The 115,343-nt window shown below is 32.2% G+C and carries 114 protein-coding genes, 1 other RNA gene and 1 riboswitch (2 of these 116 only partly in view); of the genes, 20 read left to right on the forward strand and 95 right to left on the reverse strand.

Annotated elements, in window-relative coordinates; translation table 11 throughout:
* The 3 genes in view from ACM595_RS02450 to lysA are tightly spaced (at most 3 nt apart) and all read left to right on the forward strand, a layout consistent with a single transcriptional unit that may run on beyond the window.
* Positions 1-837, forward strand: partial view of a M20 metallopeptidase family protein gene (locus tag ACM595_RS02450; RefSeq protein WP_041080545.1) — the 3' portion only. It extends 321 nt beyond the left edge of the window; 837 of the gene's 1,158 nt are visible here — the last part of the coding sequence; its start codon lies beyond the left edge, outside the window; its stop codon occupies positions 835-837.
* Positions 834-1,907: an alanine racemase gene (locus ACM595_RS02455; RefSeq protein ID WP_069821982.1), complete on the forward strand. Its 1,074-nt coding sequence runs from the start codon at positions 834-836 to the stop codon at positions 1,905-1,907. Before ACM595_RS02450 ends, ACM595_RS02455 begins: the two co-directional genes overlap by 4 nt.
* 3 nt (positions 1,908-1,910) lie before the next feature.
* Positions 1,911-3,176 carry a diaminopimelate decarboxylase gene (gene lysA / locus ACM595_RS02460; protein WP_069821983.1) on the forward strand — a complete coding sequence of 422 codons (1,266 nt, stop codon included), beginning with the start codon at positions 1,911-1,913 and terminating at the stop codon, positions 3,174-3,176.
* 277 nt (positions 3,177-3,453) lie between these two features.
* Here lysA and cspA read toward each other — a convergent pair whose 3' ends face one another.
* Both cspA and msaA read right to left on the reverse strand, forming a co-directional pair.
* Positions 3,454-3,654: a cold shock protein CspA gene (gene cspA / locus ACM595_RS02465; RefSeq protein WP_001831260.1), complete on the reverse strand. Its 201-nt coding sequence runs from the start codon at positions 3,652-3,654 to the stop codon at positions 3,454-3,456.
* 187 nt (positions 3,655-3,841) lie between these two features.
* Entirely contained in the window at positions 3,842-4,150 is a 309-nt protein-coding gene (msaA, locus tag ACM595_RS02470; protein WP_002483318.1) for a regulatory protein MsaA, read from the reverse strand.
* Between the two features lie 347 nt (positions 4,151-4,497).
* Here msaA and ACM595_RS02475 point away from each other — a divergent pair, with 347 nt between their 5' ends.
* From ACM595_RS02475 to ACM595_RS02485, 3 genes are read left to right on the forward strand one after another with little or no spacing between them, the layout of a single operon-like run.
* Positions 4,498-4,767 (forward strand): acylphosphatase, encoded by a 270-nt coding sequence (locus ACM595_RS02475; protein ID WP_037538434.1) that lies wholly within the window; start codon positions 4,498-4,500, stop codon positions 4,765-4,767.
* 13 nt (positions 4,768-4,780) lie between these two features.
* Positions 4,781-5,401 (forward strand): 5-bromo-4-chloroindolyl phosphate hydrolysis family protein, encoded by a 621-nt coding sequence (locus tag ACM595_RS02480; protein WP_002483316.1) that lies wholly within the window; start codon positions 4,781-4,783, stop codon positions 5,399-5,401.
* A 34-nt stretch (positions 5,402-5,435) separates the two neighbouring features.
* A complete protein-coding gene (locus tag ACM595_RS02485; RefSeq protein ID WP_002483315.1) occupies positions 5,436-6,569 on the forward strand; it encodes a toxic anion resistance protein in 1,134 nt (377 codons plus the stop codon).
* A gap of 49 nt (positions 6,570-6,618) precedes the next feature.
* Here ACM595_RS02485 and ACM595_RS02490 read toward each other — a convergent pair whose 3' ends face one another.
* The 6 genes from ACM595_RS02490 to ACM595_RS02515 form a co-directional block, all read right to left on the reverse strand.
* Positions 6,619-8,250, reverse strand: coding sequence for a BCCT family transporter (locus ACM595_RS02490; protein ID WP_041080689.1), 1,632 nt, complete (start codon positions 8,248-8,250; stop codon positions 6,619-6,621).
* A 228-nt stretch (positions 8,251-8,478) separates the two neighbouring features.
* Positions 8,479-9,822: a branched-chain amino acid-like transporter carrier protein BrnQ3 gene (gene brnQ3 / locus ACM595_RS02495; RefSeq protein ID WP_041080688.1), complete on the reverse strand. Its 1,344-nt coding sequence runs from the start codon at positions 9,820-9,822 to the stop codon at positions 8,479-8,481.
* 122 nt (positions 9,823-9,944) lie between these two features.
* On the reverse strand, positions 9,945-11,837 hold the full coding sequence (locus ACM595_RS02500) for a vWA domain-containing protein (protein WP_002483312.1): 1,893 nt from the start codon (positions 11,835-11,837) through the stop codon (positions 9,945-9,947).
* A gap of 12 nt (positions 11,838-11,849) precedes the next feature.
* The gene (locus ACM595_RS02505) at positions 11,850-12,641 is read right to left on the reverse strand and encodes an ATP-binding protein (protein ID WP_002483311.1); all 792 of its coding nucleotides are present in this window, start codon (positions 12,639-12,641) and stop codon (positions 11,850-11,852) included.
* A gap of 154 nt (positions 12,642-12,795) precedes the next feature.
* Positions 12,796-12,999, reverse strand: coding sequence for a DUF6501 family protein (locus tag ACM595_RS02510; protein WP_002483310.1), 204 nt, complete (start codon positions 12,997-12,999; stop codon positions 12,796-12,798).
* Between the two features lie 14 nt (positions 13,000-13,013).
* Complete coding sequence (locus ACM595_RS02515; RefSeq protein WP_069821987.1) at positions 13,014-13,826, reverse strand: lactoylglutathione lyase; 813 nt, start codon at positions 13,824-13,826, stop codon at positions 13,014-13,016.
* Positions 13,827-14,043: 217 nt separating this feature from the next.
* Here ACM595_RS02515 and ACM595_RS02520 point away from each other — a divergent pair, with 217 nt between their 5' ends.
* Positions 14,044-14,244 (forward strand): hypothetical protein, encoded by a 201-nt coding sequence (locus tag ACM595_RS02520; protein WP_002483308.1) that lies wholly within the window; start codon positions 14,044-14,046, stop codon positions 14,242-14,244.
* Between the two features lie 814 nt (positions 14,245-15,058).
* Here ACM595_RS02520 and ACM595_RS02525 read toward each other — a convergent pair.
* From ACM595_RS02525 to ACM595_RS02540, 4 genes are all read right to left on the reverse strand, one after another.
* Positions 15,059-15,874: an ATP-binding cassette domain-containing protein gene (locus ACM595_RS02525; RefSeq protein ID WP_081326474.1), complete on the reverse strand. Its 816-nt coding sequence runs from the start codon at positions 15,872-15,874 to the stop codon at positions 15,059-15,061.
* 11 nt (positions 15,875-15,885) lie between these two features.
* Positions 15,886-16,443 carry a dihydrofolate reductase family protein gene (locus tag ACM595_RS02530; RefSeq protein WP_002483305.1) on the reverse strand — a complete coding sequence of 186 codons (558 nt, stop codon included), beginning with the start codon at positions 16,441-16,443 and terminating at the stop codon, positions 15,886-15,888.
* Between the two features lie 176 nt (positions 16,444-16,619).
* Complete coding sequence (locus ACM595_RS02535) at positions 16,620-17,075, reverse strand: Gfo/Idh/MocA family oxidoreductase (RefSeq protein ID WP_232010341.1); 456 nt, start codon at positions 17,073-17,075, stop codon at positions 16,620-16,622.
* Between the two features lie 238 nt (positions 17,076-17,313).
* On the reverse strand, positions 17,314-17,901 hold the full coding sequence (locus ACM595_RS02540) for a LysE family translocator (RefSeq protein ID WP_228160924.1): 588 nt from the start codon (positions 17,899-17,901) through the stop codon (positions 17,314-17,316).
* A gap of 112 nt (positions 17,902-18,013) precedes the next feature.
* Here ACM595_RS02540 and ACM595_RS02545 point away from each other — a divergent pair, with 112 nt between their 5' ends.
* Positions 18,014-18,562: a helix-turn-helix domain-containing protein gene (locus ACM595_RS02545; RefSeq protein ID WP_002483302.1), complete on the forward strand. Its 549-nt coding sequence runs from the start codon at positions 18,014-18,016 to the stop codon at positions 18,560-18,562.
* A gap of 336 nt (positions 18,563-18,898) precedes the next feature.
* On the opposite strand, the gene ACM595_RS02550 is transcribed toward ACM595_RS02545, so the two are convergent.
* The 20 genes from ACM595_RS02550 to ACM595_RS02645 all read right to left on the reverse strand — a co-directional run bounded on the left by ACM595_RS02550 (position 18,899) and on the right by ACM595_RS02645 (position 36,587).
* A complete protein-coding gene (locus ACM595_RS02550) occupies positions 18,899-19,060 on the reverse strand; it encodes a hypothetical protein (protein ID WP_176720943.1) in 162 nt (53 codons plus the stop codon).
* 294 nt (positions 19,061-19,354) lie between these two features.
* Positions 19,355-20,629 carry a dihydrolipoyllysine-residue succinyltransferase gene (gene sucB / locus ACM595_RS02555; protein WP_069821988.1) on the reverse strand — a complete coding sequence of 425 codons (1,275 nt, stop codon included), beginning with the start codon at positions 20,627-20,629 and terminating at the stop codon, positions 19,355-19,357.
* Positions 20,630-20,642: 13 nt separating this feature from the next.
* The gene (locus ACM595_RS02560; RefSeq protein ID WP_041080678.1) at positions 20,643-23,444 is read right to left on the reverse strand and encodes a 2-oxoglutarate dehydrogenase E1 component; all 2,802 of its coding nucleotides are present in this window, start codon (positions 23,442-23,444) and stop codon (positions 20,643-20,645) included.
* A 199-nt stretch (positions 23,445-23,643) separates the two neighbouring features.
* On the reverse strand, positions 23,644-24,999 hold the full coding sequence (locus ACM595_RS02565; protein WP_115338532.1) for a HAMP domain-containing sensor histidine kinase: 1,356 nt from the start codon (positions 24,997-24,999) through the stop codon (positions 23,644-23,646).
* Complete coding sequence (locus ACM595_RS02570; RefSeq protein ID WP_002483297.1) at positions 24,996-25,658, reverse strand: response regulator transcription factor; 663 nt, start codon at positions 25,656-25,658, stop codon at positions 24,996-24,998. The genes ACM595_RS02565 and ACM595_RS02570 overlap by 4 nt, the downstream gene beginning before the upstream one ends.
* Before the next feature lie 484 nt (positions 25,659-26,142).
* Positions 26,143-26,757: a phosphatase PAP2 family protein gene (locus tag ACM595_RS02575; RefSeq protein ID WP_115338531.1), complete on the reverse strand. Its 615-nt coding sequence runs from the start codon at positions 26,755-26,757 to the stop codon at positions 26,143-26,145.
* 12 nt (positions 26,758-26,769) lie between these two features.
* Positions 26,770-27,846, reverse strand: coding sequence for an undecaprenyldiphospho-muramoylpentapeptide beta-N-acetylglucosaminyltransferase (locus ACM595_RS02580; RefSeq protein ID WP_115338530.1), 1,077 nt, complete (start codon positions 27,844-27,846; stop codon positions 26,770-26,772).
* 10 nt (positions 27,847-27,856) lie between these two features.
* The gene (locus tag ACM595_RS02585) at positions 27,857-28,366 is read right to left on the reverse strand and encodes a GNAT family N-acetyltransferase (RefSeq protein WP_115338529.1); all 510 of its coding nucleotides are present in this window, start codon (positions 28,364-28,366) and stop codon (positions 27,857-27,859) included.
* Between the two features lie 21 nt (positions 28,367-28,387).
* Positions 28,388-29,863, reverse strand: a complete 1,476-nt coding sequence (locus tag ACM595_RS02590) for a S41 family peptidase (protein WP_002483293.1) — start codon at positions 29,861-29,863, stop codon at positions 28,388-28,390.
* A gap of 155 nt (positions 29,864-30,018) precedes the next feature.
* Positions 30,019-30,240, reverse strand: coding sequence for a YozE family protein (locus tag ACM595_RS02595; protein ID WP_002483292.1), 222 nt, complete (start codon positions 30,238-30,240; stop codon positions 30,019-30,021).
* Positions 30,240-30,740 carry a PTS sugar transporter subunit IIA gene (locus ACM595_RS02600; protein ID WP_002483291.1) on the reverse strand — a complete coding sequence of 167 codons (501 nt, stop codon included), beginning with the start codon at positions 30,738-30,740 and terminating at the stop codon, positions 30,240-30,242. Before ACM595_RS02600 ends, ACM595_RS02595 begins: the two co-directional genes overlap by 1 nt.
* A gap of 14 nt (positions 30,741-30,754) precedes the next feature.
* Positions 30,755-31,183 (reverse strand): peptide-methionine (R)-S-oxide reductase MsrB, encoded by a 429-nt coding sequence (gene msrB, locus ACM595_RS02605; protein WP_002483290.1) that lies wholly within the window; start codon positions 31,181-31,183, stop codon positions 30,755-30,757.
* Positions 31,176-31,703, reverse strand: coding sequence for a peptide-methionine (S)-S-oxide reductase MsrA (msrA, locus tag ACM595_RS02610; RefSeq protein ID WP_115338527.1), 528 nt, complete (start codon positions 31,701-31,703; stop codon positions 31,176-31,178). The genes msrB and msrA overlap by 8 nt, the downstream gene beginning before the upstream one ends.
* A gap of 130 nt (positions 31,704-31,833) precedes the next feature.
* Entirely contained in the window at positions 31,834-32,673 is an 840-nt protein-coding gene (locus tag ACM595_RS02615; RefSeq protein ID WP_002483288.1) for a DegV family protein, read from the reverse strand.
* A gap of 10 nt (positions 32,674-32,683) precedes the next feature.
* Complete coding sequence (locus ACM595_RS02620; RefSeq protein WP_002483287.1) at positions 32,684-33,169, reverse strand: dihydrofolate reductase; 486 nt, start codon at positions 33,167-33,169, stop codon at positions 32,684-32,686.
* Positions 33,170-33,263: 94 nt separating this feature from the next.
* Positions 33,264-34,220 (reverse strand): thymidylate synthase, encoded by a 957-nt coding sequence (locus ACM595_RS02625; RefSeq protein ID WP_011303096.1) that lies wholly within the window; start codon positions 34,218-34,220, stop codon positions 33,264-33,266.
* A gap of 291 nt (positions 34,221-34,511) precedes the next feature.
* Positions 34,512-34,946: a bacilliredoxin BrxA gene (gene brxA / locus ACM595_RS02630; RefSeq protein ID WP_002483285.1), complete on the reverse strand. Its 435-nt coding sequence runs from the start codon at positions 34,944-34,946 to the stop codon at positions 34,512-34,514.
* A gap of 37 nt (positions 34,947-34,983) precedes the next feature.
* Positions 34,984-36,102 (reverse strand): conserved virulence factor C family protein, encoded by a 1,119-nt coding sequence (locus ACM595_RS02635; RefSeq protein ID WP_002483284.1) that lies wholly within the window; start codon positions 36,100-36,102, stop codon positions 34,984-34,986.
* Between the two features lie 15 nt (positions 36,103-36,117).
* Positions 36,118-36,375: a NifU N-terminal domain-containing protein gene (locus ACM595_RS02640; RefSeq protein WP_002483283.1), complete on the reverse strand. Its 258-nt coding sequence runs from the start codon at positions 36,373-36,375 to the stop codon at positions 36,118-36,120.
* A 17-nt stretch (positions 36,376-36,392) separates the two neighbouring features.
* Positions 36,393-36,587 carry a zinc-finger domain-containing protein gene (locus ACM595_RS02645; RefSeq protein WP_011303093.1) on the reverse strand — a complete coding sequence of 65 codons (195 nt, stop codon included), beginning with the start codon at positions 36,585-36,587 and terminating at the stop codon, positions 36,393-36,395.
* A 251-nt stretch (positions 36,588-36,838) separates the two neighbouring features.
* Here ACM595_RS02645 and ACM595_RS02650 point away from each other — a divergent pair, with 251 nt between their 5' ends.
* The gene (locus tag ACM595_RS02650; RefSeq protein ID WP_002483282.1) at positions 36,839-37,543 is read left to right on the forward strand and encodes a queuosine precursor transporter; all 705 of its coding nucleotides are present in this window, start codon (positions 36,839-36,841) and stop codon (positions 37,541-37,543) included.
* 15 nt (positions 37,544-37,558) lie between these two features.
* Here the strand turns inward: ACM595_RS02650 and ACM595_RS02655 are convergent, their stop codons facing one another.
* Positions 37,559-38,140, reverse strand: coding sequence for an RBBP9/YdeN family alpha/beta hydrolase (locus ACM595_RS02655; RefSeq protein WP_037538426.1), 582 nt, complete (start codon positions 38,138-38,140; stop codon positions 37,559-37,561).
* Positions 38,141-38,302: 162 nt separating this feature from the next.
* Between ACM595_RS02655 and ACM595_RS02660 the strand changes: the two genes are divergently transcribed.
* Positions 38,303-38,710: a ribonuclease HI family protein gene (locus ACM595_RS02660; protein ID WP_002483280.1), complete on the forward strand. Its 408-nt coding sequence runs from the start codon at positions 38,303-38,305 to the stop codon at positions 38,708-38,710.
* A gap of 274 nt (positions 38,711-38,984) precedes the next feature.
* Here ACM595_RS02660 and ACM595_RS02665 read toward each other — a convergent pair whose 3' ends face one another.
* The 10 genes from ACM595_RS02665 to ACM595_RS02710 form a co-directional block, all read right to left on the reverse strand.
* Entirely contained in the window at positions 38,985-39,866 is an 882-nt protein-coding gene (locus ACM595_RS02665; protein WP_011303091.1) for a 5'-3' exonuclease, read from the reverse strand.
* A 20-nt stretch (positions 39,867-39,886) separates the two neighbouring features.
* The gene (locus tag ACM595_RS02670) at positions 39,887-43,327 is read right to left on the reverse strand and encodes a dynamin family protein (protein ID WP_002483278.1); all 3,441 of its coding nucleotides are present in this window, start codon (positions 43,325-43,327) and stop codon (positions 39,887-39,889) included.
* A gap of 448 nt (positions 43,328-43,775) precedes the next feature.
* Positions 43,776-44,420: an autolysin gene (locus ACM595_RS02675; RefSeq protein ID WP_419744428.1), complete on the reverse strand. Its 645-nt coding sequence runs from the start codon at positions 44,418-44,420 to the stop codon at positions 43,776-43,778.
* A 394-nt stretch (positions 44,421-44,814) separates the two neighbouring features.
* Entirely contained in the window at positions 44,815-45,450 is a 636-nt protein-coding gene (locus ACM595_RS02680) for an SDR family oxidoreductase (protein WP_115343826.1), read from the reverse strand.
* A gap of 265 nt (positions 45,451-45,715) precedes the next feature.
* The gene (gene rarD, locus ACM595_RS02685) at positions 45,716-46,621 is read right to left on the reverse strand and encodes an EamA family transporter RarD (RefSeq protein ID WP_037538606.1); all 906 of its coding nucleotides are present in this window, start codon (positions 46,619-46,621) and stop codon (positions 45,716-45,718) included.
* Between the two features lie 39 nt (positions 46,622-46,660).
* On the reverse strand, positions 46,661-47,794 hold the full coding sequence (locus tag ACM595_RS02690; RefSeq protein ID WP_011303086.1) for a THUMP domain-containing class I SAM-dependent RNA methyltransferase: 1,134 nt from the start codon (positions 47,792-47,794) through the stop codon (positions 46,661-46,663).
* Positions 47,795-47,956: 162 nt separating this feature from the next.
* An RNA gene (gene rnpB / locus ACM595_RS02695) (RNase P RNA component class B) lies at positions 47,957-48,331 on the reverse strand.
* A 141-nt stretch (positions 48,332-48,472) separates the two neighbouring features.
* Complete coding sequence (gene gpsB / locus ACM595_RS02700) at positions 48,473-48,826, reverse strand: cell division regulator GpsB (RefSeq protein WP_002483273.1); 354 nt, start codon at positions 48,824-48,826, stop codon at positions 48,473-48,475.
* Positions 48,827-48,837: 11 nt separating this feature from the next.
* On the reverse strand, positions 48,838-49,404 hold the full coding sequence (locus ACM595_RS02705; RefSeq protein ID WP_002483272.1) for a DUF1273 domain-containing protein: 567 nt from the start codon (positions 49,402-49,404) through the stop codon (positions 48,838-48,840).
* A complete protein-coding gene (locus ACM595_RS02710; RefSeq protein WP_002483271.1) occupies positions 49,401-49,739 on the reverse strand; it encodes a DUF1798 family protein in 339 nt (112 codons plus the stop codon). The genes ACM595_RS02705 and ACM595_RS02710 overlap by 4 nt, the downstream gene beginning before the upstream one ends.
* A 248-nt stretch (positions 49,740-49,987) precedes the next feature.
* On the opposite strand from ACM595_RS02710, the gene recU reads away from it, so the two are divergent.
* Together recU and ACM595_RS02720 are read left to right on the forward strand one after the other, a co-directional pair.
* Positions 49,988-50,614, forward strand: coding sequence for a Holliday junction resolvase RecU (gene recU, locus ACM595_RS02715; protein WP_002483270.1), 627 nt, complete (start codon positions 49,988-49,990; stop codon positions 50,612-50,614).
* Positions 50,611-52,785 (forward strand): transglycosylase domain-containing protein, encoded by a 2,175-nt coding sequence (locus tag ACM595_RS02720; RefSeq protein ID WP_011303082.1) that lies wholly within the window; start codon positions 50,611-50,613, stop codon positions 52,783-52,785. The genes recU and ACM595_RS02720 overlap by 4 nt, the downstream gene beginning before the upstream one ends.
* Positions 52,786-53,231: 446 nt before the next feature.
* Here the strand turns inward: ACM595_RS02720 and ACM595_RS02725 are convergent, their stop codons facing one another.
* From ACM595_RS02725 to cmk, 25 genes are all read right to left on the reverse strand, one after another.
* Positions 53,232-53,564 carry a YpoC family protein gene (locus ACM595_RS02725; RefSeq protein ID WP_002483268.1) on the reverse strand — a complete coding sequence of 111 codons (333 nt, stop codon included), beginning with the start codon at positions 53,562-53,564 and terminating at the stop codon, positions 53,232-53,234.
* A 4-nt stretch (positions 53,565-53,568) separates the two neighbouring features.
* Positions 53,569-54,228 carry an endonuclease III gene (nth, locus tag ACM595_RS02730; protein WP_011303081.1) on the reverse strand — a complete coding sequence of 220 codons (660 nt, stop codon included), beginning with the start codon at positions 54,226-54,228 and terminating at the stop codon, positions 53,569-53,571.
* Positions 54,218-54,904: a DnaD domain-containing protein gene (locus ACM595_RS02735; protein WP_002483266.1), complete on the reverse strand. Its 687-nt coding sequence runs from the start codon at positions 54,902-54,904 to the stop codon at positions 54,218-54,220. The genes nth and ACM595_RS02735 overlap by 11 nt, the downstream gene beginning before the upstream one ends.
* 92 nt (positions 54,905-54,996) lie before the next feature.
* Positions 54,997-56,289 (reverse strand): asparagine--tRNA ligase, encoded by a 1,293-nt coding sequence (gene asnS, locus ACM595_RS02740; RefSeq protein ID WP_002483265.1) that lies wholly within the window; start codon positions 56,287-56,289, stop codon positions 54,997-54,999.
* Positions 56,290-56,380: 91 nt separating this feature from the next.
* Entirely contained in the window at positions 56,381-59,083 is a 2,703-nt protein-coding gene (locus ACM595_RS02745; protein WP_041080666.1) for a helicase C-terminal domain-containing protein, read from the reverse strand.
* A 26-nt stretch (positions 59,084-59,109) separates the two neighbouring features.
* Positions 59,110-60,081, reverse strand: a complete 972-nt coding sequence (locus ACM595_RS02750) for a biotin--[acetyl-CoA-carboxylase] ligase (protein ID WP_037538417.1) — start codon at positions 60,079-60,081, stop codon at positions 59,110-59,112.
* A complete protein-coding gene (locus ACM595_RS02755) occupies positions 60,074-61,273 on the reverse strand; it encodes a CCA tRNA nucleotidyltransferase (protein WP_002483262.1) in 1,200 nt (399 codons plus the stop codon). The genes ACM595_RS02750 and ACM595_RS02755 overlap by 8 nt, the downstream gene beginning before the upstream one ends.
* Positions 61,266-62,414, reverse strand: a complete 1,149-nt coding sequence (bshA, locus tag ACM595_RS02760) for an N-acetyl-alpha-D-glucosaminyl L-malate synthase BshA (RefSeq protein ID WP_069821997.1) — start codon at positions 62,412-62,414, stop codon at positions 61,266-61,268. Before bshA ends, ACM595_RS02755 begins: the two co-directional genes overlap by 8 nt.
* 32 nt (positions 62,415-62,446) lie before the next feature.
* On the reverse strand, positions 62,447-62,764 hold the full coding sequence (locus ACM595_RS02765) for a nucleotide pyrophosphohydrolase (protein WP_037538413.1): 318 nt from the start codon (positions 62,762-62,764) through the stop codon (positions 62,447-62,449).
* A gap of 273 nt (positions 62,765-63,037) precedes the next feature.
* Positions 63,038-63,733, reverse strand: a complete 696-nt coding sequence (locus ACM595_RS02770) for a zinc metallopeptidase (protein ID WP_011303074.1) — start codon at positions 63,731-63,733, stop codon at positions 63,038-63,040.
* Positions 63,734-63,772: 39 nt separating this feature from the next.
* Positions 63,773-64,372: a DUF1405 domain-containing protein gene (locus ACM595_RS02775; RefSeq protein WP_041080663.1), complete on the reverse strand. Its 600-nt coding sequence runs from the start codon at positions 64,370-64,372 to the stop codon at positions 63,773-63,775.
* A 4-nt stretch (positions 64,373-64,376) separates the two neighbouring features.
* Positions 64,377-64,937: a YpiB family protein gene (locus ACM595_RS02780; protein ID WP_419744429.1), complete on the reverse strand. Its 561-nt coding sequence runs from the start codon at positions 64,935-64,937 to the stop codon at positions 64,377-64,379.
* Positions 64,938-64,957: 20 nt separating this feature from the next.
* On the reverse strand, positions 64,958-66,205 hold the full coding sequence (locus ACM595_RS02785; protein ID WP_002483256.1) for a tetratricopeptide repeat protein: 1,248 nt from the start codon (positions 66,203-66,205) through the stop codon (positions 64,958-64,960).
* A 4-nt stretch (positions 66,206-66,209) separates the two neighbouring features.
* Entirely contained in the window at positions 66,210-67,508 is a 1,299-nt protein-coding gene (gene aroA, locus ACM595_RS02790) for a 3-phosphoshikimate 1-carboxyvinyltransferase (protein ID WP_002483255.1), read from the reverse strand.
* An 11-nt stretch (positions 67,509-67,519) separates the two neighbouring features.
* On the reverse strand, positions 67,520-68,587 hold the full coding sequence (gene aroB / locus ACM595_RS02795) for a 3-dehydroquinate synthase (protein WP_002483254.1): 1,068 nt from the start codon (positions 68,585-68,587) through the stop codon (positions 67,520-67,522).
* Positions 68,588-68,626: 39 nt separating this feature from the next.
* Positions 68,627-69,793: a chorismate synthase gene (gene aroC, locus ACM595_RS02800; protein WP_002483253.1), complete on the reverse strand. Its 1,167-nt coding sequence runs from the start codon at positions 69,791-69,793 to the stop codon at positions 68,627-68,629.
* Between the two features lie 292 nt (positions 69,794-70,085).
* Entirely contained in the window at positions 70,086-70,535 is a 450-nt protein-coding gene (gene ndk / locus ACM595_RS02805; protein WP_002483252.1) for a nucleoside-diphosphate kinase, read from the reverse strand.
* 146 nt (positions 70,536-70,681) lie between these two features.
* Positions 70,682-71,635, reverse strand: coding sequence for a polyprenyl synthetase family protein (locus ACM595_RS02810; RefSeq protein ID WP_011303068.1), 954 nt, complete (start codon positions 71,633-71,635; stop codon positions 70,682-70,684).
* 26 nt (positions 71,636-71,661) lie between these two features.
* The gene (locus ACM595_RS02815) at positions 71,662-72,363 is read right to left on the reverse strand and encodes a demethylmenaquinone methyltransferase (protein WP_002483250.1); all 702 of its coding nucleotides are present in this window, start codon (positions 72,361-72,363) and stop codon (positions 71,662-71,664) included.
* 1 nt (position 72,364) lies between these two features.
* Positions 72,365-72,937: a hypothetical protein gene (locus ACM595_RS02820; protein ID WP_002483249.1), complete on the reverse strand. Its 573-nt coding sequence runs from the start codon at positions 72,935-72,937 to the stop codon at positions 72,365-72,367.
* 493 nt (positions 72,938-73,430) lie between these two features.
* The gene (locus ACM595_RS02825; protein WP_002483248.1) at positions 73,431-73,703 is read right to left on the reverse strand and encodes an HU family DNA-binding protein; all 273 of its coding nucleotides are present in this window, start codon (positions 73,701-73,703) and stop codon (positions 73,431-73,433) included.
* Between the two features lie 168 nt (positions 73,704-73,871).
* Positions 73,872-74,870 carry an NAD(P)H-dependent glycerol-3-phosphate dehydrogenase gene (locus tag ACM595_RS02830; protein ID WP_002483247.1) on the reverse strand — a complete coding sequence of 333 codons (999 nt, stop codon included), beginning with the start codon at positions 74,868-74,870 and terminating at the stop codon, positions 73,872-73,874.
* A gap of 17 nt (positions 74,871-74,887) precedes the next feature.
* Positions 74,888-76,198: a ribosome biogenesis GTPase Der gene (gene der, locus ACM595_RS02835; RefSeq protein WP_002483246.1), complete on the reverse strand. Its 1,311-nt coding sequence runs from the start codon at positions 76,196-76,198 to the stop codon at positions 74,888-74,890.
* Positions 76,199-76,375: 177 nt separating this feature from the next.
* On the reverse strand, positions 76,376-77,557 hold the full coding sequence (rpsA, locus tag ACM595_RS02840; protein ID WP_419744430.1) for a 30S ribosomal protein S1: 1,182 nt from the start codon (positions 77,555-77,557) through the stop codon (positions 76,376-76,378).
* 295 nt (positions 77,558-77,852) lie between these two features.
* Entirely contained in the window at positions 77,853-78,512 is a 660-nt protein-coding gene (cmk, locus tag ACM595_RS02845) for a (d)CMP kinase (RefSeq protein ID WP_002483244.1), read from the reverse strand.
* Between the two features lie 78 nt (positions 78,513-78,590).
* On the opposite strand from cmk, the gene ACM595_RS02850 reads away from it, so the two are divergent.
* On the forward strand, positions 78,591-79,565 hold the full coding sequence (locus ACM595_RS02850; protein WP_041080660.1) for an asparaginase: 975 nt from the start codon (positions 78,591-78,593) through the stop codon (positions 79,563-79,565).
* A gap of 77 nt (positions 79,566-79,642) precedes the next feature.
* Here ACM595_RS02850 and ypdA read toward each other — a convergent pair whose 3' ends face one another.
* From ypdA to ACM595_RS02870, 4 genes are all read right to left on the reverse strand, one after another.
* Positions 79,643-80,629 carry a bacillithiol disulfide reductase YpdA gene (gene ypdA, locus ACM595_RS02855; RefSeq protein ID WP_115340598.1) on the reverse strand — a complete coding sequence of 329 codons (987 nt, stop codon included), beginning with the start codon at positions 80,627-80,629 and terminating at the stop codon, positions 79,643-79,645.
* Between the two features lie 253 nt (positions 80,630-80,882).
* Positions 80,883-82,514, reverse strand: a complete 1,632-nt coding sequence (gene ebpS, locus ACM595_RS02860; RefSeq protein WP_419744431.1) for an elastin-binding protein EbpS — start codon at positions 82,512-82,514, stop codon at positions 80,883-80,885.
* 146 nt (positions 82,515-82,660) lie between these two features.
* On the reverse strand, positions 82,661-84,040 hold the full coding sequence (locus ACM595_RS02865; protein ID WP_041080659.1) for a RecQ family ATP-dependent DNA helicase: 1,380 nt from the start codon (positions 84,038-84,040) through the stop codon (positions 82,661-82,663).
* Positions 84,033-84,992 carry a helix-turn-helix domain-containing protein gene (locus ACM595_RS02870; protein WP_002483239.1) on the reverse strand — a complete coding sequence of 320 codons (960 nt, stop codon included), beginning with the start codon at positions 84,990-84,992 and terminating at the stop codon, positions 84,033-84,035. The genes ACM595_RS02865 and ACM595_RS02870 overlap by 8 nt, the downstream gene beginning before the upstream one ends.
* Positions 84,993-85,101: 109 nt before the next feature.
* Between ACM595_RS02870 and ACM595_RS02875 the strand changes: the two genes are divergently transcribed.
* A complete protein-coding gene (locus ACM595_RS02875; RefSeq protein WP_002483238.1) occupies positions 85,102-85,350 on the forward strand; it encodes a ferredoxin in 249 nt (82 codons plus the stop codon).
* 155 nt (positions 85,351-85,505) lie between these two features.
* Here ACM595_RS02875 and ACM595_RS02880 read toward each other — a convergent pair whose 3' ends face one another.
* From ACM595_RS02880 to ACM595_RS02905, 6 genes are all read right to left on the reverse strand, one after another.
* Positions 85,506-86,051: an ECF transporter S component gene (locus ACM595_RS02880; RefSeq protein WP_037538408.1), complete on the reverse strand. Its 546-nt coding sequence runs from the start codon at positions 86,049-86,051 to the stop codon at positions 85,506-85,508.
* A 67-nt stretch (positions 86,052-86,118) separates the two neighbouring features.
* Positions 86,119-86,254: riboswitch (FMN riboswitch) on the reverse strand.
* A 219-nt stretch (positions 86,255-86,473) separates the two neighbouring features.
* Positions 86,474-88,237, reverse strand: a complete 1,764-nt coding sequence (locus ACM595_RS02885) for an ATP-binding protein (RefSeq protein WP_037538600.1) — start codon at positions 88,235-88,237, stop codon at positions 86,474-86,476.
* Positions 88,221-88,946 (reverse strand): response regulator, encoded by a 726-nt coding sequence (locus tag ACM595_RS02890; RefSeq protein ID WP_011303060.1) that lies wholly within the window; start codon positions 88,944-88,946, stop codon positions 88,221-88,223. Before ACM595_RS02890 ends, ACM595_RS02885 begins: the two co-directional genes overlap by 17 nt.
* Positions 88,947-89,072: 126 nt before the next feature.
* Positions 89,073-89,810, reverse strand: coding sequence for a pseudouridine synthase (locus ACM595_RS02895; protein WP_002483234.1), 738 nt, complete (start codon positions 89,808-89,810; stop codon positions 89,073-89,075).
* The gene (gene scpB, locus ACM595_RS02900; RefSeq protein WP_002483233.1) at positions 89,803-90,351 is read right to left on the reverse strand and encodes an SMC-Scp complex subunit ScpB; all 549 of its coding nucleotides are present in this window, start codon (positions 90,349-90,351) and stop codon (positions 89,803-89,805) included. Before scpB ends, ACM595_RS02895 begins: the two co-directional genes overlap by 8 nt.
* Complete coding sequence (locus ACM595_RS02905) at positions 90,335-91,069, reverse strand: segregation and condensation protein A (RefSeq protein ID WP_041080657.1); 735 nt, start codon at positions 91,067-91,069, stop codon at positions 90,335-90,337. Before ACM595_RS02905 ends, scpB begins: the two co-directional genes overlap by 17 nt.
* A gap of 91 nt (positions 91,070-91,160) precedes the next feature.
* Between ACM595_RS02905 and ACM595_RS02910 the strand changes: the two genes are divergently transcribed.
* Positions 91,161-91,667, forward strand: a complete 507-nt coding sequence (locus tag ACM595_RS02910) for a DUF309 domain-containing protein (RefSeq protein WP_002483231.1) — start codon at positions 91,161-91,163, stop codon at positions 91,665-91,667.
* A gap of 68 nt (positions 91,668-91,735) precedes the next feature.
* On the opposite strand, the gene xerD is transcribed toward ACM595_RS02910, so the two are convergent.
* The 3 genes from xerD to ACM595_RS02925 form a co-directional block, all read right to left on the reverse strand.
* A complete protein-coding gene (xerD, locus tag ACM595_RS02915; protein ID WP_069822000.1) occupies positions 91,736-92,623 on the reverse strand; it encodes a site-specific tyrosine recombinase XerD in 888 nt (295 codons plus the stop codon).
* Between the two features lie 39 nt (positions 92,624-92,662).
* Positions 92,663-93,109, reverse strand: a complete 447-nt coding sequence (locus ACM595_RS02920; RefSeq protein WP_002483229.1) for a Fur family transcriptional regulator — start codon at positions 93,107-93,109, stop codon at positions 92,663-92,665.
* Positions 93,110-93,212: 103 nt separating this feature from the next.
* On the reverse strand, positions 93,213-93,755 hold the full coding sequence (locus ACM595_RS02925) for an NUDIX hydrolase (protein WP_037538405.1): 543 nt from the start codon (positions 93,753-93,755) through the stop codon (positions 93,213-93,215).
* Between the two features lie 159 nt (positions 93,756-93,914).
* On the opposite strand from ACM595_RS02925, the gene ACM595_RS02930 reads away from it, so the two are divergent.
* Positions 93,915-94,829, forward strand: a complete 915-nt coding sequence (locus tag ACM595_RS02930) for an aldo/keto reductase (protein ID WP_002483227.1) — start codon at positions 93,915-93,917, stop codon at positions 94,827-94,829.
* Positions 94,830-94,937: 108 nt separating this feature from the next.
* Here ACM595_RS02930 and ACM595_RS02935 read toward each other — a convergent pair whose 3' ends face one another.
* Positions 94,938-95,696 carry an SDR family NAD(P)-dependent oxidoreductase gene (locus ACM595_RS02935; protein WP_002483226.1) on the reverse strand — a complete coding sequence of 253 codons (759 nt, stop codon included), beginning with the start codon at positions 95,694-95,696 and terminating at the stop codon, positions 94,938-94,940.
* 151 nt (positions 95,697-95,847) lie between these two features.
* On the opposite strand from ACM595_RS02935, the gene proC reads away from it, so the two are divergent.
* Positions 95,848-96,663: a pyrroline-5-carboxylate reductase gene (proC, locus tag ACM595_RS02940; RefSeq protein WP_011303054.1), complete on the forward strand. Its 816-nt coding sequence runs from the start codon at positions 95,848-95,850 to the stop codon at positions 96,661-96,663.
* A gap of 152 nt (positions 96,664-96,815) precedes the next feature.
* On the opposite strand, the gene rnz is transcribed toward proC, so the two are convergent.
* Positions 96,816-97,736: a ribonuclease Z gene (rnz, locus tag ACM595_RS02945; protein ID WP_002483224.1), complete on the reverse strand. Its 921-nt coding sequence runs from the start codon at positions 97,734-97,736 to the stop codon at positions 96,816-96,818.
* 150 nt (positions 97,737-97,886) lie between these two features.
* On the opposite strand from rnz, the gene zwf reads away from it, so the two are divergent.
* Together zwf and ACM595_RS02955 are read left to right on the forward strand one after the other, a co-directional pair.
* Entirely contained in the window at positions 97,887-99,371 is a 1,485-nt protein-coding gene (gene zwf / locus ACM595_RS02950) for a glucose-6-phosphate dehydrogenase (RefSeq protein ID WP_037538404.1), read from the forward strand.
* A 409-nt stretch (positions 99,372-99,780) separates the two neighbouring features.
* Positions 99,781-100,662: an AraC family transcriptional regulator gene (locus ACM595_RS02955; RefSeq protein ID WP_037538401.1), complete on the forward strand. Its 882-nt coding sequence runs from the start codon at positions 99,781-99,783 to the stop codon at positions 100,660-100,662.
* An 85-nt stretch (positions 100,663-100,747) separates the two neighbouring features.
* On the opposite strand, the gene ACM595_RS02960 is transcribed toward ACM595_RS02955, so the two are convergent.
* The 4 genes from ACM595_RS02960 to ACM595_RS02975 form a co-directional block, all read right to left on the reverse strand.
* Complete coding sequence (locus ACM595_RS02960) at positions 100,748-102,412, reverse strand: glycoside hydrolase family 13 protein (protein WP_041080653.1); 1,665 nt, start codon at positions 102,410-102,412, stop codon at positions 100,748-100,750.
* A gap of 11 nt (positions 102,413-102,423) precedes the next feature.
* Positions 102,424-103,428: a LacI family DNA-binding transcriptional regulator gene (locus ACM595_RS02965; RefSeq protein WP_037538400.1), complete on the reverse strand. Its 1,005-nt coding sequence runs from the start codon at positions 103,426-103,428 to the stop codon at positions 102,424-102,426.
* Between the two features lie 227 nt (positions 103,429-103,655).
* Complete coding sequence (gene gndA / locus ACM595_RS02970; protein WP_002483219.1) at positions 103,656-105,065, reverse strand: NADP-dependent phosphogluconate dehydrogenase; 1,410 nt, start codon at positions 105,063-105,065, stop codon at positions 103,656-103,658.
* Between the two features lie 68 nt (positions 105,066-105,133).
* The gene (locus ACM595_RS02975; RefSeq protein WP_419744432.1) at positions 105,134-106,270 is read right to left on the reverse strand and encodes a M20/M25/M40 family metallo-hydrolase; all 1,137 of its coding nucleotides are present in this window, start codon (positions 106,268-106,270) and stop codon (positions 105,134-105,136) included.
* 187 nt (positions 106,271-106,457) lie between these two features.
* Between ACM595_RS02975 and prli42 the strand changes: the two genes are divergently transcribed.
* Positions 106,458-106,556 carry a stressosome-associated protein Prli42 gene (gene prli42 / locus ACM595_RS02980; RefSeq protein ID WP_150873476.1) on the forward strand — a complete coding sequence of 33 codons (99 nt, stop codon included), beginning with the start codon at positions 106,458-106,460 and terminating at the stop codon, positions 106,554-106,556.
* Between the two features lie 227 nt (positions 106,557-106,783).
* On the opposite strand, the gene ACM595_RS02985 is transcribed toward prli42, so the two are convergent.
* The 8 genes from ACM595_RS02985 to recN form a co-directional block, all read right to left on the reverse strand.
* Positions 106,784-107,773, reverse strand: coding sequence for an aromatic acid exporter family protein (locus ACM595_RS02985; RefSeq protein WP_002483217.1), 990 nt, complete (start codon positions 107,771-107,773; stop codon positions 106,784-106,786).
* Positions 107,774-107,784: 11 nt separating this feature from the next.
* The gene (gene brxB, locus ACM595_RS02990; RefSeq protein WP_002483216.1) at positions 107,785-108,222 is read right to left on the reverse strand and encodes a bacilliredoxin BrxB; all 438 of its coding nucleotides are present in this window, start codon (positions 108,220-108,222) and stop codon (positions 107,785-107,787) included.
* Between the two features lie 233 nt (positions 108,223-108,455).
* Positions 108,456-109,739, reverse strand: coding sequence for a dihydrolipoamide acetyltransferase family protein (locus ACM595_RS02995; RefSeq protein WP_069822002.1), 1,284 nt, complete (start codon positions 109,737-109,739; stop codon positions 108,456-108,458).
* Positions 109,740-109,751: 12 nt separating this feature from the next.
* Positions 109,752-110,735, reverse strand: a complete 984-nt coding sequence (locus ACM595_RS03000) for an alpha-ketoacid dehydrogenase subunit beta (RefSeq protein WP_002483214.1) — start codon at positions 110,733-110,735, stop codon at positions 109,752-109,754.
* Positions 110,728-111,726 (reverse strand): thiamine pyrophosphate-dependent dehydrogenase E1 component subunit alpha, encoded by a 999-nt coding sequence (locus ACM595_RS03005; RefSeq protein ID WP_069825887.1) that lies wholly within the window; start codon positions 111,724-111,726, stop codon positions 110,728-110,730. Before ACM595_RS03005 ends, ACM595_RS03000 begins: the two co-directional genes overlap by 8 nt.
* 16 nt (positions 111,727-111,742) lie before the next feature.
* On the reverse strand, positions 111,743-113,164 hold the full coding sequence (gene lpdA / locus ACM595_RS03010; protein ID WP_075339769.1) for a dihydrolipoyl dehydrogenase: 1,422 nt from the start codon (positions 113,162-113,164) through the stop codon (positions 111,743-111,745).
* Positions 113,165-114,205: 1,041 nt separating this feature from the next.
* A complete protein-coding gene (locus ACM595_RS03015) occupies positions 114,206-115,102 on the reverse strand; it encodes a phosphate acyltransferase (protein ID WP_002483211.1) in 897 nt (298 codons plus the stop codon).
* Between the two features lie 66 nt (positions 115,103-115,168).
* A protein-coding gene (gene recN, locus ACM595_RS03020; RefSeq protein ID WP_041080642.1) for a DNA repair protein RecN crosses the window boundary here: on the reverse strand, positions 115,169-115,343 show its 3' end. It continues 1,508 nt past the right edge of the window; only the last 175 of its 1,683 coding nucleotides appear in the window; its start codon lies off the right edge, out of view — the gene reads right to left on this strand; the stop codon is at positions 115,169-115,171.

The raw sequence follows: 115,343 nt of genomic DNA on the forward strand, positions 1-115,343 counted from the left end.
TGTAAAAATTTAGCTGATAAGGGCGAACTTCCTCAAAATATCGTCTTCATATTTCAACCTGCAGAAGAAACTGGAGGTGGCGCGAATCGTTTAATACGTGCTGGTGCATTTGAAAAATATCCTATTGAAGCAGTTTTTGGTATACATGTCATGCCATTTGAAAATGAAGGCCGTGTTGTGATTAGAGATGAAGAAATTACAGCAAGTGCTACAGAGTATAGATTCTATTTGCATGGTCTTTCAAGTCATGTTGCTGATAAAGAGCAAGGGCATTCATGCGGTGAGGCATTACAACATGTATTGACTCAAGTAGGACAGATACAGCAATATCATTTAAATGGATTGAAACGAAACATTGTCCATATGGGACATTTTGAAGCTGGTGAAGCCATAAATACGGTTCCAAGTAACGGCTATTTAGAAGGTACTATTAGAACATATGATGTGAAAGATTTAGAGATTGTAAAACAGCAAATGACGAAAATTAGCGAAAGCGTTAAATTATTATTTAATGTCGAGTGTGAAGTGAAATTTGAAGAAGGTTACCCTCCTACTTTTAATGATCCTCAATTACGCAAACATGTTGAAAATGGATTAGTAAATGCTGAGTTTGAAGTGATTGATAAACCTACACCTTACTTATTTGGTGAAGACTTTAGTTTCTATAGTCAAATTGCACCAAGCTATTTTGTATTTGTTGGAGTTCGAGATGAAGCAAAAGGATACGTGACTGGTTTACACACTTCTCATTTAAACTTTAATGAATCTATATTAATACGTATTGCAGATTACTATGAACAAATACTCAAATCTTATAGTGAGGTACAATCGCAATGACAGCCACATGGTCAGTAAACCGACAATTATTTAAAGAAAACGCTAAAAATGTTAAACAAGATAACCAAATAATGGCAGTAGTAAAAAATAATGCGTACCATTATGGACTTGAATTTGCAGTAGAACAGTTTTTAGATATAGGGATAAATACATTTAGTACCACATCACTTAAAGAAGCAATTCGAATTCGCAAATTAGCGCCAAATGCTACTATATTTTTGATGAATGCAGTTTATGAATTTGATAAGATACGTGAGAATCAGATTCAAATGACTTTGCCTTCCCTTTCTTTTTATTATGAAAATATTAACGAATTATATGACATACAAGTTCACTTGGAATATGAAAATTTATTACATCGTTCAGGTTTAAAGACACTTGATGAAATTAAAGAAGTCATTCACCATCATAATCAGAATAAAAATGAACATAAAATGCACATTAGTGGTTTGTGGACGCATTTTGGATACGCAGATGAATTTGATGTTCCAGATTATAATATAGAGCGTGCCGCGTGGTTAGAGATTGTAGATACGCTACTTGATGAAGGATATGAATTTGAGATGATACATGCACAGAATAGTGCAAGCTACTATCGTGAGCAAGGTGTATTACCTAACCATACGCATGCGCGTATTGGTATTGCATTGTATGGTTCTAGACCCTATAGTACAATCAATGAATCAGACATACAGCAATCGCTAACAGTTAAAGGTAATGTCATACAAGTGCGTGAAGTCAATGCGGGAGAATTTTGTGGTTACAGTTTTGCTTTTGAAGCGACAAAAAATAACACAAAATTGGCAGTCGTTGATGTTGGTTATGGTGATGGTATACTCAAAGCAAGAGCACAACATGAGGCTTTGATAAATCATAAGCGCTACCCTATTCGTGCGCTTATGATGAGTCATATGTTTGTAGAAGTTGATGACAGTGTCAATGCACAAGATGAAGTGATACTATATAATAACCATATACGTGTCGATGAATTTACTTTTAAAGGCGTTGGCGCTAATTCAGAACAATTAAGTGCAATGAATCACGACTCATTAATAAAGGAGTATAGATAAATTATGGTAGTAGAATATAATAGCAATGGCGAACTTACAATGGGAGGCACAAGTCTAAAAACGATAGCGCAAAGTTTTGGGACCCCTACTTTTGTATATGATGAAGTACAAATTAGAAACCAAATGAGACGTTATCATGAAGCGTTCAAACAAAGTGGATTAGCATACAATATTTCATATGCATCAAAAGCATTCACATGTTTACAAATGGTTAAATTAGTACAAGAAGAAGGACTTGAATTAGATGTAGTGTCTGAAGGAGAATTATATACAGCATTAGAAGCTGGTTTCGATCCAAAACATATTCATTTTCACGGTAACAACAAAACAAAACATGAAATTCAATATGCTTTAGAAAGCAAAGTTGGTTACATTGTTATTGATTCATTAGAGGAAATCGATCTGATTGAGCGATATGCAAGTGAAGAAATTGATGTTGTTTTAAGATTGAATCCTGGCGTTGAAGCCCATACGCATGAATTTATACAAACAGGCCAAGAAGATAGTAAATTTGGCTTATCAATTAAGCACGGCTTAGCTATTCAAGGTATTGAAAAAGTGCGAGATACTCAAAAATTAAACCTCAAAGGTGTTCATTTCCATGTTGGATCTCAAATTGAAGGCACAGAGGCTATGGTTGAAACTGCTAATATTGTGATTAATTGGTTGAAAGCAAATGATATCAAAGTTGATTTAATTAACTTAGGCGGTGGCTTTAGCATTAAATATGTTGAGGGTGATGTAAGTTTCCCTATCGAAGAAGGCATCGCAGAGATTACTGCTGCTATTAAATCAATTGCCGAAGATGCAGATTATCCGGTACCAGAGATTGGTATCGAACCAGGTCGTTCAATTGTTGGTGAAGCAGGTATTACTTTATATGAAGTTGGAACAATCAAGGAAATTCCTCAGGTCAATAAGTATGTTTCCATTGATGGTGGTATGAGCGACCATATTAGAACAGCGCTTTATGATGCAAAATACGAGGCCTTATTAGTTAATAGAAATGATCCTAAAGACGAAACAGTAACAATCGCTGGTAAGTTATGTGAATCTGGCGATATTATCATAAAAGATGCCCAATTACCAAGCACAGTGAAGCGTGGAGATTATCTAGCGATACTTTCAACTGGTGCATACCATTATTCTATGGCATCTAATTATAATCAAATGCAGAAACCGTCTGTGTTTTTCTTAAAAGATGGTAAAGCAAGAGAAGTTATTAAACGTCAATCATTACGTCAATTAATTATCAATGATACTAAATAATCCAAAGGTGGCTGTGTCTCTGAAAAGGAGTTCAGTCACCTTTTATTGTCCTATAGTGTAGATACATGCATTAAGATATTAGATAAAGTATATAGTGGTATACATGCAGTTTCGCATGCATTAAGAGCCCCTAATCTCATAAAGAGATAAGGGATAAAGTGGTATACATGCGGTTTCGCATGCATTAAGAGCCCCTAATCTCATAAAGAGATAAGGGGCTCTATAAAAAAAAGAACCTTTAACAAGGTTCTTTAGATAAGTCAATATTGCATCTATATTATAGTTTTACAACGTTTGCAGCTTGAGGACCGCGGTCGCCTTCAACTACTTCAAATTCAACTGATTGACCTTCTTCTAATGATTTATAACCTTCTTGGTTAATTGCTGAGAAGTGTACGAATACGTCGTTTTCTCCTTCAACTTCGATAAAACCAAAACCTTTTTCAGCGTTAAACCATTTTACTGTACCTTGTTTCATAAATGTGAAACCTCCAAGACTAATATTCATTCAATATGCGTTATTCGCATATTACAAAAAATACAATGACACAGTATTATAAAAAATTACTCGTACAATATTCTTTGCAATATGGAATAAAACAATTGCTTGACTAATATTATAAAGCATTTTTTAGTAAATTGCAAGACTAATATGAATAAACTGTTTATTCAATATTAGGTAAATTATAATAAACTTCATTATTATTTAAAACAATATAACTATAGAATATTTGTAAATCTTCATCACAATCTTCACAAAATCCTAATTCACAATTATTATAAAATGCATGTATATTGTATTTGCCGACTAAGTAATTATCATAGTGGCGTTTACTTTTTAAAATTAAAGCATTATAAAAAGCCATCATTGCTTCATAAGTCTCGAAATTATGCTGTTCCACGATTTGATCAGTCCAGTCACTAAATAACCACCAGCCTTCATAATCAGCTCGAATTTTTGCAACTGTCCACATTTTATTTCACCCTTTCACAATTAGTCTAAAATGAATTTTTGGTATTATAATGCATACCTTTTAGACTTATAGTGCAAATTGGATATACATATGTATGTTGTATGATACATTCACTCTAAATAAAAATCCCCCATGTTTATAAATAGAATATGAATAAGACTAAATATAGAATTCATTATTTAAATTCAGAGACGTACAATTTTTGCCTATGTGTAATATTCTAACGAGTTAAGCGACAAAATCAAGTTATCTGTCTCATACTTTTGGCCTATATACAACTGGATTATAAACGTAAATATTAGTTTTGTAGAGTGAAATTTCGTATAATGTTATTAAGAGGTGATTTTATGCAACGTAAACATATTAAAGTATTTGGAATGGTACAAGGCGTAGGTTTTCGTTATTATACAGAAAAAATAGCACAAAAACACAATATAGTTGGTACTGTTGAAAATATTGATAATTATGTTGATATTTATGCTCAAGGTAATGAGCCATCCTTAACTGAATTTATTAACGCTGTTACAGAAGGTGCCTCTCCAGCATCACATGTTGAAGATTACACAATAGAAGCATTAGATTATGATCAATCATTGAAAAAATTTAGAACGATATAAAGGAAGATGAATTTTGAGATATAATATTTCTCGTATTTTTGGGACAATTATTGCTTTACCAGCAGCAGTTATTGCTTGGTTTGCTAGTATCTTTGCATTAGATATATATTTTATTTTCGATGTGTTAGTAGCTGCTGCAACATTTATTGTATTTTACTTTCCTACCCAACGTTTAACTTCTAGAAAGTATCTAAGAGAAATTGGTTTGTCTCGTCGAGATTATCATTTTGTAAATGGTCAATTAAATAATGCTCAGGATAAAATTAGAAGAATATTTAAAACATTTGTGAATGTTAGATCGATTAAAGATTTTAAACAAGTCAACGAGATATATCGTTTATCCCGTGCAATATATTTTGCTGTTAAACAGCGACCAGGGTCATTTTTCAAGGTGGAGAGTTTCTTTTACTCTCATATAGATAATGCTTTAAATTTAATTGAAGCTTATACGAGATTATCTAAATCACCTAAAAAATCTAAAGAAGAAAAACAAAAATTAGAACAAACGCGCATCACATTAGATGAAGTGAAACGAACTTTGGTTGCTGATTTAAGAAGGATTAATGACGAAGATTATAGCCAGCTAGATATTGAAATGGAATTGAATAAAATTGAGCAGAAACGCAACAAATAAATAGATAATTAAAGGCAGAATGGAGTGGAATTTTATGGCTAGAGAGCAAGACTCAATTAATTCGCATCCATTGGATAAGTATATTGATGAAAACTCAGCAAATGGGTCTGAAATTATAAAAAGTTCAAGTCAGTTTTCTCATGAAGATCAACAAAAAATTGATAAATTGAGCAAACAAATTAAACCAATGGATAATGATGGTTTGTTAAATTATGGTACCGAAGCGCAATCGAATATGTCACAATTCTCACACCGAATTTTAAATGAAGTCAAAACTACAGATGTGGGACCTGTAGGTGACTCATTAAACGGATTAATGAGTAAATTAAAATCGGTCAATCCAGAAGAATTAAATCCGGAAAACCAATCCAAGCTGAAGCGTATTTTTAAACGAACAAAGGCATCAGTTAATGAGATATTTTCAAAAATGCAATCTGTCGGTTCACAAATTGATCGTATCTCAATTGAACTAGATAAACATAAAAACAATTTAAAAAAAGATATAGATATGTTGGATGAATTGTATGATATGAATAAAGACTATTTTGATGAGTTATCATTATATATAGAAGCTGCTAAACACAAGCAATACGTTTTGCAACAAGATGAAATCCCTAAATTGAGAGAACAAGCGAAATCTACGGGAAATCAAATGGATGTGCAAGCTGCTTCTGATATGGAACAATTTGTTGATCGTTTAGATAAGCGTATTTATGATTTACAACTATCAAGACAAATTGCTATACAAACTGCCCCACAAATACGAATGATACAAAATGTGAATCAAGCACTTGCAGAAAAAATTCAAAGTTCAATATTAACGAGTATTCCATTATGGAAGAATCAAATGTCTATCGCACTGACATTAATGAGACAACGTAATGCGGTTTCTGCTCAAAAAGCAGTTACGGATACTACAAATGATTTATTACTAAAAAATTCCGAGCTGTTGAAACAAAATGCTCTAGCAACTGCTACTGAAAATGAGCGCGGAGTTGTGGATATTGAAACATTGAAAACAACGCAAAAAGATATCATTGAAACGATTGAACAAACGTTACAAATTCAAGAACAAGGCCGTACGAAACGTAAACAGGCTGAATCAGAATTAAATGAACTTGAAACAGAATTACAAAATCAATTGTTAGATATGAAAGAAAATAAATAATTAAGTATATAAAAACACGGAATTACTGTGATAAGTAATTCCGTGTTTTTTAGTGCTTATTATCTGAAGATCTTTCTTCTAAAATGTTATCTTTAGTATGATCTTGTTTATTTTCAGTAGTGATTTTTTGTTCAACAGCTAATTTATGCGCAATTTTTGGTGCTGTCCATATAGCCGGTAACATAATGATTGATATGGGAACGGCGGTGATGATGATAAATGATTGAATAGCGTTAATACTACCCTCACCAATATTTATCAAGATAATAGAAATAACACCCATAATGACTACCCAGAAGAGCCTAATCATTTTAGGTGGATCTCCCTCTCCAGTTACTGACATAGATATTGAGAATGACATCGTATCCGCAGTTGTGATTACGAAAATTAAAGTTAGTAATAATAATACAATGACCAGTGCAGTACCTAATGGTAGATGTGATGCGATTGATATAACTGCTGCTGGCAGTCCATTATCAGCTAATGGGTTACTAATCGACCCACTATCTTTAGTTTCGTAAAAGAGGCCACTACCACCAAGTATGGAGAACCATAAGTGCGACACAACAGCAGCTACTATAGAAACGAGTAAGAATATCTCTCTGATTGTACGCCCTTTTGAAACACGTGCAACTAACATGCCCATTAATGGCCCGTAACCAATAAACCAGCCGAAAAAGAATAACATCCATGCTCCAGCCCATTTGTCATCTCCTCTGAATGTACTAATTTCTAAAAAGTGAGTAAGATATACGCCGTAAGAAGAAATGAATGTATCAATAATAAAACGGCCAGGCCCTATTAATAAAATAAATACGGCAAGTGCTAAAGCAAGCCATACATTAAGTTTACTTAAAAACTGTATCCCTTTATCAATACCTGTCGTGGCAGAAATTGTAACAACGACCATTAAACCAACTACAGATAAAATTTGGGTGATAATATTATCTGGGATACCAAATATACTATGTAACCAATAACTAAATTGGAAACCAAAGAAGCCGATTGTGCCAATTGTACCTGCAACTGCACCTAAAATACAAAATACATCGATCATCCATCCAATTTTATTCTTTTCAATTTTACTTCCAAAGATTGGATACAACAGCGTACGTGGACGCATTTTCATGTTTTTATTGTAGTGTGCATACATAATAATAATGCCACTGACTGCACCATAAACTGCCCATGCTGTGAATCCCCAGGATGTAAAGCTTTGTGCCATGGCAGCCGGAATGGCTTGAGTACTGCTATTTTTAATATTTGGATCCATTGTTGGCGGTACATCTATAAAATAATACATTGGTTCCGCTGCTGCCCAAAAAATCGCACCAGCTCCTAAACCAGATGTTATTACAATAGCAGCCCATCTGAAATAACCCATTTCAGGTTTAGAGGCATTACCTAATCTTACGCGTCCGTATTTGGAAAAAGCTAAAAATGCTCCAACAGCAAAAGTAGCTAGCAGTAAAACTTGCCAAAAAGCACCAAAATATGTAATTGAAAGCTGAAATCCTTTTTGAACTAATGTTGATGTTGTCTTAGTGAATATTGATGACATCAGTACAAATAAGACAAGTATGCCCCCGCTTATTAAAAATACTGGCCAATCTAGTTTTTCTTTCCATTGAGAATATTTAATATTATTCGACTCCTCTATGTTACGTGTTTTCTTTTTCAAACGATTTACATTGCTTTAGACCAAAATGTTAAAAAGTTTAATTATGACGAAACACTTGAAGTAAAGAGTATAGCTTACTTTTGAAAAGTAATCAATTGGGCATTTAAAATAATTTGATTCTATAATTATAAAAATATTTAAAAATAGCTTTATAATAGTAAAAGAAGATTCCGAAAATAATTGGAATCTTCTTTGAAAATTTATATTTTGTTTTAGAGATGATTATAGTTATTCTTTTTCATACACAATCGGTTTTTGTTTTTTAACCATTGTCGCTACAATATATCCAATAATTGTAGTTACAATCGCGATTGGGAACCATTCTAATGAATATGATTTTAACGGTAAACTATCAATGAAGCTTAATTTTATCCAACCTTGTGTATGGATTACACTGAGGATTGATACAATAGAAACGATAGCGACTGGTATTTGTTGTGCAATGGGTTTTGTTGGTACAAAACGAGCTAATAAAATAAGTAGTACGGATGTAATCGCAATAGGATAAACAATACTCAATACAGGTACAGACATTGTAATGACAGAGTTTAAGCCTTGATTAGCTAAGATAAAACTAATTAATGTGAAAATAATTACGTAAATTTTGTATGAAATTCTTGGGAAAATTCTATGGAAATACTCTGATACTGCTACGACTAAACCACAAGCTGTAGTTAAACAAGCAAGAGCAACAATAATGCCTAATAAATATTTACCAAAAGTTCCAAATCCAACACTTGCCATTGTAGTTAATAAATAGGTACCGATATTTTGATCATTTGCAGTCAAACTCGCGATTTTTTCTTGAGAAACTGCCATATGATTGCCGATGTAGCCTAATGATATGTAAATAAACATAAGTGCTACGGCAGCAATAATACCAGCCATCAATGTTTGTTTGAATATTTTATTTGCATGTGTGACACCCGTTGCTTTTACTGCATTTACAACAATCATTGAAAAAGCAATCGCAGCAATCGCATCCATTGTTAAATATCCGTTCGTAAATCCTTGTGAAAAACCACTGAAGTTTGATGTGAAAGCATCAGTTGCTTGGCTATGTGAATTACTACCGTAATCAACGAATCCTTTAACAATCATTGCTAAGATAGTGATCAATAGTAACGGTGTTAATAATGATCCAATTCGATCAACCATTCTGCTAGGATTAATACATAAATATAAAACAATTAAGAAATAAATAACTGTGAAAATAAATAGTGCTAAATTACTATTCGTATTTGCTATTGGCGTAACTGTCATTTCGAATGAAGTAGATGCAGTACGTGGAATTGCAAATAGTGGTCCGATTGTAAGATATATAATAATTAAAAATATGATTGAAAATTTAGGTGAAATTTTATTTAATGAACCAATGTAACCTTGTTTATCCAATGCACCTACAATAACACCTAACAGAGGTAATCCAATACCTGTTAATGCAAATGCGAGTATGGATGGCCAGAAATATTGCCCACTGTCTAAGCCTAAGTTTGGTGGAAAAATGAGGTTCCCTGCACCAAAAAACATTGCAAATAGTGTGAAACCTATAATCCATGTATTTTTATTCATATGTCGTTCTCCTTCTAACCAATAAAATAATATTATCTATTCTATCATGTTTGATTAGATAACGTCTATATAAATTTCAGAATATTTAAAAATATAAAAGCCATTTATAACTATTTGTTTTATTAAAAAGACTTTAACAACAGTTTTTTTAATAATGGTGACAATTGTGCAGGTAAATTTTCAACACCTTCAACAAATAAAGCATATTGACCATAGATATTATGGATTGTTTGTTCAATGTCTTCTGTAATAGGTTCTTGACTAAGGAAAACATTAAACACTTCGATACCCATTTTACGAGACATCTCAACAGCTTCATAAGTATCTAAGATACCATCTTGACTATAATTATAGGCAGACGGTTCACCATCTGAAAATACAATTAAAAATCTTTGATTATGTGAGCGACGCATTAGACGCTCACTTCCAACTCTAATAGCGACACCGTCCCTATTATCATCTTGGGGTTCAAGCGCCATAATTCTTGGCCCATCTTTTTCTAATGTTGAATGATCATAAGAAATGATTTCATCAATAATATTTGGTTGGTTAGCATCGTCAGCATCAAAGGCATCTTCATTAAAGGCTAGAATCTCGTGTTTGACATTTAAAGATTTTAAGGTTTCATGAAAAAGGACAACCCCTTTGATTGTTTCTTCCATTTTATCTTGCATACTTGCTGAAGCATCAATAAGTAGCATGAAAGTAGCATCGAAAGATTGACTTAAGTCTTGTTTTTTATAGAATAATTTGTATTGGTCATCAATGAACCAATTTAATAAATTCTTTTGCAGTCTGCCTTTAGTTAAATTATGTCGCTCATCAACATGTTCTCTGTCTATGGTCTTCTGGATGATTTGTATTAAATCTTTTATTTCAAATTGAACATCTGATTCAACGTTTTTGTATGCTTGTACATATTGTGGTTCAATATCTGGTATATTCCATTTAATTTCAACTCGCTCATTGATGCCTTTTAATGCAAAAGCTTGATTATGTCCGACTGAACCGCCCTCATCGTCATCGATTTGATTATTGGTTAGGCCTTTCCCTTTTTTGGTTTGCATGTCAGTCATGTCATCGCTTGCATCACCTTCGCGTGCGTTATCATTGTCCCCCATGACTTCACTATTTTCACCTTCATGTAATTCCATTTCTAAATAGGCACCACCTTGAGAAGCACTATCTTGATGGTTAGATTCCATGTCTTCACTAACTGTATTGTCATCACTTTGCTCTTCTGATTTGCCATCTGAATTACTGGCATCAGTTCTTGTTAAGTCTTCGAATTTGAGTGCCTCAATCGCTTCGTATACTTTTTTAGGTAAGTGATAATACTCATTTAACATATCTTCTTTTAATATGTCATCAATTTGATACATGATTCTTTCTGCTAAATACATATTGTCTTCAGACGATTGATTATAGAAAAAATTATGCAAATACATATACATATTGTTTAAAATATCGTCAATATGTGGATGGATTTGAGGAATATCATAAAAATTTTCAGTTATAAAAGATGCTTCTAAATGTAAAAATAGTAAGTCAGTGAAAGTGGTTTTAGTTTTATATACTTTAATTTGTGTTTTCGTATAATTTAACCGTACCTCTTTACGCATTTGAATAGCGGGTTGAATCGATGGACGTTGTCTTGCAATGGCATTTAAAATACGTTGATCTTCAAGTAATTTGAATAGTTGCTGGAAAAATTTTGGATGTTGAAATGTTGTATTATGAATCACTTCATTAACGATTTGTTCATCCATCATTTGATAACCATAAGCAGCAAGCATGACATCGGTCTTCAATCCTGTAGTTTCTATTGCTGTATCTCTATGTGACCAAAATGAACTTGTAATTAGGGTATTGTTTATTGGATCATAATATGGAAATTTTTGTATTTTTACTTGTGTTTGATCATTTTTTAATAAAAGTCGGGCTAAATCTTGAAGCATCATGACTTGCTTAGCGTCTAATTGTTCATCATTAAATTTTATAAAACGATCACTCATGATTATCCCTCACTAAAAATTTAATTCTACTGCATTTAAAATAGCTTGTTGCTCACGTTCATCTTCTAGTTTGTCTATAATTGTACGTTGTATTGCACGTTCGATAGGCATAATCGTAGCTAAATCACTTAGATCTATTAATGCTCTTATACTTGCCGCTTCTTCAGAAATTTGACCTTGTTTTGTCATTGTACGCAAATCTTCATTGAATTTAATGATTTTTTGAATCATTATGTCATCACTGAGTTGGCTTTGTTGTTTGATTACATCACTCAAAATATCTCCATCAATATAATCTACTTGAATAACAACGAAACGGTTTTTTAATGCTTCATTCATTGGTAATGTACCAATATAACCTACGTTGATAGCTGCGATCACATTAAATCCAGGTGCTGCATTAACGACTTCACCTGTAAATGGATTAGTTAATTTTCTACGATAATCTAATACACCATTTAATATAGGTAACGTTTCGGGTTTGGCCATATTAATTTCATCTATATAAAGAATATGACCTTCCTTCATAGCTTTTATGACGGGCCCATCAATAAATACTATTTCTTGTGACCCATTTTCGTTTGTTTGTATTGTTTTAAACCCGAGAAGACTTTCTGCATCTAAATCAACGGAACAATTAATTTGGTGCATAGGTCTATTCATTGTCTCACTTAATGTTTCAGCTAATTTTGTTTTTCCTGATCCAGTCGGTCCTTTTAGTAATATATTTTTATTAAGTTGCATTAATGATTGCGCATCATTGAATACAGTTTCATCTCTATTAATATAATTGGTATTTGCCATCACTTTATAATCTCCTTTTTAAAATGGATAAAATAGTTAGTTTTTCAATCAATAAAAATAGACTGGGGCATGAATCGTTAATCGTTCGTTTGCCCTAGTCTTATTAGAAAAATATTATAAATACGCAAACAGTGTTCTGCGTACAGTGCTCAGTTTAAACTTCTTTAAAATAATCTTTATAATAACCACCGACAAGTCCAGAGTTATCTATAATTTGATAATATTCTTCAGTTTCATTGATAACATCATACTGCTTACCAATTGTTAACATATCAGAAACAGTAAATTTTTGTGCATCTGTATGTACGACTTCTACTTTCTTTATAGGTGTATTATTTTTCCAAGTTTCATGTAACATAATATATACCTCGCTTATTCTTTGATTTCTAATGTTAATATGAAAGTGATACCACTTTTTTCACTAATTCTAAGAGATTTTTCGCCATCTTGATCTAATGATTGATAAGGAATGCCTATAGATTCTAGTTGTTGTAATGCATTCTGGAACTGTGCCTTAGACTCTGTAGCGAATTCAATTTGTTCAACGATACCATGTTCAGGCATTTTAATCTCTTCGGAGGAAGCATATAAATGCAATTCTCCACCTAAACCACCTTCTCCTATACGAAATACTTGTACTTTATAATCCGCATCTGGATGTGGTGCATATTCAGCAAAGTGTGTTAAACCGAATACTTTATCTAAAATAGATTGAGTTAATAATAATTCATTGACCTTAAGTAAAACAGGACCTAACCCTTGAATTTGATGTAGTGGGTTAACAGTGCTATCAAATGTAGGCATACCTAAAGGTGCACCTATATTATGTTCATTTGAATAAATATTAAAAGACTGATTATTTTGATCTTGAAATTCAAAATACTTATGTCCATTCAAATCTGTTACTTCACTATGCTCAATATGATGCTGATCTAATATGGTTTTATACTCATCTAGACCTTCATCACTTGGAATTCTCAAACCAATATTTTCAATATGATTATCATCATTTTGATATTTTGGAATTTCTACAAAATGAATACGTGTCCCAGAAGTGAGTTCAGCGTCTCCAAAACGTAAAGCATTGCCTTTATCAGCAACATTTAATCCAAGTATGTCTTTAAATAAAGTCTTAGTTTTTTCTAAATTATCTGTCCCGGTTGTTACACTTCTTAGACCATTCATTATATTAACCCCTTTATTTATCACTTTTCAATTTATTATAACGTATTTTTAATGTGATTAATATGATGATGTTTGTTAGTAAAGAACGTTTTATGAATTTTTAAGATTATACATTGGACGTTTTTAAAAGATGTATTAATATAGATATATAACGTATTTAAAATTTTTAATGAAAGATTAAAAAATAGATGGAATATGATATATAGGAGGTAGAAATATGACTGGTGTATGGATTGTTTTTGCAATAACGGTACTTATTGCTGTTTATTCTGGCATCACTTTCTTTTCTAATTTAAATAGTAAAGCGAAACAAAAAAATGCCAACGCTAAAAGTGTTAAGAAGAATAATATATATGGCATAGTATTCTTGGTCTTTTTAATTATTGCCATTATAGAATTATTTGTATATATAGCGTAAATACTTAAATTTCATATTGTTAAATTAAGGCTTAGCTTTATGAAATTGATTAAGCATGAAAATAGCCCATCGATTACTTGTTTAAGTGAGCGATGGGCTATTTTCATTCTAGTATTTTTTTTTATATAAATATATTAAGGGGCAAAAAGCAATAAATTGGTAAGCAAATGAAATTAACACTAGTACAAGAAAGTTAAGGTCATATATTTGTATTGAATCCTCTGTTAAATAAGATAATAAATTATTGATCGGTGGTAGTATCCATAATATCCAATTTGTAAAAGGAAGGTTATTAACAATTATTATTTTGATTAATGACACAATAATGAAAAATACAGTAATCAGCCACCAGTAAGGTTTAAAAATAATATTTGTATTTGTTATGTAAGTACCTAACAAAATACCAAATCCCCCCATAAGTATGTGGATGATTAATCCTATGAAAAATAAATTGAGTGTCATTGATTTATCAAAATTACCAAGTAATATTGGATAAAATAGAGATATGATGTTTAGCGTAAATACTATAAGAAATATGTAAGTCATTTTAAAAATTAAATACTTGAGTTTTGAAGATAATTGAATATAAAATACATACCGTTCATTAATAGAATCAGTTTTGAAATTAGTTATAGTCAGCCAAGTTGAAATGATATAGAGGCCTACTGAAGTCGATCCATAACTAGATAAAATAGGAATGTCTGTGTATATATAAATACCAACGACCCAGATTAAATATAAAAATATAGGTGCAATGAATTGAAATGATTTAATAAATTTAATATTTTCATATTTTAAAAATGTTAGTAACATACTACTCGTCCTTCACTTCTAGTATTTTATAATTATGCTTGATTAAGTTATTCAAAATAATATTTGTATCATTTCTATCTATGTATATTTTTATTGAATTATTATTAATATTAATTTGATTATGTATTTTCTGAACTAATACTTGAGGAAAACTGATAGATGCATTTTTAGAAGTCAAAAATGTAATAGCTTTAAATTTAGGGTTTGTATTTATTGTCTTAAATTTGCCGTTATGCAAATTTAATTCATGTGTTGCAAATGATTGAACGATATTGCTTTCATGAGAAGTCAAAATAATTGTTTTTGTTTTTGACAGTTTTTTTAATAAAGAAATAAAGTTACTCTCTGTTTTTTTATCCAAGCCATTAAATGGTTCATCAAAAATAAGTATTTCTCCATTTGATAACAATGCTTGTATGATATTTATTTTTTGCAATGTCCCTTTTGAAATTTGGTTTAATTTATCTTTTTCAAATGAAGATAAATTAAATGATTTACTATAATATTTCCAATTATGGTCATAGTTATTATTTAAGTTTTGTATCGTTTCTAAAAATGTATGGACTTTTATTTTTAAATTATTTGGAAATTTATCAGGCGCATAGGCAATACGACCGTTAGTCTGAATCTTACCTTTTGTTGGTCGTATTAATTGTGCTATTAATTTTAATGTAACACTTTTTCCTATACCGTTGTCGCCCTTGATTAACGTAATGGAACCTTTTGGTATTTTAAAAGAAAGATTAGAAACAATATATTTATTATTAAGCTTTAAGGAAACATTTTTCGCATTGACTGCTACATTCAAACTTATCATTCCTTTTTATATTAATCTTTACTATATATCAATTGAACAACACCACTTTTAAATGTGTTTGTTTGTATGTGTGATAGATTAAGTTGTTTATGGATATTTTCAAAGAGTGGTTTACCTGTCCCTAGTACAACGGGATGGATGGATAGCCGATATTCATCTATGAGGTCGTGTTTAATAAATGACGTAATGAGCTCCGAACCACCATACAACCATATATCTTTTTGTTGTTGTGATTTGATGTCATTCACTGTTGTATACATGTCCTTAGGTTTAATAAATTGTGTTTGGTCATGGTTGAAACGTGTTTGGTTGGTAAATACATATTTATTTTTGCTATGAATTAATTGCCACATCAATTGATCATCGTTTTCTTGTTCATCATCAGGCGTATACGATCCCCATAAGTCATAGCTTTTACGACCATAAATGATAGCGTCAATTTGGTTTAAAAATGCAGTGAAATTCATCTCAGGCTCCATGATACACCAATCAATTTCTCCATTTGGTCCTTCAATAAAACCATCTAAAGTAACAGCTAAATCTAATATGATTTTGGAGTTGTTATTCATGTAAACACCCTCATTTCGATAAGATTATATCAAGTGTAATGGAAGTGCTGTTCAAATATCAATTAAAGTGTGTACATTTAATTGCAACGTTTTAAATATATTAAACCAACATCGATGAATAAAAAATGGTAGCATCGTCACTTAAGGACGATACTACCATAGAAAATTTTGAGGTATTAAATACTGTCGAATTGTACTGTTTTAAGTGATTCTGATGATTTCTGTATGGCATCAATCATAGCGATAGAAGTTAATGCATCCTTTGGATGAACGTAGTTATTACTATCATTATTGATGCAGTCATAAAAGGCATTAATTAATTTTCCGTGACTTGGCCCGTAATACGTTTTGTTACCGGTCATTTTTTCATCTTCAGCAATTTTTATCTTTTCGCCCGCTTCATTAACACGAGTAAGTATATTATCTTTGATTGTAAATTTTTCATTTTCAAAGATAATCTGTAATTCAACACTTGAATTTCCGAAATTCGCATTTGTAGCAAAGAACATACCATTTGCTTTGTTTTCAAACTTGATATGTGCAGAGGCAGTATCTTCCACTTCAATATCGTAGTCCAGTAACTGAGAAACAGTGCCTTTGATTGATGCAATTTTTCCACATAAAAGTTGCATTAAATCTAATGCATGAGTGGTTTTAGTGATTATTCTAATTTCTACAGAAGATTTAAAACATCTTATGGTTGTAGTTCAAGAAAATATTATCAGCAACATTTAACGTCATGATGCTTAAAAGCATTATGACGATATCTGTCACTTGTAATTAGAATGGTATTTATTGTGGTGATAAAAGACTAACAATTTAAGGAGATGTTATGAAAGCAAATGCATTACAGATCTCAGTTTCCGTAAATTAATGTAGAACAATGCTAAAAGCTACATAAATTAACAGGCATGACATAATAATATTAAATAGTAATTCATGTTTGGTAATCCATTCCTTTAAGAGCGTACCTATTGCAGCCCAACTTAAAGTACCTAGAAAGCCAATAAAAGCCAATAAAATTACTAAATTCAATTGCACTATCCAAGTGGAATAATTAGGTGTCACAAAAGTTGAGATAACTGTTAATGCATAAATTACACCTTTTGGATTAATAAATTGAAGTATCATTGCATATTTTATATTACTATATTTTTCATCAAAGGATTTTTTTGGCCCACCGATTGAACTTATTAATACTTTATAAGCTAAATATAAAAGATAAATAAAAGCAAAAATTTTCATGTATATTTCAATTTTAGGAAAAACTGTATTGAGTGATTCATTAAAAATGTTGGATAAACACAGTAAAGCTAAAAAACCAAATCCAACACCTAATGAAAAACGAAATGCTTTTTTAAAGGTTAAATTTTGCGAGAAAAACAAGGCCATAATATTGTTTGGACCTGGTGTAAAGCTTGCTACAACAGCATAAATCAGCATGTTGAGTAGTAACAACGTACTCCCCCCCTATCGTGAAAAACGTTATAAAGTTTTTAAATGCGTTATAGCGTTTTTACTTTAAAGTATACTTTATGTACGTTATATTGTAAATAGAGGTGTTTAAAGAATGAAAGAAATCAATGATATTATTGCTGAAAATTTAAAACTCTATAGAAAACAAAATGGATATTCACTGGAACATTTATCGTATCTTACTGAAGTAAGTAAAACGATGCTAGGACAAATTGAACGTAAAGAATCTATACCATCCATTACGACACTTTGGAAAATAGCTAATGGTCTAAAAGTGTCATTTACTGAGCTTACTCAAGAAAATGATGAAATCATTAGAAAGATCACTTTGAATGATATTCAACCTTTAGCATCAGAAGATAATAAATATCAAATTTATCCGTATTTTAAATTTGATATTGAGAAAAAATTCGAAAGCTATATGGTGCTTATTGAGCCTGGAGGGACTATGAGCGGCGAACCACATGGATCTGGCACTATGGAATACATAACCGTATTTGATGGCACATTGACGCTTACATTAGCAGATGAGCAATTTATCATTAAAGAAAATGAATCAATAAAGTTTAATGCGAATATGTTTCACAATTATGCTAATAACCATGATGCAACGATTCGTATAAATATGGTTATACATTATTAATAATAAAGGCATCGACACCACTAAAATGTGGAATCGATGCCTTTGTTTTATAGAATATAAAAATGTACTCTTAAGATTAATGATTCTCATATTGACGTGTTTATAATGCTGATATTTAATTTATTAAACGATTAAAAATCACTTCTTTTTCATATTCTCTTTTCCTAATATAAAATACGATAGTAATAAATCAACACCAACTATTATCAGACAAAGTACTATTCTCCCTACTAATGTTTCAGGCATCGGGAAAATATAAAACATTGTACACATAACTAATGCCATAATTATACCGAACCTCAATGAATTTTTAAGAGTTATAAAATCACCTCTTTTTTATTGATAACTCCAATTAGTACCTTGAAACACGTAATTACCAGCGGCATTTTTTACAGATTTCATATTTATATAAACACCCTTACTTGTGTCTAAGGCTGAACTAGCCATAGCACCTAGGAGACTATCAATAGATCCACCTAAAGGATCGCTTGTAGCCAAAGTTGCGAATAATAATTTTTTCAAAATCATTCCATCTTCTCTACTTAATTATTTATATCAAATATATTATATCATTTTATAATGTAAGCGATTTATTTTTTGCTAAGTGTTTGATTTTATTTCATAACTGTTGAAATATGCCTGTTTTTTGTCACAAAATACAAGCTAGTAAATCAAAGGACTCATAATTTAGGAGAGATTCCGTGTGTATTTCAAAAATGCATAAATACATAAAAAATACAACGACGTTAAACGCCGCTGTATTAGTGTTAGTAAACTATTTTGTGTTGTGGATTAAGATTCTAATAGTAAATCTTCTGGGTTTTCAATTAATTCTTTGATTGTTTTTAAGAATCCTACTGCTTCTTTACCATCGATAATTCTATGATCATAGCTTAATGCAATATACATCATTGGGCGATTTTCAATTGTATCTGCATCGATAGCAATTGGACGCGTAATAATTGAGTGCATACCTAGAATTGCAGCTTGGCTACCATTGATAATTGGTGTAGACATCATTGAACCAAAGATACCGCCGTTGGTAATCGTGAATGATCCATTAACCATGTCGTCTAAACCAAGTTTTTTGTCGCGTGCTTTCTTCGCTAAGTTGCCAATTTCATCTTCGATTTCAGCAAAGTTTTTCTTATCGCAATCTCTGACGAAAGGTACAAGTAAACCATCTTCTGTAGATACGGCAACTCCAATATCATAATATTGTTTAGTAATCATATCGTCACCATCAATTTCAGCATTGACTTCAGGGTATTTCTTCAATGCAGCAACTGCAGCTTTTGTGAAGAATGACATGAAACCAAGTTTAGTACCGTCGTGATCTTTAATAAATTGTTCTTTTTTACGTTTACGTAAATCCATAACATTTGTCATGTCAATTTCATTAAATGTAGTTAACATAGCTGTGTTATTAGAAACTTCTAATAATTTTTTCGCTGCTGTTTTCTTACGACGAGACATTTTTTCTCTGATTACAGGTTTTGATGGATTTTGTTGTGTTGGTTTTTTCGTTTCTTCTTTAGGAGCCGGTTGTGCTTGTTGTTGAGTGCTTGTTTGAGTTTGGCTTTGATCAACATGTTCTTTTCTAACTACATCATTTGAAGCTGCAGCTATTTCAGATAAATCAATACCTTTTTCGCGTGCGTATTTACGTGCAGATGGTGTTGCATTAACGCGTTGGTTATTATCTTGTGATTTATCATCTGTATCATTGCTAGTTGATTCAGCTGGTTGCGCTGATTTGTCGTCTGTAGATGTTTCAGTTTCTTGTTTAGGTGCTTCTTGTTTCGCAGGTGCTTCTGAAGTGTTATTACCACTGCCTTCACCTACAACTGCAATAGCTTGGCCTACTTCAACCGTATCGCCTTCATTTGCTAATAATTCTTGAAGTACACCAGCTTCTTCTGAAACGACTTCAACGTTAACTTTGTCCGTTTCTAATTCAACGATAGCTTCGCCTTTATCAACGCTATCACCGACTTGTTTTAACCATTCTGCAATGGTACCTTCTGTTATGGATTCTGCTAATTCTGGAACTTTTACCTCTGGCATGCTTAACTTCCCCCTAGTTAATGTTTGTACTTTGTTCTATTATCATATTTTGTACGAGTTTGTGAATTTCACCGTCACCTTCAGCTGGCGCTGAACGTTGTATACGACCATGATAACTCAAATCGTATTTGTCTGTTGTTAACTCTTTTAGATAAGGATATACGAATGACCAAGCCCCTTGATTTTTAGGTTCTTCTTGTACCCAAGCTGCATGCTCTAAATTAGGTAACTCGCTTAACAATGCATCGATTTCATCTGCAGGGAAAGGATACAATCTCTCTACTGCTACAAGTAAAATTGACTCATTTGGATTTTTTGTCAGATACTCTTTTAAATCAATAAACATTTTTCCTGATGCTAAAATAACTTTTTTAACAGATGCTTTATCATGTGCTTCTGGTAAAATAGGTTCGAATTTACCTGAAGTGAATTTGCTGATAGGATCTGCAACTGTTTTATTACGTAATAAACTCTTAGGCGACATCACAACTAAAGGTCTCATAGATTGTGTACCTAAGTTAGCAGCTTGTGCACGTAATAAATGGAAATAGTTACTAGAGCTAGATAAATTAACAATTGTTGAATTATTTTCACCGGCAAGTTGTAAAAATCTCTCTAAACGTGCTGATGAGTGTTCAGGACCTTGTCCTTCAAATGAATGTGGTAAGAATAGTGTTAGCCCAGAACGTTCGCCCCATTTGGCACGAGAACTAAATAAGAAATTATCAAAAATCATTTGAGCCATATTTGAAAAGTCACCATATTGGGCTTCCCAAATTGTCATACATGATTTATTTTGAACATTATAACCATATTCAAAGCCCACTACTGCGGCTTCAGACAATGGTGAATTACGCACTTCAAACGTTGCTTTTTGGTCAGGCACATTGTGTAATGGAACATATTGTGCGCCTGTGTCAGGGTCATGTAATACAGCATGACGATGACTAAATGTACCACGTTCACTGTCTTGGCCAGTTAAGCGTATAGGTGTACCATTTTGAGTTATTGTAGCAAATGCTAATTGTTCTGCTTGAGCCCAATCAACTAATCCGTCTTCACTTTCAAATGGTTCTCTACGTTTTTCTAATACTTTGTTAAGTTTTTTCAGTACATTGAAATCTGATGGGTACGATAGCATTGCATCGTTGATTTCTTTAAGTTGTTCATAGCTTACTTCTTCATCTTTAGTTTGGATTGGTTCTGCCAGACTATCTGGTTTTTGCATATCTGGATTATCCATTTTATCGTTTTTATCGATTTTGTCATGAGCTGCACGTAATGTATTTTGAACATCATCAAAAATTTGATTCATTTGATCTTCAGAGATAATGTTTTCATTTACGAGTTGTTTACCGTATAGGATATCAACAGACTCATGCTTACGTATTTCATGATATTGTAGTGGGTTTGTGATGGATGGTTCGTCCATTTCATTATGACCGTAACGACGATAGCCGACTAAGTCAATCACGACGTCTTTGTTAAATTCTTTTCTAAATGCCATTGCAATTTCTATTGCTTCGATTGTAGCTTCAACGTTATCTGCATTGACATGCATGATTGGCACATCATAACCTTTAGCAACATCTGAAGAATATGTTGTTGAACGGCCATCTTCAGGTTCAGTCGTAAAACCAATGCGGTTATTAGTAATGATGTGAAGTGAACCACCTGTTGAATAACCTTCTAGATTACCTAAATTCATTGCTTCAAAGTTAATACCTTGACCTGGGTAGGCAGCATCACCATGTATTAAAATCGGCATTGATTTTTTAAATTCAGTTGTAACTGCACCTGGTTTATCTGTTGTATCTTGATTTGCACGAGTCTTACCTAATACTACTGGTGCGACGATTTCCAAATGACTTGGGTTATTTGCTAATGAAATGCGTTGTTCACTACCGTAAGATTGCGTAGTTTTAACACCACCAAGATGATATTTAACGTCTCCAGTCCATCCTGAAGTTAATTGTAGGCTACCGTCTTCAGGTAAGAATTTCATAGGATCTGTGTGCATAAATTCAGAAATCATCATTTCATAAGGCTTTTCTAATACGTGGGTTAATACATTTAATCTACCACGGTGTGCCATACCTATTTGAATATTTTGTATGCCTTCATCGCTCGCAATTCTTAATGTCTGTTGAAGCATTGGTACTAAAGTATCTACACCTTCAATAGAAAAACGTTTTGCGCCTACGAAGTTTTTATGAAGATACTTTTCAAAACCTTCAACATGAGCTAAATTTTTAAATAATTCAATTTTTTGATTGTCATTCAATGTTGCTTTGTATGGAGTTTCAATTCTGCGTTTTAACCATACACGTTCACGATTATTGTTAATGTGCGTATATTCAAAAGCGATAGGACCTTTGTAGCGTTTTTCCATACGCACAATCGCTTCATAAGCATTATCGTATATGTCTTTAAAATGTTCAGACACAATACCTGCTGAAATAGATTCTAATGTTTCTTGATCTAAGTTGAAGTCTTCGATGTTTAATTTCGGTACGTTTTCTCTTTGAGGTCGGTTTACAGGATAAATATCTGCCAATAAATGCCCATATTGACGAATGTTATCGATTAGGCGCATAACACGTTTGATTGTGCTATCTCCTTTAGTCACATTTGATTGACCTTCTGTGTTTGTTGCGATGTTTGCTTCACCGTTTTTAATTGTACTAAATAGGACTTGTAAATCTTCTGGAACTGCACTAGGATCGTCTAGATATATGTCATATAAGTCTAAAACATATCCAAGATTTGCTCCGAAATTTACAGGTGCCTCGGAAACCTGACTTTCGTTGCTCATATTACACCCTCCACAAAATAGTTGAAACGCTTACAAATCAATAATAGCACTTATTATATACAAATTAAAGTACCAATAGCGCACTTATTACTAAAAAAGCAGAACCTTTTTTACTTTGGTTCTGCTCATAAGTTTTATATATAATAGGGTGACATATATGTTGTTAGAAAAAACATTTTGCACCAATTAGTTTTGAATGTTAAAAAGTAATCTTAAACGTTGTATATTTACCAACTTCACTATCGACATGTATAGTACCATTATTTAGTTCTATGATTTTTTTAGCGATAGATAATCCCAATCCATTACCACCTAATTTGCGAGAACGTGATTTATCAACTCTATAAAATCTATCAAAAATAAATTCTATATCTTCTTTAGGTATACCCACACCGTGATCAGTAATTTCAATAGAAATTTGTTTGTTTCTCAACTTTGTTTGTATCTGAATGTATTTATTTATCTGATCATATTTCATAGCATTATCAATAAAGATGATCAGCATTTGTTCAAATTGATAACGATCAATTCTTATGTTTAATGGTTTAGGAAACGCATCGAATTCAAATGTATAATCACTGTGCAATTGTGATAAAGATTTAATTCGAGATGCAATCTCTTGATTTATCTCAACATTTTCAATTTCACCGTCTCTACTGTTATTATTGTCTTTTGTAAGTAATAATAGTTCTTCTACAAGTTTTGTAATTCTTGTCATTTCTTCTAATGAAATATCTAAAGACTCTTCTAATATAGCAGCATCTTTTTTACCCCAGCGATTGATGAGATTAAGATGGCCTTGAATGATCTGTAAGGGAGTACGTAATTCATGTGACGCATCTTCGACAAATTGTCGCTGTTGATTAAAAGATTCTTCCAATTGGAGCATCATCTCATTAAATGTCACAATTAAGTTGTCTGTTTCTTCGTAATTTGTACTTAATTCTACTTTTTCTTGGAAACCATCTCTCCGAATTTGTTGCATCTTATTCGACATCAATATTAACGGTTTTGTAATTTGCGAAGAAAAGAAATAACTAATAATTGCAGTTATAAACGTTGCTATCACACCAAATATTAGAGCGATAAAATATAAAGAGTTTACAAGTGCTTTATAGTCTTCTAAAGAATGCACTATCACACTGTAACCATTAAATTTTGGTGACTCAATATGATCTGTGATGATGAGATAATCTTTTTTGTGATCACTTTTAACTGCTATACGATTTACATTTGTCGGTGCGATATTCGGAGAAAACGTAATGGAGTTATCATTTGATGTTTCCATTAATTTGTGACCATCTTCATTAAATAACATGACTTTTTGAAAATTACCTAAGGATGCATTTAAATCAAGTGGTGTGACGTGTTCAATTTGTTTAGATTCAAATAATTTAACTATATCTTTCGAACTACGTTCAGCCTCATCTACTTCATTATGTCTTAATGAATTACTGAGGAAGAAAATGATTATGATGCTAAAAAGAAAAATGGTTAAAAACGTAATCGTCGTAGTAATCAACATCCATTTAGTTTTAAGTTTACGTTGTTTCATTGTCTTACCACGTACCCTACACCGCGTACTGTTTCGATACACTTATCTTTACCAAAGGGTTTTAATTTGTTTCTTAAATATCGAATGTAAACATCTACTACATTTGTTTCTACTTCTGTATCGTATCCCCATACGTCTGTAATGATTTGTTCCCTTTGCAGAACGTGGTTTCTGTTTTCAGCTAGTAAAAATAACAAATCATATTCTGTTTTTGTTAAATCAAGTGGTTGTCCATCCACAGTGACTTTAAAAGCATCTTTATCTATAATGATGCCTTTGATATCGATTAGATTCTTTTGTGGTTGTCTTCGTAACATAGCTCTGATTCTTGCTAATAATTCTTCTATATCAAACGGTTTAACGATATAATCATCCGCACCGTAATCCAAACCAGCCACCTTATCGTAAGTATCACTTTTAGCAGTGATGATAATGATAGGTGTAGTTTGATTTTGACGAATCTGACGACAAATTTCTAAACCATTTATATTCGGAAGCATTAAGTCTAAAAGAATTAAATCATAAGTATTTGATAATGCTTTTTCTAAACCAGGCTTCCCATCATATTCAATATCTACGTCATAATTTTCATGTTCAAGTTCAAGCTCTATAAAACGCGCAAGGTTTTGCTCGTCTTCTACTATTAAGATTTTTGTCATATGTAGCACCTCAAATTATATATTATAATAAATGCTTGTTTGTAGAAAGTTATTGCATAAAAATTTCAAAATGTTTTTAAAATACTTCATGATTTTAATCACTTTTATTGTAATATATAGGTATTTCATAAAATTTGAAAAAATTATTCGAATTCAATTGACAATCATTCTCAGTGTTGTATAATGTAATTGAAAATGATTATCAATACCAAAAATAAGACATTCCCCCCCACATATTTCGTTCTTATTTGGATTGTTCATTTTCAAAAATATCCCCTTTTATATGCCCGTAAAAGACTAACGTTGCGAGACAACGTGAATATAAAAACCGGTTTTACATTGTGAAATCGGTTTTTATAATAAATTTTGACACATAAAAGCAGTTAGATGAATTTATTCACCTAACTGCTTTTTTACTGTGTTTTTAAATAAATTATAAGTTACATCAGACACTATGGATGCACATAAGTTGAATTGAATGGAATTATACTTGCAATTTATGGCGTAATATTAATGTTGATAATACGACACAGAATGCGCCACCAATAATACCTGCTATAATATCTGTAGGATAGTGTACACCAAGATAAACTCTTGATGACGATATCATAATGATAAATAAAGCTGAGAGACCAATCATAAAGGCTTTAGATTTACCCTTTATAACTCGATTGGCGATATATATCGTACTTCCAAAGAATGCTGTAGAACCCATCGCATGACCACTCGGGAAACTAAATCCTGAGATATCAATAAGTCGAAGTAGCGTTGGACGTTCTCTATCAAAGATATTTTTAAGTAATGGGTTTAATGTACTCGATAAACTCATTGCAATTGCGAAAAATAAAGCCTCAATATTTAAACGTTTTAACATTAAATAAGCAACGAGCAACAGAGATAAACAAACCATTGCCCAAACTTCTCCAACTTTGGTTACACCGAGAAATATCGTTGTGGTGATGAAACTTTCAGAAGAATAAATGAACTCATATACTTCATTATCAATCCACTTTCCCAGTCTTGATTCGTGGAAGAATGCAATGATGCCAAATATTAACGTAAAAATAATGAGTAATGATATTCTTTTCCAACGACTCATTGCATGTACCTCCTATTCGCTTAAAGCATCGTTTATTATCTTTTGGAATAAATCCTGACGCGTAAAGCTTTCTTTATATGTTTGCATTTGTTTAATGATATCATCGCGATTGGTTTCAATTTCTCTCAATTGTGTTTTTAATTCATTTTCAGTTAATGTATCTTCGAGAATTGTTTTACCAAATCCTTTTGATTCAAAATGTTTAGCATTGTCAATTTGGTCGCCACGTGATTGATCTAAACCTAAAGGAATTAATAACATTGGAATGCGTAGCGCTAAAAATTCATAGATAGCGTTAGAACCAGCACGACTAATCACTGTATCTGTAATAGCAAGTAAATCCGTTAAATCATCTTTAACAAATTCAAATTGAATGTAATCTTTAGTGCCAACATATGAATTGTCTAATAGCCCTTTTCCAGTTAAATGAATGACTTGGTAAGACTCTTGAAGTGTCTCGAGATTTTGTCTTATAATGTCATTCAATTTTTTACTGCCTAGACTGCCACCCATGACTAATAATACTTTTTTATCATTATTAAATTCTGTCAGTTGATAACCTCTATGTTTATCTCCAGTTTTTAAGTCTTCTCTCACTGTTGCACCAACAAAATCTGCTTTATCTTTAGGTAAATAATTTAATGTATCTTCAAAGGTAGTATATATTTTTTTAGCGAATTTTAATGAGATTTTATTTGCTAAACCAGGTGTTAAATCAGATTCATGAATAATCGTAGGGATTTTTAAAGATTTTGCAGCAATAACGACTGGTACTGAAACAAATCCCCCTTTAGAAAATAGTAAATCAGGCTTTTCTTTTTTTAGCACACTTCTAGCATCTAATACACCTTTTAACACCTTAAATATATCTTTAATATTATCCCAAGAAATATACCTTCTTAATTTACCACTAGATATAGAGTGGTATTTAATTGAAGGTAATTGAGATTCAATCATTTCACGTTCAATCCCATTTTTTGATCCGATATAAAAGGAATCGTATCCTTCTTCTATTGCAGTTGGAATCAAACTTAGGTTTACGGAAACATGTCCAACTGTACCTCCACCGGTAAATGCGATTTTCGTCATAATATAACCTCTATTCTTCTAAATTTTTATAATAGGCATAAAATGGTTCACCTTTATTAAAAGGATGATAATCAATTTTTGCTTCGCCTACTTTGCTAAAGCCAAATTTAGTAAACAGTCCTTGTGCGCGCTTATTTAAAGCAAATGTATCGGTTAATAACACATGAATATTATGATTCAGTGCTAAATTAACTGCAAAATCAAATAGTTGCGTTGCAGTACCTTTATATTCAGATGATCCTGCCAATCTATGAATAACATAGGCACCTTTTCTGTCAATTGGCCATTCTAATTCATCATACCATTCTGATTGCTGTTGGTCGACAACTATAAAAGCATAAATAATAGAATTTTCTTCTAGAACAAAAAGTGTGTCTTTTTCAATATCTTCTTCAAAATGTTCTTCTAAAGGATAATGTTCATCCCATTGATTGTTGTTGTCTTGCTTCATAATAGTTTTAGCTTCTTCTACAATGTTTAAAATACTAGATAAATCATTTTTATTTGCTTTTCTAATCATAAACCGATGACTCCTCTTAAATTAATTTAGTTTTTTTAAAAGCTCATTTAATACGGTGTCTTCTTTGTTTGCTTTTTCAACAAGTTGCTGTGTGAATTTTTCATTCGTTGACTTGTTAAATGTGCCATTTACATCTAAATTATTTTTCTTTTGGAAGGATTTGAGTGCATCCTCTAGTTCGCTATCAAATTCAGTAGACTGATTATTAATATGATAGCCTAATGCATTCAATCCCACCTTCATTGTTTTAACATTTTTATCATCGTCACCCAACTGATATGTTTTATTGCTTGGGATAACATTTAATGATTGATATGCAGGTTCTTCTATTTTCTTATCAGGAGTAATGCCTTTTCCATGAATATAATGAGATTTTGGCGTTAACCATTTCATATTAGTGAATTTTAATAATGAACCATCTTCAAATTCTCGTGTAGTCTGCACAATGCCTTTACCAAATGTTTTTGAACCATAAACTTTGGCTTTATTATAATCTTTCATAGCACCTGTGAAAACTTCTGAAGCACTAGCTGAGCCTTTATTTACTAAAATAGAAACATCCATATCTTTGGCTTCTTTTGAGGCATCATTTGAAGCCTTAATTGCTTCTTTATGTTTGCCTTTTTCTAATTGAACAACTGTTTCATTTTTATCAATGAAAATGTTTGCCATTTTAACAGCTTCATCTAATAAGCCTCCAGGATTATTACGTAAATCCAATACAATTTTACGGATGCCATCTTTGTGTGCTTTAATGATGGCAGATTTTAATTCGCCTGATGTACTATTTTGGAATTTATTGATAGTAAAGACACCGACATCGCCATGTTTTTGGTATTCAACACTTTTGACATGAATTTTATCTCGTTTTATTGTGATGTCGTGAGCTTGTCCACCGCGTTCAATGGTTAGTGTTACTTTTGTACCTTGTTTTCCTCTAACTTTTTTAACAATTGCTTCTAAAGGCTGTCCTTTAATCGATTTACCATTCACTTTAGTAACCACATCTTTAGGCTGAATTCCGGCCTTTTCAGCAGGTGATTGTTTCATAGGGCTTGTAATTTGAATTTGATTCCCTTTCTTTTGCATTTCAGCCCCAATACCTACAAAATCACCTGATACATCTTCATTAAATGATTTAGTTTCTTTTTTGGTCATATAGTCTGAATAAGGGTCATCCAATTTTTTTACCATGCCATCAATCGCTGCTGTCCCCAGCTCTTCTGAACTAGTATCTTTATAGTATTCATCATCTAGTGTTTGATAAACTTGCTCTACTTTTTTCATCTCAGCACGTTGATTACTATTTAAACCACTTGTCCAATGACTGATCCCAATCGTTGCAAATACTGCAATCACAGCAGTTACAAGTATTGTAACTATTAATATAATAATAAAGTGACTACGTTTGAAATTTATTTGTTTCTTTGTTGATTGCGATGATGCTTTTTCATTTACTTCTTGATTCACTTCAGTTGTGTCTTTACTTTCTGACATTTAATCACTTCCAATACATATGTAAAAAATTAATATTGTAAAAAATCATTACAAATAAAATGAGCTGGGATTGAATCATTTAGATTAATCCCAGCAACAAATGATACCTTATTATTTTAATATATTTTAATCGTGCTACTCAAATGTTAAAGTAATTAAAATTTTAACCATTCGGTATATTCCTCGTATAAATCATCAAAAACGGATAATGAAATAGTATAATGCCCTTGTGTTTCTATATAATCTGACAGTATATGAAAGTCTTTTTCATGTTTTGGAAAAGATAAATCATCAAATATTTCTTCTGCTAATTCACCTTTTTCATCTTTACGCCCACGTGCTGTAAGGGCAAAATGATAAAATGAATGGTCTTTCATTAGTTCATTGTCACATCAACAATTTTAGTTTCACCTTTAGTCACAGTTGTTACATCAGCCACTGAAATAGATGCTGTGTTGTCAGAATTTGTGATAATAATTGGTGAAACAACTGATTTTGCATTTTCTTTTATATAGTCTAAATCAAATTTTAATAATGGGTCTCCAACGTTAACCACGTCGCCACTTTCAACTAGAATGTCAAAGCCTTCACCATCTAATTGCACGGTATCAAGACCAATATGAACAAGTAATTCTAGGCCATTTTCAGCTTTTAATCCAATAGCATGTTTCGTTGGGAAAACATTATCTACCTTACCATCGATTGGTGAAACAACTTCACCTTCTGTTGGATTTATACCAAAGCCTTCACCCATCATTTTTTGAGCAAATACTGGATCTGGTATATCTTCGATTTTTACATATTCCCCAGTGATTGGTGCATAAATCGCGCTTTCTTTATTGACCTCTTTGCCTTTACCAAATAATTTTTTAAACATAATATGTTCGCTCCTTATTTTTCAAAATGTGGTATTAAATCTCCATATCCTAGTTCTTCTAATTTTTCATATGGTATAAATTGTACAGCTGCTGAATTAATGCAATATCTCAGACCGCCGCTTTCTTTTGGTCCGTCATTGAATACGTGACCTAAATGGCTATTTGCATCTTCAGAACGTACTTCAGTGCGCACCATGCCAAATGTTTTGTCGACTAATTCAACGATTTCTTCATCGGCTAATGCCTTAGAAAAACTTGGCCAACCACAATCTGATTCGAATTTTTCTTCAGAAGTGAATAATGGTTTACCTGAAATTTTATCAACGTAAATACCTTTTTCAAAGTGGTTCCAGTATTCGTTTTGAAATGGCGGTTCTGTACCATTTTCTTGTGTAACTAAATACTCCATTTCATTTAAATCATTTTTATTCTTTTTAATCATTTTGTTTCCCCCAATGCTTTTCTATAAAATTTTTCCGACCTGATCCACGTTGATACTGTTCATAATGCAATGGATTCTTTTTATAGTAATCCTGATGATAAGTTTCAGCTGGATAAAAGTTTTTATATGGTTTAATGGGTGTAATGACAGGTTTGTTAAAGATACCTTGTTCATTTAATTGTTGAATTTTAGCTTCGGCTGCTTTTTTCTGATTTTCATCATGATAAAAAATAGCAGGCTCATAATGTTCTCCACGATCAAAAAATTGACCACCGTTATCAGTAGGATCAAACGTTTTGAAATAAACGTCTAATATATTTTCGAAGGAAGTAATTTCTGAGTTATAAGTAATTTGGACTGCCTCGACATGCCCAGTTTGATTTGTACTTACACTTTCATAAGTTGGGTTATCTGTATGTCCACCACTATAACCAGAAATAATATTTTCGATACCAGGATATGAAGTGAATGGTTTAACTAAACACCAAAAACATCCTCCTGCTAATGTCGCATAAGCCATAATATACCTCCTATATCTATTTTGTCATAAAGTTACCATTATTTTAAGCGATTTGCTATGAAACTGTTTATATATTAAATAAGACCAATTTCATTTTGAGTATAGTCATAGCGCGCTTTGAAGTAGTACTTTATGATCGTAATACGACTAAACCGATAGCACCTTGTCCTGTATGTGTTGAAATGATAGGTGTTGTAACGTTCGTGTCGAATTTTGTAAAGTTGAACTCTTCTGAAAAATGTTTTTTTACTTTGTCTACGAATTCAATAATATTTGCATGTGCAATACCGATAGATTTTACATTTTTATCACCGATAAACGCGCTCACTTCTTTTTTGAGGAACTGAACACTTGCATTTTGAGTTCGAGAATTATGAATTAATTCAATCTTTCCGTCTTCGAGTGTTCCGATTGGTTTGATTTTCATCATATTACCAATTAAACCTTTCGTTTTGCTAATACGTCCGCCTTTAATTAATTGGTTTAATTGTCCTATAACAACATAAAGTTTAATGTTTTTTTGTAGTTCAACAATGTTTTCAACGATTTCATTTGTTGATAGTCCAGTATTATTCCAATCAACAATGTGTTGCACTTGGTAACCTAAACCAAAAGAAATAGACTTAGAATCAATGACAGTAACTTTACTATCAGTCATTTCGCTAGCTTGCAGTGCAGTCTGATAAGTTCCACTTAAACCTGATGTCATATGAATGCTTATGATTTCAGAACCATCTTCGCCTAGTTCATCGTATAATTCAATGAACTTACCGATAGCAGGTTGACTTGTTTTAGTATCAGCATTTTCTTCCAGTTTTTGAATATATTCTTCCGACGATATATCTATTTGGTCAATGTAGGATTCACCATCAATTGTTAAATTAAGAGGTATCACATGAATATTATTTTCATTTAAATATTCATGTGATAAATCAGATGTTGAATCAGTAACAATTTTCTTTTTTATCATAAATTTCCTCCTATGAAGTTCCCTTACGGATTAAATGTAAAAAGGTATGAGGAATCGTATTTTTTTCATCCAATACACCTTTATTTGATGATGCGACTTCCCAGTCTTTAAATGTATATGGTGGGAAAAAAGTATCACCGTTATATTTATCTTCAATAACAGTAATATACATATCATCAACCTTATCTATCATTTCTTCAAATAAGGACTGGCCACCAAATATAAAAACATGGCCAGGTAAGTTGTAGATTTCTTCGAAAGAATGGATAACATCCACACCCTCTGGTTTAAATGATTTATTTCTAGTTAACACAACATTTCTTCTATTAGGAAGAGGTTTCCCGATAGATTCAAATGTTGCACGACCCATGACAAGCGTATTTCCAGTAGTTAACGACTTAACGTGCTTTAAATCACTAGGTAAATGCCAAGGCAATTGGTTATTTACGCCAATAACCCGTTGTTGATCATGGGCTACAAGTATTGAAAGTGTCATAATGTTCCTCCTAATATTGAAATGAAAACAGTTTAATATGAAACACAAAGTGCATTATATAATAAATTATTGATGTTTTTAAGTCACTTCCCATTTAAACTGCGATGGGTGCTTTAATCGCTGGATGTGATTCATAATCAACAATTTCTAAATCCTCGTAATCAATATCAAAAATAGATGCATCTGAATTGATATTAAGTGTTGGTGGATTATAGCTTTCTCGTGCTAATTGTGTCTCAATAGCTTCGATATGATTAGAGTATATATGTGCATCGCCAAAGGTGTGTACAAATTCTCCAACTTCAAGGCCACATTCTTTCGCGATGAGGTGAGTTAATAAACTATAACTTGCGATGTTAAAAGGAACCCCTAAAAAGATGTCTGCACTTCTTTGGTATAATTGACAACTTAATTTGCCATCTTGAACATAAAACTGAAACATTGTATGACAAGGTGGTAACGCCATTGTATCAATTTCTGTTGGATTCCATGCAGATACGATATGACGTCTTGAATTAGGATTCGTTTTAATTTGATTGATCACCGTTTTTAATTGATCATAATGATTACCATATTTATCTTCCCAATCACGCCATTGTTTACCATAAACATTACCTAAATCACCATATTTTTTAGCAAAATCATCATCATTTAAAATACGTTTTTTAAATTGGTTCATTTCGTCTTTATAGATTAGGTTAAAGGACTCGTCTTTTTGTGCCCTATGGCCAAAATCAGTCATGTCGGGTCCGTTATAGTCTTTGGATTGAACAAATTTTTCGAATGCCCACTCATTCCAAATGTTGTTATTATATTGAAGTAAATACTTAATATTTGTATCTCCTTTGATAAACCATAAGAGCTCTGTAGCAATTAATTTAAATGATACTTTTTTAGTTGTTAGTAATGGGAAGCCTTTTGATAAATCAAACCTCAGTTGGTGACCAAATTTTGAGATGGTTCCAGTATTTGTGCGATCATTCTTTTGTTTACCGATTTCTAAAATTTCTTCACATAATTGATGATACGCTTGATCAAAAGCATTTAACATTTAATCCACTCCTTCCAAAATTAATTTTATTTGTATCTTATTGGATAATTGTTATAAGTTAAAGGATTTAACATTAATTATGTAAAAATAATGTACTTTGAGTAAATTATACATCATTTTTTGTAAACGTTATACGCGTTAGTACTTATTTTTATGGAATAAATGCCAACTTACTATATCTTATTGGCTTGTTTAGACACAGTAAGTTGGCATAATGACCATTTAATGAATTTTTACGCTATGTTATTCAATACGATTTAAAAGCGATATTTATATAACCATACGAACCATTTAGCAGTAATCGTCAAATGCGTCTTTAATGTCCATACAAATATCTTGAATATCTCTACCTTCAATGTGTTCACGAGGTATAAAATGTTTCAATTCTTGTCCTTTGAAAAGCGCATAGGATGGACTAGATGGAACCTGTTGGATATAATCACGCATTGTTGCAGTAGCTTCTTTATCTTGACCTGCGAATACTGTTACTTTATTTGTAGGTTTTTTATCATTTTGTTCTACAACTGTAACAGCCGCTGGTCTTGCTAAACCAGCTGCACAACCACATGTTGAATTAATAACAACAAATGTTGTATCGTCACTACCCACATTTGTCATAAAGTTAGATACTTCATCTGCGGTTTCTAAACTTTTGAAATCACGTCCAGTTAATTCACTACGCATTTGAGTTGCAAGTTCATTCATGTATGCTTCATATGCATTCATTTAAAACACTCCTTTATAAATTCATATCATCAAATTATTACGATTTATTTCTATTAGCAATTTGTTTCCACACAGAACCTAATGCTTCATCACCATTTTCAATTCTTGCTATTGCCATTTCTATTTGAAGTTTAACTTCATATGCAGGGTCATTTTCATGTGTGCGAAGTGCATCAAGTTGTTCAGGACCGCCTTCATCAAATATAAACATAGCAGCTCGCCATCTTACTATTTTATGGGGATCATCTAATGCTTTTTCCATTTCAGGCAAAGCTTGTTTGAATCCTAAATCGCTTAAACAATCACCAGCTGTTCTTCTGACTGCTGGACTTTTATCATGTAATCCTTTAAATAAATAAGGTAATACTGCTTTATCTTCTATCATACCAAGCAACACGATCGCTTCACGTCTTAATGGTGTTTTCTCTTCTTCACTAACAGCATCACCTAATAATGGGAAATCTCTTTCTGTTGGTGTTGGGAAAGCTTTTAACATTCTTAAGCGTTCTTTCCAATCATCAGTTGCTTGATAAGTCTCAAGCGTCACATGTTGGTATTTTTTTTCAGGAATAACGACATCTGTATTTAAAGCATTTTCTACAAGATGGTTTAAATCTTTTTCAGGATAAAGTGCTAGGATTTCTTCAGTGACTTCAGACATAATATCATCTAATTCACCATAACGTATACCTAAGTCTTCCCATTTACGTTGGAAAACGATATTGTCATCATCTTTTTGAGCTGCAAGCATACTATCAATATACACTTCAGGTAATTGCTTACGTTTTTCTTCAGTACTAGAAGTAAGTTTAACCTGGTATGGGATCCCTTTGAACTCAAGTACTTCTGCCCTAACTTCGCCAAAGTGTTCATCTGGTGCTGGTGTAACAATAGATTCAGATTCGTCGCTTAATGTTGCTGTTACTTTAGGTAATAAAACTTCCCAATCATATTTGGGCTTTTTATCTACAGCTAAAAAATCCATAACGTAAAATATAGATTTCACACCATCAACTGCTAATACATCATTGATAAACTTGGGCTGATTATCAAGAATAGTTGTATACGTATTTGACTTATTATCTTTTCTTTTCTCATTCAAAACAATTTTCATTGTGTTGGGACTGGGCGTTGGTTCGACACGTACAATTTCCATTCAGAAAACTCCTTTTTATATTTCTTCTAAGGTTTTAGTTACTTCAGGTAATAGTGTTTCCCACTCATAGTCCGCCTTTTTATCTACGGAGATAAAATTCATTGCTTGGAAAATAGATTTTATTCCTTCGATTTGTAAAATATCGTTAATAAACTCAGGTTGATTATCTTTTACTGCAGTAAAGGTATTCGGTTTGTAATCTTCACCTGATAATTGTAAAACGATTTTCATTGTATTTGGGTTTGGTGTTTGTGATACTTCTAAAATATCCATAATAAAATGCCTCCTAATTATTGTAACTCATTTCCTAATTGTTTAATTTCTTTGCCGATTGAACATTCATTTATACAAAAATGATGTGCTTGTGTTTTACCTTCTGACTTTCTTATATGATGTTTGAGTAAACATGATTTGCAATAAGTGTTCATTAAATCATCTATTGAAGCCATAGCTTCTTTTTCAGAATAAGTAAGAATGTTTGTCACGCTCCTATATTACTTAAAATATCATATTTCTATCGATTGATTCATTTTATAATGTTTTGACACTTGAAGACATTATATCATTTGTAACTAGGATTGTTTAATCTTTAAATTTATGAAAATAGATATTCAACTTTTTATGTACGATATGAATAAACACACTTGTATTTTTAATTTTTTCTGATAAAATTACTTAGTTGTTTATTTTGCGGTTTCTAAACTCCCGCATTATCAAAATTTAGGAGGAATTTAAATTGTTTAACGAAATATTTGGTGTACTAACATTTTTAGTTACCTTTTTATTATTAGTAGCTATGTATCGCTTGTTTGGGAAACAGGGATTAATCGCATGGATTGCAATTGGAACTGTACTTGCTAATATCCAAGTTCTTAAAACAATCGACATATTTACTATTTCAGCAACATTAGGTAATGTAATGTTTGCTTCTATATATCTTGCCACAGATATTTTAAATGATATTTATGGTAGAAAAGTTGCAAAGCGTGCAGTCTGGATTGGCTTTAGTTCAACACTTGTTATGATTATCGTAATGCAAATGTCGCTGCATTTTACACCATCATCTATTGATACTTCGCAAGGTGCGTTGGAATCAATATTTAATCTTGTGCCAAGAATTGCATTGGGATCAGTGGTTGCCTATATAATCGGACAACATTTAGATGTACTACTCTTCTCGTTAATAAAAAAAGTGTTTAGCTCAGATAAAACATTTATCATTAGAGCATATGGTAGTACGATCATAAGTAACATAATCGACACTGCTTTATTTGTAACCATTGCATTTTATGGTTCAATGCCAAATGCAGCAGTATTTGAAATTTTTATTACTACGTATCTATTGAAAGTAATCTCAACGATATTTAATGTACCATTTGGTTACTGGGCGAAATCCATGTATCGTAAAGGAAAAATTAGTAAATTAGATGAAGGTTATTAAAAACTCTGAAATTGGTTAAATGCCAATTTCAGAGTTTTTATTATTTAAACTAGCAGTGATTTGATTTTTAAGAAAATCAAAAGTAAGATAACCATCGCAATCTTGGAAGTGTCCATTATGATGCAGTTCGACTGTTTCTGTATTTAATTGTTGAGATAATCGGTTTGTTGCATTTATGTCGACAATTGGGTCATTATCTCCACCTATGGTCATGATATGTTGCGCATTAATATTTTCAAATTGTACTTGTGTTTGATTGATAAATTGATTCAATTCAGGGAGATTGTGTAAAGGTTCATTGAAACCTGAAATTAAAAACAGCCCTTTTATATTACTAAATACCTCTACTTTTGATAAATAATTTAAAACGGTAACCACACCCAGGCTATGAGCAACAATGATAGAATCTTTATCGAGTTTATGATTTAAACTATGTTGAATTGCGCTGTCCCAAGCATCTAAATCGGGGTCATTAGTATTTGGTAAATACACGATTTCAGTATGATAATCATAGGATTTCATCTGTGTTGCTAACCATTCAAACCAATGACTTTCGGTGCTAGCTTGGTAACCATGTATGATGAACATATTTTTCAATATAACAGCCTCCTTTAATTCCGACCTTTATAGTATGTTATTTATTATACATCACCTTACGTCAAAATGTCTAAATATCCGATTAGTATCGTTTCACTTATATAGAACAAGTACCATTTGTTTGGTAGTATAAATGTAAATATAGTTATAAGGATGATATGAATGGCGAAAATATATTTTGATGCTGCTACAGCTGGCAACCCTGGTGAAAGTGCCAGTGCAGTTGTCATTATCACAGAAGAAGAACGATTTCATTACACGAAATCATTGGGTCAAATGGATAACCATAGTGCTGAATGGGCATCGTTTCAGTTCGCGTTGGAATGTGCTATAGCACATAATATAACAACTGGCCTTGTATATACGGATTCTAAACTTATCGAAGATAGTTTTAATAGAGGGAATGTAAAAAATGAAAAATTCAAATCTTACTATAATGAAATTATAAAATTAGAACAAAAATTTGAATTACTCTTTGTTCGTTGGGTACCGAGAAACCAAAATAAAGAAGCGAATCATCATGCAAAACAAAGTTTATATCAAATAACCAAACATAACAAAAAATCATAACGCTATCTAAAGCTACTACAAAGAAGCGGTTATGAATCGAAAAACGAGACTGAGACATTAATAGTTGCCTCAGTCTCGTTTTTAAATAAAGAAATAACTGTATAATCTTGCACTTTATCATCTTATTTGTCGATTCAAAAAATGAGTTAGGTTTGTAAATTTTTAAATTAGCCAGCTTTAATCATTTGGTGCAAAAAAACATTTTCTATCAAAATCTTTTCCTGTGTCTTGCCTACTACATTATTCACATTGTTATGATAGTTAAATTATGAATTTAACTGAAATGTGTGGATAGATATTTACCAGAAACATACAACTCATGTTCTTTACATATATTAAGAATTTTAGTAAGTTCTGTTCCAAATTGCATCTTATCCAGCAAATCGACTGTATTTAGAGGCACTTTGGTATGAATTTCTGCTAATGTTTTTGACAATTTAAGGTTATCGATATTAGCTTCGATTTTAGTTCTTTGACCTGGTGTTAATTGATCTAATGCATTTAAAACAGATTCTACAGACCCGTGATTTTGAATGAGTTTAATTGCTGTTTTTTCACCAATCCCTTTCACACCTGGATAACCATCAGCTGTGTCTCCCATAAATGCTTTGACATCGATTAATTGTAAAGGATTCAACCCGTATTCACTTTGAAAACGATCTAAAGTATAACGGTTATAAATATTAAAGCCTTTTTTAGTTAGCCATATTTCTACATTAGGATTAATACATTGCAAAATATCTTTATCACCTGTTACGACATAAACTTGATTTTGATCAGAATATTGTTGTGCAAGTGTACCGATAACATCATCAGCTTCATAATTTTGAACGCCAATATTTACAAATCCAAATTGATTAGAAACTTCTTTGACATAGTCAAATTGTGGAATCAATTCTTCTGGTGGTGCAGGTCTATTTTGTTTATATCCATCAAACATATCATTTCTAAATGTTGATTTACCCATATCCCAGCACACTGCGACATGAGAAGGCTGTATTTCATTGATAGCGGTAAACACATGGCGAACAAATCCTTGAACACCATTTGTAGGTATACCTGATGAATTTCTCATAAATTGTTTATGCAAACTTGTTGCAAAGAAGTGGCGAAATAATAAAGCCATGCCGTCTATTAGTAATATTTTTTTGGTCATATTGTGTCCTCTTTCTATTTTTACAATAATGCTTTTAATTTTTCGTTTGTTTCTTGTAATTGTTTAATAAGAGCGTCGTCCATTTCAAATGCTAATAGTTCTTGAATTTGATGATGCGCTTCTTTTTCTAATGTTTTGAATTTAGTTTCAGCATTGTAATCCATTGTAGAGACAATGTCGCTCATTGCTTGTCTTAAATTTGCAATACAAGGTGCTAAAAGTGCTATGGTTTCGTGTGTGATTTGTTCTTGAATCGCACTTTGAGATTTAGGTTGCAAAATCGTTTTCTTAGTTAAACCTTTTGGTAAAGCATTGAGCATGGTTTCTAAATCAATTTTTAAATAAGGGTCATCAAGTTCAATCATTTCTTGACTAAACTCAGGTTGTATAAATACATGTACTTGTTCAAGCTTTTGTTTTAATGGTGCAATCTCTGCATATACTTGTTCATGAAAATACTTCTTGATACGTTCTACTAAAAGGGACTGTTCTAAATATAGACGTTGGTGAATCTGATCTAAGTAAATTTTGGTTGATTGACGTTTTTCATCATTAAAATTACTATTTTTTGTCATTTGTCCATTGTAAATAGATTTAACCTCGTCTTGTAATTGTAGTTTTAATCGTTCATTTAAATGGTATAGTTGATCTTCTACTTCATTTGATGTGCGTTGTTCAGCAATTTGTAATATATTATTGTTGAAAATTGAAGAATTTTTATATTCTTGTAGCTTTTGTTTTCTTTGTTCAATTTGTTTTTTATTATTGTTAAATTCTTCAATCATTTGCTCATAAGCTTCAGAAATATTTTTTAATTGATTTAACATTTGTTGCTGTAAGATATCTTTGGATTCGATTTGAGTAAAGTGCTGAATACTGTCTTGAAGGCGTTTGATACCCTCATTGCCTGATTTCAGTGCTTCTCTACTTGATACTGCAAAAATATCTGAATCCATATTGACTTGACTTAAAGCATCACCGACATACTCAATAACAGCATTTAAATCCTCTTCCGTTTCTGCTAAATCAGTAGCATTGACAATCATTTTAAAGGCCTGATTTTCGTTCAATTGATTCATTTCTTTCATATGTTCAATAAAACGTTTATCATTTTCCGTAAATGAATGATTAAAATAACTAACATAGAGTATTAAATCGGAAGAAGTTAGTACTTTTTCTGTCTCATTCGTATGACGCTGATTATTTGAATGTAAACCTAATGAATCTACTATAATTTTATCTTTCAACCATTCTAAAGGTATATTTAGATGAACTGTATTAACAAACGTTGCATATTCATCCTCTGCACTCCACTTTTTAATTTCATCTTGTGCAATCGTATGTGTTTGCCCATCTTTGAGCATGTCTTGGTACATATCGTAATGCTTTTCAACAGCGTTCACAAAAGCTAACTTATTTTTCTCTAATGTTGCTTTCAATTTATTCGTGTTTTTAGATAGAAAATCTTCAATTGTTTTAAATGTTTTATTTTCTACTTCAAACACATGATTTAATTCTTCTAATAATTGTTTAGAGGATTTTAATGTGATTTGGCTTTCATGACCATAAGTTAATTCGGTCATTGCAGCTGTCGTTGGGTTGGGCGAACTCACTAAGTATGCATCTCCTAAGAGTGCATTGATTAAACTACTTTTACCTGCACTAAATGTGCCAAAAACACCAATTTTTATTATTTTCTTATCTAATCTCTTAAGCGTTTCTTCTATATCTGATTTTGTTTGTTCGAATAATGGTACATCTTTTATGGTATTCAAGGCATTTTTAATATTTTGAGTATTATTGGAATGCTTCTGCTGTTTACTTACATCAGATTTTGTTTGTTTCTTTAGATTAGTTTTGTTGTTTTTCGGTGTGAAAGTAATTTCTTTTCTATCTATCAATTTATCAAGAGAATCGTCCATGTGAATATAGTAATGCATATAGTTTTGTGTTTCTAATGACTCTCTTAAGCTACGCATTTCTATAAACTTCTCATAATCATTGTAATCATCTGCTTGTTCTGTACCAATATCATTAGCTTGCGCATGGCTTATAGCTTTTTTAAATAATGGATCTGATGCTTTAGCAATATGTTGTTTAAGTGCTTTCATCAAATCGTCGCAGAAAGTTAATACATATTGATTACTAATCGTTATTTGCATTTGATATAAATCGTTAATCAATGATGAAGGGATAGTGTAATGTTGATTTAAAATCTCATCATTTATATCAGATGAATTGATGAATCTCGTTAAAAATGACATATCTTCTCTTAATGGTTGTCGTATTTCTTGATTAACTTTATCTTGTAAGTGTTCTAAGACTGTAGTTAATCGTCGTTGTTGTTCTTCTTCTGTCTTTTTCTTTTTATTAAATAATCCGCCAACACTAAAATCTTTTGTGCGACTTTCTAAGTATATTCTGATTTTTTCTCTTGTGTCATGCGTCATGATATAAGCATTATCGATGATTGCTTTTCTCTTTTGCTTTAAAAAATCATATAATTCTTCAGGATTGTTTAGCAGTTTGGCTTCTTCACTAACTACTTGATGTTGTTTGAAATTAAGATAAGCTTGATCAAAATCCGCTTCATTAATATCTAACTTATCTAGTAAATCCTGAATTTCATATTGTACATAAGATAATTGTTCGTTAGTAATAAATTTAACAATGCGTTCTACATAAGCAGCTATAGATTCACGATGCGTATCTTTCTCTATTAAATAATTAGAAAGTGACGTGATTTCATTATGCTCATGTTCATATTTTGAAACGTAAAATGTTTGATCTAGGTCGATTTCCCACTCATTGATGGATTTATCTACACGACGCTTAAATGTTTCGAAACTAATTTCTTCTTCATTATGCTTATCTATCTGATTTATCACAAATACGACTGGTACACCTGCTTGATTAAGTTGTTTCATAAACTGAAAGTTTAATGATGATTGTACGTGATTATAATCTACAGTATAAAATAATATATTACTTGTATACATAAATTCTTCAGTGCTAGATTGGTGCGTTGCAACATTTGAATCTACCCCAGGTGTATCTTGTAATGTGAAGCCTTTATTAAACTTAGTTGATGGAAATTTAATTTCAACAGATTCTACATCGAAATTCTCGCGATTCATTTGTTTCACTTCATCGTAGTTATTTAAGATTGTGTATTGTTGATGGCTTAAATTAGCAATGATACCAGGTTGTTCAGCAACAGATACAATTGCGGTATTACTAGTAGTTGGTACAGGTGAGCTTGGTAAAATACTTTCTTCTAATAACAAATTGATTAATGTGGATTTACCAGCCGAGAAGTGACCAACAAATGTCGCTGTATATTGTTCTAAAAACATCTTTTTAATAACCTGATTGATAATGTGAACCAGTCTATCGTTTTTAGATTTTTCTACTTCTTTTTTTAATTTATATAAAATATCGAGTTGCTCAGTATTAGACATCTTTCGTATCCCCTTTATTACTTATATGTAATTAATCCTTATTGTATAACAAATGATTGCATGTCTAAAGTAAGTATTTGAAATTAAATTGTTTCATTGCAAATTTTATCAAACAACTTAGAACTTTTTTGAAGTTAATTAGCATTAGTCATTGAATAAATAATTACTTAAAGTGACAGTCTATATTTTTATGCACCATATTCAATTTATGGCATTACAAAATTATTTATTGTCATGCTAACTACACCATATTTTAAATATATTCACTTTACATCTCAAAACAACAGGGGGCATTTGTTTATGCACCCTGCTTTTAACATTGGATATCATAGCTATATAAGAAAAGGCTATTTTGTTGAACTATAAATAACACCTTTTTTAAGTATCTTAATTATCCACTGTATTTTATTATGAAATAATTTAGTGCAAATGAATGACTAGGCATAACTTACATATGATTATAATGATAGGTCACTAGTTCGAAAAATTGTTGCATATCATATCCCCATTTTCCATAATAAGCGATAGGATCAACATGTGTCGTACCTCCCCAATACTGTCTTACTGCATTATGACTAATGATTGTACCTATCCCCTTATTCTTATCTGCAAAGCTAGGGGTCAAACCATTTTGTTTTAACATATATGCAGCAAGCCACGGATGAATTTCTTTGTTATCTACAAATGCATGTACAAAGGCAATTTTATATGTGTCATACATCCGATCAACCCATTGTTGTAGCGTTCGATTATCTTCGCCTACTTCATGAATGACAACACCTTTATAAGTACCATATTTATATGGCAATTTAGGAAGTGTATTCATTCTACTGTCCTTTATCACGTTTGAGTGATTTATATTATTTTGAATTATATATTGATTGACATCGGGGTAATTAATAAGTGTTGAAGTATCTTTATTTTGGGAAGGCTGATTCGCATTTAGTAATGTATCATTTATTTTAGTAGTTTGTGTCATCACAGTAGAATGAGACTCATTAAAATTTAATAACGGACTTGTGGCATAAGTAGCAGGAGCGAAAATAACTGACGTTAAAATTAGGGAGACAAACAGCAAAAATATTTTTAACATAGAATAAAAATCCTTTCGATTTTTTGAAATAAAAAAATATTGTACAATACAATAATTATAATACTCCAAAAAACCATGACTACAAGTGTATTATTCCACCTTGAAAACGCTAGATATAAAATTATGTGTATTCATGCGCTCTGTCGTTGCAATAAATCTGGACTTGCATGGAATTCGACAAATTAGTGAATTTAAAGATGTTGAAGTAGCAGTGAAAATGCTACGACTTCAATAAGTTAATATTTAAAATTATAATCATGCGCTAAGGATGGTTTAAACATAAAAAAACTGAAACATTAATTTATGTCTCAGTCTTTTTTATCAATTTATTAAGTTATTAGTAATTATGCATGTGCTTTAGCTTGAATCATAATTATTTTAAAATTGACTTATTCTACTTCCATCTAGGTTTGTCAAAATCAGTATTGGGTTTATTAATCCCTATATTATCTCTTGAATAAAGGGCTGGATCTTTAGCAATTTGTACTGCAACGGCTGCCACACTCTTTCTAGAAACTTCTGTCCCTTTAAAAGGTTCATCTTTTTTGGTGATTTCATAATCGATTTCGTTCGTATGTGTTAACCAGGCAGGTCTAAAAATAGTGTAATCTAAATCAGTTTGTTCAATGATATCGGCTGCTTTTCTATAAATTACTAAATAATCACTAATTTGATCTTGTACCCATAATCCGAAATTCCCTGGTACTTCATTATATATACCAATGGAAGTAACGAAAATAAGTCTTTTGACATTATTCGCATTCATTGCATCTACAATGGTCTGTGCTTCTTTATCTAATTCACCAGATAACGAAGCTAAAACGATATCAACGTCTTCCATAGCACGATTTACATCTTCAAAATTTGTTGCGTCACCTTCTCTAACGCGTATACGATCAGAAGCGTAATCAGGTAATCGATTTGCATCTCTTAAAAATAAGCGCAAAGTATAGGAAGTGTTTTCTAAAAATGAATTGATCGCCGCTTTAGAAACAGCACCATTAGCTCCCAATATTAATACTTTAGTCATTTAATCACTCCATTTCTTTTATTGTAATACGAGATATGTTGTCCATATCGTTTATAAGGTATTTTTAGGTTCGTTTATATTATAATTATAAATGCTTGAAAGTTCACATTTTCTGTTTAATGACACTTCATAGTACTCACAATATTATAGTTATCCTATTTCTAACTACTTAAACGTAATCAATGAATTCGATTGTATACGCTTAGATTTTAAGGTATTAAAAAAGCCTCTTATTCGCAACGACGAACAGAGACTTTTAGTAAGGCTAATGAGTGATCGGATTTTTATCTTTCTTAATTTTAAAATATTGAGAAATACTATATATAATAATACCAATCCATATAAATACAAATGTGATTAATTGATCAATATCAAATGGTTCTTTGAATAAAAATATTCCTAGTATAAACATTAAAGTTGGTCCTATGTACTGAATAAAACCAGTTAAAGATAAAGGAATACGTCTTGCACCTGCCGAGAACAAAATAAGTGGTACAGCTGTAACCGCACCTGAGAAGATTAACCAAAATGAAGAACTATTCATCCCAAAAGATAAACCACCATTTTGCCAAATATACCATAAATAAATGAATCCAGCGGGAGCAGTAACAATACATTCAATTGTAATGCTACTTATTGCATCGATAGGGACTATTTTTTTAATTAATCCATAGACACCAAAAGAACCTGCAAGTAACAATGAAATGCCTGGGAAGACGCCCATTTTCAACGTCATATAGAGTACTCCGATAACCGCTAGGCCTATGGCTATCCATTCAAGCTTATTAAAACGTTCTTTTAAAAATATAAGCGCCAACAAAATACTGACCAGTGGATTGATATAATAACCTAAACTTGACTGAAGTACATGTCCATTTGTAACGGCCCATATAAAAGTACCCCAATTTATTGTAATAACATAACCCGCTGCAATGATAGCAATAAGTTGGATAGGATTTGTAAAAAGTTGTTTAATATCCCGTTTAAATGGAGCCGTATTTTTCGTTATGATTAAGATGAATAACATAAACACCATCGATAATACAATTCTAAATGCTAATATTTCAAATGCACCAATATCACTAATTAATTCCCAATATATAGGGAGTATACCCCAAAGAATATATGCTCCGAACGCAAAGAAAAAGCCTTTTTTAAATTCTGTATTCAATTGAGTCACCGCTTTCCAAAATACTAATTGCACTAAAAACTAAGAACGAGGCTTTTTGTCTCCCCAATATTGGTAATATGTACATTCAATATAACCATTAAATAGTTTTCTACGTTTAGTCGCTTTTTTATTTACTAAAAATTCGAATTCTGTACTACTTGTAAGAATATATGTAGATAGTTGTGAATGTTGTTGCATAAGTTCTCCGATGTAGCGGTACATTTCTTCTACTTTATCTCTATCCCCGATACGTTCACCATAAGGTGGATTGCCTATTAAAGCCATAGGTTTATCTTCATCAATGGTAAGTGTATTAACATCTTTAACACTAAACTGAATGATGTCGGCTAATCCAACTTCTTCAGCATTCCTTCGTGCTATTTCTATCATTTCAGGATCGATATCAGATGCATAAATTTCTAATTTACGGTCATAATTCGCTTGTTGATCAGCTTCATCTCTCATTTCATCATATAAACGATCTGGCATAATATCCCAATTCTCAGAAACGAAATCACGGTTAAATCCAGGCGCAATATTTTGAGCGATTAAACATGCTTCAATTGCTATCGTACCAGAACCACAAAATGGATCCACTAAAGGTGTGTCACCTGTCCAGTTCGCTAAACGGATAAGGCTAGCAGCAAGTGTTTCTTTGATAGGAGCTTCACCTTGCGCTAAACGATAACCACGTTTATTTAAACCTGAACCAGAAGTATCTATAGTTAAAAGTGCATTATCTTTTAAAATGGCTACTTCAATTGGATATTTAGCGCCCGTTTCATTTAACCAGCCACTTGCTTGATATGCACGTCTCAAACGCTCAACGATTGCTTTTTTCACGATGGCTTGGCAATCAGGTACACTAAATAATGTAGATTTAACACTTCGACCTTGTACTGGGAAATTACCATCTTGTTCAATGAGCGTTTCCCAAGGTAGTGCCTTTGTTTTTTCAAATAATTCATCAAAGGTTGTGGCTTTAAATTGGCCAACAACAATTTTGATTCTATCTGCTGTGCGTAACCATAAATTACATTTAACAATGGCAGTTTCGTCGCCTTCAAAAAAGATTCTACCATTTTCAACAGTTGTGTCGTAACCTAATTCCTGAATTTCCTTAGCTACAACTGCTTCTAATCCCATTGGGCATACTGCTAGTAATTGATACATTGTTTTGCTCCTTCTTTATAATGATTTGCTTTTATTTTATCAAAAGTTATTTTAAATAGATATGACATTGCCTAAAGATGTGTATGGAACGTAGGTTTTTAATAGATTATAGCAATGAAAAAAGCTCTCCGATTTGGGAGAGCTTGGGTCTAGTGATGATATTTCTGTAAGCCATGTTTTGTACCATTGTACTGCTAACGTGTACTAGAAACACTCGTACGCAGGTGGTAACCATCTGTCTACATACTTTTAAAAGTATGTCTTATATATACGTTGAATTCCGTTAAATAAGTGCTCCTACCTAATTTGGATTGCTCACTCGAGGGGTTTACCGCGTTCCACCTTTTGCATTTCTGCAAAAGCTCCGTCACTGTGGCACTTTCAAACTAATCTAACCTTATCTAAGGACTTAGGTTATTTCGTTGCCGTCAACTTAATGCCTTGACTTATTGTTTCATCAAGCACGAACACTACAATCATCTCAGATTGTGTGAGCATGGACTTTCCTCTATATCGCTATAGCGATTACCCGAAACACCATCTTTAGAAGTATATCATTATTTTATAGCCTAAACAAATAAAAAATAAGATAAGTTTTGAACGAATTCAAAACTTATCTTTATGTAGATGCTGCTATATCTACGGTCATCATCATATTCTCTATGTGATAATAGTTGATTATTTACCGAAAACAGCTTTTTCTAGGTTGGATATTCTTTTTAATATATCAACATTGTTGTTACTACTATTATTCTTAGTTGTAGCATTGTTGTTTGAAGAGAAGTTTTTATTTTCTTGTGGTCTCGATGTTGCTACACGTAATCTTAACTCTTCAAGTTCTTTTTTTAATTTGTTGTTTTCTTCTGAAAGTTTAACTACTTCATTATCTAAATCTGCCATTTTTTGATAATCAGCTATGATGTCGTCTAAGAAAGCATCTACTTCTTCCCTTCTATAACCACGCGTCATAGTTTTTTCAAAATCTTTTTCATAAATATCTTTTGCTGATAATTTTAATGAAACTTCTGACATTTTTCTCCACCTCATTCGAAACTTTGCTCTTGAGACCACTGCAAGTCGTTGATGAATTCAGTTAACTCATCGAACGTCACAATATCACAAGTATAATTTGTTTTTTCCATAAAATCAACTAACATCTGCTTAAAGAACTTTGGACTAGCTTCTTGTTCCTCATCATAAATCAAAAGCGTTGTATCAGAATGTGCTAACATAAATTGATCGGTTTGTTTAAATTGATGAGGCCCTTCATATGAAGAATGGAATACGCTATCAACAAAATCAGCATGATGCGCAATATGATTATATTTTGCTTGATTTTGTTCGTTCCATCTATCAATATGACCATAAAACGGTGTGATAATTCCTAATTTTAAATCTGGATAGGTTGCTTTCAACGCTAACACGACCTCTGCTGTCCATAGCTCTATACCCATCTGTCCTTGTATCAATACCCATTCTAAGCCTTCTTCAATCAACTGTTTTAATTTATGTTCAATAAATTTTTTTAAATAGGAAACTTCAGGTGCATCATCTTTAAAAATATTAAGTTCAAACGACTTATATCCAGTAACATATACAGTTTTAATCATAAAAATTGCTCATTTCTTTGTATGTAGCTTAAATCATATTGAACAGCCTTTACTTTTTCATTAAATAATTTTCTGCTCGTACGTTTAAAGTGACATTCAACAGATAAAGATTCAATATTTGAAATAAGTAAATCGAATTTTTGTTTATTCATATATTGTAATTGAATTACTTGTTGCTCATATGTAACTAGCTTTTTAAGTTGTTGATCAATATCATTTGTGAATGGTACAACCTCAACATAAAAATCGTAATCTTCGCCAGTTGATTTGGCAGTCTCGTATTTTTCTACCATTTTCAAAACATCATTTAATAATTGCATTAATAGTTGTTGCATGAGGATTCCCCCTACTTCACAAATTTACCATAAATGACCTACTTCGTCATTTTTAAAGTGTCGTTTAACATTTATATGATTAACTATTTTATTTTGTTTCAAATATTGTTTAATTGAGCAAAGCACGTTAAAATATATGTGATGTATTTATAAATACATTGGTTCATATTTCATAGTTTGGAAAAATTTGCTAAAGTCATGTATAATGAAACAGGTTTTGGATGACCAAACTAAAGTGGTGAAAATAAATGAATTATCCAAATGGAAAGCCATTTAATAGAAATAAGTCTCAGGTCGGACGAACTCATAAGGGACAAACGAGTAAAATTGATTATGGTGGCAGAGGTATGTCACTTGAAAAAGATATCGAACTGTCGAATGATTATTATTTAAATCGAGGTATTGCTGTAATACATAAGAAGCCTACCCCGATACAGATAGTGAATGTTCATTATCCTATGAGAAGTAAGGCAGTAATAAATGAGGCTTATTTTAGAACGCCGTCGACAACAGACTATAATGGTATTTATCATGGTCGTTATTTAGATTTTGAAGCAAAAGAAACAAAAAATAAAACATCATTCCCTTTAAATAATATGCATGAACATCAAGTTCGACATATGGAAGCATGTTATCAACAACAAGGGATTGTATTTTTATTAATTCGCTTTAAATCGCTCGATGAAGTGTATTTGCTCCCATATGCAAATTTCAAAAAGTTTTGGGAGAGACACATTCAAGAGATTAAAAAGTCGGTAACGGTTGAAGAAATAAGAAAAAATGGTTACTATATTCCTTATCAGTATCAACCACGATTGAATTATCTCAAAACAGTTGATAAGTTGATATTAGATGAAAGTGAGGACCGCGTATGACGGAGAAAAAGAGGACTTCTCAATCTAATAATAAGAATGGAAAGTCCGAGCAAAAAAAGAATAGGAATATAAAACGAACGATTATTAAGATATTTGGGTTTCTAATTATAGCCTTTATCGTTCTAGCTTTAATAGGAATCTTGTTGTTTGCATATTATGCTTGGAAATCTCCTGCATTTAATGAAGCAAAATTAAAAGATCCCGTGCCAGCTAAGATTTATGATAAAGATGGCGATTTAGTTAAAACAATCGATAATGGGCAACGACGAGAGCATGTCGATTTAGACGAAGTACCTAAGACAATGAAAGAAGCTGTTTTAGCTACTGAGGATAATCGATTCTATGATCATGGAGCACTTGATTACAAACGTCTCTTTGGTGCTGTAGCTAAGAACGTCACTGGTGGCTTTGGTTCACAAGGTGCATCAACATTAACACAACAAGTAGTTAAACGTTCATTCTTAACAGATCAAAAATCAATTGCACGTAAAGCTCAAGAAGCTTACTTGTCCTACAGATTAGAACAAGAGTATAGTAAAGATGAAATTTTTGAGATGTACTTAAATAAAATTTACTACTCTGATGGTGTATACGGCGTGAAAGCTGCTGCTAAATATTATTTCAATAAAGATTTGAAAGACTTGAATTTAGCGGAATCTGCTTATCTTGCTGGTTTACCACAAGTACCAAATACTTATAACATTTATGATCATCCTAAAGAAGCTGAGTCTCGTAAAGATACAGTACTTTATTTAATGGAATATCATAATAGAATTACTAAGAAACAAAAAGAAGAAGCACAAAATACTTCTTTACAAGACAATCTGGTCCAACGTTCATCTGAAGATCGCGAAGTAAGTGAAGATAATTCAAACGAGGCATACGATTCATATGTAAACTTTGTGAAATCTGAACTTATGAATAATAAAGAATTTAAAGATGAAGATTTAGGTTCTGTATTAAATAGCGGCGTTAAGATTTATACGAATATGGACAAAGATGTTCAACAAACATTACAAGATCGAGTGAATAATGGTAGCTATTATAAAAATGAAGACCAACAAGTTGGTTCTTCTATTGTAGATAGTGAAAATGGTGGCCTTGTCGCAATATCTGGTGGTAGAAATTATAAAGATATTGTAGATAGAAACTTAGCAACTGATGCCCACCCTACTGGTTCTTCACTGAAACCATTCTTAGCGTATGGTCCTGCAATTGAAAATATGTCATGGGCAACGAACCATGCGATTCAAGATGAAGAATCTTATCAAGTAGATGGTGTAACATTTAGAAACTATGATACTAAGAGCCACGGTACGGTAAAACTTTATGATGCATTACGTGAAAGTTTTAATATTCCAGCACTTAAAGCATGGCAATCAACTAAAGAAAATGCCGGAAACGATGCACCAAAAGATTTTGCTAAAAAAGTTGGGTTAGATTATGAAGGAGACATTGGTCCATCTGAAGTATTAGGTGGTTCAGCATCTGAATTCTCTCCTACTCAATTAGCTTCTGCATTTGCTGCAATTGCTAATGGTGGTGAATATAACAATGCCCACTCTATTAAAAAAGTTGTCAAACAAGATGGCGAAACGGTTGAATACGATCATACTAGTAAAAAAGCTATGAAAGACTCAACATCATATATGTTAGCAGAAGTACTTAAAGGTACATTTGAAGCATATGGTTCTGCATACGGTCATGGTGTATCTGGCGTTAATCTAGCAGCCAAAACTGGTACAGGTACTTATGGTGAACAAACTTACCAACAATATAATCTGCCAGACGATGCAGCGAAAGATGTTTGGATTAATGGTTTCACACCTAAATACAGTATGTCAGTATGGATGGGATTCAATGAAGTTAAACAAGGCGGTACAAACTCATTTGTAGGCCATGAAGAACAAGAATACCCACAATACTTATTAGAAGATGTCATGGAAAGTATTTCACCAAAAGATGGCAAAGATTTCTCTAAACCAGATTCAGTTTCTGGAGACTCAAAAGATGATTTATCTGTTAAAGGTAAACCAGATGATAATACCACTAGTAATAAACCTCAGGGTCAAGGTGGTAGCAGTAACAGTTCATCATCTTCTAATTCAAGTAATAATAATTCAACTAGTAATACAAACAACTCAAGTAACCAACAAAGTGCAGCACGTTAATTCATTTAGCTACACTCATACCCGGTATGCCATTTCATTTGGCTACCGGGTATTTTTTTGAAAATAAGGATATCTTTAAATAACACTAAGTATTCATTTTTTGATAGCAATCACTTAATTAAATAACTGCATTTGCAATAAGTACTTATATTACAAATAGCAATTATAAAAAAGCGTACGCATCCATCATATATGGATGCGTACGCTTTATATTTAGAAGTTTATGATCTCGGCTGCGCATAGCAGAATTGTGGTATGTCTCGAAGTCTAGAGAATCTTATTTATACTATTTTTCTAGCTGTATGCATTCGTTACAAAATTAGTGAAAAATGTGTGTTCATATTCAAAAATAAGACACCTCATTTTAAAATGACTATAACATAGTTTTAAAATAGAGTGCCTTATGCCTTAAATTATCTACAAATCGAGCAATATGAACAAAGTAACTATAATTTTCGGTTTTTGCTTCTAATTTGATAAGAAGCATTCATTTTTATAAGTTCAGATTTTAAAGTTTTCATTTGACTGTAGCCCATAAAATGATATTTTCTAGCAATCATATAATGATAACGTTCTTCAAAATTCATTGGCACTACAGGGTATGCATCTAAATCTGAAAAATTTATAGTTTGGATATGATTAATCTGTTTAAAATATTGTTCGATTAAAGCAAAATAGTCATCTAATTTTAATTTAGCTTCTGATGATTTCAATTGCTTTGATTTCGCATATTGATCAATTTGAGCTTCTAATTCAGTAAAGTCTTCTTTTGTAATCATAAAATTACGCCTCTTTCAAATTGGCTTTATAGCGTTTTTGACCTTCTCTACAATCATTAAATAACGGACAAACATCACACTTTGGACTTCTAGCAAGACAGTGATAACGACCAAAGAATATAAGTTGGTGATGTGTTTTATTCCAGCGCTCTCTTGGTACAACGTGGCATAACTTATCTTCAACTTGTCTCACGTTATCTTTCCATCTACAAATGCCTAAACGTTTAGATATTCTTTCAACGTGTGTATCAACTGCTAAAGATGGTTCGCCAAAAGCAACACTCATAACTACATTAGCGGTTTTTCTACCTACGCCAGCCAAACTTTCTAATTCAGCATGCGTATGTGGAATTTCACCATCAAATTGATCCAACAAAGAACGACATAATTTTTGAATATTTTTCGCTTTGTTTCTATATAGACCAATGGTACGCAAATCATTTTCTAATTCAGAAATATCTACATTTAAGTAATCTTCAGGTGTTTTGTATTTTTGAAATAAATCTTTTGTTAATTTATTAACAGAAACATCCGTCGTTTGAGCTGATAATAACACAGCAATCGTTAATTCGAAAGGATTGTCATGTTTGAGCTCACATTCAGCATTTGGAAACATATTTGCTATGACATCAACCATTTCTAATGCTTTTTTATTACTTATCATTTGGATTCTCCCCGTTCAGCCAGTCGAATTTAGGCACTTTTTTAATTGTATGCTTCATTTTAGGTTGATTGAATTGGCGACTAATTTTTTTAGAATCTTCAATTGTTTTTACATTATTTTTTTTCCAATTTAATAAAATACGATCGATATATTTAAAACTTAACTTATTCTGGCTCGTCGCTTCATCTAGAGCAGCTTGAATGACACTTAATTCATGTTTATCAATATCTAACCATTGGTTTAACGTTTCGATTTCAAACGGAGATAACGGTCTACCAAAGGCTTGTTCAATTTGTTGAAATAAAACATTAAATTCAACTTCCGTATTCTCTTCTTCTACTTTAATATTTACTTGTTCCATTATCTCACTTAATTTCACATAGAATTGGTTGAGGTTCATATATTCAGTAAATTTACCTTCTTCATCTTTCTCAACCTTTAATTCAAGTAAATCATGTTGTATTAAACTTTGGATGATAGTTGTGACTTCTCTAGAGCCGAATGTCGTCCCTTGCTGCAAGGATTCAATAGAAGGTTGTTTGTTTGAAGATTCAGAGGCATGTAATAGCTTAATTAATATAACCAATTCAGCTTCATTTATCCCAAGTTGGTTATAATGATCTAACAGTTCACGTCTAATAATGACGGGCCGTATTTTAAGTTGTTCACTATTCAAAGATAGATACCTCCTGTTCTATATTCATGTTATAAAAACGTCCAGCCATTGATAACTAGACTGGACGTTTTTGACACATATTCTAAAATAAATTATGGGTATAAACGGTTTAATAAGCGTGGGAATGGTGCTGTTTCACGAACGTGTTCAACGCCTGATAACCAAGCTACAGTTCTTTCTAAACCTAAGCCAAAGCCACTATGTGGCACACTACCATAACGACGTAAATCTAAATAATAACTATAACTTTCAGCATCTAATTCGAATTGACTTAGTCGTTCTTTAAGTAATTCAAGATCATTAATACGTTCAGAACCACCTATAATTTCACCATAACCTTCTGGTGCAATTAAGTCTGCACATAAAACAGTGTCCTCATTTTCTGGATTAGGCTGCATATAGAATGGTTTGATTTTAGTTGGATAATTCGTGATGAACACCGGTAAATCATAGTGATTAGCGATCGCTGTTTCGTGTGGTGCACCGAAATCTTCACCCCACTCTATATCATCAAAACCTTGTTCTTTTAAGAAAATAACAGCATCAGCGTAAGTTATACGTGGGAATGGTGTTGTTACTTTTTCTAATTTAGATGTATCTCTGTCTAGCGCTTTTAGTTCTAATTTGCAATGATTCAATACTGATTTAACAACATGAGTGACATATTGTTCTTGTACTTCTAAACTTTGTGCGTGTTCACAAAATGCCATTTCTGGTTCTATCATCCAGAATTCAATTAAGTGACGACGTGTTTTAGATTTTTCTGCACGGAATGTAGGACCAAATGAGAATACTCTTCCGTGTGCCATTGCAGCGGCTTCCATATATAGTTGGCCACTTTGAGATAAGAAAGCATCTTGGTCAAAGTATTTTGTATGGAATAATTCACTTGTACCTTCTGGTGCACTTGCTGTTAAGATAGGCGGATCAATTTTTGTAAATCCGTTATCATTAAAGAATTCGTATGTGGCACGAATAATTTCATTTCTGATTTTCATAACCGCATGTTGTTTTTTTGAACGTAACCATAGATGACGATGATCCATTAAAAATTCTGTACCATGATTTTTAGGCGTAATTGGATAATCATGTGCTTCAGATATTACTTCTATTGATTTAACTTGCATTTCGTAACCGATATCAGAACGATTATCTTCGCTAATTACACCTGTCACATATAATGATGACTCTTGTGTAATTTCTTTTGCTTTTTGGAATATCTCTTCATCTACTTCAGCTTTAGCAACAACACCCTGGATAAATCCTGTGCCATCTCTTAATTGTAAGAAAGCAATCTTACCACTTGAACGTTTATTCGTTAACCAAGCACCGATTGTAACTTCTTGGCCAATATACTGTTTTGCTTCTTTTATCGTTGTATTCATAACCAGTCTCCTATAATAGTGTATTCTACTTTTTTTATCCTTATATATTTTAACAAAATCCATATATAAGTTCTAGTTGCTTGTGCTATGTTTATGGTTTCTTAGCGTTTTCTTTTTTTAATTTTTTAAGGAGTATAGAAAATTGCTTAATATCCCCTTTTTTCTGACGATATTGTTCTAATGATTGTTCAAAAAACTGTTTGTAATTACTACGAATTAAACGGTCATCAAAAGATACGATAATGCCTTTATCATTTTCACTACGAATTAATCTACCTAGCCCTTGTCTAAAGCGTGTCACAGCATCAGGTAACACATATTCTTTGAATGTAGAAGTAAACTCAGACTCCATCAACCAATATTTAGTATTATTTTGGTTCATAAACGGTAATTTAGCAATCATGACACATTTAATGCCATTTGACTGAAAATCGAAGCCTTCAAAAAATGTACCTGTACCTAACAATATGGCTTTATTAAAACTATTAAATTGTTGGACAATCTTATAGTTTTGGTTCTGTTGTTGTGTTAATACAACATAATCTTCAAATTCAGGCAATTCATTTATTAATTCTTGAACCATATGCATCATTTTATAACTCGTAAATAGGATCAGACATTTGGATTCTACAACAGATACGTATTCAATTACATAATTAACAATGGAACTTACATAATCGTTAATATTCTTATAATTATAAGATGATACATCATTTGGTATAAAGACAGTCGTTTGATTCGGTGATGTTACGGTCGTATCAATTTCATATGTGTTAAATTCAATATCTTTATTAAACCATTGTTTAAAGTTCTCAAAGGAATGATTGAATGTTAGTGTCCCTGAAATAAATGTTAGTGATTTGAATTTATCGAGCACTTGCTTCGTGAGGATTTCTTTAACATCGTAATCTTTAACATTAAGTCTTATAGTAGATTTCTGATTTAAATTTTTGATAGATAAATAACATGTGTGTTTATTTTTAAGACTTTGTTCAATATCTTTAAAACGATCATTAATATATAGAAATTGCTTTCTCACTGATTTAATTGATTTATGGCTCATACCATTAAAGAATTCTAACGTCATGTTTAATTTGTGAATAATGGCATGTAAGTCGTTTAATATAGGTGTGACATCAAAGTGATATACGAAATGAAGTTTATGGACTTCATCATCTTGTATTTCAGAAGATTGAATAATATCATACATCGTTGTAAACAATTGTTCATTCAAATCATGTATCTCATTCACAGTCGTTTTTAAGCCAAAAACATCTATAGGTGGTATGTCTAATTTTTCGAGAATACGTTGCTGTTCAAGTAGATCTATAGATTTTAGTAACTTTTCATTTTCAGTCTTACCAATCAACCCTAACTGATATTTAATATCTGCGTAACTCAATTCATTAGTTACTTGATTTAAAGCATAATCTGGCAGCCTATGTGCTTCATCTATAATACAATCATCAAATAATTGATAAATGGAGTTATCGTGAGCTGCGTGAATTAAGTGGGCATGGTTTGTGATACCAATTTGAATGTTTTGTGCATTGCGCTTAATAAAATTAAAATAATGTATATCATTACGGACTGGAACATAGGTTTCGAGTTTTTGTTCGAAATACATTTTTTGTCCGCCTTTTAAATCTAATTCCTGAATATCACCCGTGTCTGTTTCCGTAATCCAAATCAGTAATTGCATCTTCAAAATGCAAACTTCATAATTACTAGATTCTTCTTTAAGTATTTGACTTATTAACCCTAAAGCGATGTAGTCACGTTTGCTTTTGATTAGCGTCGCATTTATTTTGAAATCTAATGCTTTTTTAATCGCAGGAATATCCTTTTCTAATAATTGGTTTTGTAATAATTTTGTATTTGTAGAAATCATGACATGTTTGCCAGTTTCGATATTATACATCAGTGAGGCAAGTAGATAAGCAAATGACTTACCGCTTCCTAAAGGGGCTTCAATCATTGCTTTTTCACTATGCATGAGTTGTTCCAATATAATTTCAGATAAATATAATTGTTGAGGGCGATATGTTAACCCCAGTTCTTTAGTCACTAAAGTGTATAGTGCTTTTAAGTTACCACCGAATTGTACGGTTGGTGCTTTAAAATCTATTTGTTTTTTATATATGATTTGTTCGAATTGATCAAATCGATCACTAAGCGTTTGTTCATCATAATTTCGCACCATTTCAAATATAATATCATGTAAATCGTATTTTAGATTTTTACTTAGGTAATAAAGTTGCTTAAGTGTATCTAATGGTAAAGATTCAAATTTTTCGAATGCAATAATCATCAGTTGTGCCGTTGTGGCAGCGTCTTCATCAGCTCTATGGGCATTGTTTAAGATAATCCCATGTACTTCAGCTAGTTCGCTTAATTGATAGCTTTTATCCGTTGGGAAAGCAACTTTGAATAATTCTAACGTATCCATGACTTTCTTTGGACGATAATTGATATGGCATTGTTTAAATGATTTCTTGATAAAATTTAAATCAAACGCCACATTATGCGCTACAAATATACAACCATCTATTTGTTTGTATATATCTTCTGCAATTTCATGAAAATACGGTGCTTGATTTAACATATCTTCTTCAATTGAAGTTAAAGCTTGAATAAAAGGAGGAATTTCTAAATCTGTTTTAATCATGGAGTGATACGTTCCAATAATTTTATTTTCACGCACAAATGTTATGCCTATTTGAATAATTTCATCATAATCTAATTGGTTGCCTGTAGTTTCTAAATCTACGACAGCATAGCAAGGTTTTGCCATTCTACTTCCTCCTTTCATTATTTGAGTTATAATTCAATATCAGCGCTCATCAATTGGTGTTGTTGTTTATTCTCATCTAAAACAATTAAAAATCCATTATCATCTATATCAATGGCTTCACCTTTAAATTGAACATTATTTTCAGTGAATCTTAACTGTTTGTGCCATATATTTGAAGTAGCTATGTATTCATCACGAATAGATGAAAATGGTTCTTTAATAAATTGTTTATATCGATACTCGATTTGTGAAATAAGCACTTCTAAAAAATCATAACGATTCACTTTATCTTTCTTGTGTATTCTAATACTGGTTGCTTTTTGAGCTAATTCACCAGTAAAATCGCTTGGTTCTTGATTCATATTAATGCCAATACCACATATAACAGCTTCAATACCGTCACTATTAGCAACCATTTCGGTTAAAAAGCCACAGACTTTTTGATTATTGATATAAATATCATTAGGCCACTTTACAGAAACATCACTTTTACTAAATTGTTGAATAGCATCTCTTATACCAAGCGCCATAAATAAATTAAACTTAGTTATCATATCGAAAGGTACATCTGGTCGTAAAACAATTGACATCCAAAGCCCTTTTCCTTTGGCTGAAGCCCACGGTCTATTGAAACGGCCTTTTCCTTTCGTTTGTTCATCACTTAGGATTAAAAACGTATCTGTATTGCCTACTAATTTTTGTTTCGCTAATAATTGTGTGGACTCTACTTGATCGAATACGTCAACATGTTCAAATAAATGTTGAGATTGAATGGTTGGCATAACGATACCTTTGTACCATTTATCTGGTAATTGAATTAAGTGATGTCCTTTATGATTAATGGATTCTATCTGACACCCTTCTTCTTTTAATTGATCAATGACTTTCTTTACAGCTGTTCTTGATATAGAAAGTTGCTCAGCAATAAATTGGCCAGAAATGTATTCAGATTCATATTGGTATAACATATAGACAACTGCTTTACTATATTTAGACACGTGTTTTCACCCACTTTTTAAGTTCAGGTTTGAAATTGACTACTTCACCTGATATTATAGCGTATTCGACTTCACGTAAGGTTTCTTTGAGCCATGGTCCGCTTTTTTTATTCGCTATTTCTAATATATCTTTCCCATTGATATCCATTTCACTTCTTGACAGCATCGGTAATTGTTTTGCAACTTCAGTAACTGTTTGGTCGTTAACTATTAATGGTGATATAGATGTAATACGATTTCGTTTTAATTCATCTAAATAGCTTAATACTTCTAGTATATCTTTTTTTCCATAGTCATAAACAAATAATTTTAATTGTGATTTTGTTTGTACTTCATCTATTTGATCGATAAGTTGAACTAATGTTTTAATACGTTTTTTTTCATTGTTGCTCACTTTTAAATCAGCAATATTCGCATCTATTTCACGCTGTTGAGATATTAAAAACGCTACAAACGTCGTAAAAGGCATGGCATTACGTAATGTGAATTTGGTGATGTCGTAGTGTTTGAAAAATGGAATATATTTAAAAGCCATAAAATGCTTTAAATTATTAAAACTTTTCGATACAAAGTCACCATTTGTTAGTTTCTTTAATTCAACAACAATGCGTTCAATTGCCAAATATTTAATATCTGCAATGTGGTTGAACATCGCGGTAAAAGTAGCTTCTTCTAAGTGAAAGCCAAATTGTGATTGAAAACGTAAGCCTCTGATAATTCTTAATGCATCTTCATCAAAGCGTTCATCAGGATTACCAACAGTTCTAATGAGTTGATGTTTAATATCCTGCTGTCCTTCAAAGTAATCAAAGATTTGATAATTAATATCCATCGCAATTGCATTCATTGTAAAATCTCTGCGCTGTACATCATCATATAAGTTTCTAACAAAAAAGACCTCATTAGGTCTACGGTGATCATCATAATCACCCTCAGAACGAAAAGTTGTAACCTCATACTGCTCGCCTTTGTATATCACATTAATTGTGCCATGTTCTCTCCCAATAGGTATGGTCTTATCAAATACTGTTTCAATTTCATCCGGCGTTGCACTCGTTGTAATATCGATATCATGAATGGGTCTATTCATAAGATAGTCACGCACAGAGCCACCAACAAAATAGGCTTGAAAATGATGAGCTTGTAATTTTTCTAGAATTGGTTTGGCTGTTTCAAATAAAGAATTAGTCATTGTTACCCTCTAACATTTTTTTGTAATAATACTCATATTGATCTGCAATTAAATCAGATGAAAATCTGTTTGCAACATCTTCTAGCATTCGCGTTTGCATTTCGTGATATAGTTCAGGATTAGTTAGTAACTGAATCGAATACGCACTTGCAGCTTCATCGTCTCCAACATTAACGATATATCCAGTATCTTCATGTTTAATTACTTCTTTAATACCACCTGCAGTTGAACCAATTGGAACCACACCAGATTTCATAGCTTCAAGCAATGTTAATCCAAAGCTTTCTTTTTCACTCAATAATAGAACTAAGTCTGAAATTTGATAGAATTGACTCACCCAATTTTGCTTACCTAAAAACAACACTGCATCTTCTAAATTAAGTTGACGTGCTTTTTCTTTCATATCCATAAGTTCAGGGCCATCGCCAAGTAAGATTAATTTAGAAGGGATAGCTTTATGCACTCTTGCAAATGTATCAATAATCGTATCGATACGTTTCACTGATCTAAAATTGGACACATGAATCAGTACTTTTTCATCAGGATGGATACCGTAACAAGCTTTTAGTTGTTCATCCTCTGAAGTTGGTGTATTGAGTTTGGTAGGAAATTCTTTTTCTCTTACAAAATTATATATAGGGACAATCTCTTTATCAGTTTCGATGATATCATAAGTTTGTTGTGCAAGTGATTGACTTACACTCGTCACCACATCGCTGCCCTCAATACCGAATTTAATTGCATTTTTTAAAGAATGGTCATAACCGAGCACTGTAATATCAGTACCGTGTAAGGTCGTCATTATTTTTATATCTTTTTGTGACATATGTTTTGCTAATATACCACACACAGCATGAGGCACAGCATAATGCATATGTAGCACATCTAAGTCATATTCATTGATGACTTCAGCGATTTTTGTACTCAGTGTTATATCATAGGGTGGATATTGAAAAACAGCATATTGGTTTACTTCAACTTGATGGAACGTCATATTTGGTAAAGGCTTTCTTATTCTAAACGGTATATTAGATGTAATAAAGTGAATATCATGACCACGCTCAGCGAGTTTGATACCTAATTCTGTAGCTATAATGCCTGAACCACCCATAGATGGATAACAAGTGATGCCTATTTTCATAAGGCGGTACATCCTTTCTCATTCATGTAAAATTATTTTCGTTCGAAACGATTTTTGTCACGTGTATTAAATTTCTCCATCGTCTCATCAAAGCTTTCAGTTAAATCGATATCTAAAGAATTGGCAATACACATTAAGACAAATAAGTTATCTCCTAATTCTGCTTTAATTGTATTATCATCTTCTGAAGCTTTTTTCTTTTTCTCACCATATACATGATTGATTTCTCTTGAAAGTTCCCCGACTTCTTCAGTTAAGCGCGCTAGGTTCGCTAATGGAGAAAAATATCCTGTTTTAAACTGTCCAATATAGTCATCTACTTCGGTTTGCATTTCTTTCATAGATTTCATAATATATGCCTCTCATTTCTAACGGTTTCTTTTATAGTATAGACTAATTTTATGTTTCATGCATTATTCCTGCAACAGTTAAGGCTTATGCTTGATTGTGAAAAAATATATTTAGAAAGCAGTAGGATACTTGTGTATCTAGATGAGGAAAAATGTACTATACATAAGCAACTCAATAATTGTATTACAACGGTCGTATTTTGATTATGAGAAAATTTAAGAATTAGCACATAAAAAAACCCAAACATCAAAGATGTTTGGGAATCAATTATATTAATCACTTGATCTAGCAATTAGAATAAATCTTGCAAGTTCTGCTAAAGCAACTGCAGTTGATGCAACATAAGTCATTGCAGCAGCTGTAAGTACTTTTTTAGCATGACGATATTCTTTTTCATTTACGATATCTAAACTTTGAATTTGTTTCATTGCTCTACTACTAGCATTGAATTCAACTGGTAATGTGACAATTGAGAACAATACTGCAAATGACATAAATGCTATACCAATCCATAGTGCTGTAGAACCTAAAGTACTTTGTAAGCTTGTTAAAATAATACCTGCAAATACAGCTAAATAGCCGATTGAACTACCAATATTAGCAAGCGGTACTAAAGAAGTTCTGAATCTCAAGAAGAAATAGCCCTGCGCATGTTGAATTGCATGACCAACTTCGTGTGCAGCAATAGCAGTACCAGCGACTGAAGGTCTGCTAAAGTTAGCTGGAGATAGTACAAGTACTTTCTTACGTGGATCGTAATGGTCCGTTAAGAAACCTTGTCCTTCTACAACATCAACATCGTAAATGCCATTAGCATGAAGTATTTCTAAAGCTACTTCTTGACCCGTCTTTCCGCTTGTAGATCTGACTTGTGAATATTTTTCATAATTAGATTTAACTTTGTGCTGCGCCCAAAGAGGCAGTACCATTAATATAACAAAGTATATAATCATATAGATAAAAGACAAAAACCTCACTCCTTTATAAACATTTTACTGTGTCCTTCATTAGTGGTCAAATATTTTATCTTTTTCAAATCGAGTTAAATTTAAATATAGAATTAACGGAATAATACTCAACCAGAAAGCGAGATAAGCAACACCTTCAATATGACTCGCGATAAAATCATAATAGGGATACTGCATAAAAACGTAATCGATAATATCGTTATGAAATACCCAGATCATAGCAATAATAAATGCAGAAATAGATATTTTAAACCTTGGATAAAAGACGAATGCTTCAACTGCCATTACGCCATGCGATAGTATAAGCATGCAACCCGTAATCGTTACTGCATCGTATTGTATAAACATGATGATATTCATAATGACTGCCCAAACACCGTATTTAATAAGCGATACAAAGGCCAAAGCCTCAAAAATGGGTATTTGTTTACCGAATATATAGGCCAGAATGATAATACATAGAAACAGTGATGCAGTCGGACTATCAGGTACAAAGGCCTTAAATTGTATATCAGTAACACTAAGTTGACTACCGTACCATATATAACCATATGCCGTTCCTAGTAAATTACAAATAAGTAAGAAGTAAAGCACACCCTTATGATATATCATTGCATGCCATAACGTTTTTATATTCATAGCGTCAGTCCCTCGTTGATGTATTTACATTTCTTAATTTAAACGTATTAAGGATTTGTGATAATTGATAAAACAACGCTTTATCATGTAATTGTAAACTTAAATCAATATTATCTTGTAAATGAGAAATAATAGAAGTCTCACTTTGCTTCGATAAAGGAATGCTGTATATATCTTGCATATATACAGCATAATAAGGTGAATTGAGTAATTGTGTTAACAATAAATTATCTAATTTATAATCTCTTTTTTGCGTGTCGCTAAAATATACTTTTATATCAAAAGACAAAGCATCATTTGCTATAAATTCAAAGATTTCATTGCTATTGATTAATTGTTGATTGTCTAGTGTAAATCTTATTGCAGGCTCTACCGTATTTTCTGTAGCTATTTCTAGTGTGTTATGATTTGGAATACGTGCATCTACAAAGTGTATTTGTTGCAATAAATTCGGTGATGACTTGATTAAATTCAATACCCATACACTAATTCTAGATTTAAACTGATAATGAAATAGAAGGTATTCAATAAAAGCTACTTTAGATTGTTGTAGGGTATAAGTCATTCGAACCCACCTTTCCTAATTTAGAAAGATTGTAATCTTTCAGCTTCGTCGTGCCAAGTTTCATTACTAGGCTCTAATTCTAATAATTGGTCTAAAATCATTTTGGCTTGTTTAATTTGGCCAATTTCAATCAAATAATAATAGTAATCACTTAAAAATGCTGATTGTGTTTGTAACGTCGTATACGCTAATTCGAAAAAGTGTTGCGCTTCTTTATCTCGTTCTTCTTGGCCAAGTGCATAGGCAAGATGCCACATAAAGACAGGATCCAAGTCTTCTTCGTCAACATATTGTAGTAATCCTATGAGTGATTCGTAATCTTCTTCTTGTCTATATAAATCACTTAATATTAGTAAAGGTTCTTGGTATGCATTATCTACTTCTAATGCTTGAATAAGCAATTGGACACCTTCATTTGCATCGCCATGCTCTATTTGAATTGTTCCTGTAGAGACCATCAATTCTTTATAAAATTGTGTTAAGCGTAAACCTTCTTTACCAATTTCAATTGCATCTGCATGGTTGTGTTCATTTTCATATAATTGTTGTAAATAAAAATAAGCTTGTAAGAAATCAGGATCTTTAGATAATAAAGTCTGTACTAAATTAATTGCCTCTTGCGTAAGATCATTTTTTTCATAAGCAATTGCTTTTTTAAAATAGTCTTCAGAGTCCATCTCGTCTTCACTAATTTCATCAAACATTTTGATAGCATCGCTATAATTCCCACTTTGCAAACTACAGTCAGCTAGACGTGAAAATAAATTCACGCCATTCACTTCATATTCGCCTGTTTCAAGGACAGTTTCGTATTCAGACGTAGCTCTTAAATACTGTCCGTCAAAGTATAATAATTCTGCTAATGCATAATGAATAATTGGATCATTTGGTTCAATGTCAATTGCTTCATCAAGTTTACTAATTGCAACTTCAAGCATATTTAATTGTTGATATAAATCAGCTTCTAACATTAATCTTTCAGTGGATATTTCCACTTCACTTAAATACTCTAAGGCTTCATCAGTATGGTTCTCAGACATTAACCCTTCGATGAAATAGATTAATAGTTCACTTTCATCAGGATATTTGTGGTAAAGCGTACGGAACACTTCTAAGCCCTGAGGCATTAAACCATAATTATATAACGTTTCACCAAGAATAAATAATGCATCGTCTTTAGGGGAACTTAATGCATCATTTACCCGTGTATCTAGGTTATCTAATTTTTGTAAGTTGATATCGTCTATGAGTTTGTAGATATCTTCCATACTATTATCCCTCTTTTTCTAATTGTTTTAACTTTGGTAAGAAACCTGGGAAAGAAACATTGACAGCATCAAATTGCTCGATTGGTAGTGCTTCATTTGATAACAATGACGCGATGGCTAACATCATTCCAATACGATGATCAGTGAAACTGTTAACTGTCGCCGTTTGTTCAAATGCAGATGGGTGGATGATTAAACCATCATTCGTTGGTTGCAATGTAAACCCTAACAAATTAAGCATATTTGCGGTCGTATCAATGCGGTTTGTTTCTTTAACTTTAAGTTCTTCCGCTTCTTTTACAATACTTGTACCATTCGCTTGCGTACAAAGTAAGGCTACAATTGGAATCTCATCAATCGCTCTAGGTACAAGGTCACCATCAATATGAATAGGTTTCATATTAGGTGAATATTGCACGCGAATTGATGCTGTTGGTTCTGGATTATCTGTTTGATTAAATAATGTGATATTCCCTTCCATTTGTGTCACGATTTCTATGATACCTGAACGTGTAGGGTTAATGCCAACATTGTGAATTGTAATATCACTGCCCGGCGTAATCAAGCCAGCAACAATAAAGTATGCTGCGGACGATATGTCACCTGGTACGTGAAAATCAGCAGGTTTAATATGTTCGATACCAAGACTTGGCATTTCAATAATGTCATTATTTACAGCAATAGGTATATTGAAATGTTCAAACATCGTTTCTGTATGATTTCGTGTTGTATCAAATTCTTTAATTTTCGTTGGTTCATTAGCAAAAAGACTTGCAAAAAGAATTGCACTTTTAACTTGTGCGCTGGCTACTTCCATTTCATAAGTAATACCGCTGATAGAAGCAGGTTTAATAATCAGTGGCGTATAATTATCATTAATTCCAGTAATATTTGCATTCATGTATCTTAATGGTTTCATAATTCTATCCATTGGGCGTTTACCAATAGATTCGTCCCCAGATAAGACTGTTTCTATGCCGAGTCCGCATAATAATCCGGCGACTAAACGCGTCGTTGTACCAGAATTCCCAGTATATAACACTTGGTGTGGTGTTTTGAAATACTTATAGCCAGGTGAATCAATTTCGATTTTATCTTCATTGACTTCAATTTGAACGCCTAGAAGTTTAAATATTTCGACTGTACGAAGACAATCTTCACCTAGAAGCGGCTTATAAATGGTTGATTTTCCAGTTGCAAGCGAACCTAACATAATCGCTCTATGTGTCATTGATTTATCGCCAGGTACTTCGATTTCCCCAACAAGTGGTCCGTTAATTTCTACTAATTTACTATTTGACAATTTTTAGGCACCTACTTTTCAAAATGTGTTGTGAATATTTCAAAAGCTTGTGAAAGTGTGGCTTTATCTACGTGTTTGACTTGAGGATCCCCAATAGCATTTAAAAGCACCATTTGCACACCTTGTTGATCATTTTTTTTATCTTTTAACATTAATCCATACAATGAATTAAATTCAAATGATTGAATGACTTCTAACGGATAGTTTAGTGATTTTAAATACTGAATATAATGTGAAATATCATAATGTGTATTTAATATGATATTAGAAACTATAAATTGATAAATTATACCTATCATGACGGCGTGACCATGTGGGATTTTAAATTGATATTCAACAGCATGTCCAAAAGTATGCCCCAAATTTAGATATTTACGTACATTAGATTCTTTTTCATCTTGAACAATAATATTTAGCTTTGTTTCTATACCTTTATATAGAAAATATTCAATATCCTTTAACGAAGCAAGTGCTTGTTCATTTGGATACTGTGCTTCAATATTATTTACAGACGTTATATCGTTTAGTAAGGCATGTTTATAAACTTCTGCATAACCACTTAATATCTCAGTGTAAGGTAATGTTTCTAAAAAATTCAGGTCATAAATAACAGCTTTAGGTCTATAAAAAGCGCCTATTAGATTTTTACCATGTTTAGAATTAATCCCTACCTTGCCACCCACACTTGAATCATGTGCCAAAATAGTTGTTGGAACTTGAATGAAATCAACACCTCTTAATAAAGTCGCAGCAAGAAAACCTGTGAAATCACCAGTAGCACCACCACCGATCGCAATGAGACATGTATCACGCGTTAATTGTTTAGCTAATAATGATTCGATGGTTTTTTCATAAAATGATAAGGTTTTTGTCGTTTCTCCTGAAGGAATGATCAATTTATGTGCATTATTTTCAGAAGTGATAAAATCTAACAACTCGTGCCAATCATGGTTTACATGTTCATCGACCACAAGTACGACATCTTCATAGTCTTTGATAAACTGATGTAAATGGTCTATTGCTTGGTGTTCTACAATGATAGGATAATTATTAGATTTATAAGTTGTTTCTAGTTTCATGTAATCACCTCAATAATCTGTGAATTTTTTAGTTACATTTTAGTATTCTATATTTAATAAACGACGTTCTTTGATTTGTGATTGAAGCTGTTCAATATGATTACATTGAAATTCTTCGAGCAATGCTTTTGCTAATTCAAATGCGACTACGTTTTCAACAACAACACTGGCTGCAGGTACAGCACAACTATCAGAACGCTCAATAGATGCTTTAAATGATTCTTTAGTATTAATATCTACTGAATTTAATGGTTTGTATAGTGTCGGAATAGGTTTCATTACACCATTAACAACGATTGGCATTCCATTAGACATGCCGCCTTCAAAGCCGCCTAAATGGTTTGAGCCTCTATAATACCCATTTGTTGTATCGTATAATATCTCATCTTGAATTTCACTTCCAGGTTTTTCAGCTGCTTTAAACCCTTCACCAAAACTAACGCCTTTAAACGCATTGATGCTTACAACACCCTGTGCAATTCGACCGTCTAGTTTACGATCATAATGTACATAGCTACCAATTCCAATCGGTACACCTTCAATGATTGTTTGTACAACGCCACCGATTGTATCACCAGCTTTTTTAGCAGCATCGATTTTATCTCGCATCGTTTGCGCGATTTCATCATTAACGACACGCACATCATTTTTATCGATATTTGATTTGATTGTATCTAAGTCATATTCTAAATCATCTTTAACTCCACCAATTTCTACTACTCTACTATAAAAGTTAATATCTAATTGTTTCAAAAGTATTTTTGAAACGGCGCCTACAGCAACACGTGCTGCTGTTTCACGTGCAGATGAGCGTTCTAATACATTTCTTAAATCTCTGTGATTGTATTTCATCCCACCGATTAAATCTGCATGACCAGGACGAGGTTTAGTGATAACACGTTTCATATTATCTTGATCTTCCTCGCTAATTGGGTCTGCGCCCATTATTTTTTTCCAATGTGTGAAGTCATCATTTGTAACAATCAGTGTAATTGGGCTTCCAAGTGTATAACCATTTCTCACACCTGAAACAATCTCAACAGCATCTTTTTCAATTTGCATACGGCGACCACGACCATATCCACCTTGTCTTTTAAACATTTCTTCATTTATATCAGCTACATTAATTTCTAAATTAGCTGGCACACCTTCAATAATCACCGTTAGTTGAGGTCCATGTGACTCACCAGAAGTTAAATATCTCATACTTTACCCACTCCGTTCTTTAGTACTTTAAATTAATATATGTTCTATATCTTATCATATTCAATAGTTCAAATTAATAGGAAAATTAATAATTGCTGAATATTCATAAAAATGACTTCTAATATTATTATTTTACAAGTGTAACACTTGAGTTATTTAAATTATATTAAATCCTGTACTTGATTACTATAGTCATGTAAAACGAGTGGAAAATTTGTTTTGTACATATAAAAAACTGATTAGATACAATGATCTAATCAGTTTAATTATTGGTATTTACAATTTTTAATGATTATTCGTATAACCAAGATTCTCTAGACTCTGAGTACTCACTTAATTCATCAGCCTTAAACCAAAGATTAATCTCTTTATTTGCTGACTCAACTGAATCTGAGCCATGTATAATATTTCTTCCTACTGTTAAACCAAGGTCTCCTCTAATTGTACCTGGCGTAGCTTCTGATGGGTTTGTTTTACCTATAATATGACGAGCTACATGTACTGCATCTTCTCCTTCAACAACCATCGCAAATACTGGTGCAGATGTTATAAAACTAATTAAATGTTTATAGAACGGTTTGTCAGTATGTTCAGCATAATGCTCTTCAGCTAGTGATTGTGGTACAGTCATAAATTTACCACCAACTAATTTGAGACCTTTCCTTTCAATGCGAGAAATAATTTCCCCTATCAAATTTCTTTGTACTGCATCTGGTTTAATCATTAAAAATGTTCTTTCCATTGTGTGTGCTTCCCCCTGTTTGTTATGTATCAGTGTACGATTAATAAATTAATGTACACAAATATGTATTAAAAATAAAAATATGTTTTGAATCACATTCATATATTAACAGGTTATTAGAGCGCTTTCAATATTTTTCACATAAGTTACACATTTCTTTTACCAACTTTTTTAATTAACTTTTTAAATAATGATTTTGAATCTTCGTTATCTAATTCATCAATTAAATGTAAAGCCTTATTAAGATATTTGTCGCTTACAGCTTGAGATTGCGCAATGACATCAGAGTTTCTAATTTGATCAATTAGTTTAACGAATGTTTCATGATCCGTTTCTGAATTTAATTGCTGGATTTGTTGTTTAAATGTTTCATTTTTTCTCATTTCGAAAAGCACAGGCAAAGTTAAATGACCATTCATCAAGTCACTTCCAACTGGTTTGCCTAGTTTTTTCTCAGTACTAGTAAAATCTAATATATCATCTACAATTTGGAAACTCATACCTATATAGTGGCCAATCATTTTTAGATTATGTACAGTTTTTGCGTCAGCTCCAGAGGTGATTGCACCTACTTCTGTAGACAATTGAATGAGCAATGCTGTTTTACGATTAATTCGACGTAAGTAGTTTGTTATTGTCTGATGTCCATTGAATTGATCCTGAAACTGATATAGTTCTCCCATGCATACTTCTACAATGGCGCGAGAAATAACAGCGTGTACACGATTAGCTTCAATATTCGATATATGTTCAAGTCCACGAGCGAGTAAGAAATTACCAGTGAGTATGGCTGTGTTTTGATCCCATTTTTTTGAAATCGTCAAACTGCCTCTACGTTTGTCGCTTTTATCTATAACATCATCATGGACTAAAGTAGCCATGTGAATTAATTCAAGCGTAACTGCGACACGATAAACATCTTCATTCATTTCTTTGCCGAATTGGCTACTTAAAATTACAAAAGCTGGTCTAACGCGTTTACCACCAGAAGAAAATAAATGATGTGAAGCAGCCTCGAGTACTTTATCGTGACTTTTAATTGACTGTTCTAATCGTTTTTCTATTTTTTTTATTTCACTATTTATATTTAACTTTGACACGCTAATCACCTTTGGTTGATTCATTTTTATTTATAGCCAAGGTGCATTGCTGCAACGCCACCTGTAAAGCTACGGACTTTAACATTACTAAAACCTGCTTGATTAAATAGTCTTTTCAGTTTTTCTTTATCTGGAAAATCAAATGTTGATTGTTGTAACCATTCATATTCATCTTTAGATTTTGCAAAAATTTTACCAAAAATTGGCATCACAAATTTAAAATAAAGTTTGTAACATTGTTTAAATACTGGCGTTGTAGGTTGACTTGTTTCAAGACAAACAATCATACCACCTGGTTTAAGTACACGATTTAATTCTTTCAATGTTGCTAAATAATCAGGCACATTTCTTAAACCAAAACCGATTGTTACATAATCAAATTCGTTATCTTCAAATGGCAAATTCATTGCATCACCATGAACAAGTTGAATATTATGCATATCTTTGGTCTTGCGTTTTCCAACTTCTAACATGTTTTCACTGAAATCTACACCGATGACCTCTCCAGTGTGACCTACAGCTTTACTTAAAGAGATTGTCCAATCTGCTGTTCCACAACAAACATCTAATGCTTTAGATCCAGACTTCACATTCATTTCTTTCATTACGCGCTTTCTCCATGTTTTATGTTGCTCGAAACTTATGATGTTATTCAGCCGATCGTATTTACCAGAAATATTTTGGAAAACATCATGTACTTGTTCTTTTTTTGCTTTATTATCTGCCATATTAATTACCTCTTTTTGGATGAATTTCAGTTTTTAGTTGGTCTAAAAATGATTCTAGCGTTTCTTTAGAATAATTACTTAAATATGAAGGGTGATTTTCACTTAAATTTGCTATTAATTTATCATTGATAAAAGAAGTATCAGCATTTGGAATAAATCGTTTTATTGTAATTAGTGGAAATGTATTTTCTATTTTTAATATATATGCTCCAATAGCGTTAATATCTATTGCTTCGTGGTGAATAGAAGATTTCATTTCATTTACTTCTACAATGGCTGTACTAATTTCTTTTTGATAAGTTGGATCATTTAAATTTGCTAATAATGTATAAAAATGTGCACTTAACAAGTCACCTATTAAAATAGATTTTTTAGACGATAAAGTTGTAGAAACTTCGTCTAAGTGACGCATTGCTGTATCTATTGTGAGGCAAGCTAATTTAGCTTCTTGTGGTATATCATAAGAATCAAGAATTTGTGCCAACGTTTTATTTATATAGATTGATTCATAATGATTTACACCGCGAAGTCGCTGTGTAATTTGTGTTTCTAATATGTTTAATGTCGTTTCCATGTTCACACCTCACGTTATTATCCATATACATATTAACATTATATAGAGAAAAATAAAATCAACGAAAACCATAGTTAACAATAATCGTGCATTATATATAAAAAAAGCGTAAGAACTACTTATATCATTTTGCTAAAAAAGTTTCGTCTTCTCAATTTGGAAAGAATGGCTAGTGCTTGAAATGACTGATTTAAAGCTGTTTTAATTCAATCACCAGTTGTTCACATTATAATTCAGACTAAAACGAATGTACTTGTCTTAGTCTGAACTGTGATTTATTTCATCGTATGTATTAATTTTAGTTTCATTGTATCTTAAATCATTGTGAATATATAGTTTGTAGTTAACACAAATGATATCATAAAGTTTTTGTTTATATTGATAAGTATTTAATTAAAAGCTTAATAAAAAAAGAAAAAGCCCCTTAAAAAGGTTAAAAGCTTAATAAAAAAAGAAAAAGCCCCTTAAAAAGGGCTTCACTTTTAGTAAAGAATTATTTTACTGCGTCTTTTAAAGCTTTACCAGCTTTGAATGCTGGAACTTTGCTTGCAGGGATATCAATTTCTTTACCAGTTTGAGGGTTACGGCCTTTACGAGCAGCGCGTTCGCGTACTTCAAAGTTACCGAATCCAATTAATTGTACTTTTTCACCTTTAGAAAGTGATGATTGAATTGATTCGAATACTGCATCTACAGCTAAACCAGCTTCTTTTTTAGTTAAATCAGCTTGCTCTGCTACAGCATTGATTAAATCTGTCTTGTTCATTATGAATTCACCTCCCCTAGGGTTTATAATGATACTTAATATCATTATGGTATGACTTTAACACAACGATTACTGCTACTGCAATGATTTATGTGCAAAAAACGTTGAAATAATAGGATTTTGATAGCAAATTGTTATATATTTTATAAAAAGTGTAATTATACTCTTTTATTCTGCTTTCTTTCCTCGTCCCATCAAATCTTTAACGCTTTCATCTACGGGTCTATTTTCGAATAATACTTTGTATAGAGCGGTTGTTATTGGCATATCAACATTGACTTCTTTTGATAAATGGTAAACTGATTTTGTTGTATATACACCTTCCACAACCATATTCATTTCATTTAAAGCAGTATCAAGTGATTTTCCTTCACCTAATTTATAGCCTAATGTATAGTTTCTGGAATGTGTTGAAGTACATGTCACAATTAAATCGCCAATACCACCTAAACCAAGAAAAGTAATAGGATCTGCACCTAATTTTTCGCCTAAACGACTAATTTCAGCCAAACCTCTAGTCATCAATGCCGCTTTAGCATTATCTCCGAAGCCCATTCCTGAAATTACACCGCTTGCAACAGCGATGATATTTTTTAGAGCGCCTCCGAGTTCAACACCTACGAGATCTTCATTTGTGTAAACACGTAAATAATCATTCATAAATAAATCTTGTGTTAGTTGCCGTACAGATTCTGATTTTGAAGAAGCTGCTACTGTTGTAGGTTGTTTAATGACTACCTCTTCGGCATGACTTGGTCCTGATAGTACGCCAATTCCTGCATTATGTTTAGGTGAAATAGAATCTTCTAACATTTCAGATACGCGTTTATAAGTATCATTTTCAATACCTTTAGCAACGTGTATAAACGTTTTCTTACTAGATAATAACGAATCAATTGTTTGAGCTACTTCTCTCATCGCTTTGGTAGGTAGTGCCATTAAATAAATATCAGCAAAAGCAACAGCGGTTTCAATATCAAGTGTTGCTTCAATAGTTTTATTTAACTCAGCGGTTTTTAAATATTTACTATTAATGTGTTGTTCATTAATTTCTTTTATAGTGGTTTCGTTTTTCCCCCACATCAATACTTGATGTCCATTTTCGGCTAAGACATTTGCTAATGCTGTACCGAAACTTCCAGTACCAAAAACGGTAACTTTAGACATGCTATCCCCTCCGATGATTAATTTCTTTTTCTTGCTATAATATGCACTGGTGTACCTTCAAATCCAAATGCAGCCCTGATTTGATTCTCTAAATAACGTTTATAAGAAAAATGCATCAATTCTACATCGTTGACAAAAACGATAAATGTTGGTGGTTCAATTGCAACTTGTGTAGCATAAAATACGTTTAAACGACGTCCTTTGTCTGTCGGTGTCGGGTTCATTGATATAGCATCAGTGACAACTTCATTAAGTGTAGAACTTTGAACACGCTTTTTATGATTCTCACTGGCTTCTTTAATATATGGGAATAACGTTCTAAGACGTTGTTTTTCTTTAGCTGAAACAAATGCTATTTCTGCATAGTCCAAGAATTGAAACTCTTTACGTACTTCATCCTTGAATTTTTTCATTGTATTTGTTTCCTTATCTACCGTGTCCCATTTATTAACTACGATAACGATGGCTTTTCCTTCTTCATGCGCATATCCTGCAACACGTTTGTCTTGTTCTATGATACCTTGTTCAGCATCTATGACAATAAGTATGACGTTCGATCTTTCTATTGCTTTTAGTGCACGTAAAACGGAGTATTTTTCAGTATTTTCATATACTTTACCCTTTTTACGCATGCCGGCAGTATCAATTAATACATAGTCTTGATCATCATAGCTATATTCAGTATCTACAGCATCACGTGTTGTGCCTGCTACGTTGGAAACAATGACGCGGTCTTCACCTAAGATAGCGTTCACTAAACTTGATTTACCTACATTTGGACGTCCTATAATTGATAATCTAATTGTATCATCATCATATGGATCAGGTTCTTCTTCTTTAAAATGTTTAACAACTGCATCTAATAAATCACCTAGACCAAGTCCATGTGAACCGGATATTGGGTATGGATCTCCAAAGCCAAGAGAATAAAAATCATAAATTTCATTTCTCATTTCTGGATTATCGACTTTATTAACGGCTAACACGACAGGTTTTTTTGATTTATATAACATTTGTGCAACCATTTCATCACTTTGAGTTAAGCCTTCTCTTACATTAACCATGAAAATGATAACATCAGCTTCATCAATTGCAACTTCTGCTTGAGCTCTTATTTGAGTTTGAAATGGTGCATCTCCAATTTCAATACCACCCGTGTCAATGATATTAAAATCGTGCGTTAACCATTCACCTGATGAATAAATTCTATCACGAGTCACTCCTGGCGTATCTTCTACAATCGATACACGCTCGCCTACGACTCTATTAAAAATTGTCGATTTACCAACGTTTGGCCTACCAACAATTGCTACTATAGGTTTAGTCATAACTAACTTCCTCTCTTTTTTAATCTCTATAATTCTATCATACGGGTTAGATAAATAAAAAGAAATATTAAAACAATATGACTGTTATAATTATTACATTGTAATTTTATGGCAAAAAAAGAAATCTTGCCCTAGTTATCATTAGGACAAGATTTAAAATTGGCATCATACTTTGTATTAAAACTTAAAGTCTTTTAATTTATCACCGAATACATCACCCAATGTTGGATTATCTTCGTCATCAGAACCATTATCTAAATAGGATTGTGTTGTTTCACTATCACTTTCGATAACATTTTCATTTGGTAACGTAGCTTTTATAGATAACGAAATACGCTCATTCTCTACATCTACACCAAGCACTTTAACACTTACGACTTGGCCAGGTTCTAACGCTTCACTTGGAGAACCAATATGTGAATGACTAATTTCAGAAATATGCACTAAACCTTGTACACCAGGTTTAATTTCTACAAATGCACCAAAGTTAGCTAATCTTACGACAGTGCCTTCGATTACATCGCCTTCGTTGAATTCACCTTTAATTGATTCAAATGGGCTAGGTAACGTATCTTTAATAGATAAAGAAATGCGTTCAGAATCTTTGTCTACAGATTTAATTTTCACATTTACCGTTTCACCAATTGAAACCACATCTTCAGGAGATTTTACATGTTCATGTGATAATTCAGAAACGTGAACAAGTCCATCAACGCCACCTATATCTACGAATGCACCAAAGTTTATAAGTCGAGCAACTTTACCTTCTATAACGTCACCTTCATTAAGTGATTCCAATAATTCATCTTTTTTCTCTGCATTTTCCAATGCCTCTACTGCTTTACGACTAAGAATGACACGATTATTTGCAGGGTCTAATTCTTCTACTTTTAATTTAAGAACTTGACCTTCAAAATCAGAGAAATCTTCAATGAAATCTGTAGAAATTAATGAAGCCGGAACAAATCCTCTTTGACCAACATCAACCACTAAACCACCTTTAACAACTTCAGTGACTTTAGCTTCAATTGTTTGGTTATTGTCTAGTTGTTCTTGTAAAAATTCATATGATTTTTCAGTTTCAAGTTGACGTTTCGAAAGGATGTAAGCACCCGTTTCATTCTCTTCGTCATATTCTACTTTAGTAACATATGCACCAATTTCATCACCAACTTTGACAGCATCACTAGGATTATCAATATGATGTGTTGAAAGTTGACTTATTGGGATAATACCGTTAAATTTTGCACCATTAACAGCAACAATTACTTGCTTTTCTTCAATTTCTTGAACTTCGCCTGTAACTTTATCCCCTTCTTTAATGTCATTAATCATTGATTCGTTAAACTCTTCAGTCATCTTGTCTGCCTCCTTATTACACTACATATTTATAACATCTTATAATCTGACAAAATTGTCAAGAAATTCCACTTTAATTAAGGAATTCAAATATTAATTGTTAAAATGCTGTAAAATAGGGTCATTTAGCTAACTAAATTTTAAATAAGTTTACCTATTTTTTACAATTTCACTTTATATGCAGCTCGTATTAGTATAAAAATTCATGTAAGTTTTATACCCGATAATTGTATTATATAACCTTTTTACACAATTTGGAAAGAAAGGGCTTTATATATCTAGCTATTATTTGAGATTAACTAATTTTATGAACAAGTGCTAATATTTCTTGTGTAACAATTTCTATGCTCTTTCCTGTTGTATCAACTGTAATCGCATCATCTGCTTTTTTCAAAGGTGATATGTCACGGTTCATATCATATTGATCTCGATCAGCAATTTCTTGCTTAAGTTGTTCAACATTGGAAACAATACCGCGTTCTTCATTATCTTTTTGTCTTCGAACTGCACGTTCTTCCACTGAAGCAATCATATATACTTTCAAATCTGCATCAGGTAATACAACGGTACCAATATCTCTTCCATCCATTACGATGCCTTTTTTAGCTGCTAATTCTTGTTGTTTGTTTACAGAAAATGTTCTAACCGCTTCTTTAGATGCAACATAAGAAACATGATTGGTTACATCGTTTTCTCTTAAATAGTCAGTGACATCTTGATTATCTAAAATAACTCTTTGACCTTTGTCTTTATCATAAGTTAAAGACAATTCAGTAGTTTCTATAAGTTGATCAAAATCTTCAGGTTTGTTTTGTTGTAAGTATTTGTAAGTTATTGCGCGGTACATTGCGCCTGTATCTACATAAATCATAGATAATTTAGCTGCTAATAATTTAGCGATGGTACTTTTTCCAGCCGCAGCAGGTCCATCTAGTGCGATATTTAATAATTTCATTTTTGTAACCCTTCCTTGTTGTTTTATGAATAATATTTTATCATAAATATGTATATTATAAATAGGAGGAATGCTAGCATGAAAAATGTTCTTGTTATACATACCGGTGGAACGATAAGCATGTCACAAGATGAAGCTAACAAAGTGGTGACAAATAAAGATAATCCTATATCTAATCATCAAGATGTGATTGCGCAATATGCAAATGTGACAGAAATAACACCGTTCAATGTACCTTCACCGCATATGAATATTGAATATGTGGAAAAGTTGAAAGAAATTATTGAGGAAGCAACTAAAAATGAATCTTATGATGGATTTGTTATTACTCATGGTACAGATACGCTAGAAGAAACAGCTTATTTACTGGATTTAACAACAGATATTTCAAAACCTATTACGATTACTGGTGCTATGCGTTCTTCAAATGAAATAGGTTCAGATGGTTTATATAATTTCATATCTGCGATTCGTGTTGCAACAAGTGACGAGTCTTCAGATATGGGTGTCATGGTAGTGTTTAATGATGAAATTCATACTGCGCGTAACGTTACGAAAACACATACATCAAATACAAATACTTTTCAAAGCCCTAATCATGGCCCACTAGGTGTTGTCACTAAAAATAGCGTTCAATTTCACCATAAACCATATGAGCATCTTATCTTAAATGAAATAGACCATACTTTAAATATTCCATTAGTTAAGGCATATATGGGAATGAATAGTGATGTGTTAACGTTTCATAGTGATAATAATGTTGATGGCATCATCATTGAAGCGCTTGGACAAGGTAATTTACCACCAACAAGTTTGGAAGGACTAGACAAATGTTTAGATAAAAACATACCTATAATTTTAGTATCTAGATCATTTAACGGTATTGTAGGACCAATTTATGCTTATGAAGGTGGCGGTGCAACCTTAGCAGATAAAGGTGTTATTTTCTCAAATGGTTTAAATGGTCCTAAAGCTAGGTTAAAACTTCTAGTTGGATTAAGTAATGATTTAACATTTAAACAATTAAAACGATACTTTGAATCACAACTTTAAAATGATTAAGTATACTATTTGAATTATAAAAAGCTGAGACAATTTTTAGTTGTCTCAGCTTTTTATATCTTAGGAATTTAAGATTCTAAAGGTGTTTGTTTTTTTGATAAGATACTTTGTGTAATAATACCGCCATGGTATTTGCCATTTTCAATAAAAATTGTATTTGCATCATTACCAGCAGCTATGACACCAGCTATATAGCAATTTTCAACATTAGTTTCATATGTTTCTTTATTATATACAGGTGCAGTACCATATTCATTTTGATTAATTTCAATGCCGATAGATTGTAAGAATTCGTAATCTGGGTGATAACCAATCATGGCAAACACATAGTCATTGGCTATCTCAAATGTTTGGCCACCCTGTTCATAGAAAACACTATCCTCAGTAATTTTAGTGACATTTGCATTAAATGCCATATCGATTTTTTCATGTCGTACAAGCGATTCGAAATTAGGAAGTATCCATGGTTTGATCGCTTTTGGATATTCATTGCCACGATAAATAACTGTGACATTTGCGCCTGCTTTTTCAAGTTCTAAAGCAGCATCGACTGCTGAGTTTTTACCGCCTAAGATGACAACATTTTGATCGAAGTAAGGATGCGCCTCTTTAAAATAATGCATTACTTTTGAAAGTTCTGCACCTTCGACTTCAAGTTGATTGTGATGTCCATAGTATCCTGTTGCTACAGTGAGAAATCTACATTGATAAACATCTTTCGTAGTTGTAATTGTGAAACGGTTATTGATTTTTTTTACAGTGAGGACTTCTTCGAAAGCATTGATTCGTAACTGATGGTGTTTAACTACAGCTCTATAATAAACCAGTGCTTGATTTCTATGCGGCTTGCTTTCTTCAACTATAAAAGGTATGTCCCCAATACTTAATTTGTCACTAGAAGAAAAGAATGTTTGGTGTGTAGGATAATTATAAATCGCGTCTACAACATTACCTTTTTCAATAACTAATGTATCTATTCCTTTTTTCTTTTGCTCAATGGCAGCACTTAATCCACAAGGACCGCCACCTATTATGATACTTTCAACTGTTTGCATACTTTATTCGTCCTCCTTTTACCACCCATACATTATACCAATAGTTTTAAAAATTCCAAATTAAAGAATTTGAAAACTTTATAACAATTGAATTCATAAGGTTTATGCTTGAAAGAAAATTATATTATTTAATATTTAACTCGATAAATAAACATAGATAAACCCTACGCAAATATGTGCGCAGGGTTTATCTATAATTTGATAGCTACTCTATTTAATAGTTATCCATAAAAATTATCAGTAGTAAAGAAAATTATTGTGGTATCACAAGACGTTGACCATTATGAATGTCGTTGCCTTGAATATTATTTGCTTCTCTGATTTTTTCTACATTTTCTGGAGTACCTTCACCATAGTATTGGATCGCAATTCTATATAAATTTTGTCCATTTACAACGTGAGTGCGTTGTCCAGAATTGCTATTTGAAGATTGATTATTTTGTTGGTTGCTATCGTTTGATGCATTTTGTGACTGGTCTGATGAACCATTTTGATTGCTATTAGCTTGATTATTTTGTTGTGATTGATCGCTTTGTTGATCTTGATTGTTTTGACTATTTTGTTCATCTTGTGTGCCTTGGTTTTGATCGCTGTTAGCTTGATCTTGTGAATCGTTGTTACCTTGGTCAGAATCAGAATTGGCATTATCAGAGCTATCACTACTATCAGAATCTGTTGTAGCTTGATTATTGTCATCATCTTTAGCTTTGTCTTTATCTTTAGCTGATTTACTGTCTTTATCAGAATCAGCATCTTTAGCTTTATCAGAATCTTTATCTTTGTTGTCAGCTACTTTTTTGTCATCGTCGCTGCCTTTATCATCGTTGTTACCTGTTAACGCCATACCACCAAAGATACCTATAGCGGCTAAGATTAAAATAGCTGCTATAATTGGGAGGAGTTTACCAAGTAAACCACCTTTTTTCTTGTTGTTATCTTCAGAATCATGGTTATTGTCACCATTATTACCATTTCCGCCGTTGCCACCATTACCATTACCACCATTGCCAGTACTTGATTTAGAATGTGAAGCAGCGGCAGCGCCAGTACCAGCAGCTGCTGCACCGCCTGCTACAGCAGCACCTTTTTTCTTAGAACCATGTTTTTCTTCGTTTTTAACGTCAGATTTGGATTCATTTTGTTCTGGTTCATTATCATTTTTATCTTTTTTGCCTTTATGCTTGCCAGCTGCATAAGCACCAGCTCCAGCAGCGGCAGCGCCACCTGCTACAGCAGCACCTTTTTTCTTAGAATCATGATTGTTTGTATTTTCATCTTGCGTTTCTGTCGAATCATTCGTTTGATTGGATTGTTCCCAATCTTGATTTTGTTGATGCGCTTTATCGTTATGGTCTTTAGAACTTGAAGCTGCATCGTTATGTTTACTAGCAGCATAAGCACCAGCGCCTGCAGCACCACTACTGGCGATAGCAGCACCTTTTTTATTATTGCTATCTTCGTCAGATTGAACTTTTTCATTATTTATATCATGACGATTTTCAGATTGCTGATTGTTTGATGATTCGTGAATCAAATTGTTATTTTGTGAAGGATCATTAGATTCTTTGTCTGCATTTGAATCTCTTGAAGAATTGTCTTCGTGTTGTAAACCATTATCACGATCACCAACATCATTATTTTCGTTGTGATGTTCTTGGTTAGACTGCTCATCTTCTCTTTGATTTGTTGCTGTGTCTCTTCGACGTTGTCTGCGTTGAGCATTTCTAGGAGGAAATTGTTCATCTGATTTATTAGACACTTCCTCTTTTACATTGTCAACTGAATCGTTAACCGAGTCTTGAGTATTTTCTTGGTGTTCTTTTGGATCAATGGATTGACGATTTTTTTCAAAATCATCTTTAAAATTGTTGTTAGACAAATTCATCATCCTTCCTTTTTTTATTTAAGTATATACTGTTTTACCCTGAAAGATTGTAAATATGTATAACTTTTTGAAGAAAAATTACTATTAAACAAGTGTATACACCGTATTATAGCTTGATTGAAAATATGAAGTAAAGTGATTGTCTATTATTTAAATAAATTTTGTATTTTTTCATTAAAATCCATTTTTCTTTTAACTTTTTTTCTATTTAATATATTTATTGCATTAATTTTAGAATCATTATCACAGCACTGGTTTGGTTTTTCGCTCAATTGTTCGTTAAAGAATTCTATCATATAAGCACGTCGACATTGATCAAGATGCTTATAGCCTAACATGCGCATATATCCTAAATGTTTACGTTTGTATGAAATCTCGAATATATTACGTAATTGTTGATATGTATAATAGCTATAAAGTATTTGTAGAACTTCTGATTTTTCAGGAGGCAAAAATTGACCGAGTTCGAATGTTTCAACATCCTCCATCGTTATCATATCGGTAAATAATAGTGTTTCTAATAAAAAGCGATCATCTGGTTGATAAAGACTAATGGCTTGACTTTGTCCCCCGTCACGACCAGCACGACCTATTTCTTGCATATAATTAGAAGGACTTGTAGATAAATGAAAATGGATAATTGTTCGGATGTCTTTTTTATTAATGCCCATACCAAATGCACTTGTAGCAACAATGATTGGGATTTCATTATTTAAAAATTGATGTTGTACCGTATGACGCTCCTGATAAGATAAGTCACCATGATAAATACCAGTTAAAAAGCCATAGTTGTATATTTGTTGCGCTAATAATAGACACATTTTTTTAGATGATACATAGATAATTGTTGGACCAGCGTGTTCTAATGAAGGTAGTAACCATTTCAACTTCTCATCATCATCAGCAAAGTTTTTATGCGATAACGAAATATTATCTCTATTCATGGTTGTCTTTACGATATGAAAAGATTTATTTAATATTTGCTCTAAATCAAATGTTAAATAGGATGGTGCTGTTGCTGTTAAAGCTAATACAGTAGCGTTATGAAAATGGTTGACGATTTTGCCAACTAAGGCGTAATGCGGTCGGAAATCATAACCCCATTCTGAGAGACAGTGTGCCTCATCTAATACGATGATTCCTAGATTTATATGTTTTATTAATTTAAAGTTATGAGGTTGTAGTAGAAATTCAGGACTTAAGAAAATAAAGCGACTTTTCGTCAATTGTTTAATGTTTTGAGCCCTTTCATGTTCATCCATTCCTGAGTGAATGCAAGCTACATGATGCTCACCATGTAGTTTAAGTTGCATGACTTGATCATCCATTAATGAGATTAATGGAGAGATGATTAGTGTTGGTTGTTGATTTATATATGTTGGCAATTGATAGCATAGGCTTTTGCCACTTCCAGTTGGTAAAATACCTAATGTATCTTTCTTTTCAAGTACATGCGTTATGATTTCTTTTTGTCCAGGTTTAAAAGTATCAAAACCAAAGTGTTTTTTTAACGCTTCATTAAGCATGCAAATCACCTCTTTCAATGCCAACAATGATTAATTTAATTTCAAAATAACTAAGATCTGGAAATATAGTTTTATAGTTTCTTAAACGTTCACTGCGGTTTGACAAGTAATGTGGAATAAATTGTTCATAAGTTTTATGTATTAAAAATGAATGATAATCTGTTAAATAACCTTTGATAAATAATTCTAAGATATGATCTTGTATCGTATTTTGTTTAACATTTTGTTGAGCTGCTAATTTATCAAAATGCATGCCTTGTTTTATACCTTCATAAGTTAATGTTGTCTTATGTAATAAAGCAGGTAATATAATAAGTTGATTTAATAAAGGATATTGTGAATCATCTTCTATTTCATACATTAAAGTAACTAAATCTCTTATTTCCAATTCATATAAGTGTTCTTGAGATACAGATTCAATTAAACTTACTTGTTGTCTAGTGTACATGCTTTCTTCAAAACCTTGTAAATAGTAATGGAGATAAACATGATTGTTTTTTTCTGATAACGTATGAAATAAGTTTGTAAGTTCTTCGATGAATCGAGATTTTAAATCTTCATCAGTTATTTTTTTATATAGTTGTTTAACTTGTTTTTGCACAGTACGATGTTGTGTGATCGGTATAAATTCATAAATAGCATGGCCAGTATTGGAAAGTGTCTGAGTTAACAATTGAATTGCATTAAACGTGTTCACAAGACTGTCGTATGTGTGTCGAGGATGATTAATGATACTTTGATATTGCGCTGTTTCAATGTTAAAATTATTAGAATATCGCTCAAACGACGGATATTTTAAATTAGGTAAGCTATGATACAATGACAATAGTTGTTGACTACAGGCGTCAAAAAACGTTTGATGAGACTTTTTCCCTGTGATAATATTAAATATACTTTTTTCGGTTTTGTAATTATGTGCATTTGTGTATGCAAAATGAATTATATTATACATAGACGCTCCCTCATCTTATAAATCGAAAACATTTGAAAAAACGATAAACTGTGATTACAATAATATTTGTGTAATTATTGTAGCATTTTTGTCAAAGGAGGCGAAGAAATTGGCTAAATATACAATTGTAGATATGGATACATGCATTGCATGTGGTGCTTGTGGTGCCGCTGCCCCTGATATTTATGACTATGATGACGAAGGTATTGCATATGTTATTCTAGATGATAATCAAGGTACTGCGGAAGTGCCAGAAGAACTATATGAAGACATGGAAGATGCATTAGATGGTTGTCCTACGGATTCAATTAAAATTGAAGAGGAATCATTTGATGGCGATGCATTAAAATTTGAATAATGCTATTATTGCAAAATAGTATTTATATACAACCATGTTAGTAACGTCATCACTGTGACATTTGCTAACTTTTTATTTTTTTAAAGCGATAGATAAAACGAGCCGTGATATCAATATATAATGGCTCGTTTTATCTATCTTTCTTTTATTAAATTTTATTTAGGTAAGACATTTTTTAGTCTGTTGTATAACAAAATAAATATGATAGAGATGACAATACCTTTAATGATATTAAAGGGAATCACACCAGATACGATGACGATTTTTACATTTTCAACAACGTCAGATAGATTCATAATCATGCCATACAGTGGGAGTAAAACGAAATAGTTCAGTATACTTAATACAATTGTCATAACTACTGTCGCAATACTTAGTCCAACAATTTGTGACTTAATTTTATCTTTATATTTCGTTACAAAATAAGCTGTTAATAAAAAGCTAGATGCTGCTAAAAAATTTGCAACTGGTCCAACTGGATCACCTATGTTAAATAAAAAGTTGAGTAAATTTTTTATGAATTCTACAATAAGACCTGCTACAGGTCCTAAAATAAATGTTGCTAATAACGCGGGAACATCACCAAAATCTAACGTTAAATAAGGTGGCAAAAATGGTATTGGAAATTTTATAAACATTAAAATGAAAGCCACCGCACTCAACATACTTATGGTAATGAGTCTTTTTGTTTGTTGATGCATATTTAATTGTCTCCTTCCATTCATCTTACATAGAATAGGAGGAATAAATTGCACAACAAATCATGTCCTCCATCTTCTCCCATCCAGACTTTACTGTCGGCTCTAGATTTTCACTAGATCAGCCATTTTATTATATATAATAAAATGGGTCGCAGGCTTTATTTACTGCCGGTTGGGAATTGCACCCTACCCCGAAGATGAATTTCTTAAATTTTATAAATTTATCATAGCTTATTAGTCAGATAAAAACAATAGAATTGCTTAAAATAACTCATTGCCTAGCCATTGTGTGTACTACACATGTGATAAAATGATTAAAAATAAAATTAAATTCAAGCTACCAACGAAAATAATCCGTCACAAGCCGTAGTAGTACCACGCTTGTAACGGATTTGTAATAGATTAGAATTATTAAAGATAAATCAGTTTGTTTTAGGTTTTGGTAAAGTGATGATAAATGTAGTCCCTTTACCAAGCGTACTTTTAACATCGATAGTACCACCATGCTCGTGTATAATCATGCGACATATGAACAATCCTAATCCTGTTCCTTGTTTACCTCTTTTACGAGCAGTGTCTACTTTATAGAATCTATCAAATACTTGTTGTAAATGTTCAGGTGCTATGCCTGATCCAGTGTCACTAATATAAAGGATATTTTCAGTTTGCGTTTCTCCATACTCAATCTTTATTTCGTCACCTGGTTCAGTATATCTTGAAGCATTGTCTATAAGATTGGTTAATACTTGTTCAATTCTATCAGAATCATAATACCACATCTGATTGTGAGTATTTGGACTTAAATTCATATTTAAACCTAAATCTTTAGCATGTTTTTGATACTTTTGTTGCACCTTATCAAGCAAATGATCAATGGGTTGAACAACTTTTTCTACAGTTAATCCTTCTGCGTCCATACGAGCAACATTTAATAACTCATTCACTAATCTGTTCAAGCGTTTTGTTTCATCTAACACAATTGAAAGTGACTCATGAATTTCTGCAGGTTCGGTGACGATACCATCAACGATGGATTCTGTATACCCTTGCAGTAAAGATATAGGCGTGCGTAATTCATGTGATACATTCGCAATAAAGTCTTTTTTCATTTGGTCCATATTATGTTCGTTAGTCATGTCACGAATGATAGCTACAATACCACTACGACCATCAGGTTGAATTTGTTCGATATAACTTGTAATAATTACAAAATAGCGCGTGTTAATTTCATAAACTTCAAATTGCGTTTTTTTATTTTTAAATGTAAGTTCATTTTGTTCATCAAGTTTTTCTAAAGCAAAATCATCTAACATTTGCAATGTAGTATTAGCCATTTTGTTTGAAATGATAATTTCTTTTTTATCATTAAAGCCTAATACGCCTTCTACCATTGAATTGATTAGACTATCGCGGATATTTTTAGATGAAGATAACGCGTCAATGTGTTGCTGTATTTCGGAACTCATTGTATTAAATGCGCGTGATAATTCCCCTATTTCATCTCGCGAATTGACTGGGACAACTTGCGCATAATCACCTTTAGATACTTTTAACGCTTGTGTTCTTAAATTTCTTAAAGGCTTTGTAATTCTAGAAGATAAGAAGAAGGCAAAGATAGTTGTTATCGCTAAAAAGATAATCGCAATAATTAAAATGATAACGGTAATGACATTGTTTGTGTCTTCAATCGTTTTTAAGTCTTGATAAATGAATACACCACTAAACTTATTTGTGTGATTATCCGCTGATGAAATGGCTTTTGTAGGATAACCGATTAATACATAAGTTCGTTGATTTCCATTCATATTTAAGGTGACATGTTCAGAAACTTGTTTACCATTATTAAATACTTGATTGTAATCATTGCTTTTTTTAATTTCTTTGACCATTTTGTTTTTCGTTTTATCTTTATCCTGTCTATCTATATGCTTATCATTCATTATGATAAGTCCAACTGGTCCTTCGATTAATTTTCTACTATGTTGAATTGCAGTTTCTCTATTATCTGCGCTTTCTAAAAGTTGACTAATTCGTTTTGCATCTTTTAATAATGAGTCTTCTGTTTCTTGCGTGAAATAAGATTGTATAAACGTTATAAGCGCTGCACTTAATAAAATTAAAACTGTAGTCACTATAAAAATAATAGTTAACCACAGTTTAATGACGACGCTATTGAGTTGATTCATTATTTGATTTGATTTCAAATTTATAACCAACACCCCATACAGTTTGTATCATATGTGCAGCGTCCTCTGATACACGATTTAATTTCTCTCTTAAACGTTTAACGTGAGTATCTACAGTTCGCAAGTCACCATAGAACTCATAATGCCATACTTCTTTTAGTAATTGTTCTCTATCAAATACTTTATTAGGTGTTTTTGCTAGGAAGATCAATAATTCATATTCTTTAGGTGTTAAATTCACTTGACTACCATCTGCCAACACTCTATGTGCATCGTTATCAATCACTAAGTGATCAAATTCTATTAAATCACGTGCATGTGGTTCGCTTTGTTCGGCAGTTGCCACTTGTGTACGTCTTAATAATGCTTTAACACGTAGGACCACTTCTCTTGGAGAGAATGGTTTTACGATGTAGTCATCCGCACCAGATTCAAATCCTTCTACACGATTTGTTTCCTCACCTTTAGCAGTTAACATGATAATGGGTGTTTCCTTATGCTCTCTTAATTTAGACGCAACGGTAATGCCATCCATTTCAGGTAGCATCAAATCTAATAAAATGCAAGCATAGTCATGTTCCATTGCCATTCTATATGCTTCATTTCCATCATTTGCTTCATGTATTTCAAAAGATTCTCTTTCGAGATATAGTTTCAATAATCTTCTAATACGATCTTCATCGTCTACAATTAGTATTTCGTTTGACATACGTATATACCTCCCACACGACTAACTTTCTAATTCAACCATATTATATCATAGCTTTAAGGTTAAAAGTGGTTATGAAGAAAAAGTTTGTGAAAAAATTATCATAGTTGATAATTTAAATTCAGATTAATTACCGTGTTCTGCAATTTGGCGTATCATTTTAACTTCGTGTGGCGTAAGTACTCTACCTTCACCAGCATTTAAACCTTTCAAGTTTAATGGTCCAAATTCAATGCGTTGCAATTTGGTTACTTGATGTCCAAAATGTTCAAACATGCGACGCACTTGTCGATTACGTCCTTCAGTAATAGTGATTTCAACTAATGTTGTGTTTTTATCTTTATCTTGATTTTTCACTTTAATTATAGCAGGTTGAGTAACACCATCTTCTAGTTGGACACCTTGTTCAAGCGATTTCACTTCTTCACGCATGAGATAACCTTTTAATTTTACTACATATTTTTTCTTTATTTTATAACGTGGATGTGTCATAAGATTAGTGAATTCGCCGTCATTTGTCAGTAATAATAAACCAGATGTATCATAATCTAAACGGCCAACTGGATAAATTCTTGTTTTAATTTGTTTAAAGTAGTCAGTTACAACTTTACGTCCTCTGTCATCTGAAACACTGGTGATGACTTGTGCAGGTTTATAAAATAGTATATATAATTTGTCTTCTTGTTCTAATTTGATACCCTCTACTTCGATGCTATCAGAAGGTTTAACTTTAGTGCCTAATTCAGTTTCAACTGTGCCATTCACTTTTACTTTGCCTTCAGTAATTAAAGTTTCTGCTTTTCTACGTGAAGTATAGCCACTGTTGGCAATACGTTTTTGAAGTCTTTCTGTATCTTTATTCATGATTATCTCCTTTTTGATTAACTAAGTTACTAAAGAACGCTTCGATTTCTTCATCTTCTTCGTCTGTAGTAGGTAAATCGTCTAAATGTTCAATACCAAATACGTTTAAAAATAGTTCAGTGGTATAAAGTTGATGACTTCTAGAATCGGCTTCCTCTTTAGCTTCTACTAAACCGCGAGCGATTAATGTTTTAACAGCGCCGTCTGAATTAATACCTCTAATTAGTTCAATATCACTGCGTGATAAGGGCTGATTATATGCAATGATGGATAAAGATTCCATTGCAGCTTGTGATAATTTCATTTTTGATTTTTGTTCAATTAATTGTTCGATATAATCAGATGCTTCTTTCTTGGTAGTTAATACATAAGTATTACCGTAGTGTTGAATCGTTAAACCGGGTGAATCATACGCTTCAATTAATTCTGTTAATGTTGTTGGTTCAATTTCTAAAATTTCTAGTAGTTGCTGTTGATCCAAACCTTCGTCTCCGGCTGTGTATAGTAGTGCTTCTAATATGCCTTTATCTTGCAACGCCATAGTTTACTCCTCTTAAAATATTAATATCATCAAAACTTTTTGCTTGTTCAATATTTACTATACCGGATTTCGACATTTCAAGTATAGCTAAGAAATGTGTCACTACCATTTCTATCGGTTCTGTAAAATTAAATAAGCTAAAGAAGTTAAAGGACTCATGCTGCTTTAATTTATCAGTGACTTGTGAAGTTGCTTGTTGTATTGTGAATGTTTCTTTACGTATATCTACTGTTTTAGGTGTATGGAACTCAACTCTGTTTTTTACTTTTTGATAGGCAATGATTAATTCTGTTAAATCAATTGTATTATCTGGGCTCCATGTTTCATTGGATTCTAAATGGGATAAATCCGTTGGATGTTTAGAAAAATATAAAGCACGTTCGACTTTACGTTCATTTAAAAATTCAGTGTAGGCTTTATAATTTTGATATTCGATTAAACGACCCACCAATTCGTCTCGTGGATCATCATCTAAATCTTCCACTTCATTCGTTTGAGGTAGAAGCATTTTACTTTTTATCATCAATAATTCTGAAGCCATGACTAAGTATTCACTAGCAATATTAATTTCTAATTGATTCATCGTATGTATATATTGCATATACTGCTCAGTTAATGCTTTCATAGGAATATCATAAATATCAATTTCAATTTTTTGTATAAGATGCAATAATAAATCTAATGGTCCATTAAAGGCATCTAGTTTTACTTCGTACATTTTATCTACCTCATATCGCAAGTTAAGTGCGTAATTCACTAAAGTATTATAGCATGTTTAATGAAAACATTTAAATTTGGAGCGGTTTTTTATGGAAAATGCATTAAAGGAATTTTATTTTCAATTTCATACGAATCAACATTACTTTTTATGTCATGACATTTTAGAGGAAGCTTGGAAGGAAAATAAATCTTTCAGTAAGGATGACGCTGTCGTCAGTTTAATTTTATTTGCAACTGGATGTTATCACTTTCGTAGAGAAAATGATAAAGGTGCTATCAAATCTTTTAGAAAAGCATTAAAAGTTATTGAACCTTACAAAGAAGAAATCAATCTAGGTATTGATATCAAAGCATACCAAAAAGTGATTGCTGAATTAGTACATGCTATTGAAAATGGTCAACAATTTGCACCAGTACAGTTACCAATCACTTCACAAATGCAACAAAAAATTTTAACAACGTATCCAAACTATATCATGACGGAATATGTTATTAGAGATAGTTACATTGTTAATCATCATTTAGAAAGAGATAGAACAGAAGTGAATGAGGCTCGTTTAAACGCATTATATCAAAAACAACAAGATAGAAAATAAAAGTACTAAACCAATTGTTTGCATATAAAAACACAGGCGAGTTATTCAACGAATCAACTTGTCTGTGTTTATGCACGTGGATGAAATTCATTATACATTTTTCTAATTTGTGATTTGGATACATGTGTATACAATTGTGTGGTAGATATATCAGAATGTCCTAACATTTCTTGAACTGCACGTAAATCCGCCCCATTTTCTAGTAAATGCGTGGCAAATGAATGTCTCAATGTATGTGGTGTTAATGATTTTGTGATATTAGCTTTGATAGCGTTTTGTTTAATCATTTTCCATATAGCTTGTCTTGATAAAGGTTTGCCATGCATATTTAGAAATAAGGTATTCGTCACTGTTTTCTTCAACAATTGAGGACGAATGGTTTCTATGTACGTCTTTAAATATTCTATTACTGTGTCACCTAAAGGTACAATACGCTCTTTATTACCTTTTCCAAATACTTTGACAAAGCCCATAATTAAATTTACATCTTCTAACTCAATTTGGATGAGCTCAGAAACACGCATGCCTGTCGCATATAATAACTCTAGCATTGTGCGATCTCGATAGCCATTTATTTTAGCCAAATTGGGCGTTTCCAATAGTGCTAACACTTCATTTATTTCTAATACATCAGGTAATTTGCGATCATATTTGGGTGTCTCGATAAGTACAGTTGGATCTTTTGCAGCATACTTTTCTCTCAACGCAAATTGATGAAAGCTTCTAATTGTTGAAATAAACCGTGCTAACGATTTAGCAGAAGCGCCATTATCATGTAAATACCCCAGACATTGTTGAATGGATGCTCTATCAATAAAATCAATATGACTAATCTTTTGTAACTCTAAAAACGTATTATATTTTTTTAAATCTCTCCGATAAGCTCCTATTGTATTCGAGCTTAATCTTTTTTCTAATTGAATGAATTTCAAATATTCTTCAATAATCGTATCCAAGATACCACCTCTATCTTTAAAATGGTGTACGTAGCTGAGTTATTTACCCAATGCCTGGCAATCAGAACATACACCATGGAATGTCAAACGATGATCAGAAATTCTAAAATTAAAATCATTTTCGACACGTTCTTCAACTTGTGGCAATAAGTCTTCTTCAATTTCTTCTACTTTGCCACATTCCATACAAACAAGGTGGTGGTGAAAATGTTTTGCGCCTTCTTTACGTAAATCAAAACGAGCGACGCCATCTCCGAAATTAATTTTATCAACAACTTTTAATTCTGATAATAGCTCTAACGTACGATATACTGTTGCTAGACCTATTTCAGGTGCTTTGTCCTTCACTTTTAAATAAACATCTTCAGCACTTAAATGATCTTTTTCATTTTCAATTAAAACACGCAACGTAGCTTCACGTTGAGGTGTCAATTTATATGAAGATTGTTGTAATTGTTGCTTCACGCGATTTAAACGTTCTTCCACGGAAGCCTCACTCCCCTACTAATAATTATAATCATTTTAATTTACATAATGATTTATATATAAAATACCAGTAATTGATAAAATACGCAAGTCAACTTGCTTCTTATTTATAATCATTATAATTAAGGAGTAAATGTTGTAATGCAATAATCGTTTTAGCATCTTCGAAATACTTATTTTTTAACATATCTTTAATGTCGTCTACATCGTAATATACTAATTCAATAAATTCATCATCATCGAGATGCATTTCTCCAACTTTTAAACTATTAGCCATATATATGGAAATTTTCTCATTTGAAAAACCAGGAGAACCGTACATTTCTGTAATTAGTTCTAAATCTTCAGCTATATAACCTGTTTCTTCTTCTAATTCACGCTTAGCTGCAGAAAGTCGTTCTTCGCCTTTTTCTAATTTGCCTGCTGGAATTTCTAATAATGGCTTTTCAGCTGGTTTACGAAATTGTTTTACTAAGATGACTTTGTTATCAGGTGTCACCGGACAAACTGCGACTGCCCCATTATGATAAACTAATTCACGTTTAGATGTGTTGCCATCGGGTAATTCAACATCGTGGACTTCTAAATCAATAATTGCGCCTTTATAAATGGATTCTTTATGTATTGTTTTCTCATATAAATTCATTTTAATCACGTTCCTTTAATTTGATTTAAGTTACTGTTAAGATAAATACGTTAGTATATAGGGAGCAATTAAAATAAGTATTTCAAATGACAAATAAATCGTATTTAGTAAATTTATTTTTAATCCCTATGATTTGAGTGTATCGAAAGGAGAAACGACATGCAAAAAAATGTTTTAAAAAGTGGTATTGAACTCTCAGAATTAGGATTAGGTTGTATGAGTTTAGGCACAGATATTAACCAAGCTGAACCAATTATAGAACGTGCAATAGAACATGGTATTACTTACTTTGATACAGCAGATATATATGATAAAGGTGTAAATGAAGATATTGTAGGTAAAACACTTAAAAAATATCAAGATAGAAGTGACATCGTCATTGGTTCTAAAGTAGGAAATCATTTAGCTGATGATGGTTCTACATTTTGGGACCCTTCGAAAGCATACATTAAAGAAGCAGTAAAAGGTTCATTAAGTCGCTTAGGACTTGACCATTTAGACTTGTATCAATTACATGGTGGAACGATAGATGATCCCCTAGATGAAACGATTGCTGCATTCGATGAATTGAAACAAGAAGGCATCATCCGAGCATATGGTATTTCTTCAATTAGACCCAATGTTATCAATTATTATTTAAAACATAGTGATATTGAAACACTCATGTCTCAATTTAATTTAATAGATAACAGACCGGAAGCTTTATTAGATGATGTACATGCTAAAAAAGTAAAAGTTTTAGCTCGTGGTCCAGTTTTTAAAGGATTGTTAACTTCTAACAGTAATCAAGCCTTAGATCGTAAGTTTTCAGAAGGTATTTTTGATTACACATATCCTGAATTAGGCGAAACTGTTGCATCTATTAAAGAAATCGAAAGCAATCTCTCCAGTTTAACATTTAATTACTTAACCTCTCATGATGCGTTAGGTTCAATCATTGTAGGGGCAAGTAGTGTGAATCAACTGGATGAAAATGTTGAAAATTATAAACTGTCTAAAGATATCAGCTTAGAAAAATTGAAAGCAGCACGTGATCGCGTTAAAAATTTAGAATACACGCAACATTTAAAATAAGTTAACCAATTAAAGCGTATGAGTTATTTTAGATAGGAAAGTGAACTAAACTGTATCCTATTTAATCTTACTCATACGCTTTTAATATTGTATAACTACTCATATTGATTAAGATTTGTTATTAAATAAAAAAGTGAAGTGTTTTTCAATAAATCGAGGTGCTAACTGATAAATACGTAAGAGATGATGCATCCAACTGGGTGCATTAATTTCTTCTTTTTGAGTGATTATCGCATTAACAATACGTTGAGCTAATTTATCGGAGTTTAGCATGATTTTTTTATATTTTTTTGAATATGTTAATGAAGGATCTGCTTTTTCATGGAATGGTGTTGCTATCGGTCCTGTATTAACTGTTAGTACATGGTAATTGGGTTTTTCAATACGGAGTGCATTTAGTACTTGATTAAATGCAGCTTTACTAGCACCGTAATGGGCAGCAGAAGCTTGTGTCAAAAATGCAGACTGACTTCCAATGCCTACGATTGTAGGCATGCGACTGAAATGTGGTTGTAATGTAGTTAATAATGAATTAAAGCTAATTACATTTAACATATATGTTTCTTGCATTTCTTCTATTGTGTGTTGATCAATTGATTTGAAATAACCTAACCCAGAACTATAGATGATACCATCGATGGATTGTCCTTTAAAATGGTTGCTAAGTTGGACGATTTGCGATGTGGACTGTAAATCACATTGGATAATCTTTAAATGTGAGGAGCCATATTTTAATTGAAGCGGCTTTAGCTTATTAACGTCACGTACCAGTGCAGTCACATAGACCTGTTTTTGTAATAGAATGTGTAAGATAGATTTACCTAATCCACCTGATGCGCCTGTTAAGACATAATGTCTACCTATCATATGTATCCCTACCCTTTGTTAGTATATGGATAGTATATATGAAGTCATTACGTTATGCCATTTATTATGGAAATATTAGGCATATTGTGAAACTATGTTACTATAGATACATAAATGAAACATAAAAACTCAGAGGAAGTGAAATGTTCACATGAAACTAGTATTTTATGGTGCTGGTAATATGGCACATGCAATTTTTACAGGTATCGTTAATTCTAAAGTTATAGATTCCAATGATATTTATTTAACAAATCGTTCTAATGAAGTTGCACTTAAAGAATATGCTGAAAAGTTAGGTGTCAATTATAGTTATGATGATGAAGCGTTATTAAAAGCGGCAGATTATGTATTTTTAGGAACTAAACCTTATGATTTCGAATCATTAGCAGAAAGAATTAAACCATTTATAACAGACAAAAATAAATTTATCTCTATCATGGCTGGTTTACCTATTAGTTATATAAGAGAAAAATTGGAAGCGGACAATCCAATTGCACGTATTATGCCAAATACCAATGCACATGTAGGTCATTCAGTTACTGGAATTAGTTTTTCAAGTAATTTTGGTCCAAATTCTAAAGATGAAGTCGATGAATTAATTAATGCCTTTGGTTCAGCAATAGAGGTTCCAGAGGACAATTTACATCAAGTGACAGCCATTACAGGAAGTGGTCCAGCATTTTTATACCATGTATTCGAACAATATGTTACAGCTGGTACACGCTTAGGTTTGGAAAAAGCACAAGTCGAAGAATCGATTCGCAACTTAATTATTGGAACAAGTAAAATGATTGAACGTTCTGAATTAAGCATGGAACAACTTAGAAAAAACATCACATCTAAAGGTGGCACTACTCAAGCAGGGTTAAATGCCCTTTCACAACATGACTTAGAAAGTGTTTTTGAGGATTGTTTGAGAGCTGCAGTGGATCGTAGCGTTGAACTTTCAAGCCAGGATGAAGATTAAGGACTGACATTTTACAACAATAATAAATAGAAACATGTTTTTTCATAAAATTATAAATACCCTTTAAAGTAGAAGTTCTAAAAATTTCACTTTAAAGGGTATTTTATATATGGGATTTTAATTTCCACTATATTCATTATTATAAGCAAGTTTTAAAAAGACCACGAATCAAAATCTTTCACAAATTTAAATGGAGGTGTAGTGGGAAGTGATTTGAGTGATTTACTAATCGTTTCAACTTCTTCAATTGTGTAACGATTACTCATGTGTGTAATCAAGCTATAATCTACGTGGGCATTTTCTATTAGTGTAAATACATCCTCAATATGGCTATGATGATAATTGTTTGCTAATGATTTATCACCTTCTATATAAGTACTTTCATGAACCATAACATTAGCATGATCGGCGATGATTTCTTCATTTTGACACGGCATTGTATCACCAAATATAGCGATAACAGGTCCTTTCACAGCATCCCCTTTAAAATCTTTGGAATTATAAATAATGCCATTATATTCAAATGTTTCATTATTTTTTACATCTTGATATTTAGGCCCAGGCTCTAACCCAATTTCTTTAAGCGCCGATACATCTATTTTTCCAGATGTATAGGGTGCTTCGATACGATATCCGAAAGAAGGTATACCGTGATTTAACATATGCGCTTCTACATTAAAACCATTATTTTGATAGGATAAGTGGTTTTCGATTTCTATATATGTAATTGGATAATTTAATTTAGATTCAGATAAACGTAAAGTCGTTTCTATATATGCTTTAATTCCTTTAGGTCCAATGAGTGTTAGTGGCTTACCTTCACCACCTTGAAACGACCTACTCGTTAATAATCCTGGTAACCCAAAAATATGGTCGCCATGCATATGCGTTATAAAAATGTGATCTACCTTTCCTAATTTAATAGAATGATGCAATATTTGGTGTTGTGTACCTTCACCGACATCAAATAGCCAGATATTATTAGAATATGGTTCCAAGTTTAATGCAATTGCTTGTGTATTTCGTTCTTTTGTTGGTAGACCAGCACTCGTACCAAAAAATGTGATTTCCATGCATATGCCTCCTCTTCTTGTTCACATTTTATCATAGAAAAGAATAAAAAATATATTAAAATTTTCTTCTCTCAAGCAAAAAGGTATGAACTAAACAGATTATTGTTCTATAATATAAAGAGATTTATAAAAAGAATTGAGGTTTTGATCTTGAATACTAAAAATAAAGACATTCCATGCTTAATAACAATATTCGGAGCAACGGGTGATTTAAGTCACAGAAAATTATTCCCATCATTGTTCCATCTATATCAACAAGAAAATTTAAATGAACAAGTTGCTATAATTGGTATAGGTCGAAGAGAGTTAACAAATGATGATTTTCGTAGTCAAGTGAAATCATCTATTCAAGAACATGTTAAAGACACGAAGCATCTTGATAAATTTATGGAACATGTATTTTATCATAAACACGATGTAAGTGACGAAGCAAGCTATCAATCATTACTAGAAGTTAGTAATAAACTAGACACTGAATTTAATTTAAATGGTAATAGATTGTTCTATTTAGCTATGGCGCCAAAATTCTTTGGTGTAATTTCTGATTATTTAAAATCATCTGGATTAACAGAAACGACTGGTTTCAAACGTTTAGTCATCGAAAAACCATTTGGCTCTGATTTAGCCTCTGCTGAAGATTTAAATGAACAATTACGTCGTTCATTTAAAGAAGAAGAAATTTATCGTATTGATCATTACTTAGGTAAAGATATGGTACAAAATATCGAAGTGTTACGTTTTGCTAATGCAATGTTCGAACCACTATGGAATAACAAATATATTTCCAATATCCAAGTAACCTCTTCTGAAGTATTAGGTGTAGAAGATAGAGGTGGTTATTATGAATCAAGTGGTGCATTAAAAGATATGGTACAAAACCATATGCTACAAATGGTTGCCCTACTTGCTATGGAAGCGCCTATCAGTTTACACAGTGAAGATATTAGAGCAGAAAAAGTAAAAGCGCTTAAATCATTACGAAAATTAGAACCAGAAGAAGTGAGACAGAACTTTGTCCGTGGTCAATATGATGAAGGTGTAATCCAAGGTCAAAAAGTACCAAAATATAGAGATGAAGATCGTGTTGCTGAAAATTCAACTACCCCTACTTTCGTAGCAGGTAAATTAACGATCGATAACTTTAGATGGGCAGGCGTACCTTTTTATATTAGAACTGGTAAACGTATGAAGAGTAAAACAATACAAGTTGTTGTTGAATTTAAAGAAGTGCCAATGAACTTGTATTATGAAACTGATAAAAAATTAGACTCAAACTTACTTGTAATCAATATTCAGCCTAATGAAGGTGTGTCATTACACTTAAATGCTAAGAAAAATGTACAAGGCATAGAGACAGAACCTGTTCAATTATCATATGCAATGAGTGCACAAGATAAAATGAACACAGTCGATGCATATGAAAACTTATTGTTTGATTGTTTAAATGGTGATGCTACAAACTTTACACATTGGGAAGAATTAAAATCTACATGGAAGTTTGTAGATGCAATTCAAGAAGAATGGAATCAAAATGAACCAGAGTTCCCTAATTATGAGTCAGGTTCTAATGGTCCGCTTGATAGTGATTTATTATTAAGTAGAGATGGTTTCAAATGGTGGGACGATATTCATTAAATAATATATTGCTAATCATACGAGCATCAACATTTGTAACTTTACAATGTTGATGCTTTTTTGTTAACTATTTTTTATGTTATGATTTAAGCTATTGAGTAAAAAAAGTGAATGCCAAATAACTTATTTACATTTTACCCTATTTAATATTTTTAAGATGTAAGCGGAATGAAAATGATGTAGAATATACTTAATCAGTTAAAAACATATTATATTATGTAGTCATTTTTTAAGAGTAGTAAAACGCGGATCATATGTTTTTTGTGTTATTCAGTTGATACATCGGCTGATAAATATAGAGGGTTACTTCGTGAGAAAAGTGATTCGTTGTGAATTTGATTCGTGCTCTATCAGTAGATAGTTTATGGTTTGTTATTTGAATGGAAAATCTAGTTTAGGAGTGAAAGTTTTGGACGTTATCAAGCAAATACAACAGGCAATTGTTTATATAGAAGATCATTTATTAGTGCCTTTTCATTTGCAAGCACTCAGTGATTACGTTGGTCTTTCACCATATCACCTTGATCAATCGTTTAAAATGATTGTTGGTCAATCTCCGACAGAATATGCTAGGTCTCGTAGAATGACATTAGCAGCGAATGAAATTATAAGTGGATCTAGTCGATTAATGGATATTGCTAAAAAATATCATTACAGTGACACAAATGCTTTTGCAAATGATTTTAGTGACTTTCACGGGGTTTCACCTATTCAAGTCAACACAAAACGTGAAGAGCTAAAGATGCAACCACGTTTATATATTAAATTAACAACAACAGATAAACCGCCCAATGCATATCGTTTAGAGGATACAGCGGGCATAGCTTTAGTTGGTTATGCACAATTTATCGATTCAGAACATTTAGAGAATCCTTTTAAGGTACCAGATTTTCTTGAGGACTTAATGAAAGATGGAAAAATCAAGGAGCTACAACGTTACAATGATATTAGTCCACATGAATTGTTTGTAGTAAATTGTCCGCTAGATGAAGGTATGGAAATATTTGTTGGTGTGCCTAGTGAAAGGTATCCGTCTCATTTAGAAAGTAGATATCTTCCAGAAAGGCAATATGCAAAATTTAATCTACAAGGTGAGTTAGACTATGTTGTGAATGAGGCATGGTATTATATAGAAACAAGCTTACAAATGACTTTACCTTATGAACACAATAGTCTTTACGTTGAAGTATATCCATTTGATATCTCATTTGATGATCCATTTTGTAAAATTCAATTATGGATGCCTGTAGATCAAGAACAATACTTAGATTATGATGAAACAAACCGATAAAATATAAATAGATAGACCCACCACTCATTATTGTGATGGGTCTATCTATTGGCTAAGCTGAGACGTTTGTAGGCTCGGTTTATTTTTATTTGTTTGTTAAATCAAGGACAAATGCTTCAAAAGGTCGTAATGCATTCATGTTAATAGCGCGGTCTTTATAGTTATGAAGTAAAATATGATTGCTATGATTGGACATATAATCAGGCATATTTAAAGATGTTATTTGATCAGTAAGATTACCGACAATTAAGACCTGCTTATCATCTAATGTTCTTGTATATGCGAATACTTGTTCATTATTTGTATCAACAAGATCAAATTTACCATATGTGTAGACATCATCAGATTTTTTCAATTGAATCATTGCTTTATAAAAATTGAGTATTGAATTTGGATTATCTTGTTGTTCAGCAACATTGATTTGTTGATAATTAGGATTTACTGGGAACCACGGTTGATGATCAGAAAATCCAGCATTTTTATTTTGGTTCCATTGCATAGGCGTTCTTGAATTATCTCTATTTTCCATTTTATGTTTTTCTAATAATGCAGACGTATCACCATTTTGCGCTTTTACAATATTGTATTCATTAACTACGGCGACATCATTAAAAGTCTCGATGCTTTCAAATGGATAATTTGTCATACCTATTTCCTGTCCTTGATAAATAAATGGGGTGCCTTGTTGTAAGAAATAAACAATTGCATGGCTTGTTGCAGATTCATACCAATACGTTTTGTCATCTCCCCATGTAGATACACGTCTAGGTTGATCATGATTTTCTATAAATAACGCATTCCAACCTACATTTTCTAGTTTCTTTTGCCATCTATTTAATATAGTTTTGTATGATTTTACATCAAATTTTACGTCACCGGTGTTCCATAAACCTAAATGTTCGAATTGGAATATCATGTTAAATTTGCCTTTATCTTCCCCTACCCAATCCTCTGCATTATCTGGATTAACACCATTGGCTTCGCCTACAGTCATAATATTATACTGACTTAGTGATTTATCTTTCATTTCCTGTAACCATGTTTGAATGCCAGGTTGATTCATATCAACATCAAATGCCGGTGCATATGTTTTACCTTCAGGTACGGATAAATCTCCAGCCTCGAATGATTTTTTTATATGTGTAATTGCATCTACTCTAAAACCATCAATTCCTTTTTCAAACCACCAATTCATCATATCAAATATTTCATTACGAACTGCTGGATTATCCCAGTTTAAATCAGGTTGTTTTTTACTAAACAAATGGAAATAATATTCTTGAGTTTGCTCATCAAATTCCCAAGTTGAACCATTAAATATGCTTTCCCAATTATTTGGTTCAGAACCATCTGATTTTGGCTTTTTCCAGATGTACCAATCTCGCTTGGGGTTGTCTTTGCTTGATTTTGATTCAATGAACCAAGGATGTTCATCTGAAGTATGATTAACAACAAGATCAAGGATTAATTTCATGCCACGTTTATGTACACCTTCTAGTAATTGATTAAAATCATGCATCGTACCAAATTCATCCATAATATCTTTATAATCACTAATATCATATCCGTTATCATCATTTGGTGATTTATACATTGGGCTTAACCAAATAACATCGATACCTAAGTCCTTTAAATAATCCAACTTTTCTATAACACCCGGTAAGTCACCGATACCATCATTGTTTGAGTCATTAAAGCTTCTTGGATAAACTTGATATGCGACAGCTTCTTTCCACCATTGTTTATTCATAATGTTTCCTCCTAAAATTTTTTGGTTGAGCAACGATTAATGATATGCGTTGGTATGATTTTATTTATATATTCAATGTGGTTATCTTTTACTAATTTAATAATACTTTCACTTGCAGCTTTACCTAATAATTGAGGTTGAATATCTACAGCAGTTTGTGGTGGTGCTGCGTATGCTGATATATATGAGTCATTAAAAGTTGCAGTTTGTATGTCTTCAGGAATAGTAATATTCAATTCATATAGTGCACTTAAAACGAGTTGATTAAGCATAGTGTCGGAGGTAATAATGATAGTTGGTAAAGTGTTTTCAGTAACAAGCGCCTTTAAGTGATTTATAATTTGTTGGCGACTCAAATCTGTAAACATTATACTCGGTTTTAAATTAGCAACCTTCAATGCTTGTTTATAACCTTTAATGCGATCTTTCACTACCTCATAATCACCCATCTCCGCTAAAAATAGAAACGTTTTATGTCCTAAATCTATTAAATAGCGCGTTAATAATTGTGATGCCAAAATATTATCATTATCTATATGTACCACATTTTCATTGTTGATTGGTTTACCTATAACAACATAAGGTATGGCATGTTGTTTTAATAAATTAGCAATCTCGTCGTTTTCTTTTGAATAAAGCAATATAAATCCTTCAACTGCATGAGAGTGAATCATATGTTTTACTTCAGCTATGATTTCACTAGTTTGCTCACCTGTTGTAGATATGGTTGCATAATCATGATATTTACATTCAATATAAACACCAGACAATACTTCTATAATAAATGGATTTTGTCTTGTTGCTTTGTCACCTTGCTTTTGAATAATACCAATTGTTTTTGATTTTTTTGTTATGAGCGTTCTTGCAACATGGTTTGGCTGGTAATTAAAATCAGCCATTATTTTTTTCACTTTTTCCTGTGTGGCTACACTTATGCGACTATTACCACTAATCACACGGGAAACAGTAGAAGGAGACACATTTGCTGCATTTGCAATATCCTTTATAGTTACCAATATAACGACATCCTTTAATTAACTAATAAAGCGCTTTCTCTTGCTAAAATAAATAATAAAGAAAATATAAACCAAAGTCAAAAGATTTGTGCAAACGTTTGCTCAAAAATATTTTTTCTTTCTCTAAAATCTACTAGCATATAAAAAAGAGCCAAGACATTATTATTTAAACAATAATGTCTTGGACTCCTCTATGATACAAATACAATTAGAATTTTAAAATCGTATTATTCTTCAATCCATTGTGTATGGAAGACACCCTCACGGTCTTTACGTTCATAAGTATGTGCTCCAAAATAATCACGTTGTGCTTGAATTAAGTTAGCTGGTAAGTTTTCTGAACGATAACTGTCATAATAGTTAATACTTGCAGAGAAACCAGGTGTTGGAACACCATTTTGTACACCAGTTGCAACAACATCACGTAATGCGTCTTGATAATTAGTTACAATATCTTTGAAATATGGATCTAATAATAAGTTTTGTAACTCAGTATCATTATCATAAGCTTCTTTAATTTTTTGTAAGAATTGCGCACGAATAATACAACCTTCACGCCAAATCATGGCTAATTCGCCTAATTTTAGGTTCCATTCGTTATCTTCACTTGCTTTTCTCATTTGAGCAAAACCTTGTGCATATGAACAAATTTTACTCATATATAGTGCTCTACGTATTTTTTCTAAGAATTCATCTTTATTACCTTCGAATTTAGCATTAGGTCCATTTAATTGTTTTGAAGCATTTACACGTTCTTCTTTAATTGATGAAATGAAACGCGCAAATACTGATTCAGTAATAATTGTTAATGGAATACCTAATTCTAAAGCGTTAATTGAAGTCCATTTACCAGTACCTTTTTGACCAGCTGTATCTAGTATTTTTTCAACTAAAGCATCATCAGCGTTATCGTCTAATTTTGTAAAGATATCACCAGTGATTTCAATTAGATAACTTGATAATTCGCCAGCGTTCCAATCTTTAAATGTTTGAGAAATTTCTTCATGAGACATACCAAGTAAATCTTTCATCATTGCATAACTTTCAGCAATTAATTGCATGTCTGCATATTCAATACCATTGTGAACCATTTTGACGTAGTGTCCAGCGCCATTTGGTCCAATGTAAGCTACACAAGCAGCACCATCATCTGCTTTGGCAGAGATAGATTCTAATATGTCACTTACTTTATCAAAAGCAGCCTCTTGACCACCAGGCATTAATGAAGGACCAGTTAACGCGCCAACTTCTCCGCCTGATACACCCATGCCGATAAAGTTAACGCCACTTTCAGCAAGTGCTTTATTTCGTCTGATTGTATCTTGATAGTTTGTATTACCACCATCAATTAATATATCATCATTGTCTAATAATGGTAATAAGCTATCAATTGTTGCATCTGTTGCTGGACCAGCTTTAACCATTAATAAAATTTTACGTGGTTTTTCTAGAGAATTAACAAATTCTTCTATAGAGTATGTTGGATGTATGTTTTTTCCTTCAGATTCCTTAACCATTTCATCAGTTTTTTCTGAAGAACGATTAAATACTGAAACACTATATCCACGAGATTCAATATTCCAAGCAAGGTTTTTACCCATTACGGCTAAACCTACTACACCAATTTGTTGTGTCATTTAACTAACCTCTCTTATTAAAGTTTTCTAGTATATTATATCACAAAGCGATAATAATAATCACTTAATCAGTTCGTAGATTGTTGAGTAATTATTTCTACAATTTTAAGTAATTGTTTTGTTAATAAATTTAAAGCATTTATTGGCATGCGTTCTTCAGTTGTGTGAATGTTTTCATAACCTACGCCTAAAATAACAGTAGGAATTCCCAATTGATTAATGATATTACCATCTGATCCTCCACCTGCCATCACAGTGTTAGGTTTTAAGCCTAATGCAGTTGCACTTGCCTTTGCTACTTGAGTTACTGTAGCTTCGTCATGAATTTTAAAACCAGGATAGCTCTTAATGATTTCAACTTCAGAAGTACATCCATATTTTTCTGTCGTTTCTTCAAACACTGTTTTCATATGCTGTACTTGAGATTCAATACTTTTATCTGAATGAGAGCGTGCTTCAGCTTTAAGTGTAACTTTATCTGCAACAATATTTGTAGCAGAGCCACCTTCAAATCGTCCAATATTTGCAGTAGTATAGTCGTCTATTTGTCCTAATTTCATTTCACTTACTGCTTTAGCTGCTATATTAATCGCGCTTACGCCTTTACTTGGGGTACTCGCATGTGCGGTCTTTCCATAGATTGTAGCATTTACTTTCATTTGAGTGGGGGCATGTGTCACAGTTGTACCTACGCCAACACTGGCATCAATAGCATATCCATAATTGGCATCTAATAAGGTTTGATCTAATGCTTTTGCACCCTCAAGTCCTGATTCTTCACTAACAGTAATAACGAATTGGATTTGACCATGAAGTATGTTTTGTTCTTTTAAAACGTTTATACATTCTAAAATAGCAGCTAACCCTGCTTTATCATCAGCACCTAAAATTGTAGTTCCATCAGAATATATGTATCCATCATCTTTAATTTGAGGTTTTACATTTAAACCGGGGACAACAGTATCCATATGACTAGTAAAATAAATTTTATCTATATGATCTAAATTTGATGTAGCAGGTAAAGTGCAAATCAAATTGTTAGCACCTAAATTTTCATTTTTACTAGCATTATCTTCTTGAACTAATAATCCTAATGATTCAAATTGTGATTTGAGATGTGATTGAATCATTTGTTCATTACCACTCTCAGAATTTATTTGGACTAATTCTAAGAATGTGTCTAAAAGTCGTTGTTCGTTAATCATCTATAATTCCCCATTCTAATATTTATATGTCTTATAGTTCAGTTTAACGAATTATATAGAGCAGTAAAACTAATATGATTCAACGTATGTAGATGCTATGTGATATAATATGTATATAAATATATATTGATGCGTATTTAATTATGTGCATGATATTGATGAAATTAGATAAGTTGGAGGAATAATTTTGAATAATAATAAAGTATTAAGAGTTATTATCGTAGTTATGTTAATAGCTGTCGTTCTTGCATTAATCTTGACGAGCGTCGTGCCATTAGTAAATTAATCGTTAATGTATTAATAAATGTGTGTAAGTAATATAATTTAATAATCGCATTTAAAATGACTGAAACATGAGTATGATCTTTACTCAAATCTCATTTGAATTATATGAGTGTAGTAATTTGCTATTAGAAAAGCATATTAAAAATATCATCAATTTAGTTACTTATACCTCAAATCAATGAAACAGGCCGAGACAAATTGTTGTCCCGGCCTGTTTCATTGATTTGTTTAAATGGTAACTTTTTGATCGCTATGTAACCTTAATGAACCGAATTGTGATTTAACAGCCAAATAGGCTTCTAATTCATTTAATAATTGTAATAAACTTGCTCTCGTTCTAAATGATTCGTGTGTTGTGGGTAACTCTGCCTCATTCAGTTCTAATCTTATTTCATATAAAGAATGTAAACGTAATGCAGTATAGTCATTGCTATTTACATTCGTAGCTACTTCGGCAAATAAATTAGAAATCTTAGTTAACATACAGTCCTTTGTTTCAATATTTTCTATAATTAAAGCCATACGATGCAATAATTCTAATTGTTCTTCTCTCATATCAAAATAATGATAATAAGAGTTTTCGTTTCTAACAAAATGGTTTTTAACATCTCTAAACGCAATAGATTTTGCTTTACGAATCGTGAATTTTAATTGTTTGAAAGAAATATCAATCGATATATTAGGTTTTTGACATGTTTTGCTAAATGTTTCAAAAATTGCTGTGAACTGTTGTTCAATTTGTTGTTTATAATGCTTTAAATTGCTATCTAAACTAGGCATAATACTATTCATTAAAAAAGCTATTCCTAATCCGACAACGAGCAATAAAATTTCATTTATAAATAAATGTAAATCGATTGTTTGAGCATTAAACACATGTAATAAAATAACACAACTTGTTACCACGCCTTCTTGAACTTTAAATACCACAGTTAGTGGTATAAAAAACAATACGATGATGCCTAATACGATTGCATGTTGCCCTAAAAGGCTGAAAGCAATAGAGCCAAATATTAAAATCATAAAGCAAGATACAAAGCGTGATACAATGGCTTGTAGTGAATGTACTTTCGTATGCTTAATGCATAAAACAACTAAAATAGCGCTTGAAGCAAAATTATCAAGGCCAATTAATTTGGCAATAATGATACCAAGCGCCATTCCAACAGCAGTTTTAATTGTTCTAAATCCAATTCTATAGGGATTTAAACTAATCATTTTTTACGCCTCTATTTTTCGACACAATAATTATCGAATAAATTTTGTAATTGTGTGATGACGTTCATTACGTCATGACCTTCTATTTGATGTCTTTCTATCATTTCAGTTACTTTACCATCTTTAATCAATGCGAATGAAGGACTTGATGGTGCATAACCTTCAAAGTAATCTCTAGCACGTTGAGTTGCTTCCTTATCTTGACCCGCAAATACTGTTACTAAACGATCAGGTAATTTATCATAATGTAAAGCATGTGTTGCTGCTGGTCTAGCAATACCGCCTGCGCAACCACATACAGAATTGACCATTACTAAAGAAGTGCCTTCTTGTTTTAATACATTATCCACTTCATCTGCACTAGTTAATTGTTCATAACCAGCTTCTTCAATTTCATTTCTAGCTTGATTAACAACGTCTGTCATATATAAATCAAAATTTAAGTCCATAATCAACTTCACCCTTCATTTCTAGATTAATACTTTTATTCTACTAATATATATAGAATACTTCAACAGGTGTGCGTTATATTGTATCATTTCCTAATATTTAAATAATCATTTTAAATCAAACCTGTTCATTTAATTAATGATATAAAAAAAGCACAATCACATGATATATAACATTAAGTTTGATATCACATGATTATACTCTTATCTAACATTGGTCAATTTTTTTTATATTAATAAATGCTCGTATGTTCTATTGAATATTGTTCAATACGTGTTTTAACGAAATTCATAAATCTACCAGCTTGTAAGCCATCTAAGATACGGTGATCAATTGAAATACATAAATTGACCATATTACGAATAGCTATCATATCATCAATAACAATTGGTTTTTTAATAACTGATTCAATTTGTAGTATCGCCGCTTGAGGGTGATTGATGATACCCATTGATGAAACTGAACCAAATGTTCCAGTATTATTTACAGTGAATGTTCCACCTTGCATATCTTCTGAGCGTAATTTTTTATTTCTAGCTTTTTGTGCTAACTCATTTATTTCTCTAGCAATACCTTTAATTGATTTTTCATCAGCATTTTTAATCACTGGCACATATAATTTATCTTCATCTGCCACAGCAATCGAGATATTCACATCTTTATGCATAACGATTTCTGAATCTTGCCAACTACTATTAAGTAATGGATATGCTTTTAATCCTTCAGCCACAGCTTTAACGAAGAATGCGAAAAATGTTAAGTTGTAACCTTCACTTTCTTTAAAACTTTGCTTATGATAATTTCGCGTTTTTACTAAGTTAGTGGCATCTGCTTCTACCATCATCCATGCATGTGGTATTTCATTTACACTATTGACCATATTTTGCGCGATTTGTTTACGAACGCCATTTACAGGTATAGATGAACCAGGTGATGGTTCATTATATACTGCTTGTTTAGAAACTTTAGGCGAATCTTTAGGTGAAATGATATTAGAAGACGTTTTACTTGTACCTTCTTTGATTGCTTTTTCAATATCTTTTTTAGTTACACGACCTTCGAAACCAGTACCAACAACTTGTGATAAATCGATATCATTTTCAGAAGCTAATTTAAATACAACTGGAGAATAACGACCATTATTTTTAGCTTCACTACTTTGAGCATTAGCAGATTGATTTGTTAATTCACTATCCTGATGATCTTTTTCAATATCTTCATTTGATGTATTATCTTGCGTTTCTGATTCTGTCTCATTTTCAGTGGCAGTTTCAAGTGTTTGGTCGTCTGCATCTAATATGCAAATGACTTCGTCAACAGCAACAGTAGTACCTTCATTTACGATTATTTCACGAATTGTGCCGGCGTATGATGAAGGTACTTCTGCAGTTACTTTATCAGTAATAACTTCGCATAGTGGATCATATTCTTCAACTTTATCGCCTACTGAAACTAACCACTGTTCTATTGTGCCTTCATGCACACTTTCACCGAGTTTAGGCATTTTTATTTCCATTATAGTGCCTCCTTAGAATTCTGCGAGTTCACGCATTTTAATTTTTATCTTATCTGGATTAATCATAAACTCATCTTCAAGTGGTGGTGCGAATGGCATAGAAGGAACATCAGGTCCAGCAAGTCTCATAATTGGTGCGTCTAAATCGAATAAACAATTTTCTGCAATAATGGCAGCAACTTCAGAAATGACACTACCTTCAAGATTATCTTCAGTAACTAACAACACTTTACCAGTTAATTTGGCTCTTTCAATAATCGTTTCTTTATCTAATGGATACACTGTACGTAAATCAACTACTTCAACATTGATATCATCTTCAGCAAGCATATCAGCTGCTTGAATACAATAATTCACACAAAGTCCATAAGTGAATACTGTAATATCATCACCTTCACGCTTAACATCAGCTTTACCAATTGGCACCGTATAATAAGATTCAGGTACTTCCTCTTTTAATAACCGATAAGCTTTTTTGTGTTCGAAATATAACACTGGGTCATTAGACTCTATTGATGACAGTAAAAGCCCTTTTGCATCGTAAGGTGTAGAAGGAATTACGATTGTTAGACCAGGTGTGTTAGCAAAAATAGATTCGACACTTTGTGAATGATAAAGCGCACCGTGTATGCCACCACCAAATGGAGAGCGAATCGTAATCGGACAATGCCAATCATTATTTGAACGGTATCTCATTTTTGCAGCTTCACTCATAATTTGATTTGTGGCTGGTAAAATATATTCAGCGAATTGAATCTCTGCAACTGGTCGTTTACCTAACATCGCCGCGCCAATACTAGTACCAACAATATTAGATTCTGCAAGTGGTGTATCTAAAACACGTGCTTCACCATATTTTTGTTGTAAACCTAAAGTAACACCAAATACACCGCCTTTTTTACCAACATCTTCACCTAAGACGAATACGTCATCATCCTTAGCCATGGCTTGATCTAATCCTTGTTGAATTGCTTCTAAATAGCTTAATTTAGGCATTGATTGAGCTCCCTTCTTCGTAAACGTGTGTGTAAGTTTCTTCTGGAGATGGATAAGGTGCTTTTTCAGCCTCTTTTGTTGCTTGGTTTACGATTTCTTTATGTTCCGTTTCGATTTTTTCTAACCATGCTTCATCGATAATACCTTCTTCAAGCAGAAATGTTTTAAATTTGAAGTTACAGTCTAAGGATTTTAAACCATCTCGTTCTTCTTGAGTACGATACTTGTCATCATCATCTGATGAGTGCGCAGTCATTCTAGTACACATAGCTTCAATAAGTGTTGAACCTTCACCATTCAATGCACGTTGACGCGCTTCTTTCATCACTTTGTACATTGCAATGGGATCATTACCGTCAACATGTTCCCCGTGCATACCATAACCAATGGCACGGTCAGATAATTTTTCAGCACCATATTGCAAAGAATCAGGAACAGATATGGCATATTTATTATTTTCTATTACACAAATAAAAGGAAGATTGTGGACGCCAGCAAAGTTAAGGCCTTCATGAAAATCACCTTGGTTCGAACTTCCTTCACCAACCGTTGCCATTGCAATATTTGGTTTTTTATCCATTTTTAAAGCTAACGCTGCACCTACAGCATGTACAATTTGTGTCCCGACAGGTGAACTCTGTGATAATATACCTTTTTCTCTTTTCCCAAAATGAGAAGGCATTTGTTTACCACCAGAGTTTATATCATCACGTTTACCAAATGCAGCCAACATTGAGTCTAATGCTGTCATACCCATATAAGTTACAAATGCTAAGTCTCTGTAATAAGGTGAAGATATATCACCTTCACGCATAGCATATGCCATCCCAATTTGAGTAGCTTCTTGTCCTTGACAACTAATGACAAATGGAATCTTCCCTGCGCGATTTAATAACCACATGCGCTCATCTATTTTACGACCTAAGTCCATCCATTTATACATCGTTTGTAAGTCGGACGCTTCAAGTCCAACTGATTTATAATCAAACATCTTATTTCCTCCTTAATTAAACGTGAATCGATCTGTTTTCAACTTTTAAGCCTAGTTCCATTAACACTTCTGAAAGTGATGGATGGGCATGTGTTGTTAATCCAAGTTCTAAAGTTGATCCATTCATAAATTGCAACAATGATACTTCGTTAATTAATTCTGTTACATGAGGCCCAATCATATTTAAGCCAAGTACAGTATCATTATCTTGATCGATTACGATTTCGCAAAAGCCATTTTGATTTGTAACATTTTCAATAACTGCCTTACCAATCGCTTTAAACGGCACTTTAAAAGCTTTTGCATTTAAGTTATTCGCTTTTGCTTGTTCTAGATTTTGTCCAATACTCGCTACTTCAGGTTGTGTGTACACACATTTTGGCATCTTATTATAATCCAATGGTAAAGGTGATTTATCAAACATATGTTCAATTGCTGTAGTACCTTCTTTAGAACCTACATGAGCAAGTTGTAACTTTCCAATGCAATCACCTGCTGCATATATATGTTTGTCCTCTGTTTGTTGGAATTCATTGACGATAATATGATTGCTATTAGACAATTTTATTTTTGTGTTATTTAAGCCAATATCTTCAGTATTTGGTTTGCGACCAATTGCCACTAAAGCTTTTTCAAAATGAGTGACTTCTTCATTTAATTTAATATCAATACCTGTTGCTTCAATTGTAATTTGCGATTCAGTAAGTTGTGTACTTTCATAAAACGAAACACCGCGTTGTGTTAATTCTTTCTTTAATGTATTGGCAATTGTTTTACTTTCAGTTGGTAAAATACGTTCTCCTGCTTCGATGACCGTTATGTCTACCCCCAAATCAGTCATTAAAGACGCAAATTCTAAACCTATAACACCCCCGCCAATAATGGCTAGTGATTTAGGTAACGCTTCTAATTTTAAGATGTCATCACTAGATAAGACGATTTTATGATCAAACGGCAAAAATGGTAAGTTCATTGGTTGTGATCCAGTAGCGATAAGTACATTGTTATTAGGTATTAATTCTGATTCACCATTTTCAAATTCTACAGATACTGTACCACTTTGAGGTGAAAATATAGAAGGACCTAATATACGGCCAACGCCATTAAACACATCAATTTTATTATGTTCCATCAAATGTGTTACACCATTAAACATCTGATTGACGATATCATTTTTTCTTGATTGCATCTGAGAAAAGTTAACTTTAAAGTTATCCACATCCACACCATAATCAGTAGCATTGGATATTGTCCTCATAACTTCTGCGGATTTTAATAATGCTTTTGTCGGTATGCATCCTTTATGTAAACAAGTTCCACCTAAAAGCGATTGCTCTACAAGTGCCACTTTTTTTCCTAGCTGTGATGCTCTAATTGCAGATACATAACCTGCAGTGCCTCCACCTAGTATCACTAAATCATATTTTTCTTCTGACATTTTTTTGCTCCTAACTATAAACCTCAGCAATTTCAGCTATTGTTAATACTATTCATGTACCTATTGCCATAGTTGCCTTTGCGCTGTAACCTGGATAAATAGGTTCTATTGTAATCCAAGAAACTAAGATTTTTAATTTTTCTAAACCCTGTTCTTTAAATTTTAATGCCTCATGTAAACCATTCGACTCGTTTCAGCTTAATACGCCTATGTAGCTCCATGTAACGATTTTCACTTTTTGACTCACTCATATATCGAAAATATATTAATTATATGGCTTAGATAATTATTCAGTTGATTAGTAGTATTCAATCAATTGTTTAGAACACACTAATGAAACCACCTTTTTACTTAAAAAGTGATTCATTTCTTTAAGTGTAAAATTGTAATTGTATCATCTGGTTTTTGAACATTCCCGCTACATACATTTAAAAGTCATGTACTAGATAATTAATCATCGTTATCGAATATATTTTCAATTTTTTATGAACCAACTGTAATACAATTTCAAAAAAGTATGTCAATAACAGTGATATCAAGATTAAATCTTTAAATAAACATTACCTTTTAATCAAGCAAACACTTTTGAAATTAATACGTGAAAATGTCGGCATTCTTTTCCCTAAGATATCTTCCTATCGTTATAATCATTAATGCCTCAATGACTATAAGCGCATCGGTAAAAAACATCATTAATGAACATCTAAAACTATAAACAATAATACCACTCAGTTTCGCTACATGTACACCATATTTAAAAATTTTAGGCGAATGATCAACTTGCGTTAAATAGAATGTCAGGACGTCCCCATATCATAAACACAACTGTAATTTAATTTTTAATGTTATACGGAATACCTTGGTTCATTTAAAGTGAAAATATTGATTGATGCTACATGAATTCAAGTTTTAAGTTTTCAAAACTACGGTAATATTAACCAATTTATGATATCCATTTATATTTTACATCAATTAAAGGCATTATAAAATTAATAACCTATCCCGAAAAATATAATATGACACTTCAATAGAAAAATTACGTTAGTTTAACACTTTTAGCGCTAAAAGTAAGGAGTCTAATTTATTTTGCTTTGTATCTGAACGAGATGTTAATACGATTGGAAATTTTGCCCCTAATATTAAACTTGCAACGCGTGCTTCTCCGAAATAAGTGAATGATTTATACAATGCATCACCAACATCAATATGTGAAACGAGTAATGCGTCGGCGTCCCCTGCAACCGACGATTTAATATTTTTCTTAATCACGTTTTGCATACTAATTGCATTTTCAAATACAAAAGGACCATCAACGAATAAAAATTCCGATTGTTTCCGACTGAAAATTTGCTTTAATTTCACAGCATCCAAAGAAGATTGTATTTTTTTAATTGGTTTTTCTACAGACGAAAGCAAGGCAATTTTAAATTTTACATAACCCAGTGACATTGCAAATTTTGATAAATTATTAATTATTTGTTTCTTCTCTTCAACTGTAGGACTAATATTAAAAGCTGAATCGCTCAGCATAAGCGTTTTGTGATAATTAGGGATGTGAAAACATGCTACGTGATTTAAAAAACCATGATAATCAACAAAATTTTTATTGCCTAATACAAATGTTAATAAAGTTGAAGACGCAATATTTCCCTTCATTAATAAAGACGCTTTACCAGTAGCTAAATCATGTGCACACTGTTGAAATAATTTGTTCTCATCCTCAAATGTTAGGATATGAATTCTATTTAATATTTGTACTTCGACGTCAAATGACCGGATAATTTCGGTAGGGTCTTGCGTATCATAGAGATAAACATCAATATCTGTTAGCGATAATGCATCTATAACGACAGATAACATTTTTTCATCGTTGGCAAATAAAATGGCAACATCACCTTTTAACACTTTTTTAGGCTCAATTAAATGTTGATATTGCATGAAAATCAACACCTTTCTTATTTTATAAAAATAATTTTTATAATAAATTAAGAAATTACATTTTGCTTATTCACGTAAACGTTGGTTTTGCTCAATCATTTCTTTCGCATTTTGACGTGTGAGTTCTGTAACGCTTGCGCCAGATATCATCCTTGCTATTTCCGTTACACGTTCATCGCCAGATAATTCATGTACATGTGTAGTTGTACGGTCATCTGTAGTGTCTTTGCTTATAAATAGA

Origin of the sequence: Staphylococcus sp. LKG3-1, assembly GCF_048568385.1 — a bacterium.
Taxonomy (GTDB): domain Bacteria; phylum Bacillota; class Bacilli; order Staphylococcales; family Staphylococcaceae; genus Staphylococcus; species Staphylococcus saprophyticus.

Bases quoted from the DNA above. Each gene is read 5' to 3' on its own strand.
- gndA (WP_002483219.1), bottom strand. From the start codon at position 105,065: ATGACACAACAAATTGGTGTAGTAGGTTTAGCCGTAATGGGTAAAAAC.
- cspA (WP_001831260.1), bottom strand. From the start codon at position 3,654: ATGAAACAAGGTACAGTAAAATGGTTTAACGCTGAAAAAGGTTTTGGT.
- proC (WP_011303054.1), top strand. From the start codon at position 95,848: ATGAAACTAGTATTTTATGGTGCTGGTAATATGGCACATGCAATTTTT.
- ACM595_RS02985 (WP_002483217.1), bottom strand. From the start codon at position 107,773: ATGATTAGTTTAAATCCCTATAGAATTGGATTTAGAACAATTAAAACT.
- ACM595_RS02545 (WP_002483302.1), top strand. From the start codon at position 18,014: ATGAAAGAAATCAATGATATTATTGCTGAAAATTTAAAACTCTATAGA.
- ACM595_RS02535 (WP_232010341.1), bottom strand. From the start codon at position 17,075: ATGCAACTTTTATGTGGAAAAATTGCATCAATCAAAGGCACTGTTTCT.
- lysA (WP_069821983.1), top strand. From the start codon at position 1,911: ATGGTAGTAGAATATAATAGCAATGGCGAACTTACAATGGGAGGCACA.
- ACM595_RS02865 (WP_041080659.1), bottom strand. From the start codon at position 84,040: ATGCTTAATGAAGCGTTAAAAAAACACTTTGGTTTTGATACTTTTAAA.
- ACM595_RS02500 (WP_002483312.1), bottom strand. From the start codon at position 11,837: ATGAGTGATCGTTTTATAAAATTTAATGATGAACAATTAGACGCTAAG.
- ACM595_RS02485 (WP_002483315.1), top strand. From the start codon at position 5,436: ATGGCTAGAGAGCAAGACTCAATTAATTCGCATCCATTGGATAAGTAT.
- msrB (WP_002483290.1), bottom strand. From the start codon at position 31,183: ATGATTAAAAAGAATAAAAATGATTTAAATGAAATGGAGTATTTAGTT.
- ACM595_RS02705 (WP_002483272.1), bottom strand. From the start codon at position 49,404: ATGATTAAAACTGTATATGTTACTGGATATAAGTCGTTTGAACTTAAT.
- asnS (WP_002483265.1), bottom strand. From the start codon at position 56,289: ATGAATACAACGATAAAAGAAGCAAAACAGTATATTGGCCAAGAAGTT.
- gpsB (WP_002483273.1), bottom strand. From the start codon at position 48,826: ATGTCAGAAGTTTCATTAAAATTATCAGCAAAAGATATTTATGAAAAA.
- ypdA (WP_115340598.1), bottom strand. From the start codon at position 80,629: ATGCAAACAGTTGAAAGTATCATAATAGGTGGCGGTCCTTGTGGATTA.
- ACM595_RS02960 (WP_041080653.1), bottom strand. From the start codon at position 102,412: ATGAATAAACAATGGTGGAAAGAAGCTGTCGCATATCAAGTTTATCCA.
- ACM595_RS02935 (WP_002483226.1), bottom strand. From the start codon at position 95,696: ATGATAGGTAGACATTATGTCTTAACAGGCGCATCAGGTGGATTAGGT.
- ACM595_RS02910 (WP_002483231.1), top strand. From the start codon at position 91,161: ATGGAAAATGCATTAAAGGAATTTTATTTTCAATTTCATACGAATCAA.
- ACM595_RS02930 (WP_002483227.1), top strand. From the start codon at position 93,915: ATGCAAAAAAATGTTTTAAAAAGTGGTATTGAACTCTCAGAATTAGGA.
- ACM595_RS02570 (WP_002483297.1), bottom strand. From the start codon at position 25,658: ATGACAAAAATCTTAATAGTAGAAGACGAGCAAAACCTTGCGCGTTTT.
- nth (WP_011303081.1), bottom strand. From the start codon at position 54,228: ATGATAAGTAATAAAAAAGCATTAGAAATGGTTGATGTCATAGCAAAT.
- ACM595_RS03005 (WP_069825887.1), bottom strand. From the start codon at position 111,726: ATGTTTGATTATAAATCAGTTGGACTTGAAGCGTCCGACTTACAAACG.
- brnQ3 (WP_041080688.1), bottom strand. From the start codon at position 9,822: ATGAATAAAAATACATGGATTATAGGTTTCACACTATTTGCAATGTTT.
- ACM595_RS02890 (WP_011303060.1), bottom strand. From the start codon at position 88,946: ATGTCAAACGAAATACTAATTGTAGACGATGAAGATCGTATTAGAAGA.
- rnz (WP_002483224.1), bottom strand. From the start codon at position 97,736: ATGGAAATCACATTTTTTGGTACGAGTGCTGGTCTACCAACAAAAGAA.
- ACM595_RS02475 (WP_037538434.1), top strand. From the start codon at position 4,498: ATGCAACGTAAACATATTAAAGTATTTGGAATGGTACAAGGCGTAGGT.
- ACM595_RS02510 (WP_002483310.1), bottom strand. From the start codon at position 12,999: ATGTTACATGAAACTTGGAAAAATAATACACCTATAAAGAAAGTAGAA.
- ACM595_RS02665 (WP_011303091.1), bottom strand. From the start codon at position 39,866: ATGACCAAAAAAATATTACTAATAGACGGCATGGCTTTATTATTTCGC.
- bshA (WP_069821997.1), bottom strand. From the start codon at position 62,414: ATGAAAATAGGCATCACTTGTTATCCATCTATGGGTGGTTCAGGCATT.
- ACM595_RS02690 (WP_011303086.1), bottom strand. From the start codon at position 47,794: ATGTATCAATTACTAGCAGTATGCCCAATGGGATTAGAAGCAGTTGTA.
- ACM595_RS02565 (WP_115338532.1), bottom strand. From the start codon at position 24,999: ATGAAACAACGTAAACTTAAAACTAAATGGATGTTGATTACTACGACG.
- msrA (WP_115338527.1), bottom strand. From the start codon at position 31,703: ATGGCTTATGCGACATTAGCAGGAGGATGTTTTTGGTGTTTAGTTAAA.
- ACM595_RS02710 (WP_002483271.1), bottom strand. From the start codon at position 49,739: ATGCAACAACTATTAATGCAATTATTAAATGATGTTTTGAAAATGGTA.
- scpB (WP_002483233.1), bottom strand. From the start codon at position 90,351: ATGGCGTTGCAAGATAAAGGCATATTAGAAGCACTACTATACACAGCC.
- aroB (WP_002483254.1), bottom strand. From the start codon at position 68,587: ATGAAACTAGAAACAACTTATAAATCTAATAATTATCCTATCATTGTA.
- ACM595_RS02675 (WP_419744428.1), bottom strand. From the start codon at position 44,420: ATGTTAAAAATATTTTTGCTGTTTGTCTCCCTAATTTTAACGTCAGTT.
- aroC (WP_002483253.1), bottom strand. From the start codon at position 69,793: ATGAGATATTTAACTTCTGGTGAGTCACATGGACCTCAACTAACGGTG.
- ACM595_RS02725 (WP_002483268.1), bottom strand. From the start codon at position 53,564: ATGATTACAAAAGAAGACTTTACTGAATTAGAAGCTCAAATTGATCAA.
- ACM595_RS02625 (WP_011303096.1), bottom strand. From the start codon at position 34,220: ATGTTAAATGCTTTTGATCAAGCGTATCATCAATTATGTGAAGAAATT.
- ACM595_RS02560 (WP_041080678.1), bottom strand. From the start codon at position 23,444: ATGAGCAACGAAAGTCAGGTTTCCGAGGCACCTGTAAATTTCGGAGCA.
- ACM595_RS02885 (WP_037538600.1), bottom strand. From the start codon at position 88,237: ATGAATCAACTCAATAGCGTCGTCATTAAACTGTGGTTAACTATTATT.
- ACM595_RS02785 (WP_002483256.1), bottom strand. From the start codon at position 66,205: ATGGAAGATATCTACAAACTCATAGACGATATCAACTTACAAAAATTA.
- ACM595_RS02600 (WP_002483291.1), bottom strand. From the start codon at position 30,740: ATGTTTAAAAAATTATTTGGTAAAGGCAAAGAGGTCAATAAAGAAAGC.
- ACM595_RS02780 (WP_419744429.1), bottom strand. From the start codon at position 64,937: ATGACTTATACCCTACAACAATCTAAAGTAGCTTTTATTGAATACCTT.
- ACM595_RS02635 (WP_002483284.1), bottom strand. From the start codon at position 36,102: ATGGAAATTGTACGTGTCGAACCAACGCCCAGTCCCAACACAATGAAA.
- ACM595_RS02620 (WP_002483287.1), bottom strand. From the start codon at position 33,169: ATGACACTTTCAATACTTGTAGCCCATGATCAACAACGGGTTATTGGC.
- ACM595_RS02830 (WP_002483247.1), bottom strand. From the start codon at position 74,870: ATGTCTAAAGTTACCGTTTTTGGTACTGGAAGTTTCGGTACAGCATTA.
- ACM595_RS02615 (WP_002483288.1), bottom strand. From the start codon at position 32,673: ATGATAAAAAAGAAAATTGTTACTGATTCAACATCTGATTTATCACAT.
- ACM595_RS02590 (WP_002483293.1), bottom strand. From the start codon at position 29,863: ATGTCAGAAAGTAAAGACACAACTGAAGTGAATCAAGAAGTAAATGAA.
- sucB (WP_069821988.1), bottom strand. From the start codon at position 20,629: ATGCCAGAGGTAAAAGTTCCAGAATTAGCAGAATCCATAACAGAAGGT.
- ACM595_RS02530 (WP_002483305.1), bottom strand. From the start codon at position 16,443: ATGAATAACAACTCCAAAATCATATTAGATTTAGCTGTTACTTTAGAT.
- cmk (WP_002483244.1), bottom strand. From the start codon at position 78,512: ATGAAATTATTAAATATCGCACTAGATGGACCTGCTGCGGCTGGAAAA.
- ACM595_RS02455 (WP_069821982.1), top strand. From the start codon at position 834: ATGACAGCCACATGGTCAGTAAACCGACAATTATTTAAAGAAAACGCT.
- ACM595_RS02880 (WP_037538408.1), bottom strand. From the start codon at position 86,051: ATGCATCAACAAACAAAAAGACTCATTACCATAAGTATGTTGAGTGCG.
- ACM595_RS02975 (WP_419744432.1), bottom strand. From the start codon at position 106,270: ATGATTAACGAACAACGACTTTTAGACACATTCTTAGAATTAGTCCAA.
- ACM595_RS02595 (WP_002483292.1), bottom strand. From the start codon at position 30,240: ATGAAAGACCATTCATTTTATCATTTTGCCCTTACAGCACGTGGGCGT.
- ACM595_RS02525 (WP_081326474.1), bottom strand. From the start codon at position 15,874: ATGATAAGTTTGAATGTAGCAGTCAATGCGAAAAATGTTTCCTTAAAG.
- ACM595_RS02815 (WP_002483250.1), bottom strand. From the start codon at position 72,363: ATGGCAGATAATAAAGCAAAAAAAGAACAAGTACATGATGTTTTCCAA.
- ACM595_RS02585 (WP_115338529.1), bottom strand. From the start codon at position 28,366: ATGATTAGAAAAGCAAATAAAAATGATTTATCTAGTATTTTAAACATT.
- ACM595_RS02755 (WP_002483262.1), bottom strand. From the start codon at position 61,273: ATGACTAATTCTTTATTTGAAACAGCCAAACCAATTCTAGAAAAATTA.
- ACM595_RS02825 (WP_002483248.1), bottom strand. From the start codon at position 73,703: ATGAACAAGACAGATTTAATCAATGCTGTAGCAGAGCAAGCTGATTTA.
- ACM595_RS02850 (WP_041080660.1), top strand. From the start codon at position 78,591: ATGAAAAATGTTCTTGTTATACATACCGGTGGAACGATAAGCATGTCA.
- ACM595_RS02640 (WP_002483283.1), bottom strand. From the start codon at position 36,375: ATGGATATTTTAGAAGTATCACAAACACCAAACCCAAATACAATGAAA.
- brxA (WP_002483285.1), bottom strand. From the start codon at position 34,946: ATGAATGCATATGAAGCATACATGAATGAACTTGCAACTCAAATGCGT.
- ACM595_RS02660 (WP_002483280.1), top strand. From the start codon at position 38,303: ATGGCGAAAATATATTTTGATGCTGCTACAGCTGGCAACCCTGGTGAA.
- ACM595_RS02775 (WP_041080663.1), bottom strand. From the start codon at position 64,372: ATGAATATAAAAACGTTATGGCATGCAATGATATATCATAAGGGTGTG.
- ebpS (WP_419744431.1), bottom strand. From the start codon at position 82,514: ATGAATTTGTCTAACAACAATTTTAAAGATGATTTTGAAAAAAATCGT.
- lpdA (WP_075339769.1), bottom strand. From the start codon at position 113,164: ATGTCAGAAGAAAAATATGATTTAGTGATACTAGGTGGAGGCACTGCA.
- rpsA (WP_419744430.1), bottom strand. From the start codon at position 77,557: ATGACTGAAGAGTTTAACGAATCAATGATTAATGACATTAAAGAAGGG.
- ACM595_RS03015 (WP_002483211.1), bottom strand. From the start codon at position 115,102: ATGCAATATCAACATTTAATTGAGCCTAAAAAAGTGTTAAAAGGTGAT.
- ACM595_RS02680 (WP_115343826.1), bottom strand. From the start codon at position 45,450: ATGACTAAAGTATTAATATTGGGAGCTAATGGTGCTGTTTCTAAAGCG.
- ACM595_RS02820 (WP_002483249.1), bottom strand. From the start codon at position 72,937: ATGGAAACGACATTAAACATATTAGAAACACAAATTACACAGCGACTT.
- msaA (WP_002483318.1), bottom strand. From the start codon at position 4,150: ATGTGGACAGTTGCAAAAATTCGAGCTGATTATGAAGGCTGGTGGTTA.
- ACM595_RS02670 (WP_002483278.1), bottom strand. From the start codon at position 43,327: ATGTCTAATACTGAGCAACTCGATATTTTATATAAATTAAAAAAAGAA.
- ndk (WP_002483252.1), bottom strand. From the start codon at position 70,535: ATGGAAAGAACATTTTTAATGATTAAACCAGATGCAGTACAAAGAAAT.
- ACM595_RS02995 (WP_069822002.1), bottom strand. From the start codon at position 109,739: ATGGAAATAAAAATGCCTAAACTCGGTGAAAGTGTGCATGAAGGCACA.
- ACM595_RS02925 (WP_037538405.1), bottom strand. From the start codon at position 93,755: ATGAATTTATATGAGAAAACAATACATAAAGAATCCATTTATAAAGGC.
- ACM595_RS02870 (WP_002483239.1), bottom strand. From the start codon at position 84,992: ATGTATAATATAATTCATTTTGCATACACAAATGCACATAATTACAAA.
- ACM595_RS02720 (WP_011303082.1), top strand. From the start codon at position 50,611: ATGACGGAGAAAAAGAGGACTTCTCAATCTAATAATAAGAATGGAAAG.
- ACM595_RS02515 (WP_069821987.1), bottom strand. From the start codon at position 13,826: ATGAATGGTCTAAGAAGTGTAACAACCGGGACAGATAATTTAGAAAAA.
- ACM595_RS02580 (WP_115338530.1), bottom strand. From the start codon at position 27,846: ATGACGAAAATCGCATTTACCGGTGGAGGTACAGTTGGACATGTTTCC.
- ACM595_RS02505 (WP_002483311.1), bottom strand. From the start codon at position 12,641: ATGGCAAATACCAATTATATTAATAGAGATGAAACTGTATTCAATGAT.
- recU (WP_002483270.1), top strand. From the start codon at position 49,988: ATGAATTATCCAAATGGAAAGCCATTTAATAGAAATAAGTCTCAGGTC.
- ACM595_RS02905 (WP_041080657.1), bottom strand. From the start codon at position 91,069: ATGTACGAAGTAAAACTAGATGCCTTTAATGGACCATTAGATTTATTA.
- ACM595_RS02765 (WP_037538413.1), bottom strand. From the start codon at position 62,764: ATGAAATCTATGAAAGAAATGCAAACCGAAGTAGATGACTATATTGGA.
- ACM595_RS02745 (WP_041080666.1), bottom strand. From the start codon at position 59,083: ATGGCAAAACCTTGCTATGCTGTCGTAGATTTAGAAACTACAGGCAAC.
- ACM595_RS02520 (WP_002483308.1), top strand. From the start codon at position 14,044: ATGACTGGTGTATGGATTGTTTTTGCAATAACGGTACTTATTGCTGTT.
- ACM595_RS03000 (WP_002483214.1), bottom strand. From the start codon at position 110,735: ATGCCTAAATTAAGCTATTTAGAAGCAATTCAACAAGGATTAGATCAA.
- ACM595_RS02575 (WP_115338531.1), bottom strand. From the start codon at position 26,757: ATGAGTCGTTGGAAAAGAATATCATTACTCATTATTTTTACGTTAATA.
- ACM595_RS02895 (WP_002483234.1), bottom strand. From the start codon at position 89,810: ATGAATAAAGATACAGAAAGACTTCAAAAACGTATTGCCAACAGTGGC.
- brxB (WP_002483216.1), bottom strand. From the start codon at position 108,222: ATGGACTTAAATTTTGATTTATATATGACAGACGTTGTTAATCAAGCT.
- der (WP_002483246.1), bottom strand. From the start codon at position 76,198: ATGACTAAACCTATAGTAGCAATTGTTGGTAGGCCAAACGTTGGTAAA.